The organism is Paraburkholderia sp. RL18-101-BIB-B (assembly GCF_046026985.1).
Taxonomy (GTDB): domain Bacteria; phylum Pseudomonadota; class Gammaproteobacteria; order Burkholderiales; family Burkholderiaceae; genus Paraburkholderia.
This window is the reverse complement of the sequence record NZ_JARESV010000001.1, coordinates 56242-170954: the sequence shown is the minus strand read 5'-3', so window position 1 is coordinate 170954 and position 114713 is coordinate 56242. Positions and strand designations below refer to the sequence as shown.

Below are 114713 nucleotides of genomic sequence, written 5' to 3'. Positions count from 1 at the left end.
GGTTCATGGAACGTGGGCGCGGAGCACGCCACGCTCGCGGCCCCGTCGGGGCACATCGTGTATCGCTTTCATGCACGCGACCTGCATCTGGTGCTCGGTCCGGGCAAGGATGGCAAGCCGGTGCGGTTTCGCGTGAGCGTCGACGGCGCCGCGCCCGGCGCGTCGCACGGCACCGACGTCGCCGCCGATGGCAGCGGCACCGTGACCGGACAGCGTCTCTATCAACTGGTGCGGCAAACCGGCGAAGTCGGGGATCACACTTTCTCGATCGAGTTTCTGGACCCGGGCGTGCAGGCGTTTGCCTTCACGTTCGGCTAAGGCGGCGCGAGCGAGCCGCCTCAACAACTCTCAACTGACCAAAAGGACTGACCATGCGCACGATATCTACCAGCACAGCGTCGCTGCGGAAGCGTTTCTCCGTCACTCGAATCATGGGCCTCGTCGTCGTTGCTCTGGGCGTGGTGGCCGCGCAGCATGTCGCGCATTCGGCCGAAGCCGCCACGAAGATTCCCGTGCCAATACAGGACGAGAAAGCCGCAGCGACGCACAGTGAAACGGCGGTGTTCGCGGGCGGCTGTTTCTGGGGCGTGCAGGGCGTGTTCGAACATGTGCGCGGCGTGAAGCAGGTCGCGTCGGGTTACAGCGGTGGCGCGGCATCGACGGCGCAATACGAAACCGTCAGCGACGGCGATACGGGACACGCGGAGTCGGTGCAGATCACTTACGATCCGGCGCAGATCACGTATGGACGTCTGCTGCAGATATTCTTCTCGGTCGCGCACAATCCTACCGAGTTGGACTATCAGGGCCCCGACCACGGCACGCAATATCGATCGGCAATATTTCCGGTGAATGCAGCGCAGCGCGGTATCGCGCAGTCGTATATCGCGCAGCTCGACAACGCTCATGTGTTCTCGGCGAAAGTCGTGACTCGCGTGGAGGACTTCAAGGGGTTTTATCCGGCGGAAAGTTATCACCAGAACTTCCTCGCGCTGCATCCGGACTACCCGTACATCGCGATCAACGATCTGCCGAAAGTGACTGACTTGAAACGGATGTTTCCGGATCTGTATCGCAACGATCCGGTGTTGTTTATGACGGCGGCGCGATAGGGCGTGAGCTGACGCGCGGACGGGCCGCACTTCTTCTACGATGCGGCCGTCTTCCAGCCGGATATGACGGTCGACCGCGCTGAAATAGCGATCGTCGTGCGAAATCGCGATCAGCGTTCTGCCCTGACGCTTCAGGTCCGGCCGAATCTCGCCATAGAAAATCCAGCGGAAGCTCGGGTCCTGGTTGGCGGCCCATTCGTCGAGCAACATCACCGGGCGGCGTATCCAGATACGCCTGCACCAGCGCGAGCCATTTGCGCTGGCCGGTCGACAGATCGGAAGTGGTGAACGCGCCGTCGCGAACCGACACCTTGTGCGCGATGTCGAGGCGTTCTAGATAGCCGTGCGCTTCCGTCGTCAGCATGCCCTCGCCGGAGATCAGCGTATCCAACAGCTAGTAGTTCGAGAAGACCGCCGAAAAGAGCTGGCGGCGGATGTGTTGCCGGTGCAGATGCCGCGTCGACTTTGCTGGTCGCTGTTGGTTCGTCATCCAAACTAAATGCGGGGATATCGGCGCATCGATTTTTCAGTTCCATTGTGTCCTGGGGCCGACTGAATTTCCGATAAAAAAGGATGCGAACCTATTTCTGCATTTCGTTCGAATTGGCCGGTTTGTTCGGACCAGCGGTTGGCAACGGCTTCAGCGTATTTGTATTACCAATATAAGAATTGCGCGCGAGCAAAAACGACGAACAAAAATACCCTCAATGAGCTGACAAATCAAACATTTACGTTTTCACGCGCGCCATGAGGTAGAGCTTTTCCGTTCACTCTCGTTTGGAAAAGCTTCGGACGGATACTATTGAAATTTTTTGTAATTATCACTTATCGCCCTTGAATCGGACACGTTACGCGGATGAAACGTTTATAATTCGTCTGCCAAAAACTTCTGTAACTAATACCGGACAGATTGGTCGATCACTGCCCCTTCTGTAACAGTTACATCACCGGTTGCTGCGCTGCGATAGGCCGCTTTTCTTAGCGCGAAGCGGCGTTGGCGGAGGCGTGGCTCGCTTCGATTTTGACGCGTCAACACTTTCGCTGCCGCTGGATCGCGCGAAGAAAATCCGCGGGTCGATCGGTTTTTTGGGTTCCGAACCCGACTCGCGAGGCGAGGGCGCCCCTCGGTCGCTGTCGAGTCGACGGGTTCACGTCAATAACGGGCTGTCAACGGTGGACGAAAAAAAATTGCATTAATTTTTCGTTATCCTAACTTTTAAGTCGCGCATATTGGCGCGAAATTTGTTTATCAAATTGAGGTGCACTGACCTGTCAGTGCGAGCCTCGCCAGATGTTCGAGTCGCGTCAGCGGCATGCATTAACCCCTTGTGATGTTTTCCCAGTCATTCGATCGGCGGGATTCTTCATCCCGGCGTCGACAGAATTTTTCACGCTATCGGTGCGCACAGGGTGGAGTTGGTGCACGTTGCGCCGCTGCTCGGCGAAAGTCGGCATGCGAGCGGATGGCAAGTGCGTCCGCTACCGGATAGCAGCACATCAAAGCTTCAGCTTCATCAGCAATGAGCGCGGTCAGCGCGTTCTCAGGTTCACCTCTCTCTGGACTCAATAACGTCAAGGCGGGACGACTGATCGATCTTGCTGAATTCTCGGGGACAACCTGCTTTTAGCGAAACATACGGACAATGACGAGATACTTGAAACTATTGGGCGTTGCATCGGCAACAGTGTTGGCATCGTTTGCCGCGGAAAGCGCGCAGGCTCAGGCAAGCACCATCACGGTCTCAGGGCAGCAATACAAGTTGTGCGCGCAGGAAAATGGCAAGTGCTCATTCCTCGGAACGGGTTCGGTTGTGTTCGGTGCGGTTCCGCCCACCTCGCCCTCGGTGATGTTGAGCGCGCCGCGTACGTTCAGCAACGGCGTCGGTTGCTACGTCGGCGCAGTGTCGCAGTCGGACCCCGCGTTCGGCTATGGCAAGTCTTGCTGGGTTAAAGCGGTTGCCGCAACGCCGACTCCGGCCCCGACTCCCACGCCGGCCCCGACTCCCACGCCGACTCCCACGCCGACTCCGACCCCGGCCCCGGCCCCGGCCCCGACGCCCACGCCAACACCGACCCCGACGCCGACTCCCGCGCCGAGTCCGACTCCGAGCGCGACGCCGTCCCCGACGCCGGGCGGCTCGGCCATGTCGTGCAGCGCGCCGACGCAAACGGCCGGCGGAACCGCGAACGGCGTGATCAGCGCCGACACGCCCACCAGCGACGGCCTGCGCGTGTTCCAGAACAACGCCGCGTTCAAGCTGGCGATTACGACGAACGCACCGAGCGCGGATACCGTCGTCTGGTCCGTAGCGGATTCCAACGGTGCGATCAAGACGCAAGGCAGTTTTGCAGTCAAGGCAGGCGTACAGACCAGCACCATTCCGTGTACGTCGACGTGGTCCGGCTATGGCGCACTCACCGCCACCCTTCGTTCGAACGGCGGCACGTTGCCGAGAAGCGGCACGCGGCCGGTCGGTATCGCGACGTTCGGCGTGTTGCCGAACCTCAGTTCGGCACTGGGCACCGTGACGTATGCGCATCAGGATCAGCACCGCTTCGGCATGCAGGGCTTCAACGGCAACATCGCCGCGCTGCACGCTCTGGGCATCTCGTGGACGATCGACGACCGTCAGGTATCGGCCATGGAACCCAACGGTCCCAATACGTATACGCCGAACGTGAGCGACCTCGATCCGTTCTACAAGGCCAATCCTGATCAGATGCGTATCGTGCGTCTCGATGGACTGCCGGCGTGGGATTCGAAGACTGGTCAGTTCAACGACAGCTACTATGCGCCGTCGAACATGCCTGAGTTCCAGACCTTCATGAGCAAGGTCGGCACCGATACGAGCCTGATCCGCGCCGCCAATTACCCGAATCAGCAAAAGAACTACTATCAGGTAACCTGGGAACCGAGCCTCGGCTGGGCGGATAGCGACGCGAACTTCGTCGCCATGTACAAGGCTGCTTACCAGGGCATTCACTCGACCGATCCGAATGCAGTCGTGATGGGCACCGGCAATCCGTTCGCCGCGAATTGCGACACCTGTACGACGGGTTATCTGCAGAAGTTCGGCGCACTCGGTCTGTGGAATTACATCGATGCAGTCTCAACGCATGGCTACTGGAATGCGGGTACGTACCCGGCCCATCCGCCTGAATTGCAGGACTCCGATCCGAATCCGGCGAACCAGGCCAACGCGCTCGACAACCAGATGACGCAACTGCGTTCGGTCATGCAGGCAGGCAAGCCGAATATGAAGCTTTTCTTCACGGAAGCCGGCGTGAGCTACGATCCGGGTCTTAACTACGGTCCGAATGTGCCGTCGCAGAACCAGTTGTTCGCGCATGCGGCGGTCGGCGTGCGGGCGCATATCATCGTGCTGGGCGGCGGTGCACAGGTCACGACGCTGTTCTACGGTCCCGACTATCCGGGCGAGGTGGGATACGGCTCGTTCTTCGACCTGAACAACGCACAAGGCGCGTTCGGTGCGACGAACCTTTCGCCGAAGCCTGAAGCGATGGCCTTCGCAACGATGACGCGTGTTCTCGACGGCACGAATACGCTGGGCCGCATCAAGAGCGCGCCTGCCGGAGTCTTTGCGTACGGGTTCCAGCAACTGGGCAATGGCAAGGTCGTGACCGCGGCGTGGACCCACAACAACGCGCAGTGGCCGACGAGCAACGGCACGTATAGCCAGAGCTATTCGACCAGCTATTCGCTGCAGGTCGACAACGCTGGCACGTCGGGCAATGTGACGAAGATCGATGGTTACGGCAATGTCAGCACGGTTGCCTACACCAACGGCCAGGTCGCGCTGACCCTCACCGAAGTGCCGCAGTACATCGTGTCGAACAACGCCACGGTTGCCAAGGCCAATGCGACTGTTCCGCTCGGTTACACGGGCCAATAAGCGGCTCGACTAGCGCGCTAAAAAGCAGTCCAATAGGCGCTGAAAACGATCGACGCGCCGCCGAAATGGCGGCGCGTCGATTACGCATCACGGTCAGGTGGGCGATGGCACCCTGTAGCCATTGCGCGCCGATGCCGATCGCAACCACCAAGTCCGACTGCGCTCGCCGCGCGTAAAGACGGAGAGAGCGGCCCGCGCTGCAAGATTCTCTACCCCACGCAACGCCTACCGCTGCGCATTCAAAACCTCGACACCCTTATCCGTAAAGAAAGCGAGCCCGGCGCCGAGCATCGCGTACTGGCTCTTGATCACCGGCATATCGTGCGGAACGGCGTCACGTAGCGCTGCAAGATACTTGGGCGTGAAGATGCGATTCCAGTCGGCGGCAAGCTGATTCGCCGAACCTATCATCTCGTGATGTGTCGCGCTCCAGTTCACACGCAGCGGAAAGTGCACGAAACGCGCCGCCTGCTTCGGGTCGCCTTTCAAAGCGGCGAAATAGAAGCCCTGAGCGCGTGCTTCGAATGCGTCGTCCGTTTCGTCGGTGATCATCCCGTAGCGGTGTCCGGCATTCGCATCCGCGAATGACATTCCTTCGAGAGTGAATTTGACCGGCAAGGTCTTTCCGCCGCCAGTCCAACAGCCGGCAAGGCCCACGCTATTGGAAAAATCGAGTGGCGGGGCGCCGTTCGATCCATTGCCCACGAAGTGCAGGTTGAACGTGCCGTTCGCCTCCTGCAACGTCAGATCGCTGCCGGATTGTTGGCCGGTCAGCGCAATGTCCTTGAGGTAGCGGTAGTAGAAGTAATGCCCTTTGCCGACCACCTTCCCATGCAGCACGAGCGTCATGCCGACCTTCGCTTCGCCGACTGAGCCGGAATACTCGACGCTAGTCGTGTTCTCAGTCTGCGCGAGGGAAGAGTGATTCAGGCTGGTCGAAATGGTCAATAACGCGGCAAGCATCGCGATCGTGCGTCGCCGGGTCAGGCCATGAAGGCGCAATCGAGGTGTGTTCATGCGACGTCCTGCAATTGGAAGTCACGAGGCTAGCATGAACAGCACAGCGCGAGAATCGACCCAGTTCAGACCACTGAACTCCCGGCCGGCCGAAATCGACGGGAAGCCGAGCGTCACATCAAAGCGGCTGCGCAACGTTCGCCATCGCCTCGCGGATGAAAGCGAGCAGCGTTTCATCCGCCCATGTGCCGGCCATCAACTCCGGCTCCGTTTGCAGCGCATGGCGGAACTTGGCCTGCGTACGTGGATCGTCGCCCGCGTAGCTTCTGAAAAGTTCGAGCCAGCGAAGCGCAAGCTCGCGCGCTCGCGATGTCTGCGGTCCGACACCCGCGTCGATCGCATCGCGCACGTCGGCCATAAGTTGCGGCCATTCCATCGCGCGCTTGCCGTAATTGGCGCGCATGAAGCGAATCTCCTCGGGCGACAGATACTTCTCGTAGATCAGCAGCTTGGTTTCGCTAAAGGCGCGCAGCACATAGTCGCGCAACTGCGTCGAAATACCGACGTGCGTTTGCATCGACGGTTCGTTGTCGTGCATCAGATTCAGCTTGGCGAGCAGGCGCGGGTCGCCATTCGTGTCGCGCACGAGCATCGTCATCCAGCGCATCGACAAGGCGCGCGCCTCGTCGCCCTCGGGTGGCGCGCCGCTGTCCATCAAGGTGCGGACCTGGCCGATGAGTTCGGTCCATTCCGGGTTCGGCGTCTGGCTATTGCGGTACATCGGCATGCGTGCGAGTTCGTCTTCGGAGAAATACTTGTCGTACATGGTCATCAACTCCAACGTGATAAGCCAATCGGTCAGCTCCGGTTCCTTGCCGTCAAGCAACACGCCGTGCAGGTCGACGAGGCGTTCGCGCAAGCGCTTCGCCTGGGCAATCTGGCTGTCGAGCATGGCGATCTGCCGCGCGACGATCGACACCAGCGGCGTCTCCGGTTGCGTCAGGCAGGTGTGAATCTCGGCGAGCGCGAGTCCGAAACGGCGCAGCGCCTGGATCTGATGAAGCCGGGCGACGTCGTCGCGGCCGTAGAGCCGGTAGCCGTTCTCAGCACGTGCCGAAGGTGTGAGCAGTCCGATTGCGTCGTAGTGGTGAAGCGTGCGGACGGTCAGTCCGCTGCGCTTCGCAAGTTCTCCCGCTTTCAACAGCATTCGAGCCTCCGGTCAGTATGCACGTGGAGGTTAGAACCTTACGCTACGTGAGGGTCAAGGGGAATCGAGGCCGGATTCGCGCGACCGGCGAACCCCGGGACATGGCATATTGGCGAACGGAGTCATCAACAGGAGCACACCATGCGGATCCAGACCTCTTTCCTTTTCGATCTCGACGGAACGCTGGTCGACAGCGTCTACCAGCACGTGCTGGCCTGGAAAGAAGCGCTCGACAGCGAAGGCATTCCTTTGTCGGTCTGGCGAATTCACCGCAAGATCGGCATGAGCGGCGGGCTCTTCACCAATCAGCTTCTGCGGGAAACGCACGGTGAAATCAGCGCCGAGCGGGTGGAGCGTCTTCGTCATGCTCACGCCGCGGCCTATCAGCGATTGCGCGCGCAGGTATGTCCGCTGCCGGGCGCGCGGGCGTTGCTCGACGCGTTGACGCAAGCCGGAACGCCGTGGGCCGTGGCGACGAGCGGCCGCATGGAGACGGCGGCGCTCAATCTGGAGGCGCTGGGTGTCGATCCCGCGAAGGCGGTGGTCGTGACGCGCGACGACGTCAAATATGCAAAACCGGATCCGGATCTGTTCATCGCCGCGGCCGGGCGGCTCGGCGTGCCGGTCGAAAACACGGTCGTGGTCGGCGACAGCATCTGGGACATGCTCGCGGCGCGGCGCTGTCGTGCGCTGGGTGTGGGCTTGCTGTCGGGCGGGTACGGCACGGAGGAACTCGAACGGGCGGGCGCACTGCGGGTCTACGACGATCCCGCCGATCTGCTGGAGCATCTGGACGAGGTTGCGTCGCGGCCGTAAAGGGCGGCTCTTTATCGCGGATTCCCAGAACGCATAAGCGCTGCCGTTGATCGCCGTGGCGAGTTCGCACGATCGGTGTCAAGGCCCTGTACTATATTGTTCAGCGGAAAACCGCCTTGGCGACCGGCGTGAGAGAATTCTGCCTATAAGCAGGTCCGAGGCGCGCCGGAATGTTCCATATGCGAACATGCGGGAACCGGAGGCGGCAAATAGGGCGCTGCCGTGCGGGTTGCTGTGACCCTACGGCGGGCGGCCTGCCGCGGTTGTCCTCCAGCGGGGGCGTGACGAACCACGTGAAAATATGAACAATTTTATCCGACCACCTGTTATCTATCCGTCGACGGTTGTTTTCGTGGATGACAACGACAGCTACCTCGACGCCCTGCGGCGTTTCTTTCCGGACACCGCCACCAATCTGTTTTTTACGCGGCCGCAAACCGCGCTTGCCTTCATCCGTCAGCATGCTCGCGAAAATTCGCTGGAGTTCGCGCCGGCGTCGGCATGCGTGAGCGAGACGGGTTTTGAGCGCTACATGGAAACCGCCGCGGAACGGGACATCCTGGCCCGCCGCTCCCGTTTCGCGGAAGTAGCAGCGGTGGTCGTGGATTTCGACATGCCCGGCATGAACGGCGTGGAATTCCTCTCGTCCATCTCCAATCTGCGCTGCGCGAAAGTGCTGCTGACCGGAGTCGCGGACGAAACCGTCGCGGTCAAAGCCTTTAACGCGGGAATCGTCGATTTATACCTGAGAAAGACGGATACCGACTCCGCTAACCGGCTGGCCCATTTCCTGAAGGACGCCAAAATCCGGCATTGTTCGGAAGGCGGCTGGCTGGCCTTGGGCGAGAACGGCATGACGTATTGCGACTCGCGAACGCGCAAGGTCATCGACGAGGTGGTGGCCGCGAACGGTATCGTCGAGTACTACTGGCGCCCGGAACAGGACGCCATTCTGATGTTCGATCGCGCCGGCAACTCGAGTGTTTTCGTCGCGTGGGCTGAGAACGACTGGATTTCCCAAGGCGAAATCGTCGCGGACGAGGACGGCCCGGCCGAACTCCTGAAGCAAATGGCGGTGCGCGAGGTGATGCCGATCTTCTGGCCGAACCTGGCGTATCGCTCCGGCATGACCGTCAGGACGCTGACGCCGCGGACCATTCCGGGTTGGGATGACGTTTTCTATTGCTGGACCCCGATCGACAGGGCCGACGTGGGCCTCGACCTCGTGACCTTCGCGCAATGGCGGAATGAGCGGACCCGCTAAAGTTTGCCGACACGTTGAGCCACATGTACGCCATTCCGCCTGCCTTCGTGTCCGCGATGTTCGTGGTGTTCGCACTGTACGTCCTGATTACGCAGGGCGCGACGCGTCTATTCACGCCGTTCATCCTGATGTGCGTCGCGACCTTCGCCTGGCAAGGCGCATGGACGCTGCTGTTTCAGACTGAAAACCCGCAGACCGCGGACCTGCTGGTCAGATTCGGCTACCTCTTCATTCTCTTTCTGCCGACAACGTTCTACCACTTCGTGACGGAGGTAGCGGCGCAGCGCCGTGAGCGGCCGATATTGCTCGCGTCGTACGGTCTGTGTTTCGTTCTCGCGATACTGCTGCCCGGTAACGAAGTGGTGGCCGGCTATCAGCGCTTCTTCTTCGGCTACTATCCGGTCGCGGGGCCGCTGCATCCCGTGCATGTCGTGCAGACCGTCTTGCTGGCCGGGCGCAGCGCACAGCTTCTGCTCGCCGCGCGCCAGAAGGCGGAGGGCGACGCGCGCCGGCGTCTGGATCTGTGCCTGGCGAGCCTTTGCCTGTACTCGTTTGCCGCGATGGATTACGCGGTCAACTACGGCTTCGGGTTCTATCCGCCGGGCGTGCTATTCATCGGCCTGAGCCTTGGGCTGCTGGCGATCACCATCGTCCGGTATCACCTGATTCACCCGTATGCCGTGGCGGCGACCATCGCGCACGAGATCTCGACGCCGCTCGCGACCATCGGCATGCACGCCGACGAAATCGCCAGCGTATGGGGCCACGTGTTCAAGGGCTACCGGACGGCCGTCACGCACGGGCTGTATGACGATCACGACGAGTCCGGACAATCCGAGCGCATCGGCCAGCTTGCGACGGCGATCCGGCGCGAAGTCTCCGGCACCAGCGCGATGGTCGAAATGGCGCTCGCGTCTTTCACGCTCGATCGACTGGACCGCGGCGGCTTCAGCCGGCATTCCGTGCACCAGTGCGTGATGTCGGCGCTGGAGCGGTATCCGTTCAGCGGCGGCGAGCGTGAGCGTGTCACGGTGATGCCCATCGATCCCGCCATGTCTTTTTCGGGCTCGGATACGGTCGTGGTTTACGTGCTGTTCAACCTGCTGAAAAACGCGTTGCATGCCATTCGCGTGGGCGGCGATGGCCAGATCACGATCAGCGCCGTTCAGGATCAGGACTTCTGCGCGCTGCGATTCCGCGACACCGGACCGGGCATCGCGCCTGATGTCCTGCCGTATATCTTCGACGCCTTCTTCACCACTAAGCGGCATGGCAGTGGCGCTGGCATGGGACTCGCGTTCTGCCGTCGCGCGACGGAGTTGCTGGGCGGGAGTATCGAGTGCAGTTCGATACGAGGCATTCACACGACCTTCACCGTGCGGTTGCCGGCACCGGACACGCCCGCCGATCGCGCACTGCGCAAGGCGCCCGCACGCTCTCCACGCCGGCGTCCACACTGATAGTCCATAAGTTGAAAAGCGGTGGCCGTTGCGACCGAATATCCGGCGGCCTGACTCCGTGCTAACGACCGGCCGCGGACGGCGCCGGCGTCGCATGGGCGGACAGAAAACGGCATACCTCTTCGTGGAACCTCTGGACGCCGGGGCTCGATTCGATGGCGCGCCAGCATCCGTGCACGAGACCGGCGCCAATCCAGAGTTGCGCCTCGCCACCGGCCGCGTTGATACGCTCGGCAAACACGCGCGCGTCGTCCCTCAACGGATCATGTTCGACGCCGATCGCCAGCGTCGGCGGCAGGCGGTCGTAGCGCGTCGCATCGAGAGGGATCGTCCACGCGGGGTAGGGCGGATGGGTGCCCCAATAGTGATCGCGGAACGCATGAACGTCGGCCAGCTTGAGCATCGGCGCCTGCGCTTCGGTTTCGCGTGCGGGCAGTTGCGGTTCGGTGCCGAGCATCGGATAGACGAGAGCGAGGCCGCTTACGCCTTGAATGGCCTCGTCGCGCAGCCGCATCGCCGCGCTGGCTGCGAGCGTGGCGCCGGCGCTGTCGCCTGCCAGTTGCAGCGGCGCGCCGGCATGCAGATCGAACGGCAAGCGCCCTGCCAAAGCGGCGAGCGTGACCTCCATGCAATCGTCGTGCGCGGCCGGCGCGGGGTGTTCGGGGGCTAGCCGGTAGTCGACTGCGATCACATCGAGACCGGTGTCCGCGGCAAGGCGCGCGGTCACGATCTGATGGCTGTCCAGCGAGCCGAGCACGAAGCCGCCGCCGTGAAAATACAGCACGGCGCCACGCGACGCCTCCTGATGCCTTGCACGGTTGCGGTACAGCCGCAGCGCGATCGAATGGCCGGCGCCGGTTTGGAATTCGGCGTCCTGCGTCACGACTTCATCCGGCAACGCAGGCGTGAGTGCCGCGGCGTAGCGGTCGTAAATCTTGCGCTGTTCAGCCGGCGTCAACGAAGTCGAATGCCCCGGATAAATCGCGGCGGTTCTTTCGATGAACGCGGCAATCTCTGGCTCAAGCATGTCCACTCCCACTGGGCTTTGTCCTCGCGGGCAAGCCGATCACGCGGCCGGCAAACGCGGCGGGCGGCAATGCGGCATGCGCGTCGGCCAATGCCCGCACGTGCGCCGCGACGTCCGGATCGAATGCGGCGGCGCGCGGGCCGCTGGTATCCACGTGCAGCAACATCTGTTCGCCTGCTGCCACCGGTTCGTCGCCATCGTCGGCAAACATCTCGAGGTACAGATGCAGCCGTTTCGCATCGTGCCCGAGCAAGCGCATGTCGACGCGCACTTGCGCGCCTTCCTTGATCTCGTGCAGATAGTTGATATGCGCTTCGAGCGTGTAGATCGAACGCTGGCGTTCTTTGCGCACTGCGTCCGGCAAACCGATCAGGTCGATCAGGACGTCAGTCGCGAAGCTGAAGATCAGCATGTAGAACGCGTCGCGCAAATGGCCGTTGTAATCGACCCATTCGGCGCGCACCGTGTCGCGATAGCTAGGCAGGGCTGCGGGTTGCGGCATCGGCAATCGTCTCCGTTATTCGTTTCAATGGCGGTGGCTGGGGGCGGGGTCATGCGTCGCTGACGCTTAGCGCGGGTGGCGCGCCAGCTGCGGTTTCCACGCCCTTGAGTACGCGCGGCCCTTCCGCCGTTTCCGTGCTCTTTGGTCCTTGCGCGCCTTCCGGTCCTTCCGCGCGGTCCCCCTCAGTCAGCTGGCAGCATTCCATGCCGCGCCTTCGCCTCCGCAATCGCCGCCAGCACGCTCGTAATGCAATCGTCGCGGTAACGTTCGAGCTGTTTGATCGACCGCGGCCCGACCTGCTCGGCCGTGCCGTCTACGACCCGGTCGATCAGCTCGTCCGTCAGTTTCGGTGCTACCAGTTTAGTCCAGGGCAGCTCCAGCGCGGGTCCGAATTGCTGCATGAAGTGGCGCATGCCCGCATCGCCGCCCGCCAGCGTGTACGTCAGGAACGTGCCCATGAACGACCAGCGGATGCCCGCGCCGAAGCGGATCGCGTCGTCGATTTCGCCGGTGGTCGCGACGCCTTCGTTGACCAGATGCAATGCCTCGCGCCACAGCGCTTCGAGCAGGCGGTCGGCGATAAAGCCCGGCACTTCCTTGCGAACGCGCAGCGGCCGCATCGACAGCGCACGATACACCCGCAGCGCGGCGTCGATGGTTTCCGGCGCCGTGCTTTCGCCGCCCAGCACTTCGACGAGCGGCAGCAGATACACCGGATTGAACGGATGCCCGACGATGCAACGCTGCGGATTCACCGCGCGCGCGTAAAAATCGCTCGGTAACAGACCCGACGTCGACGAAGCGATGATCGCATCCGGTTTCGCCGCGCGGCTGATCTGCTCGTGCAAGGCGAGCTTCAATTCCTCGCGCTCAGGCGCGCTTTCCTGAATGAAATCCGCCTGCCCGACGCAGGCCTCGATCGTATCGACGAAGCGCAATCGCCCGGGCGACGCACCCTCGGCAAGCCCCGTGCGCAGCAGCGCCGGCCATGCGTTCGCGACGTTCTCGCGCAACTGCTGCTCGGCGCCCGGCGCCGGGTCCCACGCGATGACATCGAGCCCGTGCGCGAGCGCGCGCGCCACCCAGCCGCTGCCGATCACGCCCACGCCGATTGCCGCGAATGTTTTGATATCGACGATCACTGCCATTGCTGACGTTTCCTTTTTGCCTGTGTGTTGTCTGGTTCAGAAAGAGGCGCGTTGTATCGAACGCGCGGCGCGACTCTCGCAATCGACTAAGCGTACTGCCCCGCCGCGCGCCGCTCCAATTGACGCTCGCCACGCGCGGGCAGATCGAGCTTGCGGCGTCCTTCGGCGGGCGTCAGCGCGCGTGCGCCGAGCCGTTCGATGATTTCCACCGCGCGTTGCACCAGCGTGCCGTTCGTTGCGGGTACACCTTTGTCGAGCCAGATGTTGTCTTCGAGGCCGACGCGCACGTGGCCGCCGAGCAGCATCGCCTGGGCGACCATCGGCATCTGCATGCGGCCGATGCCGAAGCCGGCCCACTGCGCGCCGGGCGGCAGGTTGTCGGCCATCGCTTTCATGGTCGTGGTATCGGCGGGTGCGCCCCAGGGAATGCCGAGGCAAATCTGAAACAGCGGCGGCGCGTCGAGCAGACCTTCCTTGAGCAATTGTTTGGCGAACCACAAATGGCCGGTATCGAAGATCTCCAGTTCAGGCTTGACGCCGAGTTCCTGGATACGCCGTGCGCCGGCCCGCAATTGCGCGGGCGTCGATACATAGATGTAGTCGCCGTCGCCGAAATTGAGCGTGCCGCAATCGAGCGTGCAGATTTCCGGCAGCAATTCCTCGACATGCGCGAGGCGCGTGAGACCCCCGACCAGATCCGTGTTCGCGCCGAAGCGCATCGGGTCTTCGCCGGGACCGATCTCCAGATCGCCGCCCATGCCGGCCGTCAGGTTGATGATCACGTCCGTGCCCGACGAGCGAATCCGGTCGACCACCTCGCGATACAGGTGCGGATCGCGGCTGCCGCGTCCGGTTTTCGGATCGCGCACATGGCAATGCGCAACGGTGGCGCCGGCCTTCGCGGCTTCGATGGCGGCCTCGGCAATCTGCTTCGGCGTGACGGGAATGGCCGGATGCTTGCCGACGGTATCGCCTGCGCCGGTGACCGCGCAGGTCACGATGACTTCATGATTCATGCGAACTGGTTCCTGTGGATTGAAATGCGCAACGCTCGGGATCAAAGACCCAGATAGGCCTTGACCGCGGGCAAGCCTTCCTTGCCGTCGTAGGTCTTCACGCCGGCAAGCCAGGCATCGAGTACTTGCGGGTTTTTCTTCAGATACGCCTTGGCGGCATCGGCGGGCTTTTCCTTGTTCATGACCGATTGCATCACCACGTTTTCGAGCTGCGTCGAAAAGCGCAGATTGCTCACGAGCTTGCCGGCGTTCGGGCAGCGCGTCAGAAAGTCGGGGGACGTCAGCGTATAAACGCGTGCTTCGCCGTCGTTCGGGCCGAATACGCCGTCGCTGCCGGTGAGATATTTCATGTCGATCTGGATGTTCATCGGATGAGGTTCCCAGCCGAGAAAGACCACCCATTTCTTCTCGCGGATCGCGCGATCGACCGAGACCAGCATGCCCGCTTCACTCGATTCGATCAGCTTGAAGCCGCCGAGGCCGAACTGATTGTTGGCGATCATCTTCAGGATCGCCGCGTTCGCGCTGCTGCCGGGTTCGATGCCGTAGATCTTGCCGTCGAGCTGATCGCGGTGTTTGGCAATGTCGGCGAAAGTCTTCAGGCCCGCGTCGTATTCATAGCTCGGCACGGCGAACGTGGCCTTGGCGCCGGTGAGGTTAGGTGGCTGCAGCACCTGGATCGATTTCGAATCGACGAACGGCGCGATCGCCTTTTCCTGCACCGGCCACCAGTAGCCGAGCGACACGTCGAGCTGTTTGCTCTTCAGGCCGGCGAACGAGATGGGCACGGAGGCGACGGTCGTCACCGGCTGATAGCCGAGTCCTTCGAACACGGTCGACGCGAGCGCGGTGGTCGAGGTGATATCGGTCCAGCCGATGTCGGCGAAATGCACCGCGCGGCAGGCAGCGGGATCCTGAGCGAACGCCGGTAGCGCGGTAACGGCGGCGGCCGCGACGCATGCAAGATGGGCGAGCAGGGCTTTGATGCGTAACTTCATGACGTTCCCTCTTCTGACACGGGTGATAGCGTGTTTCGAACCGGGCCGCTTCGCCTGAGCAAACGAAACCAGGCGAAGCGGCCCCCGGACATGCGATAGGGCCTGTGATGCCTGAACTGCACGAATGACGTAACGTTAATGCCCCATATTCCAGCCAAAGCGACCGTCAGCGACCCGTTCTTGCTTCCACGCGACAATGAGGGAAAACCTGCGTCGCCCGCCTTGCGGTGCAACATCGAGTCAAGCGCGAATTTTGGCGTGCCTTGCCGGCCCGGCTGCTGCTTGCTACGCTCGCCGGGAACCCGCCCGCGCCCGCGTTTTTTGTCTCCTGATCGAGTCTGAGCACGATGCCCGAAGATATGTCGTTCCTGTTGCTGCCGGGCTTTTCGGCGATCGGTTTCATGTCGGCGGTGGAGCCGTTGCGCGTGGCGAACCGTTTTCGCGGCGATCTGTACCGCTGGCGCATTCTGAGTCTCGACGGCGCGCCGGTGGCCGCCAGCAACGGCATTTCGATCAACGCGGATGCCGCCATCGGCGACATCGACGCGGCGCGGACGCTCTTCGTCGTCGCGGGCTTCGAGCCGCTCGCCTGCTACACGCGCGCGTTGGGTGATTGTCTGAAGCGCCTCGAGCGCGCGGGTGCGACGCTCGGTGGGATCGACACCGGCAGTTTCGTGCTCGCGGAAGCCGGGCTGCTCGGCGGCGCGGACAGTGTGACCGTGCATTGGGAAGCACTGTCGGCGTTCCGCGAGCGCTATCCGTCGCTCGATGCGAGCCAGGAGCTGTTCGAAATCGGCGCGCGCCGCATTACGTGTGCGGGCGGCACGGCATCGATCGACATGATGCTCGACCTGATCGGCCGCGAGCATGGCGCCGCGCTGGCCTCGGCCGTCTCGGAGCAATTCGTGGTGAGCCGTATCCGGCAGCGCTCGGACCATCAGCGCATGGAGATCGCGGCGCGTTACGGCGTGCACAACCGCAAGCTGATTCAGGTGATCGGCGTGATGGAACAGCATATGGAGGAGCCGCTCGCGCCGGACCAGCTCGCGCAGGAAATCGGCGTGACGCGGCGGCAACTGGAGCGGCTGTTCTGTGCCTCGCTGAAGGACACGCCGACGCATTTCTATCTGCAGTTGCGCCTCACGCGTGCGCGCGAGTTGCTGCAACAGACCGACATGTCGATTACGTCGATTTGCGTGGCGTGCGGGTTCGAGTCGCCCTCGCATTTTTCGCGGACGTATCGCGCGCGCTTCGGCGCGAGTCCGAGAAGCGACCGGCAGGCGACAGGCGGCCGAAATGCTGGCGAACTGGCGCCGTCACAGGCCCGAAACCTCACTGCCGCACCCCAATTAGCGCGATTACCGCAACAGTGAATTAGGTGATTTGGGGTTTACCCTATATACATTGACTCCTAGACTGTATCCATACGCTGCGGACACAGGTTCGCAGCATGGCAAAAAACAATCTCTGGAGGTAGGTATCATGAAATCCCTGATCGAAGCTGTTGTTATCGCCGCTCTCATTTCCGCTCCGCTCGCCGCTTTTGCTCAATCGAATCAGCCGGTTACGCGTGCTCAGGTGCGTGCGGAACTGATCCAGCTGGAAAAGGCGGGCTACAACCCGGGCACCGCAAACGACGAAGATTATCCGGCGAACATTCAGGCTGCTGAAGCACGTGTCGCCGCACAAAAGAGCGCTGCTCAGACGAGCGGTTACGGTTCGGCCACCAATGGCTCGTCGCAGGCAGGCGGCCGTTCGGACACGACGAACAGTTCGTACTCGGCTCCGGTTGTGAATTACGGTCGTTAATCGATCGCGTAGTGTGTAGTTGCTGTAGCAGGGCGCTGGATTGGTTGGCGTGCCAACCGTGATATGTCCAGCGCCTATGAAACGGCCTGACACGTGGACCGTCCGATCTTATGGTCATACGCGTGATTACTGGCCTCGATGGAGTCGATGGAACGTTCGGCCCATCGCTTCAACTCGGTGACGATCGGCAGCACGGTGCGAGCGAGCGGACTTAAGCGATACTCGATACGCGCCGGATGCTGGTCGTCGACGTATCGCTCGACAAGCCCATCTCTTTCCATCGATCTCAGCGTCTGAGAAAGCATTTTGTCCGAGACACCGTCTAATCGGCGTCTGATCTCGGCAAAGCGCAGAGGCTTCTCACGCAATGCGATCGTCGCCAATACGGTCCACTTTTGACCGAGGCGTGCGAGAGCGAGTCGGGACGGACAAGCTCCCGAAAAGGCATCTGGCGACGATTCACCATCTCGCGACACGACTTGCTTTACGCAGTAGTCCCCAGACATTGCAGTGCTTGTAGATACCACCCGCATGTCTCTTGCACCGTCACTCATCCTTGTTCCCGGCACCTGGTCGCACAAAGGGCGCATCGTGAATAACATCGCCCTGATAAAACGCCGGGAAGCGGTCGAGTTGGCGCTGCGCGTCCTCTGGATCGATGCCGTCTTTGAGTACCGCACTTGAGAAGCCGGTTCGCTCCATCTGAATCAACTGATCGACGAGCACGTCGCCTGTTGCTCGCAGATCGCCTTTGAAACCCAGGCGGCGGCGCAGGAGATACGCCTGGCTGTATGCCCGACCGTCGGTGAAACTAGGGAAGTGCAACTCCACGCGCGCAGCAGTCGCGATTGCGTCTTTTTGCTCGATCGGGTCATCGTCGTTTGCCAGAGAGACAACCTGCCGGGACGGGTCCGATGCATGCTCGGGCAACGTGAGCAGCCTGATACGTGTCATGCCGTTCATGCCGTTTTCTCCATGAGCGTGCGCACGCGATCCGCGGCTGTCCTGAACGGTTCGATGCCTGCCCGTCGAACCGTTTCGATGAACGACTCGCGCCTCTCGCCAACCGTCGCTCGCATGTCGAGGTAAGCGGACAGCAGCGCGTCGATGACCTCTGGCACCTCGACGGCGGAAAACGACGGGCCGATGACCTTGCCCGCTTGCGCGCGGCCACTGGCGCTCGAACCGTCCGAGCCGCCCAACGTCACCTGGTACCACTCCTTGCCATCCTTGTCGACACCGAGGATGCCAATATGCCCGCTATGGTGATGGCCGCACGAATTGATGCAGCCGCTGATATGCAGATCGATTTCACCGATATCGTTGAGTTCGTCCAGATCCTGATAGCGCTCGGTAATGGCCTCAGCAACCGGAATGGAGCGGGCATTGGCGAGCGCACAGAAATCGCCACCCGGGCAAGCGATCATGTCCGTCAGCAAATTCACGTTGGCGCTCGCGAGTCCTGCCTCGCGCGCGGCTTCCCAAAGCGGCAGAAGGTCGTTGACATGCACCCACGGCAGCACGACATTCTGCGTGTGCGTGACACGCGCTTCGCCCGCCGAGAACCGCTCGGCCAGGTCGGCTACGCGGTCGAGCTGTTGCGCCGATGCGTCGCCGGGCGCTTGCAGAAGGCGTTTGAACGACAGCGTGACAATCCGCAAGCGCTGGTTCCTGTGCGGCGCGACATTGCGCTCGAGCCAGCGTTCGAATTGCGGCGTCTCGAGGGCCACGTCGTTTGACGTTGCGATCGCTTCGAGGTCGACCGGCGCATCCACGGAAGGCAGTTGGGGTAGAGCGAAGCACGCGCTGACGCGCTCGAGTTCGGCCAGCGGAATAGTGTGAGGGCCGCCGTCGAGCTCGACGATCTGGCGGAACTCTTCCTCGACGCCGTCGATGTAACGTTGACCTTCTGCCTTCACCAGGATCTTGATGCGCGCCTTGTACTTATTGTCGCGGCGGCCGTACTGGTTGTAGACGCGCACCACCGCCTCGATGTAATTCATGATGTGCTGCCACGGCAAAAACTCACGCAGCACGGTGCCGATAACAGGAGTGCGGCCCATCCCGCCGCCCACCGTGACGCGAAATCCCAGTTCGCCCGCCTCGTTACGCAGCAGACGAAGGCCGACGTCATGCCAGTCCGTCGCGGCGCGGTCTTCGCTCGCACCGGTGACCGCGATCTTGAACTTGCGCGGCAGGAAGGCGAACTCGGGATGCAGGGTCGTCCACTGCCGCATGATTTCGGCGAACGGACGCGGGTCGGCAATTTCATCAGGCGCGACACCCGCGCGTTCGTCGCAGGAAATGTTGCGAATGCAGTTGCCGCTCGTCTGAATGCCGTGCATGTCGACGCTGGCGAGCAAGTCCATCACGTCCGCGGCCTTCGAGAGCGGAATCCAGTTGAACTGCACGTTGGTGCGCGTCGTGAAATGCGCATAGTTCGTGGGCAAGCGGACGGTGCCGAGCTTACGCTGCGCTTCGCTGGCGAGCCGGTAGACCTCGGCCTCCGGTTCATCGTATTCGCGCGCAATCCGGGCGAGCATGCGCAGCTGCCTGCTCGACAACTCTCCGTATGGGATCGCCACGCGCAGCATCGGCGCATGCCGCTGCACATACCAGCCGTTCTGAAGACGCAGCGGACGAAAGTCGTCCTCACTGAGCTTGCCGGACTGCCAGCGTTCGATCTGGTCGCGAAACTGCGCAGCGCGGCTGCGCACGAATGATTTGTCAAACTCGGTGTATTGGTACATGGTCCGGTGCGACTACCGCCCTACATGGCGCAGTCTGGCTGAGCGTCGGTTTCGTGGAAGGAGCCGTGGTCGCATCGGCGGCACCTGCTGTGCCGCGCTTGCCCCGAGGGCTTCTGGCGAACGATAGAGGCAATGGTGGACGCTGAAAAGCAGCAGATGCCGCTGAAAACACGCTAGCAGATGGTGAGTGAACCGGCGCCCCGGCGGACGGTCGGTCGCGCAAGACTGCTGCGCTGGAATTGATCGCAACTGCTACTGTTATGCGTGACCTGACGGGCTCAAACTGTCGCGTGAGATACAACAACCCTGCCTTGAAGGTGATGCCATGAACCTCTTGAAGATGACGCGAATCGTGCTGTGGAGTTTTTTCGGCATCCGCCGTGGCGCCTCGCATCAGGCCGATATGGCGGGCGTCAAGCTGCCCCTGTTGCCGCTAGTCGCGGTAGTCCTCGCTGCCGGATTCGGCGCGACACTGTTTGCACTCGCGAAGCTTGCGGTCAACGTGGCGCATTGAGGCTTGCGGTGCATTCGCGGGAAGAGCGTGGTGAACGTGGTTTATCGGCTCGCCTGATCGAGCAGCGAACCCAGCGTTAGGACAGCGTTTTCCGTGCTGTCGCTCCACGGATGACCGAAGTTCAACCGGATATGGTTCCGGAATTCGTGCCGCGCGGAGAAAATCGGACCGGGCGCAATGCTGATGCCGTTCTCTATCGCAAGGCGGTGCAACTGCATCGCGTCGACATGCGACGGCAGCCGGAGCCACAAAAAATAGCCGCCGGACGGCAGCGTCCAATGCGAATCGGACGGCATGCAGCGGCGCAGCGCGGTGTCCATCGAGGCGAGCTGATTGCGGAACGCGCCGCGCAGTTTCCGCAGATGCTTGTCGTACCCGCCGTGCTGAAGATAGTCCGCTATGGCTGCCTGGGCGGGAATGCTCGCCGACAACGTGGTCATCAACTTCAGGCGCTGCACCTTCTCGGCAAAACGTCCCGCCGCGACCCAGCCAATGCGGTATCCCGGTGCGAGCGTCTTTGAAAATGAACTGCAGTGCATCACCAGCCCTTTTGTGTCGAAGGCGATGGCGGGCAGCGGGTAGGTCGCCGCATGATGCAGTTCGCCGTACACGTCATCTTCGATGAGCGGCACGTCATGCCGGGCGAGCAGTTCGACCAGCGCTTTCTTTTTGTCCTGCGGCATCGCCGCGCCGGTCGGATTCTGATAGTTGGTCATGAACCAGCATGCGCGGATCGGGTGCTTGTCGAGCGCATCCGAGAGCGCTTGCAAATCGATGCCCGAAACGGGATCGACTGGAATCTCCACGGCTCGCAGATCGAGCCGCTCGATCGCCTGCAGTGCCGCATAAAAACCGGGCGATTCGATCGCGACCACGTCGCCGGGACGCGTCACGGCCATCAAACACAGGTTCAGTGCTTCCAGCGCGCCATTGGTGACGACAAGCTGCTCCATCGGTTGAGCAACGCCCATCCCCATGTAACGCAGCGATATCTGGCGACGCAATGGTTCATTGCCCGGCGGAAGATCGACGACGGTGCTCCACGGACTGATCAAACGGCTCGAATGCCCGAGCGACCTGGCAAGACGCTGAAGGGGAAACAATTGCGGCGACGGAAAGGCCGAACCGAACGGAACCACGTTGGGATGCTTCGCGGCTTCGAGCACCGAGAAGACAAGATCGCTGATCTCGACCTTGGCGGACTCCAGCGCGACCTGAGGGCGGGGCGCCGGTTGCTGCTTGAGCGCGGCACCCGGCGCCACATAGTAGCCAGAGCGTTCACGTGCTCGAATCAAGCCCCACTCTTCGAGAAGGTAATAGGCGCGAAACACGGTGGACTGGCTGACGGCGTGCTGTGTGGTGAGGTGCCGCAAAGATGGCATGCGGGTGCCGACCGGACGGCTGCCCGAGCGAATTTCATCGGCCATGGTGTTGGCCAGCATTTCGAAGCGTTTCATTTAACGGTCGTTATTCGGCTACGTGCGCTGCGGTCAACTGCCGCAATTGTGCCAGCAGTTTAACGACAGGACGCGGCAGAATAGGAATCCGTTGTGGTTCCCGGCGGAAGTGCAAGCGTTGTCACCACACAGCGCGTCAGTTTCCGCCGACCCAACGAAAAAACGGCCACGCCGGACATGCCGACGCGGCCGTTTCTTACTTCAAGCTTTGCGTTCAGATTCCGCCGACGCACATGTACTTGATGACCACGTAATCGTCGATGCCGTAATGCGAGCCTTCGCGGCCCAGGCCCGATTGCTTGACACCACCGAACGGCGCGACTTCGTTGGAGATGAGGCCTGTGTTGATGCCGACCATGCCATACTCGAGCGCTTCGGCAACACGCCAGACGCGGCCGATATCGCGGCTATAGAAGTACGACGCGAGGCCGAACTCGGTGTCGTTGGCAAGACGGATCACTTCCTCATCCGAGGAGAAGCGGAACAGCGGCGCGAGCGGTCCGAAGGTTTCATCGCGCGCCACCTTCATGGCGGGCGTGACATCTGCCAGCACGGTCGGCTCGAAGAAGCCGTGGCCGAGCGCATGACGCTTGCCGCCGGTGACGATGCGCGCGCCTTTGGCGAGCGCGTCTTCGATATGCGATTCGACCTTGAGCACGGCCGCTTCGTTGATTAGCGGACCCTGCGTGACGCCGTCTTCGGTGCCGCGGCCAACTTTGAGCTGTTCGACGGCGACGCGCAGTTTCTCGGCGAACGCGTCGTAGACCTTGTCGTGCACATAGAAACGGTTCGTGCACACGCAGGTCTGGCCGCTATTGCGATACTTCGAAGCAATCGCGCCGGCCACCGCGGCGTCCAGATCCGCGTCGTCGAATACGATGAACGGCGCATTGCCGCCGAGTTCGAGCGACACTTTCTTGACCGTCGGCGCGCACTGCGCCATGAGCAGACGGCCGACCGGCGTCGAGCCGGTGAACGACAGCTTGCGCACGATCGGATTGCCCGTCATTTCCGCGCCGATGGCTTTCGGCTCGCCGGTCACGACGTTGAACACGCCGCGCGGCACACCCGCGCGTTCAGCCAGCACAGCCAGTGCGAGCGCCGAGAGCGGCGTGGCTTCAGCCGGTTTGACGATGATCGGGCAGCCCGCCGCGAGCGCCGGACCGACTTTGCGGGTGATCATCGCGGCCGGGAAGTTCCACGGCGTGATGGCCGCGCAGACGCCGATCGGCTCTTTCGTCACGACGATGCGTTTGTCGTTGGCCGGCGTCGGAATGGTGTCGCCGTTTACGCGCTTGCCTTCTTCCGCGAACCATTCGAGGAACGACGCCGCGTACTGGATTTCGCCCTTGGCTTCGGCGAGCGGCTTGCCCTGTTCCGTGGTGAGGATCTTCGCCAGATCGTCGGCGTTCTCCATCATCAGGTCATGCCATTTGCGCAGGATCACGGCGCGCTGCTTCGCGGTCGTGGCGCGCCAGGCGGGCCACGCCGCATTGGCCGTGTCGATGGCGCGGCGGGTTTCCGCCGTGCCCATGCGCGGCACCGTCGCGATCGTTTCGCTCGTGGCGGGGTTCTTCACTTCGAAGGTGGTGCCGTCGTCGGCGCCTTGCCATTCGCCCGCGATGTACGCGTGGGTCTTCAGAAGCGACGGGTCTTTCAAGCTCAACGTGGTCATGTATGTATCCTTAGGCCGCAACGGTGACGCTGTCCTTGACCACGTCTTCGAGAATCGCCATGGCTTCGTCGAAGACCGCGTCCTGAATCGTGAGCGGGAACAGGAAACGCACCACGTTCGAATAGACGCCGCACACGAGCAGCAGCAAGCCGCGTTCGAGCGCGCGCGTCTGCACGCGCTTGGTGAACTCCGCATCCGGCTCCGTGCCGCCTGCCTTGCAGAACTCGACCGCGACCATGCCGCCGGGGCCGCGCACGTCGGCGATTTGCGGCACGTCGCGTTGCAGCGCGATCAGCTTGGCCTTGACGCGGTCACCCAGCACCGTGGCGCGCTCGCAGAGCTTCTCTTCGTCGATGATATCGAGCACCGCATGCGCGGCGGCAACCGCCAAAGGATTGCCCGCGTACGTGCCGCCGAGCCCGCCGGGCGCCGCGGCGTCCATCACTTCCGCACGGCCGATCACGCCCGACAGCGGCATGCCGCCGGCGAGGCTCTTGGCGACCGTCATCAGATCGGGCACCACGTCGTAGTGATTCATGGCGAACAGCTTGCCGGTACGCGCAAAACCCGTCTGGACTTCGTCGGCGATCAGCAGAATGCCGTGCTCGTTGCACAGCTTGCGCAAGGCGCGCACGAATTCGGCCGGCGCCGGATAGAAGCCGCCTTCGCCCTGAACCGGTTCGAAGATGATCGCGGCCACGCGCTTCGGATCGATATCGGCCTTGAAGAGGAATTCGATGGCCTTCAGCGAGTCGGCCGTGGTCACGCCGTGCAGCGGATTCGGGAACGGCGCGTGGAACACGTCCGACGGGAAGGGGCCAAAGCCGATCTTGTACGGCGCAACCTTGCCGGTGAGCGCCATGCCCATCAGCGTGCGGCCGTGGAAGCCGCCGGTAAAGGCGATCACGCCCGGGCGGCCGGTCGCGGCGCGGGCGATCTTGATCGCGTTTTCGACGGCTTCGGCGCCGGTCGTAAAGAATGCGGTTTTCTTCGGATGGTCGCCCGGCGCGCGCTCGTTGAGCTTCTCAGCCAGTTCGACATACGACGCGTACGGCACGATCTGATACGCCGTGTGGGTGAAGTGATCGAGCTGGTCGCGGATCGCGGCGAGGATCTTCGGATGGCGGTGGCCCGTATTGCATACGGCGATACCGGCGGCGAAGTCGATGAAACGGCGGCCTTCGACATCCCACAGCTCGGCGTTTTCAGCGCGCTCGGCGTAGAAATCGCACATCACCCCGACACCGCGCGGCGTGGCGGCGTCTTTGCGGCTTTTCAGTTCTGCGTTCTTCATGGTCATCTCCTTCGCTCCTCGGTTTTTGCGGACGCCGCGCGCTCAGCGCAGCACATGCAGCGACTATAATGAGATTTGGCTCTTAACTTCAGAGCCATTTCAATAAAAATGTAGGAGCCAATCATGCGCGCGAGCGTTTTGTCCGACTGGCTGGCCCAGCGCCTCGACCGCGGCAACGGGCAGCCGATCTATCGCCAACTGCACCGGCTGTTGCAGCAGGCGATCCTGTCGCGCGAATTGCCGCCGGGCAGCAAGGTGCCGTCGTCGCGTTTGCTGGCGCAGGAGTTAGGCATTGGGCGCAATACGGTTACGCAGGTGTATGAGCAACTCGTGCTGGAAGGCTACGTGAGTTCGGCGACCGGGCGCGGCACGTTCGTCGCCGACAGTGCGCCGGACGAGATTGTCGGCGTGCCCGATGCCGAAGCGCCCGCCGCGCGGCCCGAGCCGGCGCCGCTGCAGGCGCGGCGCGCGCTTTCCACGCGCGGCGCGCGGCTGATCGCGGGTGCGGGCGTGTCCAAGCGGCAGTGGGGCGCGTTCATGCCCGGCGTGCCGGACGTCACGAAGTTTCCGGCGCGCGTCTGGAGCCGCCTGCACAACAAATATTGGCGCCGGCTGCGTCCGGACCTGCTGACGTATGCGCCGGGCGGCGGCCTGGCCTCGCTGCGGCACGCGCTGGCCGACTATCTGCGCACCTCGCGCTCGGTGCGCTGCACGCCGGAGCAGATCATCATCACGACCGGGATTCACCAGTCGGTCGACCTTGCCGTACGCCTGCTGTCCGATCCGGGCGACGTGATCTGGACCGAAGACCCCTGTTATTGGGGCGTGCGCAGCGTGCTTCACGTGTCCGGCCTGGAATCGCGGCCAATCGCCGTCGACGAGGAGGGCATCAATCCATTCGCCGACGACCTCGCGCAGCCGCCGAAGCTGATGCTCGTCACGCCTTCGCACCAATATCCGCTCGGTATGGTGATGAGTCTCGCGCGGCGCCGCATGTTGCTCGAATACGCGCGGCAGAACCAGTGCTGGATCATCGAGGACGACTACGACAGCGAATACCGCTACGGCAGCCGGCCGCTGGCATCGCTGCAAGGTCTGGATACCTCGGGACAGGTGATTTACGTGGGCAGCTTCGGCAAGACGCTGTTTCCGGGTTTGCGCATCGGCTACCTCGTCGTGCCGGAAGCGCTGGCGGAGAGCTTTGCCACCGCGAGCGCCGAGCTGTATCGCGAGGGGCAGTTGCTGCAGCAGGCGATGCTCGCGGAGTTCATCGCCGAAGGGCATTTCACGTCGCATATCCGCAAGATGCGCACGCTCTACGGACAGCGTCGCCAGACGCTGCTCGACGCCGCGGCGCACCGCTATGGCGACGCATTGCCGGCGGTGGGCGGCGACGCCGGTTTGCATCTCGTGATGCAGTTGCCCGATGGCAGCGATGACCGGCGGGTGGCGGCCGCCGCGCTGGAGCGCAATATCGTCGTGCGGCCGTTGTCGGGGTATTACGCGCAACCGGGCCTGGCGCCCTCCGGTTTGCTGATCGGCTACGCGTGCGTGCCGGATGAGGAGATCGCACCGGCTTTCAACACGCTCGCCGATGCGATCGATGCGACGTTGCCGGAGTTCGCGTGAGGGGCCTGACTCAAACCCGTATCAAAACCGCCCCCAGCGTCACCAGCGCGCACGCAACGATCCGCCGTCTGGTCAGCTTCTCCCCCATCAACAGCCAGCCGATCACCACCGCGAAGATCGAGCTCATCTCGCGCAGCGCGGAGACCATCGCAATCGGCAGATAGCGGTAGGCCTCGATGATCAGGCAGTAGGCGCTCAACGCGAGCACGCCCGCCGCCATGCCCTTGAGCACCACCGCGCGGCCGATGAACAGCCCTTTGGCGCCGCCGCGCCAACGCCAGGCGAGCAGAAACTGCGGGATGTTCCAGATCAGATAGACCCACATGACGTAGCTCAGGCCATTGCCCGCCAGGCGCGCGCCGATTCCGTCGACAACCGAATATGCCGAGATGAAGAAGCCGGTGAGAAGTGCGAAAGGCACGCTCTCGCCCGAAAAGCGCATGCCGCGGCGAAACGCCAGCGAGACGATGCCGATCGACACCAGCGCCACACCGATCGCCGCGAGCGGCTTGAGCGCTTCGTGCGCGAACACCAATGCGCCGGCGAACACGAGCATCGGCGAAAGGCCGCGCGCAATCGGATAGATCTGCCCGAAGTCGCCGCTCTTGTAGGCGCGGATCAGCGCCAGCAGATAACCGAATTCCAGCACCACCGATGCAACGATGTACGGCCACGCCGCCGGCGCCGGCATGGGCAGCACGACCACGCCGACCGCGCTCACGACGAGATACGGAATCGCCATCATGCCGAGCAGCCAGACGCGATCTTCCGAAAGATGGAGAAACGCGTTCCACGTTGCGTGAAGCAGCGCGGAGAGCAGCACCAGCAAAACGACAAAGGTGTCCATCGAAGACCAGGGGAGAGGAGAAGCGAAGGCCCAGGTCCGGGCCATGAGCCCGTGATTATTCCAGCAGAACGCCGGAATAGAGGAGTGGACGACTCGAATGAAGGGGTTTTATTTGGAAAATTGAGGCGATTTGTGGCGTCAAAAAGACGCTGAAGGCGGGCGAAAACCGGCGAATGCGAATCGAACCGCTAGCGCAACGGCGCGCGGCGGAAAGCAGACGAAGCCGCGCTTCGTCAAACTTCCCGCCGGGCAACCAGGTCGCCAGCTTCAGGTCACGCGCTCACGCAGCCACGCGGACGCGAGATCGATCACCGTCACGACCACGATCACCATGATCATCACCGCGGCCGTCTGCGCATAGTTGAACGAGCGGATCGCTTCGTACAGCACCACGCCGATACCGCCCGCGCCGACCATGCCGACCACCATCGCCGAGCGCACGTTGGATTCGAAGCGATACAACGCGTACGAAATCCACAACGGCAGCACTTGCGGCAGCACGCCGTAGATGATTTCGTCGAGACTGGTTGCGCCGGTGGCGCGCACGCCTTCGGCCGGACGCGGATCGATGGCCTCGACCGCTTCGGCGAACAGCTTGGCGAGCACGCCGGTGGTGTGCACCCACAGCGCCAGCACGCCGGCAAAAGGACCGAGGCCGACCGCGACGATGAACAGCATGGCGAAGACCATTTCATTGATCGCGCGGCACGCGTCCATCATGCGGCGCATGGGCTGCACGATCCACATCGGCGCCATGTTGTGAGCCGACATCAGTCCGCACGGCACCGCGCACACGAGCGAAAGAGCGGTGCCCCATACCGCCACCGAGAGCGTCACGACCATCTCGTGCAGATAGCTGCGCCATTCGGTGAAGTCGGGCGGAAAGAAGTCCTTGGCGAACTGGCCCATGTTGCCGGAGTCGCTGAGCAGGTCCAGCGGACGCATGTCGGCGCTGTGCCATGCGCCGCCCAACACCGCAAGCAGCGCGATCCAGCCGAGCAGCGACAGCCAGCTACGCTTGCCGGCAGCAGGCGCGGGATGACGCGCCGCCTGGGCGTCGAGCGCTTCGCTCGCGCGCACCGGCGACGTGATCAGATCGACCGTGTTCATTGCTTCGATTGCGCGGTGTTCAGCGCGCTCAGCTTCGCGTCGAGTGCGGCCAATTGGGTTTTGCGATCGTCATCGGAGAGATGCGCGTCGCTCTCGATCTTCTGCTTCTGCTGGTACAAGGCGACCTGACGGATCGGCAGCAACTGCGCATCCGACGATGCCGCGAAGCCGCTGTAACCGGTAATCGCCGCCATCACCGCTTTTTCGTGCGGATCGGTCTTCGCGTAGTTCAGGAAGAAGTTGCGCAGCTTGTCCTTGGTGGCTTGCGGCAGATCCTTGCGCCACACCAGCGGATCCGACGGAATCAGCGGCGACTTCCACAGCACACGCACTTGCGCGAACTTGTCCGGGTGTTCTTTCTTCAGCGTGTCGAGCATCTCGGTATTGTTGGTCGCGATGTCGATCTTGTTGTTCACCACTGCCAGCAGATTCGCTTCGTGGCTCGACGGCAGCATGGTCTTGAACGAAGTGTTGACCGGCGTGTTGTGCTTGGCGAACAGGTAGTAGCCGGGAATCAGCGTGCCCGAGGTGGAATTCGGATCGCCGAAACCGAGCGTGACGTCCTTCGTATTCTTGAACACGTCGTCGAGCGTCTTGAAGCGGCTGTTCACGTTCGTGATCAGCACCGAGTAGTAACCGGCATCGCCGTTCGCATACTGGATCTTCGCGAACACTTCGCCTTGCGCGCGGTCCACCGCCTCGATCGCCGACGCATTGCCGAAATAGCCGACCTGTACCTTGTTAAAGCGCATGCCTTCGATGATGCCGGCGTAGTCCGTCGCGAAGAACGCCTTGACGTTCAGGCCGGTCTGCTTGTTCATGTCCTGAATCAGCGGCTCCCAGCGCTGTTTCAGCACGGAGGAGGAATCGGTCGAGATGATGCCGAGGTTGAGGTCTTCGGCTTGCGCGGTAGAGACAGCAGCAAAAGCGGCCGCGCCGACGGCCAGCGTGATCAATGAACGCAGGAATTTCATTGTTTGAGATCCGGTTGAGTTGACAGACTGAATGGGCGCGCTCAGTTCGAGTGCGCCGGATTGAGAGCGAACGCGTAGCGCGTCGAAGCAGATGCGGCGTTCTGAAGCGGAGTGCCGCCGGCGGCATTTTTTGCGTCGATATCGTCCGCGCTTTGAGCGGATTCATCGAGTAGTTCGCGGGCATCGTCGCCGTAGAGTTTCTTGAGCAGGGCCGGTGTGAGCGCGGCGGAGGGGCCATCGTAGACCACCTTGCCGCGGCGCAGCGCGATCGTGCGCGGGCAGTACTGCATCGCGATGTCGACCTGATGCAGCGACACCAGCACCGTGAGTTGATGCTCGATGTTCAGCGTGCGCAGCATCTCCATCACGCGGCGCGACGACTCGGGGTCGAGCGAGGCGATCGGTTCATCGGCGAGCACGATGCGCGCGCGCTGCACCAGCGCACGGGCGAGCGCCGCGCGTTGCTGCTGCCCGCCGGAGAGATTGGCGGCGCGTTCGCGCGCATGTTCGCCGATGCCGACTTCGTTCAACGCGGCCATCGACAACGCCCGCTCGGCGCGCGGAAAACGGCCGCTGAGACGGCGCCACCAAGGCAGCCGCGCGAGCGCGCCGATCAGCACATTGGTTTCGACGGAGAGGCGGTTCACCAGATTGAATTGCTGAAATACGAAGCCGATGTCGCGGCGAATGCTGCGCACTTCCCGCACGATGCGGCCGTTCTGCTGAATCGGCCGGCCCAGAATCGCGATCTGCGACGGCTGCGCGTCGGACGCCGTGAAGCCCGCGATATGGCGCAGCAGCGTCGACTTGCCCGAGCCGGAGGCGCCGATCAACGCAACCATTTCGCCCGGTTCGACGCGCAGATCGATTTCGTCCAGCGCCTTGCGGCCGTTGCTGAACGTCTTGCTCAACCGTTCGATACGAATTGCTTCCCGAATTGCTTCCATGAATACCCCTTGATGCATCCGGCCGCTGCCGGCATGTGTGGGGCTCATTCTAGAAAGCGTCTGTGACGGTTGAGTGAAGGCATCGCAACGTCTAGACGACTATATCTTCTCGTGTCTTCTTTTGCGTCGGCGGAAAGACAAATTGGAGTCATCCGTTCGAATGGAAAATGACATGGGTGTGACATGATTCGCATCGGCCCGCGCCACTTCAGCATGTTGGCGCCCGGCCAGGCTATATTGCGTGAATCGGTGTGCCGTCCCCATTAACCTTGCAATTGCTCGCGACATCGTCATGCAGCCTCTGAGCTTCCTTCCCGACAGTTTTGCGGAGTACGAAGATCTCAGGACGATCCTCGAGCAGGGCAGCGCGAGCTTCGCGATCCGCACCGTCTGCGAGACGACGGTGCGCGGCCGGCCATTCGCCGTTCAGACCGCGAGCATCGGTTCGACCGATCCACAAGCGCCGGCAATCGGCTTTTTTGCCGGCATTCACGGGCTCGAGCGGATCGGCTCGCAACTTGTGCTCGACTATATGCGCGCGCTGCTTGCGCGGCTCGAATGGGACGAACTGCTGGTGCGCCAATTGCAGTCGATTCGTCTGATCTTTATGCCGATCGTCAATCCGGGCGGAATGTGGGCGGCCACGCGCGCCAACCCGAACGGCGTGGACCTGATGCGCAATGCGCCGCAGAACGCCGACGAACGCGTGCCTCTGCTCGCCGGCGGCCAGCGCGTGGGCGCGTGGCTGCCGTGGTATCGCGGCCGCGAGGGCGCGCCGATGGAACCCGAGGCTTCCGCGCTCCTGCGGGTGGTCGAAACCGAACTGGCCACGCGGCCATTGAGCATCGCGCTCGATTGCCATTCGGGCTACGGCTGGAGCGACAGTATCTGGTTTCCGTACGCACGCACCCGCAAAGTGATGCCGCATTTGCCGGAAATGTACGTGCTGAAGACCATGTTCGAACGCGCGCATCCCCACCATGGCTACGCATTCGAACCACAGAGCCATCAATATCTGTTGCACGGCGATCTGTGGGACTTCGCTTACGACCGCACGCCCGCGCCCAACGTCTTTCTGCCGATGACCCTCGAACTCGGATCCTGGCTGTGGATCAAGAAGAATCCGCGCCAGTTGTTTTCGCGTCAGGGCATGTTCAATCCGGTGAAGGCGCATCGCACGGCGCGGGTGCTGCGGCGTCATGCGAACCTGCTCGACTTTCTGGCGCGCGCGGCCTTCTCGTCGCAACGCTGGCTGCCGCAAGGCAATCGTCGCGAGCAATTGCTGCAAAGCGCGATCGACCATTGGTATAAACCGGAAAGCGTATGAGTACGTGGATCCTGCTACGCGGACTCACGCGTGAAATCCGCCACTGGGGCCGCTTGCCCGGCTTGCTGCATGGCGCGGTCAATGAATCGGCCCTTCACATGGGTGTGCCCGGCCGTCTGCTGCTGCTCGATCTGCCGGGCAACGGCGAATTCACCCACTTGCGCGCGCCGTCGACGGTCGCCGACATGGTCGGCTTCGTGCGAAATGCTGCTCTGCAAAGCGGCATGCCCGGGCCGTACTGCGTGCTGGCGATGTCGCTCGGCGGCATGGTGGCGACGGACTGGGCGCAGCGGCATCCCTACGAGATCGAACGGCTGGTGCTGATCAACACGAGCATGCGGCCGTTCAGCCAGATGCAGGAGCGCTTGCGCCCTTCGGCATGGCCGGACCTGCTCGGCGTGGTCGCGCACTGGCGCGACGCGCCGCGCGCGGAACACGGCATTCATCGGCTGACGTGTAACAACGTGGAAACGCTGGGCGACGATCTCGACACCTGGAGCCGCATTCGCCGCAGCGCGCCCGTGAGCCGTGGCAATGCACTACGGCAACTCTGGGCCGCGGCACGTTTCACTGCGGACGCGGCGCGACCGGAGTGCCCGTTGCTGATTCTTTCTTCGAGAGCCGACAAGCTGGTCGATCCCGTGTGCTCGGCGAAGCTCGCGGCGGCGTGGGGCGCCCTGCATTGCGAGCATCCGTGGGCCGGCCACGACCTGCCGCACGACGACCCGGCGTGGACCAGCGAGCAGGTTCGCGCGTGGCTCGCGCAGGAGCACGCGGTTCCGGGAGCCGTGCTTTAAACGGCCGGACGCGCCGTGGCGGCGCATTCAGCGGCAGCGGGTATAACCTAAGTGCGGTCATCCGTCGCATGCCGGTCGGCAGGTGCATAATTCCTCTTCAGACGATGCATGCGAATCAAGCGAGTATCAAGCGATACCCGCCATTGCCGCCCAGCCGGGGGAGTTGATCATGCAAGCAAAGAACGAAGAAGCCGTCACGCACTTGCTGAACGATGTCGTCGAATTTGCGCGAGGGCGCCTGCCCGAGCCAACCTTCAAGGTCGTCGAGACCTTTCTGCGGCACTACTACGATTTCGTCGACGCCGACGATCTGCAAAGCCGCTCGATTGCCGATCTTTACGGCGCGGCGCTCGCGCACTGGCAAACGGCGCAACGCTTCGTGCCCGGTGCCGAACGGCTGCGCGTCTATAACCCGATTCTCGAACAGCACGGCTGGCACTCCGATCACACGGTGATCGAGATCGTCAATGACGACATGCCGTTTCTGGTCGATTCCGTCTCGATGGCGGTCAACCGGCAGGGCCTCGCGCTGCATTCCGTCGTGCATCCGGTGTTTCGCATCTGGCGTGCGCCCGACGGCAGTATCGCGCGGCTGATCCAGGGTGCCGAAGAAGCGACCGATACGCGCTCGCAGTTGACCTCGTTCATCCACTTCGAGGTGGACCGTTGCGGCGATGCCGCAAAACTCGACGCGCTGCGTGACGAAATCGCCAAGGTGTTGCGCGACGTGCGGGCGGCCGTCGAAGACTGGCCGAAGATCGTCGAACTCGCGCGCGTCACGATCAAAGGCATGAAAGCCGGCGAGGGCGGACCAGAAGGTCTGGAAGCACGCGCGTTCCTCGAATGGATGGTGGCCGATCATTTCACCTTTCTCGGCCAGCGCGATTACGAACTGGTGCAGCACGATATCGGCTACGGCCTGCGCGCGGTGCCGGGTTCGGGTCTGGGCATTCTGCGCGATGCATTGCGGCCCGCCGGCGCCGCCGAGATCACACCCTTGCCGCCGGCCGCGGCTGAGATCATTTCCGGTTCGTCGCCGATCTTTCTGACCAAGGCCAATTCGCGGGCTACCGTGCACCGGCCGGGCTATCTGGACTATGTCGGCATCAAGATGGCCGGCCCTGACGGCAAGGTGACCGGCGAGCGGCGTTTCATCGGTCTCTATACATCCACGGCGTATTTCGTGTCCGCCGCGGAGATTCCGATCGTGCGGCGCAAATGCGCGAATATCGTGAGACGAGCCGGATTCCTGCCAAAAGGTCATCTCGCGAAATCGCTGGTCACGGTGCTGGAAACCTATCCACGCGACGAACTCTTTCAGGCCGAAGAGAACCAGCTCTACGATATCGCGCTAGGCGTGCTGCGTTTGCAGGAGCATCAGCGCACCCGGCTGTTCGTACGGCGCGACCGCTTCGATCGTTTCGTCTCGTGCCTCGTGTTCGTGCCGCGCGACAAGTACAACACCGATCTGCGCCAGCGCATCGCCAATCTGCTGGCCGACGCGTTCAACGGCGAGAGTGTCGAGTTCACGCCGCTGCTGTCGGAGTCCACGCTGGCGCGCATTCACTTCGTCGTGCACGCGAAGCCGGGCGGCATGCCCAACGTCGAAACGCGCGAACTGGAAGCGCGGCTCGTGCAGGTCTCACGCCGCTGGCAGGACGATCTCGCCGATGCGTTGCTCGACGCCTTCGGCGAAGAGCAGGGCAACCGTCTGCTGCAACACTACGGCGATTCGTTCCCCGCCGGCTATCGCGACGATTATCCCGCCCGCACGGCGGTGCGCGATATCGAACTGATCGAACGCGTGCAAGGCAGCGAGCGGCTCGCCATGAACCTGTACCGCCCGATCGAATCGGGCCCGCGCGCGTTTCGCTTCAAGGTGTATCGCGCGGGTTTGCCGATCGCCTTGTCGCGCAGTTTGCCGATGCTCGAACATCTCGGCGTGCGTGTCGATGAAGAGCGGCCCTATCTGATCGAGGCGCTGGGCGCGACGCCCGCGTGGATTCACGACTTCGGCCTCGAACTCGCGGACGACGCGGAGTTCGACATCGAGCGCGTGAAGGATCTCTTCGAAGAAGCGTTCGAGCAGGTGTGGACCGGCGCGATTGAAAGCGACGATTTCAATCGGCTCGTGTTGCGCGCGCAATTGAATGCGCGCGAGGTGACGATCCTGCGCGCGTACGCGAAGTATTTGCGGCAGGTGGGCTCGACCTTCAGCGACGCGTACATCGAACGCGCGGTGACCGGCAATCCGGCGATAGCGCGCATGCTGGTGGAACTGTTCATCGCGCGCTTCGATCCGGTATTGGGCGAGACGCGCGAGGCGCGCGTCGACGGCTGGCTGCGCTCGATCGACAGCGCGCTCGACCAGGTGCCGAATCTCGACGAAGACCGCATACTGCGGCAATTTCTCGGCGTCATCAAAGCCACCAAGCGGACGAACTACTATCGCTTCGATGCAGACGGACATCCAAAGCCGTATCTGTCCTTCAAGTTCGATCCCGCGCAGGTGCCCGGCTTGCCCGAGCCGAAACCGATGTTCGAAATCTGGGTGTACTCGCCGCGCGTGGAAGGCGTGCATTTGCGCGGCGGACGCGTGGCGCGCGGCGGCCTGCGCTGGTCGGACCGGCGCGAGGACTTCCGCACGGAAGTGCTCGGCCTGATGAAGGCGCAGATGGTGAAGAACGTGGTGATCGTGCCGGTCGGTTCGAAGGGCGGCTTCGTGGTGAAGAATCCGCCGCCGCAATCCGAACGCGACGCATGGATGCGTGAAGGCATTGCCTGCTATCAGACTTTCCTGCGCGGCCTGCTCGACCTGACCGACAATCTTGCCGTCACGAGAGTGGTGCCGCCGCCCGACGTGGTGCGCCACGATCCCGACGATCCCTATCTGGTGGTCGCCGCCGACAAAGGCACGGCCACGTTCTCCGACTACGCGAACGCGATCTCGCAGGAATACGGTTTCTGGCTCGACGACGCTTTTGCATCGGGCGGCTCGGTCGGCTATGACCACAAGAAAATGGCCATCACCGCGCGCGGTGCATGGGAGTCGGTCAAACGGCACTTCCGCGAAATGGGCGTGGATACGCAGACCATGGACTTCACGGTGGTCGGCGTGGGCGATATGTCGGGCGACGTGTTCGGCAACGGCATGCTGTTGTCGCCGCATATCAAGCTGGTGGCCGCGTTCGACCATCGGCATATCTTTCTCGATCCGAATCCCGATCCGGCGGCCAGTCTTGCCGAGCGCGGGCGCCTGTTCGTTCTCGACCGCTCGAGTTGGGCCGACTACGACCCTTCGCTGATCTCGGCGGGCGGCGGCGTGTTTCCGCGCAGCGCCAAGACCATTCCTCTTTCGCCGGCGGTGCAGTCGGTGCTCGGCATCAGCGCGCCGGCGCTCGCGCCCGCTGAATTGATGCGCGCGATACTGCAGGCGCCGGTCGATCTGCTGTACAACGGCGGCATCGGCACCTATGTGAAGGCGAGCCGCGAAACGCATCTGCAAGTCGGCGACCGCGCCAACGACGCGATCCGTGTCAACGGCGCCGATCTGCATTGCAAGGTCGTGGCCGAAGGCGGCAATCTCGGTCTCACGCAGCTCGGGCGCATCGAGTTCGCGCAGCGCGGCGGCCGGATCAATACCGACGCGATCGACAACTCCGCGGGTGTGGACTGCTCGGACCACGAGGTCAACATCAAGATTCTGTTGGGGCTCGTCGTCTCCGATGGCGAAATGACGGAGAAGCAACGCAACGCACTGCTCGCCGAAATGACCGACGAAGTCGGCTTGCTCGTGTTGCAGGACAACTACTACCAGACGCAGGCGCTGTCGATTGCGGGCCGCTACGGCGTCGAATTGCTCGATGCGGAAGCGCGCCTGATGCGCTACCTCGAACGTGCGGGGCGTCTGAATCGCGTGATCGAGTTTCTGCCGACCGACGAAGAAGTCGCCGAACGGCAGGCCGCAAAACAAGGGCTCACCACGCCGGAGCGCGCCGTGCTGCTCGCCTACAGCAAGATGTGGCTGTACGACGCGCTGCTCGAATCGTCGATACCGGAAGACCCGCTCGTCAGCGACATGCTGGTCGAATACTTTCCGAAGCCGTTGCGGCAGCGCTTCAGCGAGCCGATGCAGCGCCACCCGCTGCGCCGCGAAATTCTCGCGACGCATCTGACCAACGCGTTGGTGAATCGGGTGGGTTGCGAGTTCGTGCACCGGTTGATGGAGGAAACCGACGCGCAGCCCGGCGACATCGTGCGGGCCTGCATCATGGCGCGCGACGTGTTCGATCTCGACGACGTCTGGCGCAGTATCGACGCGCTCGACAACCGCGTCGCCGACGACATCCAGGCGCGCATGTTCGTCGAAGTCGCGCGGCTCGTCGAGCGGTCCGCGCTGTGGTTCCTGCGGCAATTGCAATCGGGCGCGGTCAGCGACCGCGACGTGGCCGGCCTGCTCGCGCGTTGCCGCGACGCGGCGCAACGCCTTGCGCCGCAATGGCCTGCGCTGTTGCCGAACGCCGATCTCGAAGCGCTCTCCGAGCGGCAGCGCGTGTTCGCGGACGCCGGCGTGGATAGCGAATTGGCGGTGCGGATCGCGAGCGGCGAGATTTCGGCTGCGTTGCTCGATATCGCCGAAGTGGCGTCGACCTCCGGGCGCAGTCTCGAACTGGTGGCCGGTGTCTATTTCGCTCTCGGCACGCTGCTGAATTCCGGCTGGATCAGTGAACGCGCGGCCGCGTTGCCGGCGCCCACACACTGGGACATGCTGGCGCGAGCGACGGCACTGGCCGACATCGCGCGTCTCAAACGCGCGTTGACGACGAGCGCATTGGCCAACGCTGACGAAGCATCCACACCCGAGGCACTGGTCGAGGCATGGCGTGAGAAGCGCACCGCGCAACTGGAACGCTACGCGCGCCTCCTGGCCGATCTGCGGGCCACCGGCGGCGCGAGTCTGTCGATGCTGCTGGTGATCGTGCGTGAAATGGCGGCGCTCGAAAGGGCATAACACGGCGCAAGGCGAGGGCAGACGAACGAGGTAGAGCGCAAGCGGAGCGCGGTGCAAACAACACCCGGTTGGACGCATGCCGCCCGGCATGGCCATAATACGGGCTGTTGTTCACCGAAAGCTCTTTGCAAACTCACGGACGCCTTCCACGACGATGAAAGAAGAATCGCCGAAAGCCATTTTCTATGCGCTCGCCGCCAACCTCGGCATTGCCATCTGCAAGTTCGCGGCTGCCGCGTTCACCGGCTCCGGCTCGATGTTCGCCGAGGCCATCCACTCGACCGCCGACTGCGGCAATCAATTGCTGTTGCTCTTCGGTCTGCGTGAAGCGCGCAAGCCGGCGAGCCCGCTGCATCCCATGGGCGGCGGGCGCGAGATCAACTTCTATTCGCTGCTGGTCGCGCTTCTGCTGTTCTTTGTCGGCGGCGCGTTCTCGGTGTATGAGGGCGTGCATCGTCTGTTCGTGCACGAGCCGTTGCAGTATGCCTATGTGGCGCTGGTGGTGCTCGGCGTGTCGGTGGTGCTCGAGGCGCTCTCCTTGTGGGGCGCCCTCAAGGAAATCCGCAAGACGCATCCCGACAAAAGCATGTGGCGCTGGTTTCGGGAGACGCGCGAATCCGAACTGCTGGTGGTAGCGGGCGAGGATATCGCCGCGCTGGCGGGCCTGGCGATGGCCTTCGTGGCCGTGCTGCTCACCATGATGACCGGCAATCCTGTCTACGACGCGTTGGGTTCCATCGGCGTCGGCTTGCTGCTGATGCTGATTGCGTGGCTGGTGGCGCGTGAAGTGAAGTCGATGATCGTCGGCGAATCGGCAAGCCCCGAAGTGCGGCGCGCCATCGAGGCGCATCTGCGCGGGCGCACCGAGATTCGCAGCATTATCAATATGATTACGCTGCAATGGGGCCGTCATGTGGTCGTGGCCGTGCAGGCGGAAATGATCGACTACGCGAGCGGCCGCGCGATGGTCGATGCGATCAACGTGATCGAAGCGGACTTGCAGGCCACGTTCCCGCAAGTCCGCTGGGTGTTTTTCGAACCCGAGGTGCCGCGCATTTGAGCGGCACGTGCGTCGCTTACTGGAACCCGGCCACCGCGTGCGGCACGTACAGTTCTTCAAGCTGGCGGATTTCGTCCGCGCTCAGGTTCAAGGAGAGCGCGGCCACCGCGTCGTCGAGATGATGCAGCTTGGTCGCTCCGACGATTGGCGCGGTGATCGGCTTCTTCTGCAACACCCACGCCAGCGCCACTTGGGCATGCGGCACGCCGCGCTCCCTGGCGATCTGGCTGACCCGTTCGACGATCCGCCGATCCGCGTCTTCCGTCTGCGCATAGAGCGTGCGGCCGAATTCATCGGTCTCGGAGCGTGCGCTTTCGGTGTTCCAGTCGCGCGTCAGGCGGCCGCGCGCGAGCGGGCTCCACGGAATCACGCCGATACCTTCGCTTTCGCACAGCGGCAGCATTTCGCGCTCTTCTTCGCGATATAGCAGATTCACGTAGTTCTGCATCGTCACGAAGCGCGTCCAGCCGTTCTTCTCAGCCACATGCAACGCCTTGGCGAACTGCCAGGCATACATGGACGATGCACCGATGTAGCGCGCCTTGCCGGCCTTCACGACATCGTGCAGCGCTTCCATGGTTTCTTCGATCGGCGTGCCGTAGTCCCAGCGATGGATCTGGTACAGGTCCACGTAGTCCGTGCCGAGGCGTCTGAGGCTGTGGTCGATCTCGGACATGATCGCCTTGCGCGACAGGCCGGCGCCGTTCGGGCCCGGATGCATGCGGCTATTCACCTTGGTGGCCAGCACGATCTCGTCGCGCTTCGCAAAGTCCTTGAGCGCCCGGCCGACGATTTCCTCGCTCGTACCGTCGGAATAGACGTTGGCGGTGTCGAAGAAATTGATGCCGTGATCGAGCGCCTGTTTGATGAAGGGGCGCGCGGCCTCATCGTCGAGCGACCAGGGATGCGTGCCGCGAGACGGCACGCCGTAGCTCATGCAGCCGAGACAAAGACGCGATACATCAAGGCCGGTGCGGCCGAGTTTCACATAGTCCATCGTGGTGCTCCTGTTGTGAAGTGCACAAAGGCGGTGCGCTGGGGACTATTGATTATAAGAAAACGCCGAAGAAAGCGTGCTGAACCGATTCGCATGGTTTTGCCCTACTGCGTTCAGAAACGTCGATCGATACCGCATCGTGTAGTGGAAAATAATTTCTTCGCACCTATACTTCTTCCGGCTTGAAAGCAGCACTTTCTCCCAACCTGCATCACAAGCAAAAAAAGGAAGATCACGATGCTGACTCGCTCAATCGGCGCCGTCTGCGCCATTACCCTCGCGGCTTGCGCGGCCTTTTCGTCCGGACCGGCCAGTGCGGACGACAACGACGGTTTCTCGCACGGCGACGGCGGCTCGCGCGGGCAGCCCGTCAAGGTGATGATCATTTCGATGTTCGGGCCGGAGGGGCAGGTATGGCTCGATAACCTCGGACCCTGGCGCGAGATTGCGGTGGACGGCTTGTCGCCCGATTACCCCACCGTCCATTGCAACAAGCAGGACGTGTGCGTGATGACCACCGGCATGGGGCATAGCAACGCCGCTGCGTCGATCATGGCGCTGACGTTCTCGCCGCGTTTCGATTTGCGGCATACGTACTTCATGGTCGCCGGCATTGCCGGGATCGATCCGCAGCAGGGCACGGTGGGCTCCGCCGCGTGGGCGAATTATCTGGTCGACTTCGGGATTCAATGGGAGATCGACGGGCGCGAGATTCCGCCCGGCTGGGATACCGGCTACCTTGGCATCAACACCACGAGTCCTTCGGCCAAGCCGCCGCTCGACTACCGCACCGAAGTGTTCCAGTTGAACCCCCGGCTCGCGCATACGGCGTTCGCCTTGTCTCGCAACGTGACGCTTTCCGATAACCCGCAGGCTCAGGCTGCACGGGCGAAGTACTCGTACGCACCAGCCAATCGGCCGCCGACTGTCATTCAATGCGATACGCTGGCCGGTGATACGTGGTGGTCAGGCACGCTCCTCGGCCAGAGAGCCCGCGACTGGACCAAGATTCTGACCGATGGAAAGGGCGTCTACTGCACCACGCAGCAGGAGGACAACGCCACTTACGAGGCGCTCAAGCGCGCGGCTTCAGTCCATAAAGTCGATTTGAATCGCGTTGCCGTGTTGCGGGCGGGCTCCGATTTCGACCGGCCCTACGACGGGCAGACGAGTGCGGACAACTTGCTGAACTATGCCGCGCAAGGCGGCTTTACGATCGCCATCCAGAACCTGTTTCTCTCGGGCAATCCGCTCGTGCAGGATATCTCCACACACTGGGGCGAGTGGCGCGACGGCGTGCCGAGGCGCTAGGTCTTTGCAAATGCGACTGTGCCCGCGGACCGGGTCCGCGGGCACTTGCTGCTACTTTCGACACTTAGTGTTGCGGCGCGCGGTACGGCGTCCACACAGGGGTGTCGGTATCCCAATGGTCGAGTTCCGAGGGTGTCATGATGAGCTCCTTTTTGAAGAGTGCATGAATGGCGCCGCAACGACTATTTCTTTTGGAAACCGAATCATTGCGGCAAGCTGGTTTTACTGTCCGTTGGCCACACGCGTGACGTCGCCGCTCGTATCTTCCTGCAGCGCGATGCGTTCGGCCTGGGTTTGACCGATCAGGCCTTTGTTCGGATACGTCGTGCGATTCAGTGCGGGCAGCGAGCCGTCGCGATAGGCCGCGACGAGTTCGGCCTTCACTTCTTCACGCGTCTTCGCGCTGGCGGTCGGGGTCGGCAGCGTTTCATAAGTGCCGGCGCGGCCAATGCCGCCGCTGCTGCTTTGTGCAAACACCGGTGCGCTCACGAGCAGCGAAAGAGCCAGACCTGCTAAGAGATTGCGTTTCATGATTCACTCCTGTCGATTCGTTTGCAGCACGAGCGGCGCTGCGACAGGGTGAAATGTAGACTTTGAGGCAGTGTGGATAAATCGCGCTTTCGCGAAATGAATTGTCGCGATTTCGGAACAATCGCGCTAACGCCTCGTGAAACGCCTTGCCGGCGTTGTCGCAAATGAAAACCGCGGCATTAGAGCCGCGGTTGGAATTCACTGTTCCAGATTCTGTCCTTCAACTCGCGCGTATCAAGCGACCCATTCCGTTATTACCGGCGTGTCGAGCATCGGAGCAGACTCTCGTTCTTCGAAAGTGCGCTTCGTACACGTTGCGTCGAGACTGCCACGTCCACTCAATAACGGACAACGGTCGAACAGCTCCGCGATCCAGTCTACGAAAACGCGGACTTTAGGCGACAGATGCCGGCTGTGCGGATAGACTGCGGAAATTGGCATCGGCAAAGGTTTCAGCTCCGGCAGTACTTCCACCAGTTGGCCCGAACGCAGATGCGGCAGCACCATGAAGAGCGCAGGCTGAATCAGGCCGAAGCCTTCCAACCCGCAAGTCACGTAGGCGTCCGCGTCGTTCACCGAGACGATGCTCTTCATTTTCACTTCGACTTCTTTGCCATCAACCATGAAGGCCCAATCGATCGTGCGCCCCGTGCGGCTCGAAAAGTAATTGACTGCTTTGTGATTCTCCAGGTCGTCGAGCGAAGTCGGCATGCCCGCGCGCTCGATGTAATCGGGGGCCGCGCAGGTCACGCCCTCGAACAAACCGATCCGACGCGCCACCAGCGAGGAATCCTGTAGCGCGCCGACCCGCACCACGCAATCCACGCCTTCCTGCAGCAGGTCAACCGGCCGGTCCGTCAGGCCGAGTTGCAGGTCGATGTCCGGATAGCGCGTGTGGAATTCACACAGCGAAGGAATCACCAGCAAGCGGCCGATCGACCCCGGCATGTCGATGCGCAGCTTGCCGTGCGGCTTTTTATTGCCGCTCTGAAAACTGGCCTCGGTCTCTTCGACGTCCGCGAGAATGCGCACGCAGCGTTCGTAGTACGCCGCGCCGTCCGGCGTGAGCGACAAACGGCGCGTGGTCCGATGCATCAGACGCGTGCCGAGGAACGCTTCGAGGTTCTGAATAATCGTGGTGACCGATGCGCGCGGCAGGTCGAGCGTTTCCGCTGCGCGGGTAAAGCTGTTGGTGTCGACGACACGCGTGAACACTTGCATGGCCTGAAGCCGGTCCATTGCAGACCTCCAATAGGGGCTGGCGCACTGAGCAGGAATGGACTCCACCGCGAATCCGCAGACAATCGCATTCGATTGTTCAGGGGCGCCGAATTGTGTTGCCGGATTATAGGCATTTATTTACGAGTCTGCCGAACCCACAATTCGCACCATTGAAGTTCTATGCGCATTGCGCGGCTCGACATGCAAGCATTTAAACCGCCGTACTCCTTTGTGCCCGCCGGCAGCAGCCCGGCAGAGGCCGACAGCACGGCACTCGAAGTCACTGACGTGCAGATCGAAGGGCACGCGCAGGACATCACGTTGCGTCTGTACCGGCAGGAAAAGAAAACCGCACTGCCGGTACTGCTTTATTTCCACGGTGGTGGATTTACGAAGGGATCGATCGACCAGGCCGACTTCGCCTCGCGGTATTTCGCAGAACACTTACCGGCCCTGGTCGTATCGGTCGATTACTCGCTGGCGCCGCAGTTTCCGTTTCCCGCCGCGCCTGAAGACGCGCACCGCGCGGCGCTGTGGGTGCAAACGCGGGCGCGTGCGTTCGGCGGCAACAGCAAGAAGGTCGGCGTAGCCGGCCACGATGCGGGCGGGCAATTGGCCAATTGCCTCGCTTTCATCGCGCGGGATCGCGGTGACGTGCGCATTTCCGCGCAGGCGCTGTTCGGGCCGATGCTCGATCCGAGCCTCACGCGTCTGGGCGACGAAAAGCGCCTCGGCTCGGACATCACCGCGAAAGAGTGCGCGGCGTGTTATCGCGCGTATCTGCCGCAAGCGTCGCAGCGCATGCATCCGTATGCCGCGCCGCTCGAATCGTCGCGGCTCGCGGGCCTGCCGGCCACGCTGATCGCGACGGCGCAAAACGACGTGCTGCATGTGGAAGCGGAGAAATACGCCAGCAGTCTGATCGACGCCGGCGTGCTGACCCAGGTGGTCCGCTATCCGAGTGTCTCGCATGCCGCGTTGGCCGATCATCCGCCCGCTTTGCAGGAAGCGGTGCGATTTTTTCAGTGGCGCTTCGATGCGCGCGCCCATCGCTGAAACAGAAATAAGCAGAACTTTAATCAACGATCTCGGGAGCTTCACATGACTATCCTTCCTCTTTCCCGTCGCCGTGTGGCGATTGCCGCACTCGCCGTCATCGTCGTGGCCGGGCTGGGCACGTTCGGCGCGATTCGCGTGGACGCGAGCTCGCCCGCCGCGCCGACCATCGTGCCGGAAGTCGATGTGGCCACGGTGGTGCAAAAAACGATCACCGACTGGCAGAGCTATTCGGGCCGTCTCGAAGCCGTCGAGAAAGTGGACGTGCGTTCGCAGGTGCCGGGCACGATCGTGTCCGTCAACTTCAAGGACGGTGCACTCGTGAAGAAAGGCGACACGCTGTTCGTGATCGACCCGCGTCCGTACGCCGCCGAAGTGGATCGCGCCGAAGCGCAGCTCGCCGCCGCGCAGGCGCGCACGGGCTACACGCAAAGCGATTGGGAGCGCGCACAGCGTCTTATCACCGATAACGCGATCGCCAAGCGTGACTATGACGAGAAGCAGAACGCCGCGCGTGAAGCGAGTGCCAACCTGAAGGCCGCGCAAGCCGCGCTCGAAACCGCCCGCATCAATCTCGGCTACACGAAGATTGTCGCGCCGGTTTCGGGCCGCGTGTCGCGCGCGGAAATCACGGTGGGCAACGTGATCTCGGCGGGCGCGACCGCGGCGCCGCTGACCACGCTGGTGTCGGTGTCGCCGATCTACGCATCGTTCGACGCGGACGAACAAACCTACCTGCAATACCTGAGCCGCGCGAAAGACGGCAGCAAGGTGCCGGTGGAACTCGGTCTCGCGGATGAAAGCGGCTACTCGCGCAGCGGCGTGATCGAGTCGGTGGACAATCGCCTCGACACGTCGTCGGGCACGATCCGCGTGCGTGCGCGTTTCGATAACCAGGACGGCGCGCTGATTCCTGGCTTGTATGCGCGCGTGAAAGTGGGCGGCAGCGAACCGCATCCGGCGCTGTTGATCGACGACGCCGCGGTGGGCACCGATCAGGACAAGAAGTTCGTGCTGGTGGTCGATCAGGGCAATCACGTCGTGTATCGCTCGATCGACGTGGGCGGCATGCAGGGCAATCTGCGCGTGGTGAAGGGCGGCCTGAAAGCGACTGACCGGATCGTCGTGAACGGCATCCAGCGTGTGCGTCCGGGCGATTCGGTGCGCGCACATATGGTGCCGATGACGACGGATGACGATCCGAACAGCGCACCGCTCGCACAGAAGCCGACGCAACCGCAGTCGCAGCCGCAATCGCAGGCCCAATCGCAGACGCGCACCAAAGCGGACAAGAATTCGTGAGCCTCGCGCGCCGCGGCCCGACTGCGCGGCGCATGCTCCAACGTTAAGAGCTTCCCATGAACATATCCAAATTCTTCATCGATCGGCCGATCTTTGCCGGCGTGTTGTCGGTATTGATCCTGCTGGGCGGCATCATTGCGCTCTTCAAGCTGCCGATTTCGGAGTACCCGGAAGTGGTCCCGCCTTCGGTGGTGGTACACGCGCAATATCCGGGCGCCAATCCGAAAGTGATCGCCGAAGCGGTCGCGGCGCCGCTCGAAGAGCAGATCAACGGCGTCGAGAACATGCTGTACATGCAGTCGCAGGCGAATAGCGACGGCAATCTCACGCTCACGGTGACCTTCAAGCTCGGCACCAATCCGGACCTCGCGACGCAGCTCGTGCAGAACCGCGTCAACCAGGCGCTGCCGCGTCTGCCGGAAGACGTGCAGCGCCTCGGCGTCACGACGATCAAGAGCTCGCCCACGCTCACCATGGTGGTCCACCTGATCTCGCCGAACAATCGCTACGACATGACGTATCTGCGCAACTACGCGCTGCTGAACGTCAAGGACCGCCTTGCACGGATTCAGGGCGTCGGCGAAGTGCAGTTGTGGGGTTCGGGCGACTACGCGATGCGCGTCTGGCTCGATCCGCAGAAAGTGGCGCAGCGCGGTTTGACGGCGACCGAAGTGGTCAATGCGATCCGTGAGCAGAACATTCAGGTGGCGGCCGGTGTGATCGGCGCATCGCCTTCGGTGCCGGGCACGCAATTGCAGCTGTCGGTGAATGCGCGCGGCCGTCTGAGGACTGAGGGCGAATTCGGCGACATCATCGTCAAGACCACGCCGGACGGCGGCGTGACCTATCTGAAAGATATTGCGCGGATCGAACTCGCAGCGTCGGAATACGGCCTGCGTTCGCTGCTCGATAACAAGCCGGCTGTGGCGCTCGCCATCAACCAGGCGCCGGGCGCGAACTCGCTCGCGATTTCCGATCAGGTGCGCTCCGCGATGAAGGAACTCGCGGAAGACATGCCGGCGGGCGTCGAATACAAGATCGTCTACGACCCGACGCAGTTCGTGCGCTCGAGTATCGAGGCGGTCGTGCATACGCTGCTCGAAGCGATTGCGCTGGTGGTGATCGTCGTGATCGTATTCCTGCAGACGTGGCGTGCTTCGATCATTCCGTTGATTGCTGTGCCGGTGTCGATCGTCGGGACGTTCTCGTTGCTGCTCGCGTTCGGGTTTTCGATCAACGCGTTGTCATTGTTCGGCATGGTGCTCGCCATCGGGATCGTGGTGGACGATGCGATCGTGGTGGTGGAGAACGTCGAGCGGAATATCGAAAACGGGCTGAGTGCGCGCGACGCGACCTATAAGGCGATGCAGGAAGTGAGCGGGCCGATTATCGCTATCGCGCTGACACTCGTCGCCGTGTTCGTGCCGCTCGCGTTCATGACCGGTTTGACGGGCCAGTTCTACAAGCAGTTTGCGATGACCATCGCGATTTCGACGGTGATCTCGGCGTTCAATTCGCTGACCTTGTCGCCGGCGTTGTCCGCGATGCTGTTGCGCAGCCACGGCGCCAAGGAAGACTTCCTGACGCGTGTGATGAATCGCCTGCTGGGCGGTTTCTTCAAGCGTTTCAACAAGGTCTTTCATCGCGGTTCGACGGAGTATGGCCGCGGCGTGACCGGCGTGCTGCGCCGTAAGGGCGCGATGCTCGCGGTGTACGCGATTCTGCTGGGCGCGACCGTGCTGATCTCGCGCGTCGTGCCGGGCGGCTTCGTGCCGGCGCAGGACAAGGAGTACCTGATTGCCTTCGCGCAATTGCCGAACGGTGCGTCGCTGGATCGCACGGAGAAAGTGATTCGCGACATGAGCTCGATTGCGCTGAAGCAGCCCGGCGTGGAGAGCGCGGTGGCGTTCCCGGGTCTGTCGGTGAATGGCTTCACGAATAGCTCGAGCGCGGGCATCGTGTTCGTCACGCTCAAGCCCTTCAAGGATCGTGGCAACAAGAAACTCTCGGCCGGTGCGATTGCCGGTGCGCTGAACCAGCAATACGGTGCGATCAAGGATTCGTTCGTCGCGGTGTTCCCACCGCCACCCGTGCTCGGTCTCGGCACGCTCGGCGGCTTCAAGATGCAGCTGGAGGATCACGGCGCGCTCGGTTACGCGGAGTTGAACAAGGCAGCGGAGGCGTTCGTGAAGAAGGCCGCGCAGACGCCTGAACTCGGCCCGACCTTCTCGAGCTATCAGATCAACGTGCCGCAATTGAACGTCGACCTGGATCGCGTGAAGGCCAAGCAACTCGGCGTGCCAGTCACGGACGTGTTCAACACGATGCAGATTTATCTCGGCTCGCTGTATGTGAACGACTTCAACCGCTTCGGCCGCGTGTATCAGGTGCGGGTGCAGGCGGACGCGCCGTTCCGTCAACGCGCCGACGACATCCTGCAACTGAAGACGCGCAACGCCGCGGGCGATATGGTGCCGCTGTCGTCGCTGGTGACGGTGACGCCGACGTTCGGTCCGGAAATGGTGGTGCGCTACAACGGCTATACGGCTGCCGACATCAACGGTGGACCGGCGCCAGGCTTCTCGTCGGGGCAGGCGCAAGCCGCGGCCGAACGCGTGGCGGCGGAAGTCTTGCCGCGCGGTGTGAAGCTCGAGTGGACCGATCTGACGTATCAGCAGATTCTGGCCGGCAATGCGGGCTTGTGGGTGTTCCCGATCAGCGTGCTGCTCGTGTTCCTCGTGCTCGCCGCACTGTATGAAAGTCTGACGCTGCCGCTCGCGGTGATCCTGATCGTGCCGATGAGCGTGCTGTCCGCGCTGACCGGCGTGTGGCTCACGGGGGGTGATAACAACATCTTCACGCAGATCGGTTTGATGGTGCTGGTGGGCTTGTCGGCGAAGAACGCGATTCTGATCGTCGAGTTCGCTCGCGAACTGGAGCATGACGGGCATACGCCGCTGTCGGCGGCAATCGAGGCGAGCCGCTTGCGTTTGCGGCCGATTCTGATGACGTCGATCGCTTTCATCATGGGCGTGGTGCCGCTGGTGTTGTCGAGCGGAGCTGGCTCGGAGATGCGTCATGCGATGGGGATCGCGGTGTTCTTCGGCATGCTCGGCGTCACGCTGTTCGGTCTGATGCTGACCCCTGTGTTCTATGTGGTGCTGCGTACGCTGGCGGGTGGAACGATTCACGTCGCGCAGAAAGATTCGCCGCACTATGGCTCGCCGGTGACGGACGCCTGAGGAGAAAACAATAATGAAACGCTTTGAATCTTTGAGCGGGTGGGGCCGGGCGGCTGCCAGCGGTTTGCTGGTCGCGTTGCTCGCCGCCTGCTCCCTGGAACCTACGTATAAGCGGCCGGAGGTGGATACGCCGGTTGCGTTCAAGGAAACGCCTGCGGCGTCGGCAACGTCGGCTGCTTCAGCGCCTTCGGGTGCGCCGGGTGCATCGGCGCCGGACAACGGCACGTGGAAGCAGGCCCAGCCCGCCGACGACGCGCATCGTGGCGAATGGTGGACGATTTTCGGCGACCCGCAACTCAACGCGCTCGAGGAGCAGGCAGCTGCCGCGAATCAGGACCTGAAGGCGGCCGCGGCGCGCGTGCAGCAGGCGCGTGCGGTGACGCAGGCGGCGAAGTCTGACTGGTTCCCAAAGCTCGACGCGGGCTTTGGCCCGACGCGCGAGCGCGCTTCGGCGGCGTCGCAATTCCAGCCGGATAGCGCGGGTGGCACCACCGGCACGATCTGGCGCGCGCAAACCACGGTATCGTACGAAGCGGATCTGTTCGGGCGGGTCGGCTCGAACGTGAACGCGTCGCGTGCGGACGAGCAGCAAAGCGAAGCGCTGTTCCGTTCGGTGCAACTGTCGCTGCAGGCGGACGTCGCGCAGAACTACTTCCAGTTGCGTGAGCTCGATACGGATCAGGACCTGTACCGCCGTACCGTAGCATTGCGCGAGGACACGCTGAAGCTGGTCCAGCGGCGTTTCAAGGAAGGCGATATCGGCGAGCTGGATGTATCGCGGGCCCGCAATGAACTCGCCAGTGCGCGTGCGGATGCCGTGGGCGTGGCGCGTCAGCGGGCGGCGTCGGAACATAGCCTCGCGATTCTGCTCGGCAAGCCGCCGGCGGATTTCTCGTTCGCGGAAGCGCCGCTCGCGCCGGTGACGGTGCGTGTGCCGCCGGGCTTGCCTTCGGCGTTGCTTGAACGCCGGCCGGATATTTCTGCGGCGGAGCGGGCGATGCAGGGGGCGAATGCGCGTGTCGGTCTCGCGAAGTCGGCGTTCTTCCCGAAACTCGATATCACCGGCGCGGCAGGTTTTGAATCGGCGACGCTCGGCGATCTGTTCAAGTGGTCGAGCCGCGCGTTCATTCTCGGGCCGTTTGCCGGCACGGCGTTGACGCTGCCTTTGTTCGACGGCGGCCGCCGCAAGGCGAACCTCGCGCAGGCCCGTTCGAAGTATGACGAGGACGTGGCGCAGTATCGTCAACAGGTGCTGGTGGCGTTCCGTGAGGTGGAGGACAACCTGGCTGATTTGCGTCTGCTCGACGATCAGATGCGCGAGCAGAACGATGCGGTTCAGGCCTCGCAACGGGCGGCGCATTTGTCGCGTACGCAGTACACGGAGGGCGCGGTGAGCTATCTGGACGTGATCGATGGTGAACGGCAGGTGCTGACTTCGCAACTGCAGGCGAGCCATCTGTCTGGTACACAAGCGGTGGCGACGGTCAATCTGATTCGCGCGCTGGGCGGCGGTTGGGGTGATGTGAAGGCGTCGGATACGGCGGTGGGTGCGGTTGCGCCGGGGTCTGTTCCGGTGGCGGCATCTAGTCCTGTACTCGCTTCTGCTTCTGCCCAGCAGCTAGCGAAGCAGTAAGTTTTCGAGTCAGAGTCGAGCGGTAGACGCCGGGTCGCGCGAAAGCGCGGCCCGGCGTTTTTTGTTAACCGAATCGCTTGAAAAAGCGGGAAGGTGCCGTGCTTAACGCGTTGCGAATATTTCACACGTTGCATTTATTGCGTTTGCCTCGCGAGTTGGCTTATACTCGCAGGTAATCTGGAGTCGAACATGACCACCGCTACACCCGATCGCATCATCTTGTCGGACGACGACGCAACCGTGCTGTCCGCTGCGAGCCGCCTGATGGGCGCTGCGCTCGATCACTCGCGCGCGCATAGCGTCGCGTTGGTCGAGGAGGGCGCAGACGGCGACTTCGCCCGCATTGAGGTTCCACCCGCCACGCTGCGGGTGCTCTCGCGTGTGCTGGCTATGATGGCCAGTGAGCAGGTGTTCGTTCTTTATCCCGCAGACACCGAATTGACCACCAAGCAGGCGGCGGATTTGCTCGGCGTCTCGCGGCCGTTTCTGATTGCTCGCCTTGAAGCCGGCGAACTGCCTTTCCGCAAGGTCGGGCGGCATCGCCGCATGCTGATGGACGACGTGATGCGCTACAAGGAAACCATGCGTGCAACACGCAAGAGCGCATTGGACGAGATCGTGGCCGACAGCGAATCGATAGGCGGGTACGATCTGTAATGCTGTCGGTCGATCGCTTTACCGTCGTGCTGGATGCGTGTTCGCTATTTCCGATGGTGGTGCGCGACGTATTGCTGACTTTCGCCGATCACGAGTTTTATGCACCGAAGTGGTCGGCGCGCATTCACGAAGAATGGACGCGCAATCTCGCTGCCCGTTTCGCGGACAAAAGCGCGGCTAACGACGCCGCGCCGAAGATCGCCGCGATTCGCAATGCAATGGACCGCACGTTTCCCGACGCGCTGGTCACGCAGGTGCTTCCGGAGAGCGGCGAAATTTTCGGCGTCGACAAGAAGGACCGGCATGTTGTCATGACCGCGGTGGCGGCGCGCGCCGATGCGATTGTCACCTTCAACCTGAAGGATTTCGCGGCGGAACAGTTGGAGTCCAGCCTGCGTATCGAAGTGAAGCATCCTGATATCTTCATCCTCGATCTGATCGATTTGAATGAGAAGCGCGCGTTGGCTGCGTTCAGAGACTTGCGAGCGCGTAAGCGCCGACCACCGTGGTCGGTCAACGAATTGCTGGATCGGCTCATACGCGCCGGTCTGGTTCAAACCAGCGCATGGTTGTCCAGCGCAGACGTGCTGCCGTTGTTATAACTTAGGCATCTGGCCACGACGCACGGTCACGCCCAAATCATTTTTCCCGCTTTCCTTCCGAAAATCCCTTCGTAGACCGCCGCTTTGCCGCCCTCTATGATGAGTCGCACCTCATCTGGAGAGAGGCGATGACCTGTCCGACCTTCCGCTGTCCGCGCTGACCCTATTGCGCGTCCTGTCGCTGCCACGCGCGGTTTAAGCCGCACGTAGTGGATTTTCCGTTGCCCGACCTATCCGGCAAGCCTGATTGCGCTCGAAGGAACTCCCTTTGTAGACGCTTCAGCGCATGCCGCTGGATCGGCTCGCCTCGAATCGAACCACGCCCGAAACTCACGAGTTCACCATGCGCATTTTTCTATCCACCGTGCAGCGCTTTTTCCACACACCGGCTGTCTCGCTCATCAGTGCGTTCGGTCTCGCACTCGCGTTGCAGGCCGTGCCTGCTTCAGCGGCCGACTCGCCCACGCTGAAAATCGGCACCGCGACCAGTCCGCAAATCGAAGCGCTCAAAATCGCCGCGCGCGAAGCGAAAGAACAGGGCCTCGACGTGAAGATCATCGAATTCACCGACTGGAACACGCCGAACGCGGCGCTCGCGAACAAGGACATCGACGTTAACTACTTCCAGCACATTCCGTTTCTTGAGAATGCAAAGAAGCAAGGCGGTTATAACTTCGTCGCGATCGCACCGGGCACGATCATGAAGATCGGCCTGTATTCGAAGAAGATCAAACGCTTCGACGAATTGAAAGACGGCGCCACCGTCGCGATCGCCAACGATCCGGTCAACGGCGGACGTGGCCTGTTGTTGCTGCAGCGCGCCGGTCTCATCAAGCTGAAGCCGGGCATCGACTATCGCGCCACCACGCTCGACATCATCGACAACCCGAAGCACCTGAAGATCGTGCAGCTCGAAGCATCGCAACTGGCGCGTTCGCTCGACGACGTCGATCTCGCACAGGGTTACCCGAGTTTCATCAAGCTCGCCGGCACCACCGATCCGAATAGCGCGCTGCTGTTCGACGGCCTGGAAAACAAGAACTACGCGATCCAGTGGGTCGTGCGTCCGGAAAGCGCGAACGATCCGCGTATCCGCAAGTTCATCTCGATCTATCAGCATTCACCGGCAGTGCGCGCCGCACTCGACAAGGCGTTCGGCAATCTCTACGCCGTCGCCTGGTAACCCGCGCGGTTAGCCGAAACCGGAAAGCCAAAGGAGCCGCACGATGGCCAAGAAAAAGATCCTGCTGAACGCCTTCAACATGAATGCGGTCGGCCACATCAATCACGGGTTGTGGACGCATCCGCGCGACCGTTCGGCGCATTACACCGATCTCGACTATTGGACGAGCCTCGCGCAAACGCTGGAGCGTGGCAAGTTCGACGGCATCTTTCTCGCGGATATCGTCGGCGTGTACGACGTTTATCAGGGCGGCCCGGAAACGCCGCTGCGCGAATCAGTGCAGATTCCGATCAACGATCCGTCGCTGATCGTGCCCGCGATGGCGCACGTGACGAAACACATCGGTTTCGGCGTCACGTCGAATCTGACTTACGAGCCGCCGTATCTGTTCGCGCGTCGCATGTCGACGCTCGACCATCTGACCAAAGGCCGAGTGGGCTGGAATATCGTGACGGGCTATCTGGACAGCGCGGCGCGCGGCATGGGCCTCGCGCAGCAGATCAGCCACGACGACCGCTACGACCGCGCCGACGATTACATGGACGTGGTCTACAAGCTGTGGGAACAGAGCTGGGAAGACGACGCCGTGGTGCGCGACCGCGCGGCGCGCATCTTCTCGCATCCGGACAAGGTGCATCGCGTGAAGCACGACGGTCCGTACTATTCGATCGACGCGATTCATCTGAGCGAGCCGTCGCTGCAACGCACGCCGGTGTTGTATCAGGCGGGCTCGTCGAGCCGTGGCGTCGATTTCGCGGCGCGTCACGCGGAATGCGTGTTCGTCGGCGGTCAGAACAAGCAGTTGACGCGCTCGATTGTCGATGACATCCGCGCACGTGCGGTGAGTTTCGGCCGCGCACCGGACGACATCAAGATCTTCGCGGGCATCACCGTTGTAGTCGGTGAAACAGAACGGGCCGCGCAGGAAAAATTCGAGGAATACCGCCGGTATGCGAGCGCCGAAGGCGGCATCGCGCATTTCTCCAGTTCGACCGGCATCGACTTCTCACAATACGAGTTGGACGAACCGATCTCCTACGTGAAGACCGAGTCGATGCAATCGGCCGTCGAGGCGATTTCGAAGAAGAGCGTGAGCGGCGTGTGGACCAAACGCAAAGTGCTCGAACAGATGACGCTCGGCGGGCGTTCGAAGCCGGTGGTCGGCTCGCCGCCCCAGATCGCGGATGAACTGGTGTCGTGGATCGAGGAAGCGGGCGTCGACGGCTTCAATCTGACGCGCACCGTGATGCCTGAATCGTTCGAAGACTTTGTCGATCTGGTGGTGCCGGAATTGCAGAATCGCGGCGTGTACAAGGACGATTACGATCCTGCGCCGACGCTACGCGAGAAACTGTTCGGCGGCGGGCGTGCCCGGCTGCCCGACGTACATGCGGGTGCGCAGCATCGTCGCCGGGTGCAAGCCGCCGCGCCGGCCACTGCGGAAGCGTAAGAGGGGAGCGAAACCATGGCCAATCTTTTCGACGCGCCGCTATTCATCGAAGACGCGCCGTCTCTCGCTGTGCATTCCGGTTCGGATCAGACAGCGACGCAAGCCGCCGTGATATTCGACGATGTCGGCAAAGTGTTCGCCAACTCGCGCGGCGTGTCGACTGCGGCGCTCGCCAACGTCACGTTGAATGTGGCGCGAGGCGAAGTGTTCGGCATCATTGGCCGCAGCGGTGCGGGCAAGTCGACATTGTTGCGGCTCGTCAACGGCCTGGAGAAGCCGAGTTCAGGCGCGGTGCGCGTGAACGGCGTGAGCGTCGGCGAACTCGATGAGCGCGGCCTCGTGGCGTTGCGCCGGCGCATCGGCATGGTGTTTCAGCACTTCAATCTGCTTTCGGCGAAGACGGTGCGCGAGAACATTGCGTTGCCGCTGAAAATCGCGGGTGTGCCGAAAGCGGCGATCGATAAAAAAGTCGATGCGCTGCTGGAACTGGTGGGCTTGTCCGCCAAACGCGACGCGTATCCGGCGAGTTTGTCCGGCGGCCAGAAGCAGCGCGTCGGCATTGCGCGCGCGTTGGTCACCGACCCGGACATTCTGCTTTGCGACGAGGCCACCTCAGCACTGGATCCGGAAACGACGCAAGCCATTCTTACGCTGCTGCGCGATATCAATCAGCGCCTGAACCTGACTATCGTATTGATCACGCACGAGATGCAGGTGATTCGCGAGGTCTGCGATACGGTTGCGGTGATCGAGCGCGGCGAGGTGGTGGAGACCGGCCCCGTGTGGCGCGTGTTCGGCGACCCGCAACATGATGCGACGCGCGCGTTGTTGCGGACCTTGGTGCATGACTTGCCGACGGACCTTGCGGAGCGGGTCAAGCCGCTGCACGACATCGCGCAAGTGGATGCGCAGATTCTGCTGGACGTGCGTTTCACCGGTGTCGATGCGCGTGAGCCCGATCTCGGCGGCCTTGCCGCGGCGTTGAGTGTCGAAGGCGGAAACGTGAGTTTCGTGCATGGCGGCATCGACCGGATCCAGGGGCATGCGCAAGGCCGCCTTGTCGTGTCGGCGCAAGTGCGTGCGAATGCGGGCACCACCGTGCAGAAACAGATCGCGACGCTGCTCGAAGGCGCGCGCCGTTACGCCAACCATGTCGAGGTATTGGGCTATGTCTGAGTTGTGGCTTTCCGAACTCGCCGACGCGATTCGCGACACCATCGTCATGGTTGGCGTGTCCGCATTCGTCGCGGCGCTGGTCGGCATTCCTCTGGCGCTGGTGCTGGTCACGACGACGCGCGGCGGCATTTTCGAGAAGCGGGCGGTGAACAGCACGCTCGGTGCGTTCGTCAACGCGTTCCGCTCGACGCCCTTCATCATTCTGCTGGTTGCGTTGCTGCCGCTCACGCGTTTGCTGATCGGCACGACGATCGGCGTATGGGCGGCGATCGTGCCGCTCAGTATCGCGGCGATTCCGTTTTTCGCGCGTGTGGCTGAAGTGAGCCTGCGCGAAGTGGACCGCGGTTTGATCGAAGCCGCGCAGGCCATGGGCGCGCAACGCCGGCATATCATCTGGCATGTGCTCTTGCCCGAGGCGCTGCCGGGCATTCTCGGCGGCTTCACCATTACCGTGGTGGCGATGATCGGTTCGTCGGCGATGGCGGGCGCGGTCGGCGCCGGCGGCCTTGGCGATCTGGCAATCCGCTACGGCTATCAGCGTTTCGATACGACTGTGATGGTGACGGTGATCGTGCTGCTGATCGCGATCGTCACGGCCGTGCAGTTCGTCGGCGACCGGTTCGCGCGGCGGCTTGCGCAGCGGACGTGATCGTAGTTACCGCGCGGCCGCTATTTGCATGAAGAATAGCCGTGCACGTTTGCGGCGCCCGCATCACGGCCTATCATGCTAGCTACGGCATTGATTGCCGCCGTAGGCGCGCCGCCTGCCGCCGCTCGCCAAAAAACCTTTCACGTGGAAATTGCATGAACGATCCTCGTCATGCCGATGCGTTGCAAACGCCTCAGGCATTCGCTGCGCCGGAGGTGCGCGATCTCACGGGTTTGCTCGACGCATTGCACGCCAGTGCCGCGCAGCGCGATATCGATGGCGGCCATGCCGCGCAGGAGAAACAATGGATCGCCGACGCGGGGCTGCTCACGCTCGCGGTGCCGCGCGAATTCGGCGGCCTCGGCGCGCGTTGGCCTGACATCTACGAGACGATCCGTAAGATTGCGCAAGTGGACAGCGCGCTCGCGCATCTGTTGGGCTTCACCTGCTTGCAGGTGGTCAGCGTCAATGTATGGGGCAATCCCGAACAACGTGCCCGCTATCTCGGCGGCACCGTGAAAGACCAATGGTGGTGGGGCAACGCCGTCAATCCGCTCGACACGCGACTCGTTGCAAGTGCAACGGATGACGGCGGCTACCTGCTCGACGGCCAGAAAGGCTTTTGCTCCGGCACACGTGGCTCGCACATGATGACGGTTTCCGCACACGATCCGCTCACCGGCAAACCGGTCTTCGGCGTGGTGCCGACCACGCGCGAAGGTATCACCGTTCACGAGGACTGGAATCCGATCGGCCAGCGGCAAACCGACAGCGGCAGCGTGTCCTTCGTGCGGGTCAAGCTCGAACCCGATGAAGTGATGGTGCGGCCCGACACACCGCACGCGAGTTTGCGCACGCTGATCTCGCAGCAGGTGCTGACGAATCTGTTCGTGGGCATCGCGCAAGGCGCGCTCGACGAAGCGCGTGCTTACGTCACGCAACACGGCAAGGCGTGGATCTATTCCGGCGTCGACAAGGCCACCGACGATCCCTACCTGATCCAGCGTTTCGGCGAGATGCGCCTGCAGGCAGTGAGCGCCGAAGCGTTGGCCACGCGTGCGGCCTGGTTGCTCGAGGACGCCTGGCAACAAGGCTCGTCGCTTAGCGCTGAAACACGCGCGCAGGTCGCGCTCGCCACGTCGGAGGCGAAGATCGTCGCGCATCGCGCCGCGCTCGACGTCAGCGAAAAACTGTTCGATGCCTGTGGCGCCCGCGCCACGCACGCGCCGCTCGCGCTCGACCGTTTCTGGCGCAACGCCCGTGTGCATACGCTGCATGATCCGCTCGACTATCGGGTGCGCGACGTCGGCCGGTACGCGCTCACCGGCGCGTTGCCGGAAGTTTCTTTGTACACTTGAGGCGGTTCGCGGCGGCCTGTACGAGGCGCCGTGTTTGATCCCCTTCAAGAGATTCCCGGATTGCAGTTCAAATTACCGACCACCGCAACGGCGCCGTTTTGCCCATCCGAAGTGCAAGGCTCGGTGGCCGTCTCGCAAGGCGCGCCTTTCTGGAAGAAAATCCTGCAGTTCGCAGGGCCCGGCCTGCTGATCTCGATCGGCTACATGGATCCGGGCAACTGGGCCACCGACATCGAAGCCGGATCGCGCTATGGCTACAGCCTGCTGTTCGTCGTCATGCTGTCGAGTCTCGCGGCGATGGCGCTGCAATGCCTGAGCATGCGCCTTGGCATCGCGACCGGACGTGATCTCGCGGCGTTGTCGAGAGATCGTTATTCGCCGGCTGTGGCGCGCTTTCAGTGGCTGCTCGCGGAACTGTCGATCGTGGCGTGCGACCTGGCCGAAGTACTGGGCGGCGCGCTCGCCTTCCACCTGCTATTCAAATGCTCGCTGACCACCGGCGTCCTGCTGACCGCGTTCGATACGCTGATCGTGCTCGGCCTGAAGGGCAAGAACTTTCGCGACCTCGAAGCGATCATGCTCGGGCTGATCGCGACCATCGGCGTGGGATACATCATCGAGCTCGCGCTGGTGCAGCCGCATTGGCCGTCGGTCGCGCAGGGGCTGATTCCGTCGTGGCAGGCTTTGAGTTCGCGCGAACCCATGTATCTGGCAATCGGCATTCTCGGTGCGACCGTCATGCCGCATAACCTCTATCTGCATTCGTCGATTGTGCAGACACGCGCGGTGAAGCGCGACCCCGCCAGCATCCGCTCGGCGATCAGCATGTCGCGCATCGACACGATCGCCGCGCTGGTGCTCGCGCTGCTGATCAACATGGCGATCCTGATTCTTGCCGCCGCGGCGTTCCATGCCACCGGCCACAATCAGGTCACCGAAATCGAAGATGCCTACAAGCTGCTCGCGCCCATCGTCGGCACCGGTTTCGCGGCGGTGTTGTTCGCCGTGACCCTGCTCGCTTCGGGACAAAGCTCGACTTTCACCGGCACCGTGGCGGGGCAGGTCATCATGGAAGGCTTCCTGAAGCTGAAGATTCCGTGCTGGCAACGGCGCTTCATTACGCGGGCACTCGCCTTGATCCCCGCCCTGATCGGCGTGCAGATGATGGGCAATGGCGCGGTCGGCAAACTGCTGGTCGCCAGCCAGGTCGTGCTGAGCCTGCAATTGCCGTTCGCGCTTTATCCGCTGATCCGCATGACCAGCGACCGTTCGTTGATGGGCGAATTCGCCAACACGCTGCTGACGCGGTTCGTCGCGTGGACGCTGTTCGTGGTGATCAGTGCGGCGAATTTGTGGCTGGTGGTGCAGACGGTGGGATTGGCCGGCTGATCCGGCCTTTCGACGCGTGCCTTGTGCGGCCGCCGGCCGCTGGTTGCCCGCTGCCGACCGCCGCGGCGGAGAGGGGACGAAAAAAAAGTCCGCGCGGAGGCGGACTTTCTAATCAAGGCTTCGGTTCGAATCGGGCTGGACCTGCCCTCTTCGAGGTGATCACGCTGCTTGCGCGATCTGCGCTGCTTCGAGCGCTTCCTGGCGAGCCGCCGCGGCTTTCTTCGTCTTGCCGGCACGCGACGGCGGCTGGCATGCGCCACACACCACGTTGTGTTGCAGATCGTGCTTGTGCGCCACGAACTTGCCGGTGCAGCGGCAGCATTTGGTCAATTGCAGAATGTCGGCGTCGAAGAAACGCACCAGCGTCCACGCACGCGTCAAGTCCAGCACGGGTTCGGTTTCGCTGTGCTGGCAATGTTCCAGATACAGCCGATACCCTTTGGTCAGCGCATCCAGATGCGAGCAGCGCGCTTCGTTCTTCAGGAACAGGTAGGTGTTGTAGAACAACGACGCGTGGATGTTCGCCAGCCACGTCATATACCAGTCCGCCGAGAACGGCAGCATGCCCTTGGGCGGCGATACGCCCTTGACCTCACGATACAGGCGGATCATGCGGTCGCGCGAGAGCGTCAATTCACTCTCGAGCACTTGCATGCGTGCGCCCAGTTCGATCAGCGCAATGGCGCGGAATACTTCCTGTGCGTCTTCCGTCAGGCTACGCTTGAGCATCGCAGTCACCTCGATTAAGCGAACTGTTCAGCCGGCTGGCCTGCAAGCAGGATCGCCGCGTGAGTCGGTGCAACGGCGGCGTGCTTCGTCGTTTGCGTCAACGCCGACAACATCGAGTGGTCGTTGAAGCGGAAGAAGCACAAAAGCTGATCGGAAGCGGCCAGCTTGACGATCTGCGCGAGCGACAGCCCGGCAAGCAAATCAGCCAGTTCCGACGACAATCCCAGCCGGAACATGCCGACCGGTTTGTCCTCGCGCAACATACGTTGCGCGAGCATGATGTAAGACAAGTTGATCTCGCGGATTGAATCCAGCGTCTCGCTGCTACGGTCCATTTCTGTGTTTTCCGAAGCCCCGAATTACTATGTCGGCATTTTTTGCCGTTATGTCTTTTGTGCCTCGCCGGAAACGTTGTCCTCCGGCTACTGTCACCGCCTGATACAGACAGCGACCTTTTGATACATCGCGTTACATTTCGTAACAGCTTGGGACGAATTGTATGAAGGGTAAAACAAGAAATCAATCCCTTCTCAAAAAAATATCTCAAAAAGATACATCAAATTTCGGTAACTCTTTCACGGTCCTGTAATAGCCGATGCCTAGCGAATTTTCCGCCATCGAGGATTTTTGTCTGATCCATGAAAACCCTTGTATGACGGGCGTTTCGTTCATTCGTATGAGCAAACGGCGCTGCCCGCAAGTCGGTCGGTAATTCCAGGTGAGCGCAGAAAGGAAATAGAAAGCGAGCTCAATATAGAGTAATAAATACCGCTGTAAAGCGCTGCTATGGGGACAAAACAGAGATGTAACAGGTTGGAGCGACCCCAGTTACAAACGGAGCCGCATTTGTAACTTCTTGCGTAACTTCTAGCAGCCGTTAGCGCGCACGCGTTCGACTTCGAGACCGAACGCCGGCCGCAGGCGTGTGCCCAGCACATTCCCGGCAAAGGCGGCGGCCAGCCACAGCCAGCCGTGCAAGCTGCCTGACACGATGCCGCTGAAGTAGGCGCCGATGTTACAACCGTAGGCCAGACGGGCTCCGTAGCCCAGCATCAGGCCGCCGACCACCGCCGCAATCAGTGAGCGCGCCGGCACTTTCCACACCGGTGCGTAACGTCCGGCCAGCGCCGCGGCCGCCATCGCGCCGAGCACGATGCCGATATCCATCACCGAGGTGACGTCGTGTGTAACAGGGGCGGCGAGGGAGCCCGCGTTGGCGTGAGCGGCCCAATACGGCCAGTTGGCCACGTCGATGCCGAGCACGGCAAAGAACTTGGCGCCCCAGAGCGCGAACGCCGACGTCACGCCCCACGGGCGCCCGGAGAGCGCTAGCGTCGCGAAGTTGAGCAGAACCAGCGCGATCGCGCCGACGAACAGCGGCCACGGACCGTGCAGCCACGGCGACGTATGCGGCTGGCGCGGCGGCTCATTGATCAGTTGGCCATGACGGCGCCGTTCGATCAGAACGGTAAGTGCCGCGATGGCCGCGAACATGACCAGGTTCAGCGCGATGGCCCAGCCCGCGCCGAGCGCGCTCACCAATGAGAGCGGCTTGAGCGACGGCAAGGCGGTCCAGAACGGCATGTGCGCGGTCGCGACGACCGAGCCGATAACGAATGCCGCCAGCGTAACGATCATGCGGGTGCTACCGCCACCCACGGTGTACAACGTGCCGGACGCGCAGCCACCGCCCAATTGCATGCCGATACCGAACATGAACGCCCCGACCAGCACGGACGTGCCCGCCGGCGCGACGAGCCCGACGACCGGATGGCCGAACAGCGTGCCGGCCTGTAGCGCCGGAAAAAACAGCAACACACCGAGCGCGAGCATCAGCATCTGGGCGCGCAGGCCGGCGCCGCGGCCGTCGGCGATAAAGACCCGCCACGCCGACGTGAAGCCGAATGCCGCATGGTAAAGCGACATGCCGAGCAGGGCGCCGACAAGATAGAGCGCCGCCTGGCGGCCGCTGACCGTCTGCGCCAGATAAATGGCGCCGAGCGCGATCAGAACGAGGGCGGCGCCGAGCGGTTTCGGATTGATATCGAAACGGCGTGGCACACGCGGGAGCGAAGTGGAGAGGTCGGACATGTGTGAGTTGACTGACAAGCGACGGGTCGAAGGCAGCCCGATGACGGCTGGATAGCCACTGTCGGGGCGGGTATGGCGAAAAGGTAGTCAAAAAAGATAGCACGGATCGCGTGCTGCGGCAGGGCGGTTGAATGAGAGTGACGAGGGGCGATACCCGCCGCGCCCAGTATCGACTAGATAAACAGCGCCATCAGATCCGCATCATGAAACACACCGCCCACATTCAGCGCGCCGACCTCGCAGCCATATCTGCGAAAGCCGAACGACTCGTACAGTTTTCTCGCAGCTTCGTTGCGGCTGCCGACCAGCAACTGGATTTGCCGTAGACCTTCGACGCGCGAGGCCCGCGCCAGCAACTCGTTGAGCAACGCGCGCCCAACGCCGCGGCCCGCGGCTTCCGGGGCGACATACATGCCGATCACCGCGGCCTTGTGCCGCTGCTTCTCGCTAGGGTTGCGGATCAGGCCGACCACGCCGATCAATGGTGTTCCAGCCGATGCGTAAGCGCCGAGCAAAAAATCGCCTTCGGCCGCACGCGAGCCCTTCAGCATTGCCTCGTGTTGTGACGCACCTTTGGCGAGCGCTTCCTCGTAACTCTGGCCGAACGAATCCGGATGCGCCATCAACCCACGCAGGCGAAGCTGGAAGTAGTCGTCGCGGTCATTCGGACCGAGTTGGCGTACGAGTACGGCGTTGTCGTTCAAGTGCATCTCTCCGCGTAAATCAGCGAGTGAAAGGACAAAGGTTCGATGCAGGAGTGTGCCTCGTCTTCTACCGTCAGGCTACGGTTGGCGTGCTGCCTCGGCGCGTTGGCTTTCGCCGAATTCGCGCAATGCCGCCGCGGTTTGCTGATCGGCCGGAAAGAATGCCTCAATGGCGAGTTCCGAGAGTGTCACGTCGACCGGTGTGCCGAACACCGTGGTCGTGCTGAAAAACGACAGCACGCCGATCGGCGTGCGCAGCCGCAGCGGCACCGCGATCTGATTGACGGCGGGGTTGTCGTGCTCGGCCGCTTCCGCGTCCGGCGGCGCAGGATAGGTGGCCAGCTCCTCGCGCAGCGCGCTCAGCGTGTCGTCGCCGCTCACGTCGATTTGCCGCTGCAGCCGAGCCAGTATGTGCTCGCGCCAGGCATGCCAATTGACGATCGACGCCGCGATGCCCTCCGGATGCAAGCTCAGGCGCAGCGCATTGACCGGCGGCTTCAGCAGTTCCGGACTGGCGCCGGTCAGCAGAGGCGCGAGCGCGTTGTTCGCGGCAATGATGGTCCAGTGCCGGTCGATGGCGAGCGCCGGGTAGGGCTCGTGTCCCTTCAGCACCAGGTCGACGGCCTCGCGCGCGGCGGCCAATTGCGGATCCGATAGTGGACGCTCCCGGAACAGCGGCGCGTAACCGGCCGCGACCAGCAGCGCGTTGCGTGCTCGCAGCGGCACGTCGAGCCGTTCGGCAAGATGCATGACCATTTCCCGGCTCGGTACCGCGCGGCCCGATTCGACGAAGCTCAAATGCCGGGTCGAAATATCGGCTTCAGCCGCAAGCAGCAACTGGCTCATTCTTCGCCGCTGACGCCATTCACGCAGCAGGTCGCCGACTGTGCGGCTGGCCGCCGGCGCATGCGACGGGACGGTTTGCGCAAGAGAGAGTGTGTTCATGCCACCGATGATAGCCAAACCGCGCCAGCGATCCATTACCTAGGAGGTAATGGAATACCCCGGAATACACCCAGCCACGCCTACGAAACCCCGGAAACGCGTCTGATAGCAAAGTCAATCCAACGTACTGGTGAACTGCGGCACCAGCAGAACGGCAAACGCGATTCAGGCCGCCGCCGCACCTTCCGGCACCGCGTTGAGTTTGACGCCGAGCGCGCGCAGCAATTTGAACACCGTGTCCATGCGCGGTTTCGAACCGGGCGCGAGCGTTTTGTAGAGGCTTTCGCGCCCGAGTCCGGCGTCTGCCGCAACTCTGGCGATACCGCGCGCTTTGGCGATGTCGGCGATAGCGGCGAGCAGGACGTCGGCGTCGCCGTCTTCAAGCGCTGCGTTGAGATACTCAGCAATCGCTTCCTCGCTATCGAGGTAGTCCGACGCGTCGAACCGCGCGGTTTTGATCTTGCTCATGACAGTTCCTCTCTGATTGCTACCCACATTGTTTTGGCATGCTTGATATCGGCCGGCTGGGTGGACTTGTCACCACTGCAGAGCAGCAGATACACCATGCGCCCTTCACGCGCGAAGTAGACCCGATACCCCGGTCCGCAGTCGATGCACATCTCGGATACACCGTCTTCCAGCAATTTCACGTCGCCGAAATGCCCGCGTTCCGCACGCCGGATCCGCACGAGTATTTTTGCCCTCGCTCGTACATCCGCGAGCCGCGCAAGCCAGGTGTCGAATTCCTCGGTGCGGTTGACCGTGTACACAGGTGGTGAACCGATCTGTTGAGAATTGTATCCGTATGGATACGGTCTTGCAAGTGTGAAAACCATATTGAAAAAGCGCCCCCGTGTCCGTGTCGGTCGAGTACGTCGTCTGCCGCGCGCCGCGCCGCGCGGCCCCATTTGCCACACGAGGTTAGCGGCTGCCGCCGCGTCTGACGACTCGGCCGGATGGCCAATTCGACGGACAACGAAACGCGCGCGAATGCTTACCTCCCACGTAATCGACGCACCGCGCCCAAGCCGTCAATCTTCACTCCGAGCCCGCCGCATACAACCTGTCTGCCGAGCGTAGTGCTCAGTCATGCCAACGAAGGAGTCTCAAGATGAACGCGCATACCGATCTGATCGACCGTTATTTCGACGCCTGGAACGAAACCGACGGCGCGCGCCGTCGCGAGTTGATCGCCGCGACATGGAGCGCCGACGCCGACTATCGCGACCCGCTGCTGGCAGGCGCGGGCCACGACGGCATCGACGCGATGATCCGCGCGGTGCACGAGCGCTTCCCGCATCACACGTTTCGCCGTACGGGCCAGGTCGACGGCTTTGCCGACCGGCTGCGTTTCGCATGGGAACTGACCACGCCCGCGGGCGACGCGATCGTGAAGGGATCCGACTTCGGCGTGGTCGATCCGCATGGACGCTTGCGGGCCGTCACCGGCTTCCTCGACCAGGTGCCGGACGGCGCCTGAGCACCGCCTTTTTTTACGGAGACAATCATGCACGAGCCCGCTGCTGCCACGGCACCCCAAACGGCCATCGCGTTGGCGCGCCTGTCGGGCGCCGTCGACACGCTGTCCAGCGCAATCGCCGGCTTCGCGCTGCTCGCCGGTGCGCGTGCCTTCATGTTCATCGCGCTGCTGGGCTGGCGCGAGCCGGTGTTGGGCGGCGCGGGTCTCGTGCTGCTGGCGGTGGTCGGCTGGCTGCGCTGGCAGTGCGGCGCAGCCGAGTCTCTACCGGCGATGCGAAACGTCCGGCCGACGACTCGCTCCGGCAACGCAACGTGCAGCCGCCACGCGCCACCCTCGACGAATGGCCGCGACGTTGCTTGCTACAATCGTCCGCTGGAATGCGATTCGACGCGCGGACACGCTTTGGTCGAGCCGGGCAGCTGCTGCTTCGGCCCGACACGAACGCGGGCGTGAACTGCTCGCTTCGCGCGACCCGATAACCAACGTCCAAACCTCGGCGGCCAACCGCCAATCGGACCACAAGGAGACACCGTGCTGAAGAATCTGGACCCGCTGCTGAACGCCGACATACTGCATGCATTGCGCGCGATGGGCCATGGCGACGAACTCGTCATCTGCGACGCCAATTTTCCCGGCGACTCGGTTGCGCGTGAGAGTGTCCTGGGCAAAGTGCTGCGCCTCGACGGCGTGAGCGCGCCGCGCGCGATTCGCGCGGTGCTGTCGGTGATGCCGCTGGATACGTTCATCGAGCATCCCGCGTCGCGCATGGAAGTGGTGGGCGAGCCGCACACGATTCCGGCCGTGCAGCGCGAGGCACAGGTCGAGGTCAACGCAGCGGAAGGACGCGATGTGCCGTTCGCGTCGATCGAGCGGTTTGCGTTTTATGAGCGGGCGCGCAAAGCGTATTGCGTGATCGCGACCGGTGAAGAGCGCGGCTATGGTTGCTTCGTCTTCACGAAGGGCGTTCTGCTCGCGCCGGACGCGCCTCAGTCGTAACTTTCGTCAGCGCCATCGCGGCGCAATGCCGTGCGCGCAACGTGCCGGCCCCCGCACGCGAATCTCGCGCACGTGCTAACTTTTCGTCTGACCGCCGTCGGCTGATCAGCCTGATCCGCCACGGCGCATCGCCTGACATCACGGTGACGAAAACCATGAGCTTCTCGATAGACAGTCTCGATCATCTCGTTCTGAACGTCGCCGACGTGGAAGTCAGCGCGGCGTGGTACGCACGTATGCTCGGCATGCGGCGCGCCGAGTTCGAGTCGCGCACGGGCACGCGGGTGGCGATGTTTTACGGCAATCAGAAGATCAATCTGCGTCCCGCGACCGCCGATACCGTCGCGTGGTTCACCGGCCGCGAGCCGGTGCCCGGCAGCGCCGATCTGTGTTTCGTCACGACCACGAGCCCGGCCGAGGTCAAGGCGCATTGGCTCGCCCAAGGCGTCGAAATCGAGGCCGGACCGGTGGAGCGCGACGGCGCGCGCGGCATGATGACCTCAGTGTATTGCCGCGATCCGGACGGCAATCTGATCGAAGTCGCAACGTATCCTCAAGCATAAACACGGCGGCGATTCCGCCGTCGGCATGCACCGCGGACGCTAACGAGCGGATCGCTCGGACACCTTTTCCCTTCCCGACATGCGGCGCGTCCCGCGCCGCTCATTCTGGTCCGAGCTAGGAAAAGGCGGCCAAACCGCCTATTGTCAGGTGCAAAGTCGGGAACTGCGGGCTGCCGGCGGGGTCTGCTGCTTATTCATTTACAGGAGCCCCTCATGTCGCGTCCCGTCGATTCCGGCGTTATCCTCATCGCTCGTATTGCCCTTGCCGTGCTGTTCCTGTGGGGCGGTGTGATGAAGCTGCTGGGCTATGCGGGGTTTGTCGGCTACCTGCATTCGAAGGGCGTGCCGTTCGTGCAGGTCGCCGCGCCGATTGCTACGGCGGTCGAGGCGCTCGGCGGTCTGCTGCTGATCGTCGGCTTCAAGGTGCGCCCGCTCGCGCTGATCCTGGCGGTGTACACGGTGGCGACGGCGGTGCTGGGCCACGATTTCTGGAATGTCACCGACGCCGCCTTGCAACGCGACATGGTCATCCATTTCTGGAAGAACATCGGCATTGCCGGCGGTTTCCTACTGTTGTTCGTGACGGGCGCGGGGCGTCTCAGCATCGACGGTGCGCGAGCGCCGCGTGGCGGACTCGGGCTTTGACACGGCAGTTGAGGTAGTCTGTGCGGGTCGCTTTCGATTCTGGCTGTAACCAAGGGAGCAAATAATGATTCAAAGTTTTGAGCAAACCATTGGCGGCAAAGTTACGCAGTTGTGCGCGAGTCTTGGTGAAGGGCCCACGCCGCATCGGGTGATCATCAGCCTGGCTGATTCGGCGAAGACACTGGTGGTTCTGGATGCGTCCGGGTTCATCAGCACGATCAAGGCCGAGATCGAGGAGCCGGAAAAACTGATCGCCGACGCCATCGCCAAAGCGCGAGACGAAGGGCTGATCGAGCGCGCAATCGACACCGGCACGATCCAGGAAGCGTCGCTATAAGCCACGCAGTACAGGGTTGTAGCGCGCTACAGCCGGACTGCAGGTAATCACCCCCGCCATGCGCAAGCATCGCGGGGGTCGATTTTTTGTGCGCGCGATATCGGGAGGCGCCGCACTCAGCGCGATTCGCTGGCCCGTTCGCGACATGCAGGGCGACGCGCGGAGTCCGACGACTGCGGTTGCGGATGCACGAAGCAGCTCAGCACGCCGCCGATCGCCAGCAAGCCGACCGAGACGGCCGTCGATGCCCGCATGCCCGAGACGATCTGCGTGGCGGCCGCGCCGCTCGCCAACGCGCCGAAGGCCGCCACGCCGACCGCGCCCCCTGCCTGCCGGGCGGTATTCAACACGGCGGACGCCGTACCGGCACGTGCCGCATCCGTCGAGGCGAGCACGGCCGTGGTCATCGCCGGGACCGCGAGGCCCATGCCGGACGGAATCAGCAGGAACGGCAGCAGCAGACCGATGAGCGGCGTGCCGGCGTCGACGAAATGCAGCAGGCCATAGCCGAGCCCGGCCGTGATCGCGCCCGCGATCATCGGCATGCGCACGCCGAAGCGGCCGACCACCCAGCCGCTCGCCACGTTCGACAGCAGAAAGCCGCCCGTCAGCGGCAGGAAGGCAAGGCCCGCCTGCAACGGCGTATAGCCGCGCACGCGCTGCAAATACAGGCTCAGCACGAACACCATGCCGTAGTAGGTCAGATTCACGCAGATGCCGAACAGCACCGCCACGCTGAACGAGCGCTTGCTGAAGAGCGAGAGCGGCAGCATCGGCGCCGCGACGCGCGATTCCACCACGATAAAGGCGCCCGCTGCGATGAGCGCCAGCACGAAGCCGCCGGCCACGAGCGGGTGACCGAGCCCCAGCGGCCGCCATTCGATCACAGCGGCGACGAACGCGGTCAGCGCGACGATGGCCAGACACTGGCCACTCAGATCGATGCCGCGCGGCTTCGTGTCGGAACGAGCGGCTGCCGCCGCTTGCGGGCCTTGACGCGTCGTGGCCTCGGGCCGTGGCACCCAAAGCAGGGTGGCCAGAAAGCCGGCGGCGCAAATCGGCAGATTGACGAGAAAGATGCTGCGCCAGCCGAACGCCGCGATCAGCAGGCCGCCGGCCACCGGCCCCGCCGCGATCGCAATCGCGCCCGCCGCGGTCCACAGTCCGACTGCGCGAGCCCGCAGTTTGGGATCGTGTCCGTACGACTGATTGAGCAGCGCCAGCGAGTTCGGCAGCATGGCGGCGGCGCCGATGCCTTGCACTGCGCGCGCGGCGACCAGCATGGTCGCGTCGAGCGCGAGGCCGCAGGCGAGCGACGCAAGCGCGAACAGCACGATGCCGGCCGCGTACAGGCGTCGCGCGCCGAAGCGGTCGCCGAGCGCGCCGGCGGACAGCATCAGCACGGCGAACGCGAGCGTGTAGGCGTCGACGACCCATTGCAGGCCCGCGACATTCGCATGCAGATCCGCGCCGATTTTCGGCAACGCGATGTTGACGATGGTCACGTCGAGTTGCGTGACGACGAAGCCGACACTGACCGTCGCAAGAACACGGCCGAGTGCCGACGAGTGGGGGGAATTTGGGGAGTTCATTCGATACATCGTAGGCCCGATGCAGCGCACCATGTTTCGGGGCGGCGTGAAGTGTGGATGTCACGCGCAAGCGCAGGGCGTCGAGCCCGATGATGCAAACAAAAACGGCGCACCGTTTGCGGTGCGCCGTCGTTGCAAAGCACAAGCAGCCGATCAGCGCTTGTGCGGCGCGTCCTTGATGAACAGCGTGGTCAGCGCGCCGAGAATGCAGATCGCGCCGACGTACATCGGCGCGGCCATCGGGTTCGACTTCATCATCAGCGACACCGCGATCGGTGTAAGGCCGCCGAACACGGCGTACGCCACGTTGTACGAGAACGAGATGCCCGAGAAGCGCACCACTGGCGGGAACGCCTTGACCATCACGAACGGAATCGCGCCAATCACGCCGACGAACAGGCCCGCCAGCGCGTACAGCGGCACCAGCGCCGAGCTGTCGGCGGCGAGTTGCTGAAACATCACGTAGTACGTCACCGCCAGCGCCAGGCCGCCGATGAAAATCGTGCGCCCCGCGCCGATGCGCCCGGCAATCGAGCCCGCCATCACGCAACCGATCGTCAGGCACAGCGTCGCCACGCAGTTCGCCAGCAGCGCGGTGGCCGGCGCGATATGGAACTGCTTTTGCAGCAGCGTGGGCGTCATCAGAATCACCACGACGATCGCGGCCGAGAGCATCCACGTGAGCAGCATCGAGACGATCACGGCGCGGCCGTGGTCGCGCAGCACGGCCTTGAGCGGCACTTCAGCGGCGATTGCCTTGCGCTGCTTGAGTTCGGCGAACACCGGCGTCTCATGCAGCCAGCGGCGCAGGTAGACCGAGAACATGCCGAATACGCCGCCCACCAGGAACGGAATGCGCCACGCGTATGCGGAGATTTCCGCCGGCGCGAAGTTGCGGTTCACCGCCGAGGCAATCAGCGAGCCGAGCAGGATGCCTGCCGTGAGGCCGGCCGTCAGCGTGCCGCACGCATAGCCGATGTGGCGCTGCGGCACGTGCTCCGAGACGAACACCCAGGCGCCCGGCACTTCGCCGCCGACCGCCGCGCCTTGCATCACGCGAAACAGCAGCAGCAGGACCGGCGCCAGCACGCCGATGCTGGCGTAGGTGGGCAGCAGGCCCATCATCAACGTCGGCACCGACATGAGCAGCACGCTCAGCGTGAACATGCGCTTGCGGCCGAACAGGTCGCCGAAATGCGCCATGATGATGCCGCCGAGCGGCCGCGCCAGATAGCCCGCGGCGAAGATGCCGAAGGTTTGCACCTGGCGCAGCCAGTCGGGCATCGCCGCCGGGAAAAATAGCTGGCCGATCGCCGGCGCGAAAAATACGAAGATGATGAAGTCGTAGAACTCCAGCGCCCCGCCGAGGGCGGCGAGGCCGAGCGTCTTGTAATCGCTGCGCCCAAGAGGGCGTGGGGTGACAGCCTGCGCTCCACCCAGATTTGTCGCTTGCATTGCTTGTGTCTTGTCTTGAATTGGGAGCCACACGTAGCGCGTGGAAATACGGCGGTCGTCGGGCGAGAAGTGTGGCAAGCGCTGGGTAGAGCACGGGACACCGGCGCGCCGGCCCGGGTAGGGCAAGCGCGATGACGATTGAGGCCAGGCGGGGATTTTACAGGATGAAAGCGGAACGTTTCGGGAAGTGCTTAATTAGATTGAGAAAAGTTCCCGGGAATGTGCCTTTTCGCAAGCGAGCGCGACGACGGTGTTATTGGGACTTTTCCCTGGCGAATGTAGGAATGCAGAGCGGCTTTGTCCGAGCGGATTGATTCATATGTAAATTAGGATTGCTCCTATGGGATGGAACGGGCCCGCCTCTGAGAATCGCGTCCGAGCTATCAGTTAAGAGGCATCTCATGCGTATTGCCGTTCTTCAACGTGACCTGGTCATGCGTCAGTCGATCGAAAAGGTCCTGACGGCCACCGGGCATTCCTGCACGACCTTTGACGACGGCCTGAGCATGTCGAGAACGCTCGCGCGTTCCACCGTGGATCTGCTGGTGCTCGACTGGCACGGCCTGCGTCTGTCCGGCGCCGATGTTTTGCGCGCGGCGCGCGCGGTGGGCGGCGACCGTCTGCCGGTCATGTTCGCATCGGTGGACACGGCGGAGGAAAACGTCGTGCGCGCGTTCGTCGCTGGCGCGGACGACTACGTCGCATTGCCGCTGCGCGCAGCCGAGTTTCGCGAGCGGGTCGCGGCGCTACTGCGGCGGGCGTACCCGGACCGGTTCAGTTCCGCGAGCTTCGATGTCGGTCCGTACCACTTCAACACGCACAGCCAACTCGTCACGCTGCGCGGCCAGCCGGTCCAGTTGTCCGGCACGCAGTACCGGCTGGCGTCGCTGTTTTTCTCAAATATTGGCCGCGTGCTGTCGCGCGATCACATCTTCGCGATGGTGTGGGGCCGCGAGTTCCGCGAATTCACCCGCACGATCGACAGTCACGTTTCGCGGCTGCGCCTTCTGCTCGAAATCGAGCCGCAAAACGAATTTCGGCTGCAGCCGGTTTATAAAAGCGGCTACCGGCTGCTGCATCTGCGTCGGGCGGTTGCCGCCGATATCGATGCGGATATCGATGTCGAGAAGAAAGCGGCCTGAAGTCAACCAGCCGCGTCAGATCAAATCTGCGGCAGCGCGGGGCGTGTTTCGAGCGCCTTGCGAATCAATGCTTCGACCGCCTTGCGTTCGTCGCCGGCCAGCGGCAGACGGGGCGGGCGCACCGGCTCCGTGCCCAGTCCGACGATCGCTTCGGCGAGCTTGATGTTCTGCACCAGCTTCGCCGATACGTCGAGCGCAAGCAGCGGCGCAAACCAGCGGTAGATCGCCCGCGCTTCCTCGAGGCGTCCCGCCTTCAGCAACTTGTAGATCACCACCGTCTCACGCGGAAACGCGCACACGAGACCGGCCACCCAGCCATGCGCGCCCATCAGGATCGCCTCCATCGCGAGATTGTCGACGCCGCAGAGAATCGCGAAACGGTCGCCGACCGCGTTGATCAGGTCGGTCACGCGCCGCACGTCGCCGCATGATTCCTTGATCGCGACAATCTTTTTCTCGTCGGCGATTTCCGCGAACATGTCGGGCGTCATGTCGACGCCGTAGGCGAGCGGATTGTTGTAGATCATCAGCGGCAGCGCGCTCGCGTCGGCGACGCTGCGGAAATGGTGCAGCGTCTCGCGGCGGTCCGACAGGTAACGCAGCCCCGGCAGCACCATGTAACCGGCCGCGCCATGACGGCTGCCCGCTTCGGCCTGACGGCAGGCGTCGAGCGTGCTGTTTTCGGCGATCGTCAACAGGACCGGAACGCGGCCGCGCGAGGCTTCGACGGCGACGTCGAGCACTTGCAGCTTTTCATCCAGCGAGAGCGTCGACGCTTCGCCCAGCGATCCGCACACGATGATGCCATCCACACCCGCGTCGATCTGCGCCTCGATATTCTTGCCGGTCCACGCACGTTCTATGCTGAAATCCGCGTTGAATTTGGTGGTGACTGCGGGCAATACGCCTTCCCAGATATGCGCCACGACTGCTCTCCTGAGTGTGATGAGTTCAAGCGCAGTGTAAGCAGGGAAAATCCCGCCGTCTTGCGTGAATCACGCGTGGCGGATGACGATTTCAGCACAGTCGCTTTGCCCGTAGTATCGCCGGAACAAGGCGGATGGCCTATTTCAGGATAAAGGGCGAGGCGCGTCTAGAGCGCGTGACCGGCACGACGGCATGTGCTCGGGGTCATGCCCGTCGTGCGTCCAGCGCAGGTACACGGGCCGCGGTCTGGGCGGCGGCGTGAGGTCGCCCGGCATCGCGAAGCTATGCCGAAATCGTCACAATCCACGCGCAAGCACACCAAGACTCGACCGGCTGCGGTTTCTACCATGAGCGTCATGAAAACCTTGGACATCATCGACTCGCACACCGGCGGTGAACCGACCCGCCTCGTGGTGTCGGGCGGCCCGGATCTCGGCGGCGGCACACTGGCGCAACGGCTCGACGTGTTCCGCATTCAGTTCGACGACTGGCGCGCGGGCATCGTCACCGAACCGCGCGGCTCGGACGTGGTGGTGGGCGCGCTGCTCTGCGAGCCGGACGACCCGACGTGCGCGGCCGGCGTGATCTTTTTCAACAACGTCGGCTATCTCGGCATGTGCGGGCACGGCACGATCGGCCTCGTCGTTTCGCTGGCGCACCTGGGACGGATCGGGCCGGGGCGTCATCGGATCGAGACGCCGGTCGGCATTGTCGAAGCGACGCTCAACGACGACGGCAGTGTCGCCGTGCGCAACGTGCCGGCGTATCGCTATCGCGAATCCGTGCGGGTGGACGTGCCGGGCCACGGCGTGTTGACTGGCGATATCGGCTGGGGTGGCAACTGGTTCTTTCTCGTCGCTGACCATGCGCGCGCCCTGGAGGCGGCGCGGATCGGCGAATTGACGGCGTTCAGCGGGGCGATTCGCGACGCGCTGATCGCGCAGCGCATCACCGGCGCGGATGGCGCGTTGATCGACCACATCGAGTTATTCGGACCCGGTTCGCGCGATGGCGTCGACAGCCGCAACTTCGTGCTCTGTCCCGGCAGTGCGTACGACCGCTCGCCGTGCGGCACCGGCACGAGCGCCAAGGTGGCCTGCCTCGCGGCCGACGGCAAACTGGCTGAAGGCGCGGTATGGCGGCAGGAGAGCATTATCGGCAGCGTGTTCGAGGCGAGCTATCGCCATGCCGGCGATGGCGTTCACGTGATTCCTACCATCACCGGTCACGCGTACGTCACGGCAGAGGCGCGCCTGTGCTTCGACGAGCGCGATCCCTTCGCCTGGGGCATCCGCACGGCATGACGGCGGACGCGCTGATCGTCGGGGCGGGGATTGTCGGCGCGGCATGCGCGGCGGAACTGGCGGCACTCGGCATGCGCGTCGAGGTGCTCGACGCGCAGGGCATCGGTGGCGGCGCGACGGCGGCGGGTATGGGTCACATCGTCGTGATGAACGACTCGCCGGCGGAATTCGCGCTGGGCCGCTATTCACGAGACTTGTGGCTGGATCTCGCGCCGCAACTGCGTCCGCGCGACGCGTTCGCGCGCTGCGGCACGCTCTGGGTCGCCGCCGACGATGAGGAGTGGCAGGCCGCCCGTTCAATGCATGCCGCGTTCGAGGCTCAGGGCGTTGCCGCGCAATTGCTCGACGCGCCTGCGTTGCGGGCTTGCGAGCCGGCGCTGGCGGCGTCGATGGCGGGCGGTTTGCGGATCGAGCACGACAGCATCGTGTATGCGCCCACCGTCGCTGAATGGCTGCTGACGCGGTCGCCGGGCGCCGCGAATATCCGTGTGCGACTGGGCGCGACGGTGACGTCGGTTGAAGCGAGTGGTGTGACGCTTGCTGACGGCGAGCGTGTTGGCGCGGGGCAAGTCATCGTGGCCAATGGGTTGGGTGCGCAGCAATTGGTGCCGTCGCTGCCCTTGCAGCCGAAGAAAGGCCATCTGCTGATCACGGACCGCTATCCCGGACTGATCCGGCATCAACTGCTCGAGCTCGGGTACATCAAGAGCGCGCATCACGCGGTCGGCACCTCGGTGGCGTTCAACGCGCAACCGCGGCCCACGGGACAATTGCTGATCGGCTCGTCGCGCCAGTTCGACACCACAGATCCCACCGTCGAGATGCCTGTGCTCGCGCAGATGCTCCAACGTGCCGCGCATTATCTGCCGCTGCTGCCGACGCTCAACGGCATTCGCGCGTGGACCGGGTTTCGCGCGGCCTCGCCGGACGGCCTGCCGCTGATCGGTCCGGCCGGCGAATTTGCTCCCGGCGTATGGCTTGTCACCGGTCATGAGGGTTTGGGCGTGACGACATCGCTTGCCACCGCGAAGCTGCTTGCCGCGCAGATTGTAGGGACCCTCGCGCCGATTCCTGTCGAGCCTTATTTGCCGGTTCGTTTTGTTGAGAAGGTGATTGATGAGTAGCGCGAGCGCCACGACACGCGTCAGCTTGACGATCGACGGCCACCGTATCGATGTCGAAGCCGGCACAACCGTGGCCGCGGTGCTCGTCCTGGCTGGCGTTCACGGCACGCGCCTATCGGTGAGCGGCCAGCCTCGCGCCGCGCTGTGCGGCATGGGCGTGTGTCAGGAGTGTCGCGTGACGATCGACGGCCGGGCGCATGCGCTGGCGTGTCAGACTCTGTGCCGCGAAGGCCAGAACGTTCGTACCCAGGACGGGGCGGGCACGCGATGAGACAGCACTTCGACATTGTCATCGTCGGCGCCGGTCCCGCTGGTTTGAACGCCGCGTCCGCCGCCGCGCGCGCGGGCGCCTCGGTTGCGCTGCTCGACGACAATCCACGCGCGGGCGGCCAGATCTGGCGTCAAAGTCCGGGCCACGCGCCGCAGGCGCCGTTGCATAACCTCCTCACTGCGATCAGCGGGCACAGCACCATCACGCACTGGCCGTCGACTCGCGTGATCGCGCCGCTGGGTCCACGCGGCTTGCTGTTCGAATCGGCGGAGCACGGCGACGTCTGCGTCACCTATGAGCGCCTGATTCTTGCTACCGGCGCACGTGAGCGGCTTCTGCCGTTCGCCGGCTGGACCTTGCTCGGCGTGACCGGCGCGGGCGCGCTGCAGGCGCTCATCAAAGGCGGCATGCCGGTGGGTGGCGAGCGGATCGTGATTGCCGGCAGCGGGCCTTTGCTGATCGCGGCGCTCGCCACTGCGCGCGCGGCGGGGGCAAAGGTGGTGGCCGTGGTGGAGCAAGCTTCGGCGTTCGACGTCGCGCGTTTCGGCATCTCGCTACTGGCCGCGCCGGCCAAGTTGCGGCAAGCCGTCGGCATGACGCGCGGGTTCGCGGGCCTGCATTACTGGACCGGCAGCATCGTGGAAGAGGCGCAGGGCGACGGCCGAGTCGAGCGTGTCACCATCCGGCGCGGCCGCGACAGCAAACGCGTCACGCTCGATTGCGACCGCATCGCCTGCGGCTATGGACTCGTGCCGAACATCACGCTGGCTCAGGCGCTCGGTTGCGCGATCAGTGAAGCGGGCGAGATCGTCGTCGACCACGAGCAGCGGACGTCTGTCGAGGGCGTATTCGCGGCGGGCGAGTGCACCGGCGTCGGCGGCGCTGAACTGGCCAACGTGGAGGGACAGTTTGCCGGCCTGCTGGCAAGCGGTGGCGCCGCCGCGGACCATGCGGCCCTCGACGCGCAGCGCGCGCGCTGGCGCCGATTCGGCCGCCGCGTCGAAACCGCCTTCGCCCTGCGGGACGCCGCGCGCGCACCGCCGCCCGATGCCACGCTGCTGTGCCGCTGCGAGGACGTGAGCATCGGCGAGGTGCGCGCCTTTGCCGACTGGCGCGAAGCCAAGCTCCACACCCGCTGCGGCATGGGCGCCTGCCAGGGACGGATCTGCGGGACGGCGGCGAACCTGTACTTCGGCTGGCAGTCCGGCGCGCCGCGCCCGCCCTTCAGTCCAGCGCAAATCGGCACGTTGATGGCGGCGGTCGCGGAGCCGCCCCAGCTTGAATGACCTGTTCGCCGACAAGCCAGCGGATATTGTCGGCGGCGGCGCGGCCCTATAATCGACCGCACGGACCAGGCAGCTGGCACGAGGCTGCAAGCCCCGAGCGTCGGTCGTCAGGCGGCAACCGTCACCCGGCAACAGAGCAACCGTAACAACCCAACGCCGAAAAAACCGAACGCTCGCCCGACCGCCCCCATCAACGCACGGACCAACGGAACCCGCACGATGAACACGCTGGCTCATCCGCTCGAACCGGACGACGCAACGCTGTCCGGCATGCTGTCGCACTTCAGGCTGCTCGAGCCGGTGTTCGACGCGATGCCGGACGTCGTGTTCTTCGTCAAGGACGCCGAGGCGCGTTACGCGCTGGTCAATCGCACGCTAGCGTCGCGTTGCGGCTTCAAAGAAAAGTCCGCGCTGCTCGGCCGGACCGCCGAGGACGTGTTCCCGCGCCGCTTCGGACGCATCTACACGGCGCAGGACAAGGCGATCATCAACGTCGGCAATCAGATGATCGATCAGTTGGAACTGCATCTGTATCCCGGCCGCCAGCCGGGCTGGTGTCTGACCTGCAAGCAGCCGCTGCGCGATCCCGCCGGCAAGGTGGTCGGCCTCGCCGGCATTTCCCGCGATCTGAAAGCGGACGAAAGCAGTCACCCGGCCTACAGCCGTCTCGCCGCGGTCGTTCAGTCCATCCAGGAAAATTACGTTCAGCCGTTGAATCTGAAGCAGCTTGCGGCCATGGCGGATATGTCCGTCGCCCAACTGGAGCGCTACTTTCACAAAGTGTTTCATCTGACGCCGCGTCAGGTGCTGCTGAAAACCCGGCTGGACGCCGCCACGGCGCTGCTGGTTTCGCACGACAAGGTCACCGACGTCGCCGCGCTGTGCGGCTACACCGACCACAGCGCGTTCACGCGGCAATTCAAGGCGACAGTCGGCGTGACGCCGACCGAATACCGGATGCTGCTGCACGGTACTTCGCGGAGTTGAACCGCTGCACATGGCTCGTCGCAAGCATCACTACTACGTCTACGTCGTCGCGCTGGACGACAAGGTCTGGAACGAGGCGCGTTTTCGCCGCGCGAATCCGGACTACCGGTTCGACAAGCCTTGCGTGTATGTGGGAATGACGGGACTGGACCCGGATCTGCGCTTCGACCGGCATAAGGCCGGCATTCAGGCCAATCGCTATGTGCGCGATTACGGCTTGCGGCTCGTGCCCGAACTGTACGAGGTATTCAATCCCATGCCTTACCGCGGCGCACAGGACATGGAAGTGGAATTGGCGATTGGACTACGTGAAGCGGGGTACGGCGTGTGGCAGGCGTGAGCCGTGTGATGCGGCGTGGCGTTCGTCAAAGGATCCGGCCGGCGCTCGGCTGTTAAAAAAGGGCCCGAGACCTGTACGTGCGCGCCTTCGAACGCAATTGGACAGCGCGCGTTACTTCACACCGAGGCCGCGCAGCACGGCGTTGCCTTCAGGCGTCAAACGGATATGCGAAGCGCCGGCGTCGCCGGAAATCGTTTCGATCAGGCCGGCTTCGTGAAGCTGCGGAATCTCGGGTTTCGCGGACGCGTCGATCGGCGCGTGCAGCAACAGCAGCAACGTCGCCAGCTCGTGGTGGCTCAGCAGGCGGCGCAGGATGGTAGGCCGCTTGGCCGGCGCCGGTGCGTCGTTCGTGTTGTGATCGGGCTGGTTCATGGTTCGCACCTTGTGCGGAATAGTGTCGGGTGGATGATGCGGACGAAGTCTTAAACGATTCTTAAGACACCATTGTCCTGTAACACCGTGACACGATGATTGCACCGAACCATGTTACCGATTGTCACACTTACGCCCGCAAACCCTTACGGGGCGCAGGTTTTGCCCGCCGACTCGATCCACAGGTTGTTCACGTGGCGCTTGCCCGCATAGAAACGGTAAGTCGTCGCGCCGTTGTCGCTACGCACCTTGACGATATTCGAGTCGCCGAAGTCGAGCATCTGGCCTTGCGGGATCGCCGTGGATTTGAACGCGGCGTCGTGGCTCGCGGCCAATTGCGTGAGGCACGCGACCACGTCGTTGACGGAGCGCTGCGTGTTGGTGTCCGTGACGGGCTCGCCGGCATCCGGATTCTTCTGGAAGTACGCGCAAGCGCTGAGGAGCAGGGGAACTGACAGGACTACGGCAAACTTCTTCATATCTCTCCTGGCGTTACATTCGGCTGACGATACGTGCGACGCCCGCACGTGCCACAGCCGCGCGGCATCGACCGCGAATCAGGCGACATTATATCGGTGCGGCGCGGCTACCCCCGCCGATGCCGCACACGCCGTGCCCGCCTGGCCGGAATCGCCGGACCCGAATTCGCCTGCGTGACGCGTTGGACGCCTATTTGCGCCGCTGAGCCTGCGCGGCGAGCCGCACGGCAGCATTGGCCGCGCCATAGCCGTCGTAACCGCCGCGCCGCTCGACGATCTCCATGAAGAACCGCTGGTCGAGCTGCTCCGTGTAAGCGTGGAAAAACTCGCCGCCGCGCTCATCGCGGTCGTAGAGGATGTTATTGGCGCGCAATGCGTCGAGCGTGTCGTCCGGCAGCGCGTAGCGCGCGGCCAGATCCTCGTAGTAATTGCGCGGGATGCGCAGCACCGGCAAGCCGTCGGCGACGAACTCGGGAATCGCGCTGAAAATGTCGCTGGTGCTGAAGGCGACGTGGTTCAGACCAGAGCCGTGATAGGTATGCAGCGCCTCGGCCACCGCCGTGTGATGGTCCACGGAGGCATTCAGCACGATGCGCACCGAGCCGTCGTGGCTGCGCAGCGCGCGGCTGCGCACGAGGCCGTACGGATCGGGCACCAGCACGCCGGGCTCGGCCTGGAAGCCCAAGGCGGTCCGCAGAAACAGCACCCACGTGTCCAGCGAATTCGCCGGCACCGACAGGCACACATGGTCGATGCGGCTGAGCGGCCCCACTTCGGTCGGACCGTTGATGTCGGTGAGGACGAAATCGGCCTCGAACAAGGTGGGCTGATCCGGCGTTTCGTCGACGAAATAGTTCAGGCTGCTGTCCGGCGCCTGCACGGCGGGCAGCACACGCTCGTTCGGGCCGATTTGCCCGGAAAACGGCGCGTAGCCGAAGCCGGCGGCGCGCTCGAACGCCTGATTGGCGTCGTCCACGCGAAACGCCGACGCGCACAGCGACAAGCCATGCTGCTGGAAAAACGCGTTGGCGAACGAATCCGGCTCCGCGTTCAGCACGATCGAAGCCGCGCCGTGCTGATACAGCGTGACTTCTTTCGACCGATGGCGGCCCGCCTCGCGAAAGCGCAGTTTGCCGAGCCAGTCGACGAGTTGCGCGCGCGTGGTGTGGTCCACCGCGAACTCGAGAAACTGATAGCCGACGTGCGCGGGCGCCGCCGGCGAGCGGTAGAGGTCACCGACCGGCTGCTGCGTGCTTTCGAGCAGCGCGCGAGTCTGTTCCTCGAGGAACAGCAGCGAGCGATGCCCGTCCGCGGCTGTGATGGTGGTGGGGGCGGCGCGAAAGCCGTCGTTGAAAATTTCCAGCGAAAGCGGCCCGCTGTAGCCCGTTTTCACGACCTGCGCCGTGAAATTAGCCAGATCGAAATCGCCTTGGCCCGGGAAGCAGCGATAGTGGCGGCTCCATTCGAGCACGTCCATGGCGAGCTTCGGCGCATCGGCGATCTGCACGAAGGCGATGCGATCGCCCGGAATGTCGGCGATCGCGTCCACCGTGTCGTCGAGCGACAGCGTGTGAAAGCTGTCGAGCACGAGCCCGAGATTGGGATGATTCACGGCGTTCACGAGCTTCCACGCGTGCCGGTAGGTCTTCACGTGCTTGCCCCACGCGAGCGCTTCATAGCCCGCGATAACGCCGGCCGCCTCAGCCGCGCGGGCCAGCGCGCCGAGCTGGTCGGTCATCAGCGCATCGTCGCCGATGGTGTCGGGCGAAACGTTGCTGCACACCAGAATGCGGTCTGTGCCCAGTTCATGCATGACGTCGAACTTACGCTTCGCGCGGTCGAGATTGCGCTCGAGGCGCTCCGGGCTGACACCGTCGAAATCGCGGAATGGCTGAAACAGCATGATTTTCAGCCCGAGATCTTCGGCGATGCGCCGCACGTCGGCGGGCGAGCCGTCGAAATACAGCAAATCGTTCTCGAAGATCTCGACGCCTTCGAAGCCCGCCGCCTGGATCGCGGTCAGCTTCTCGACGAGGGTTCCGCTGATCGACACGGTGGCAATCGAACGTTGCATGGACGGCTCCTGCTAAAACAATCAAACGGCTGTTGAATAGGGCGCGCAACGGCCGGGGCGCGCGACCGCTCGCAGATCCCGCTGGCTGGCATGCTGCAATGCGGAAAATGGACCAGTTCGTTACACGCATCGGCAAGAGGCAGGCCACAATCACCCACTGTAACCGAAGTTATCGATAGTTTATACAAACTAACTAGATGGTACAAATTCGTAGAAACCCCGAATGACGGCGGCGCTCAATGCGCGCACACTTCGCTCACGTTGCAAAACCACGGCGCTTGCCGTGGCTGGCTTCTTGCCTTACTTAGCAGGAGTGGTTGTCATGAGTTTTGCGTCAGTACTGGTCCTCAACGGACCGAACCTCAATCTGCTCGGCACGCGCGAGCCGACCATCTATGGCTCGGAAACGCTCGACGACGTCGCGAAGCTTTGCCGCGATGCGGGAGAGCGCCTGAATCTCGCGATCGACTTCTGCCAGTCGAATGCCGAACATCAACTGATCGACTGGCTGCACGCGGCGCGTACCAAGGTCGACGGCATCGTGATCAATCCGGCGGCCTACACGCATACGTCGGTGGCCATCGCCGACGCGCTTTCGGCAATCGAAAAGCCGGTCATCGAAGTGCATATTTCAAACGTGCATCGCCGCGAGGCGTTCCGGCATCACTCGTACGTGTCGGCCGTGGCGGACGCGATCATCATCGGTTGCGGCACGCAGGGCTATGTGTTGGCTTTGGAGCGGATGGCGACCATTCTTAAGGATAGGGCGGCGAAATGAACTCACAAGCGAACGTACAAACGAACGTACAAACGAACTCACAGGCAACACCTCATTCCTATCTGGTCGGCCTGATCGGCGCGGGCATCAGCGGATCGCTGACGCCCGCGATGCACGAGGAAGAGGGCAGCAAGCTCGGTCTGCACTATGTGTACCGGCGTATCGATCTGGAAGCGCTGAAACTCGACGTCGCCTCGCTGCCCGATCTGCTGATGGCCGCCGAACGCATGGGCTACAACGGTCTGAACATCACGTACCCGTGCAAGCAGGCCGTCATTCCTCTGCTCGACGAACTGTCCGACGACGCGCGCGCACTCGGCGCGGTCAACACGGTGCTGTTCAAGGACGGCAAACGCATCGGTCACAACACGGATTGGTCAGGTTTCGCGCGTGCATTCCAGCGCGGTTTGCCGGACGTGTCGCTGGAGCGCGTCGTGCAGCTTGGCGCGGGCGGCGCCGGCGCGGCGGTCGCGCACGCGGCGCTCAATATGGGCGCGAAATCGCTCACGCTATTCGATGTGGACGCCACGCGCGCCGCGTCGCTCGCCGAGGAATTGCAGAAGCGCTTTCCGGCCGCCACCGTCAGCGCCGGAAGTTCGCTTGCCGAATCGCTCGCGGCCGCCAATGGCCTGATTCACGCGACGCCCACCGGCATGGCGAAATTGCCCGGCTTGCCGTTGCCGGTCGAATTGCTGCACCGCGATCTGTGGGTCTCGGACATCGTCTACTTCCCGATCCGCACCGCGCTTTTGCAGGCGGCGGAAGCGCTCGGCTGCCGCACGCTGAGCGGCGGCGGCATGGCGGTGTATCAGGCGGTCGACGCCATGCGCATTTTCACCGGTCTCGAACCGGACGCGGAACGGGTCTACACCCATTTTCAGTCGTTGTTGCAACGCTAACCGGTAGCGCGCCAACCGGTAACAACCCGATCGAGGAGACGCACACCCCATGCAGCAACCGATTCAATCCAGTCCCATCGACACCGCCGCGCCGCAAGGCGTCACGGTGAGCACCGGGCGCCGCTCGAAAGCCCGCTTTCAGATTCTGGCGCTGCTCGCGGTCGGGACGATGATCAATTATCTCGACCGTACGGTGCTCGGCATCGCGGCGCCACAGTTGACCAAGGAGCTCGGCATCAACGCCGCGCTGATGGGGCTGCTGTTTTCCGTGTTTTCCTGGAGCTATGTGGCCGCGCAAATCCCGGGCGGCCTGTTTCTCGACCGTTTCGGCAGCAAGGTCACGTATTTCCTGTCGATGACCTTCTGGTCCCTGTGCACGCTAGCGCAAGGCTTGGTGCATGGCATCGGCGCGCTGTTCGCGTTCCGCCTCGGCCTCGGCGTCTCGGAAGCGCCGTGCTTCCCGACCAATAGCCGCGTGGTGGCCACGTGGTTCCCGCAGAGCGAACGCGCGATGGCGACCGGCACGTACACGGTCGGCGAATATATCGGCCTCGCTTTTTTCAGCCCATTCCTGTTCATGCTGATGGGCGCGTTCGGCTGGCGTTCGCTGTTCTACGTGGTGGGCGGCGTGGGCCTTGTGTTCGGCGTGATCTGGTGGATGTTCTATCGTGAGCCGCGCGATCATCCGTCGGCGAATCAGGAGGAGCTCGACTATATCGAAGCGGGCGGCGGTCTCACGCATCGGAAGAAGGATGCTGAGGCGGCAGCCAGCAAGCTCGTATCGGCGAAGAGCGGCTTCGAATGGCGCACCATCGGACGCCTGCTCAAGCATCGTCAACTGACGGGCATTTGCCTCGGCCAGTTCGCCGGCAACTCGACGCTGGTGTTCTTCCTCACCTGGTTCCCGACGTATCTCGCCACCGAACGCCATATGGCGTGGCTAAAGATCGGCTTCTTCGCGATCATGCCGTTCATTGCCGCGTCGATCGGCGTGATGTTCGGCGGCTTCTTTTCCGACTGGCTGTTGCGCCGCGGCAAGTCGCCGAACGTGGCGCGCAAGCTGCCGATCATTGCCGGCCTGCTGCTCGCGTCGACCATCATTCTCGCCAACTATGTCGAGAGCAACCTGCTGGTGATCGCGATTCTGTCGGTGGCGTTTTTCGCGCAGGGCATGGCCGCGCTGGGCTGGACGCTGGTGTCCGACATCGCGCCGGACGGCCTGCTCGGCGTGACCGGCGGCATCTTCAACTTCGCGGCGAACCTGGCCGGCATCGTGACGCCGCTGGTGGTGGGTTTCATCGTCGCGGCAACCGGCTCGTTTGTCGGGGCGCTGGTGTTCATCGGCGCGATCGCACTGGTCGGCGCGCTGTCGTACATCTTCATCGTCGGCGATATCAAGCGGATCGTGCTGGTGGATTGAGCGGCCTCGCGCCAGACGAAAAAAACGGGACGTGGCGCAGGCCACGTCCCGTTTTTTACTTGAGGCTTACAGGCGTCAATCGTCCTTGCGCACGAACCGCAGCACGGCATCGACGATCATGGCGCGATGCCGCGCACGCAAACGCGGATGCGACGGATCGCGCCCGAACGCCGTGCCGAAGGTATGGCGATTGCCGACGCGGTGAAAGCACAGCGAACTGATCAGCAGATGCAGGTCGATCGGATCGATGTCGCTGCGGAACTGCCCGGCCGCGATGCCGCGCGCCAGCAGATCCTCGATCGTATGAATCACGGTGACGTTGCGGCCTTTGAACGTCTTGACCTGCTCGACGTACTTCGCGCCGTGAATATTTTCGATCGTCACGAGGCGCACGAAATCGCGCTGCCGGTCGTGATAGTCAAACGTAAACTCGACGAGTGCGCGCATCCCCTCGATCGGATCGAGTTCGCTGACGTGCAGATCCTGTTCGAGCGCGCGAATGTCTCCATACACCTTTTCCAGCACCGCCTGGTACAACCCTTCCTTGCTGCCGAAGTAGTAGTACAGCATGCGCTTGGTGGTGTTCGTGCGCTCCGCGATCGCGTCGACGCGTGCGCCCGTCAGTCCCATCGCGGAGAACTCCTGGGTCGCGACCTCGAGGATGTTGCGCTTCGTCTGTTCGGGATCGTACTTGCGCCGGGCGTCGGTACGCGGACTGTCGGACGGGATGCCGTTGGTATCAGGCTCGGCGGCCTTGCTTCCCTTTTTCATTGTGTATTCGAGCGGCAGTGACGGCGCATTCTAGCATGGCGAAATTGGCCTCTGGAGCGGGTCTCGGGCATGAGCGGCAACGTATTGGTCGACGTCAAACGGCAGGCCGCCGGCGTGCGGCGAGCGCGTCGCGTGTCTGCATGGCGGTGTAGGTCAGCTGCGCGGCCGCGAGGCCGAGCGCGCCGTAAGCGGGTGTCAGGCCGAACGACGCAAATGCCTCGGGCACCGGACGCTCGCCGGCAATCGCCGCCGCCAGCAGTTCGCCGGACACGGTGGTCGGCGCCATGCCGTGTCCCCCGAAGCCGACCGCGTACCAGACGCCATCCGCGCTGCGGCCGATCTGCGGCATCTTGTGCCGCGCGTAGCTCATCAGGCCACCCCACGCGTACTCGATACCCACGTCATGCAACTGCGGATAGACCTTCAGCAGATCGCGCCGCAACAGGCGCGCGATCACCTCGGGCGCGCGGTCGCGCACCGAGATGCGGCCACCCCACAGAATGCGCATGTCGGGCAGCGGCCGGTAGTAGTCGAAGGCGAAGCGGGTGTCGTAGACGGCGGCACGCGTGTCGATTGCGTCTTGCAGACGTGAGCCGAGCGGTTCGGTCGCCATCACGTAGGTGGCGATCGGCAGCACCGCGCGTTCGACCAGCGGGTAGACGCGGCGCGCGTAGCCGCCGCCCGCCATCACGACGTGTTGCGCGTCGAGCGCGCCGTGCTGCGTGTGCACCACGAAGCCGGCGCCGTCGCGCTGCAGACGCACGACCGGCGAGTCCTCGTGGATCTGCACGCCGGCATGCGCAGCGGCGTTAGCCACGCCGAGGACGTACTTCAACGGATGAAAGTGGAACGCATTGCGCTCGAACAGACCACCGTGATAACGGCGCGTTTTCAGTTGCGCAGCGAGCTGCTCCGCTGCCACCGGTTCCCACTCGACGCCGAACGAATCGCGCATCAGGCGCCGCTGCGACTCGAGCCGCGCCGGTTCGTCGAACCAGTTGGCGAGGATCACGCCGGCGTCGGTCGCGTCGCAGTCGATGTGATAGCGCGCGATGCGCTTTCTCATCAGATCGACTGCGTCGGTAGTCAGCGTATAGAGTTCGCGGGCGTGCACGGCGCCGAGGGTTTTGAGCAGGTCGGCGCAATCGAGGCTGTAGCCGCCGAACACGAACCCGCCATTGCGCCCGGATGCGCCGAAACCCACTTGCCGGGCTTCGAGCACGGTGACATCGGCGACGCCCCGCTCGGCGAGTCCCAACGCCGTGGACAAGCCCGCCAGGCCCCCGCCGATGACGCAGACATTGGCGTTTCGCCGGCCAGCCAACGGCGCATAGGCGGACGAACGGGTGACAGTGGCTTCGTAAAAGCTTTGCATAAGGGCTAGGTTAGCGGCAATCGCGCGCTCACGTCCAGCCGTCGCGCGATTGCCGAGTCGAAGGGCGGATGAAACAGAGACCGGCACCCGCGTCGAGCAAATGCCGGTCTTCTTGGGCTGATCATGAAACGCCTAGGACACCGGCAACAGCTTGCCGGTGAACACCACCGGACCGCTCGGCGCGTTGTGATCCGGCGAGCCGCCCGGCGCTTCGATCGACACGGCCAGCGCCGCATAATTCTCCGGCTTCTGCTGGCCGGCCGTAACCTTGCCGTTCGCGCTGTCCGGCAGCATGCCGAGCGAGACCGGATGGCCGCTCGCCGGAATGCCCCACAGTTCCATCGCCCGGCCCGCGGGCAGCTCGACCTTGCCGAGCGGATGCACCGTCATGGTCGAATGCGCTTCGTCCCACGCGACCAGCATGACCGGATGCGCGTCCTTGTTGTTCAGCACGGCGACATGCGACACCGCCGTTTCGGATTGCTGAGCCACGGTCGGCGCGGTGACAGGCGCCGTGGTGGACGGCAACAGCGAGCGCACGGCGACCACCACGGCAACCGCGGCGAGGCCCGTGACGCCGAGTGCCCAGCCGCGCCAGAACGCCAGGTTCTCGAACACGCTGCGCGACGGCCGTGCGGGTGTTGCCACCACGGTGCGGGGACGTGCGGCCTCGCGCGTGGCCGCGAGGCCGAGACGCCGTTCGATGGCGTCCCATACGGCGGACGGCGGCATGCGCGGCTCGGCGAGTTCGGCCAGCGGCGAGATGCGCCGCTGCCATTCGTCGACGGCACGGCGGATCGTCGTGTCGTGGTCCGCGTAGCGTTCGAAGCGGCGCCGTGCGCCGCCGCGCAGCGTGCCGAGCACATATTCGGCGGCCAGCAGGTCGACGAGCTGAGGATAGCGATGGAGATTCATCACTCGCCTCCCAGACAGGTCTTCAGCTTGGCGAGGCCGCGCCGGATCCATGACTTGATGGTGCCGAGCGGCACCGCCAGCACGTCGGCGATCTCGCTATGGCTTTGATCGCGTAGGTACGCGAGGGCCACCGCCTGGCGCTGCGCCGGTTCCAGCTGTTGCATGCAACCGGCGAGCAGACGCGCCTGCAGGCTGACCGCAGTCAGCGCTTCGGGATCTGGATCGCCGGTTGCCACGAGATCGTCCAACGCATCGCTCCATTCCGTTTCCTGGGTGTTGACCCGCCGCAGGTGATCGAGAGCACGGTTGCGGACGATCGCCGACATCCACGTCATCGGGGCGGACAGCGCGCGGCGATAGTCGCCGGCAAAGCGCCAGATATTGACGAAGCTGTCCTGCAAGACCTCTTCGGCCCACTCATGCTTGTTCAATATACGGAGGGCGAGGCCGAACAGTTTCGGGGCGGCGAGATCGTAGAGTTCGCGCAATGCCGCGGCGTCTTCCTTGGCGACACGTTCGAGCAGCTCGGCAAGCGTGTCCGGCGTTAGTTCTCGAGGATGGGCGGTCATGGAAGGAGATAGGGTGAGCTTGCGCGCCTATGGTACTCAATTTCTCCACTGCCTTATATGCGGGTTTTTTTCTTCGACGTGCATCCGTTGATGAGATGTCAACGTATGTGGAGCAGAGTCCGGCGTTGGGTGTGCTTGCCGGATGGTCCGGGACACGGGGTGGTGTGCAGCGAGGGCGGGGCCGTTGCGCTGGTCTGCTGAAAGTGAAAGACCGGCAACGGAGCCACGCGATGCAAGGGCGGTTAACGCGTTGCGGGCGGTATGACGAAGTACGGGGGGCACGGCTCATTCCTGATGAGGTCCGGGACGGTTGTCGACCGATCGGCAACCGCCCTGGACCGGAATGGGCGTTTAACGGCCCCAGCGCAGCACCAGGGGATCGAGCCGCCGCGCAACCTTCAACAGACCTTCACGCGTGGCCGGGTGCATTTGCGGCAACGGATGGCGCACCGCGTCCGAACGGATCACACCGCCTTCCTTCATCAGCGCCTTGCACGATGCGAGGCCGCCCTGGCGGTTTTCGTAATTGATCAGGGGCAGCCACTGCTGATAGTGCGCGGCGGCCGCCTCGGTGTCGCCGGCCGCATAGGCGTCGATGATCAGACGGATGCCGTCGGCGTAGCCGCCGCCCGTCATCGAACCGGTTGCGCCCGCATCCAGATCGGCCATCAGCGTGATCGCCTCTTCGCCGTCCCACGGACCGACGATCGCATCGCCGCCCAGTTCGATGAGCTCGCGCAGCTTGTTCGCCGCCTGCGGCACTTCGATCTTGAAGTACGACACGTTGTCGATCTCGCGCGCCATGCGGGCGAGAAACGGCGCGGACAACGGCGTGCCGCTGACCGGCGCATCCTGAATCATGATCGGAATGCCGATCGCTTCGGACACGGTCTTGTAGAACTCGTAGATGCCGCGTTCGCCGATGCGGATCGTCGCGCCGTGATATGGCGGCATGACCATGACCATTGCGGCGCCCGCGGCCTGCGCACTGCGGCTGCGCTCGGCGCACTGGTACGAGCTGAAATGCGTGGTCGTGACGATCACCGGCACGCGGCCCGCGACGTGGTCGAGCACCACGTGCATCAGCGTGTTGCGCTCGTCGTCGGATAGCGCGAACTGTTCGGAGAAGTTCGCCAGAATGCACAGCCCGTTCGAGCCCGCGTCGATCATGAAGTCGATGCAGCGTTTCTGGCCTTCGAGGTCGAGACGGCCGGCGTCGTCGAAGATGGTCGGCGCGACGGGGAACACGCCGCGCAATGCAGCAGGATGGGATGACTGGGTCATGATGATAGGTGTTTTCGTAGTTTGGAATGTCTCCGTGTCGACCCGAGTTTGCGCTTTGGCGCTGACTCGGATCCCATGCAACGCAGTCGACTATACGGCGCTGAACACGGCGGGTATATTGAATTGTTTCCATCTTGTGATCGCTTTTGCGACTCACCTCCGCTTCAGCCCGCGCTTTAGCCCCCCGCTTTAGCCCCGATACGCTGCCATGAAAGACACCCTCAACATCCTGCTGTCGAAACTGCGCATTAAACAACTGCAATTGCTGATCGCGCTCGACGACCTGAAGTCGCTGCACAAAGCCGCCGGTGCGATGTCAATGACACAGTCGGCCGCCAGCAAGGCCTTGCAGGAACTGGAGTCGATGCTCGAAGCGCCGCTCTTCGAGCGCTCCAAAAGCGGCATGATCCCGAACCAGCTCGGCCACTGCGTGATCCGCTACGCGCGCCTCGTGGCGACCGATCTCACCGCGCTCTGCCAGGACGTCGCCGAGATACGTTCCGGGCGCGGCGGGCGTCTCGCGATCGGCGCGATCATGGGGGCGATTCCGGAGTGCGTCGTGCCGGCACTGAATCAACTGCATGCGGGCCAGCCGAATCTTTCCGTCGAAGTGGTGGAAGACACGAGCGCGCGAATGCTCCAGCAACTCGACGACGGCCGGCTCGATCTGGTGATCGGCCGCGCTGCGGTAGCGGCCGATCCATCGAAATATCACTATCGTCCGCTAGGCGACGAGCCGCTCTCGGTGGTGGTGGGCTACGGCCATCCGCCGTTGCCGAAGAAAGAGGTGAAACTGCGCGATCTGGCCGGACACCGCTGGGTGATGTATCCGTCGCATATGCCGCTGCACGCGCTGCTCGAGCGTGAGATGGATCTGGCCGGTCTGGAGATGCCGGATAACCCGGTTTCGACGGCCTCGACGTTCGTGACGGTCGCGCTCCTGCAAAGCAGTCACAACCTGGTTTCGTTATTGCCGACGGCGATCGCCGCGCTGTTCGTCAGGCAAAAGATGCTGCGTCTCGTGCCGGTGAAGCTCAAGTCGCCCTCGCAAACTTTCGGCGTCGTGACGCGCAAGGGCGGGGTGCTGTCGCCACCGGCGGAACAGTTCATCGAATTGCTGCGTACCCAGCCGGCGGAGCAGGCGCAAGCCCGCTTGCCGGCGCATGCGGCTCGAAAGCAAAAAACCGCCTGAAGCGGCGGTTTTTCATCACGCGAAAGACGTTGAATATCTCATGGCAATTGGCGCCGCGCCATGTCTTGCGAAGAGGTGTTGTAGCCGCGACACTCTCGGGTAAATCCGAACCGATCCTGGGTTCGCGTTCCGCGCTACACTGCCTTGAAGGTGCGCCGGGCCAGAAGAAACCGGCGTCCGCTCGGGGAGAGCACCATGAATCGGCCGCTGGTTCGATTACCGTTTCGCGCGACGGGCACGACGTCTGTGCGCAAGTGGTTCAAATGGGCGCTGGTGGCGGCATTCTTGCTTGCGCTGGCATTGGCGGTACGCTTTTGCCAGAACGAGATCGAAACCTCGCGATTGCAGGCGCACTATCTCTCCGAATTGACTCGCGACGTGGGCTTTTCCGTCGCCGACGGTGCCAGTCATTCCATCCGTTTTCCCCAAGCCGACAACGGCCCATACGATAGCCGACTGGGCTACGCGCTGCTGCCGTCGATCCAGCAGCGCTTGCTGCAACGCGGGTTTGAAATCACCGCCCAGGCGCGCGATTCCGACCGGATGCTATCGCTGGCGGATAACGGCCTCTTTCTGCCGTACGAAGAAAAAGATCGGGCGGGCTTGCAACTCTTCGACGGCACCGGCGCGCCGCTCTTCGCCGCGCAGTTTCCCGGCCGCGTGTACGACGACTTCGACGCGATTCCGCCGCTGGTCGTGAATTCGCTGCTGTTTATCGAAGACCGCTATCTGCTCGATCCGAACCAGCCGAACCGCAATCCGGCAATCGACTGGGGGCGCTTCAGCCGTGCATTGGCCGACCAGGGCGTGCGCGTGTTCAATCACCATCAGTCGCAGCCCGGCGGCAGCACACTTGCCACGCAGATCGAAAAATTCCGCCACTCCGCGGGCGGCCGCACGGCGACGCCGCCGGAAAAATTGCGGCAAATCGCATCGGCTTCGGTGCGCGCCTATCTGAACGGCCCGCAAACCATGCCGGCGCGCCGGCAGATCGTCGTCCGCTATCTCAACTCGGTGCCGCTGGCCGCGCAGCCGGGCATCGGCGAAATCAACGGGATCGGCGACGGTCTCGCCGCCTGGTATGGCCGCGATTTCAACGATGTCAACCGCATCCTGGCAGCGCCGTCGACCGAACAGAATCTGCCGGAGCAGGGCGTGGCGTTCCGGCAGGTGCTCTCGTTGATGATCGCGCAACGCGCGCCGTCGTATTTCCTGCATCACGGCTACAAGGAACTCGAACGGCTGACCGACAGTTATCTGCGGCTGCTGGCGAACGGCGGCATCGTTTCGATTCCGTTGCGCGATGCCGCGCTGTCCGCGGTGGTCGATCTGCACCGCGCGCCCGTCAAAACGGCCAGCACGGATTCCTTCGTGTCGCGCAAGGCGGTGACGTCCATGCGTTCGCATCTGCTGGCCGCGCTCGGCATTCCGAGTTTTTACGAACTCGACCGCCTCGATCTGCAGGCGAAGGGCACTCTCAACAACGCCGTTCAGCAGGCCGTGAGCGAGCGGCTTGCCGCCGCCGCCACGCGCGACGGCGCGAAAGCGGCGGGTCTGGTCGGCTTCGAAATGCTGCGCGCGTCGGACGATCCGTCGAGAATCGCCTATAGCTTCACGCTGTTCGAGCGGCGCGACGGCGCCAACCTCGTGCGGGTGCAAACCGACAGCGTCAACCAGCCGTTCGACATCAACTCCGGCGCACGCCTGAACCTCGGTTCGACGGCGAAACTGCGTACTGTGGTGACGTATTTGCAGATCGTCTCGGATCTGCACAAGCGTTATGCAGCGCTGAGCACAGCGGAGCTGAAAGCCGTCAAGTACGATCCGAACGACCAGCTCACGCGCTGGGCGCTCGACTATCTCGCGCACACTTCGGACCGTTCGCTGCAAGCCATGCTCGACGCGGCCGTGGAGCGCAAATACTCGGCTAGTCCCGGTGAAACGTTCTACACGGGCGGCGGCGCGCAAACCTTCAACAATTTCGAATCCGACGACAACGGCCGCATCCTGACCGTGCACCGCGCGTTCCAGCATTCGGTGAATCTGGTGTTCGTGCGGCTGATGCGCGACATCGTCCATTACGAAATGGTGCAGACCACCGGGCCGTCGGCGCAATGGCTGGGTGATCCAGAGATGCGCAAGATGTATCTGACGCGCTTCGCGGATCAGGAAAGCCGCGTGTACATGAACCGTTTCTACACGAAGTATCACGGCAAGACACCCGATCAGGCCTTGGCGCTGCTTCTGCTCGGCGTGCGCAAATCGCCGCCAAAGGTGGCGACGGTGTTGCGCAGCGTCGCGCCTGACGAGTCGAATGCGTGGTTCAACGCCAGGATGCGCGCCGCGCTGAAAAACACACCCGCCGCCTCCGTGCTGGACGACGAAGACCTCGCTAACCTGTATGCCAAATACGCAATCGACCGCTTCAATCTGAACGATCGCGGCTATATCTCGAGCGTGCATCCGCTGGAACTGTGGACGCTCAACTATCTGCGCGCGCATCCCGACGCCACGCTCGAACAGATCCAGAGCGCGAGCCGCGACGTGCGTCTGTCGACGTATTCGTGGCTCTTCAAGACGCGCTATCACGCGACGCAGGACCGCCGCATCAAACGGATGGTCGAACTGCGTGCCTACGATGCCATCGGCAAGTCATGGCAGGCGCTTGGTTATCCGTTCGCGACGCTCACGCCTTCGTATGCGGCGGCAATCGGCGCATCGGGCGACCGGCCGGCCGCGCTCGCGCAACTGATCGGCGTGATCGCCAACAACGGCAACAAGGTGCCGACCGAAAGCCTCACGCAACTCGACTTCGCGAAAGACACGCCTTACGAAACACATTTCCAGCGCGCGGCGGTGGCGCCGCAGCAGCAGTTGTCGCCGGAAATCGCTGGCGTCGTAAAAGTGCTGTTGCGCGATGTGGTGACGGGCGGTACGGCGCGGCGTCTGGCGCAAGGCATGACGTTCCCCGACGGCCAGACGCTCCAGGTGTACGGCAAGACCGGAACCGGCGATCAGCGTTTCAATGTGTTCGCCAAAGGCGCGCGGCTGATCGAGTCGCGCAAGGTGAACCGCAGCGCGACCTTCGTGTTCGCGATGGGCGACCGGTTCTATGGCACCTTGACCGCCTGGGTGCATGAACCGTATGCCGCGCATTACGAGTTCACCAGCGCGCTGTCGGTGCAATTGCTGAAGTCGCTGGCGCCCGTGTTGCAGCCGTTGCTCGACAATCCGCCTGCGAAAACGGCTTCCATCACGAAGGTCGCCGAGCAATGAGCATGAAGTGAGGCGTGCCGGTGTCGATGGCCACATCGGCAGCGCCTAATAAGCCGTCTCCGCCGCCGGCTTCAGGAAGAGTTCATGCACCGGCGCGAAATGCGCATAGAGCGGCAGAATCGCGCCGCCCATCGCACGCGCATCGGCGCCGATCGCGCCTTCCAGCAATTGCGGACGCACCATGCCTTCCCATTCGAAGCGGTCGAGCACGCGCTCGGTGCGTCGAATGATCTCCCGCACCAGTTGCCGGTCGAGTTCGCCGTCGATCACGATCGCGTCGAGATCGAGCAGGGCCGCCGCATTGGTTAGCGCGTTGGCGATCGCGGGGCACGCGCTATCGAGCCATTGCTCGGTGTGCCGCCACAATTCCGGCGACAACGCGCGATGATCGTGCGCGGCCGCGGCCGGCGCGCCCGCATCGGTCAATAGCTTTTCAAGTACGAAGCCCGAGGCCGCGTGCAACAGTTGCCGCGCGGGTTTGCGCGCGCCACCTTCGCGCAGCGGAATGGAACCGACCGCGCCCGCGTTGTCGTGCGGGCCGCTATGCAAACGGCCGTCGATGACGAGACCGCCGCCGATAAACGTGCCGACGAACAGATACAGAAAGTTGTGGATGCCGCGGCCCTGGCCCATGACGAGTTCGGCGGCGCAGGCGGCCGTGGTGTCTTTGGCGAACTCCACGGGCAGGCCCGTCATGGTGGCGATGCGCGAGCGCAGATCGATCTCGTGCCACGCTTCGAGCGCATCGGGCGGCGCGCCGAGAAAGTCGCGCCAGCCGCCGAGCCACAGGGGCGCCGCGACGCCCACGCCGACCACCTGGCTGGCCTTCGCGCCGAGCGTTTGATTCACGCGCGCCAGCTTGCTTTCGAGCGCGGGAAACAGCGTGCGCGGATCGGGGTAGGCGTAGTCGAAGACATCGCGGTGCACCACGTGGCCGGCGAAATCCATCGCGAGCACATCGAGACTGCGACGTCCCACCTTGACGCCGATGGTGTACGCGCCTTGCGCGCGCAACGCGATCGGCACGGATGGCTGGCCAATCCTGCCGCGCACGCGAGCCTGCTTTTCGAGCAGACCGTCCTCGATGAGACGCTCGACGATCATCGACACCGTCTGCATCGAAAGACGCGTGAGACGGCCCACGTCGGCTTTCGGCAGCGGCCCATGCAAGCGGATCGCCTGCAACACGATGCGCTCGTTGAACTGCCGCATGCCGACCTGATTCGAGCCGACCGTGCGTTTGAGGGGCGAGCGGGTGCCGGTGGTTTCCATGGTGAGAGCCCGCTCAGCAGGATGCACGCATCATGCAATCGCCTTGACGTCCGCTTCCTTTGCGCCCGTCATGATCGCCACGGCTTCCGACATATGTATGTCTTTCCTGTTCACCAGCGCCGCGCGCCGGCCGAGCCGCTGGATATGGATGCGGTCCGCGATCTCGAACACGTGCGGCATGTTGTGGCTGATCAGGATCACCGGCAAGCCGCGATCGCGCACGCGCCGGATCAACTCCAGCACCATGTTGCCTTCCTTCACACCGAGCGCGGCGGTCGGTTCGTCGAGAATCACCACGTGCCGCGCGAACGCCGCGCTGCGCGCCACGGCCACGCCCTGGCGCTGGCCGCCCGAGAGCGTTTCGACGGCCTGGCGCATCGAGCGGATGCCGATCTGCAGGTCTTTCATATGCGCGGTCGCTTCGTCCAGCATGCGGCGCTTGTCGATCATCTTGAAGATCGAGCCGCGCCAGCCCGGTTTCAGCAGTTCGCGGGCGAGGAACAGGTTTTCGGCGATGCTCATGGCCGGCGCCACTGCGAGTTCCTGATACACCGTCTCGATGCCTTGCGCGCGGGCATCCAGCGGGCTGCGGAATTTGACGGGCTTGCCGTCGAGCAGAATCTCGCCTTCGTCCGGCACCGTGGCGCCGGAAAGGGCCTTGATCAACGACGATTTTCCCGCGCCGTTATCGCCGATCACAGCCATGATTTCGCCGGGCATCACTTCGAAATCGCAACCGTCGAGCGCGGTCACGTTGCCATAGCGTTTGATGAGTCCGCGCGCCTGCAGAACGGGCATCGCGGCAGAAGCGGAAATTGGTGTCGACATGACGGGCTCCTCTGTTGGCCGGAGTTGGCGCTTCAGCGCTTACTCCGGCCCCATGCACGAAGTGCGATTGCGTTTTTAACCGCGACGATGGGAAAGTTTGTCCGCGGCCACCGCGAGAATCACCAGCATGCCGGTGATCAACACCTGGTAGACCGAAGAGACGCCGATCAGAGTCAAACCATTGCGGAACACGCCGACGATCAACGCGCCGAGCAACGTGCCGACAATCGAGCCGCGTCCGCCGAACAGACTCGTGCCGCCGAGCACGACCGCGGTGATACTGTCGAGATTCTCGGTTTGCCCCGCCTGCGGATCGCCCACGCCGGTCCGTGACACGGACAACAGCGCAGCGATGCCGTAGATCGCGCCGGCCAGCGAATACACGGTCAGCAGGATCTTCTGCGACGACAAGCCCATCAGGCGCGCGGCTTCGGGGTTGTTGCCGAGCGCGTACAGATGCCGGCCCGGCACGGTGTCGCGCAACACGAACCATGTGGCGAGATACATCAGCAAGGTGAGCACGGTGCCGTACGTGACATCCGCGGGGCCGAGCTTGAACGTGTTGCCGAAGAACATGATCGCGTCCGGCAGGTTCGACACACTCTCGGCGTTCGAATAGATCTGCGTGAGCGCGAACGCGATATTCAACGTACCCAACGTAACGATGAAGGCCGGCAGTTTGATACGCGTGATCAGTACGCCGTTGAGCGCGCCGAACAGCGTGCTCGCGCCAACCCCACAGAGAATCGCGAGCGCCGGTGGCACACCGAGCGTGACCGCGAATTTGGTCATGATGATCGAGCCGAACGCCATCACCATGCCGCACGACAGATCGATGCCGCCGGTCAGCACGATCAGCGTCTGGCCGATGGCGATGACCGCGACCACCATGGTTTGCTGCAGGATCAGCGAGAGGTTCTGGAACGACAGGAAGCGGTCGCTCTGCGAAATGAAGAAGCCGCAAGCCAGTACCAGTGCGATGAGTGGCCCGACTTCGGCAAGCGATGGCATGCGCTCGGCGAACGAACGCGAGTGGCCGGCGGGCGCGGAAGGAGTCGACATGATGGATGACCTCGATGCATGAGCGTGGCGGGCTGGCCACGCGGCAAATCCGATGGCGGCCCGGCGAAGCGGGCCGCTGTTCAGTGCGTGTTACTTGTTGCCCCAGCAGTTGTCGAGGCCGAACTTGGTGTCCTTGCTGTCGATGCCGGACATCGCTTTGTCGGTGATCAGCGTCACGCCGGTGTCCTGATAGCCGGAGACCTTCTTGCCGGTCTTCGCATACTCGACACCGGCCGTCACGCCGAGCGAGGCCATCTTCAGCGGATATTGCTGCGAGGTCGCGGCGATGGCGCCGGCCTTGACGTTGCGCACGCCTTCACAGCCGCCGTCGATCGAAACGATCATCACGCTCTTATCCTTGCCCGCCGCCTTGAGCGCGCGGTAAGCGCCCGCCGCGGCCGGTTCGTTGATCGTGTAGACCACGTTGATGTCGGGCGACTTCTGCAGGCAGTTTTCCATCGCCGTCTGGCCCTTGGCCTGATCGCCGCGCGTGTCCTGGCTGCAGACCACCGAGGGATCGCCTTCCTTCACGCCGAAGCCTTCAAGGAAGCCGTTATGACGCAGCACGCCCACCGAGACGCCGGGCGCGAGATCGAGCGTGGCGATCTTCGCGGGCTTGCCGTTCAGCGCGGCTTTCGCGTATTTGCCGATCAGCACGCCGGCCTTGAAGTTGTCGGTGGCGAAGAGGGCGTCGGTGGCGTCTTGCGGATCGGTCGGCGTGTCGAGCGCGACCACCATCACGCCGGCGGCGCGCGCTTTCTTGATGCTCGGCACGATCGCCTTGGTGTCGCTCGGCGTGATCAGAATCGCTTTTGCGCCGGCCGTCATCATGTTTTCGATGGCGGTGACCTGGCTCGCGTTATCGCCGTCGAACTTACCGGCGGCGGTGATCAGCTTCGCGCCGTCTTTCGAGGCGGCCGCTTCGGCGCCCTGTTTCATCTTCACGAAGAACGGGTTGGTGTCGGTCTTGGTGATGAGGCCGACGACAGGCTGGTCAGCCGCCTGGCTCGCGCTCGCACACCATACCGCCGATGCCGCGACGCACATCGACACGATTTTCCTGGCGACAGGAAGCCTGCGGGAATTCAGATTCATGGGACGCTCCTCCGGTTTTTGGCAACGACGTTGTGGACTGCTGGCGGCTGCCTGCGCGAACGCTGCGCGCGGACACCCTGGTTTATGGCCTGATGCGGGATTAAGGTGGTTCGAAACGACCCGGACTCGGGTTGATTCGTGTCGCCTAAATCACTTTGGTTGATTTAGTACAGCAGGCGCGTCGACGCGCGTCAAGGAAATGATCGGAATGGAAGATGACGTGCAGAAACTCGTCGGAAGGCCGCGCGCCTTATGTGGTGGGGCTTGGATGGAGTGGTGCGGTGCGAGATCGAGCGTTCGGAGTTGGGGAAAGTCCTGGCTCGTGTGAAAGGTAATTGAAGGCTTATTGGGGTTTTATCGGCGTCTGAGGCGCGATTGCTTGCCCGCAAGACAGCGTGCGCGAATGAAGGATTCACCGCGTAACGTCCGCGATGCCGTACGGCCACATCACCGCGGACGCGGCACGCCGGTGGATGCGCGTACGACCAGTTCGGGCGGCGAGGCGACCCGCATCGGCACGCTTGCCGCGCCGCGACCCGCCTGACCATACGATGTCTCGATCAACTCTCGCAACAGGGATACCGCGAGCCCGGCGACTTCGACCGTCGGGACGGCGACCGTCGTCAACGCGGGGCGCGACTCGCGCGCGAGCTGGATATCGGTGATGCCGATCACGGACAAATCCGCCGGCACGTTCAGGCCGAGGTCGGCGGCGGCGTGCATCGCGCCGAGCGCGGGCAGGTCGTTGGTCGCGAAGATCGCGGTGAGCTTCGGATTGGTTTCGAGCAGTGCGCGTGCCGCTTCGTAGCCGCCCTGAATCGTATCGGCGCCATGTTTCACGCGGCCTTTCGGCGCGCCCCCGGCGCGTAGCGCGTCGACGAAACCTTCGTAACGTGCCGCATGAATTCCCGAGGCTTTACTGCCGACAATCGCGCCAATCCGTCGATGGCCGAGCTCCAGCAAATGCGCGCCGGCCAGTTCGCCGGCGCGCCGGAAATCGACAGCGACGCACGGCAGACCCGGCGGCTCGTTAGGCCGTTCCCACATGCACAGCACCACCGGTGTGCCGCGCGATTCAGTCGTATGAAGGTCGGCGAAATCGAGGTTTGCATTCGTCACGAGCACGCCTTCGGAAAGTGTGCCGGCGATCTGGTCGAGATACGCGCGGCCGGTCAGCGGATCTTCGTTCGTATTGCAGATGATCACGAAGTGGCCGCTCGTGCGCGCCGCACGCTCGACGGCAAGTGCGAACTCCGGATAAAACGGATTGGCGATGCTCGACACCATCAGCGCGAGCGTCGGCGCGCGACCTTCGGCGAGGGCGCGAGCGGCCAGATGCGGCCGGTAGCCGAGTGCTTCGACGGCCTCGAGCACGCGCTGTCGCGTGTTCGCGCCGACCCGGCCGCGATTGCGCAGCACGTTGGACACCGTGGCCGGGGTGACGCCGGCATGACGCGCGACTTCGCTGAGTGTGGGCATGATGTTTTCAGTATTTGGGATGCCTGCCCGACATTTGCATCACGAGCGAAGGCGCGGCACCATCTGTCGCACAGACAAAACGATCTCGGAGACAGGCAAGGCCCCAACGATCCCAAGCGATCGATTTTTTCGGCCCTGCTGATTAAGCGCTTAATCTCCGACTTCGAGCCGATTAAATCACGGAGTCGATGCGATGGCGAGCATTTCGTTAAGAGGCGTGCAGAAGGCGTATGGCGACGGCGCGCTGGTGATCCGCGACGTGGATCTCGAAATCGGCGAAAACGAGTTCTGCGTGTTTCTCGGTCCGTCCGGCTGCGGCAAGTCGACCTTGCTGCGCATGATCGCCGGTCTCGAAGACCTCAGCGACGGCGACCTCTCGATCGGCGGCCAACTCATGAACGACGTGCCGGCCGCGCAACGCGGCGTGGCGATGGTGTTCCAGAGCTACGCGCTGTTTCCGCATATGAGCGTGTTCGAGAACATGGCGTTCGGCCTGAAGCTCGCTAAAACCCCGAAGGATGAAATCGACCGCAAGGTGCGGGAAGCCGCGCGCATTCTGCAACTCGAAGCGTTGCTCGATCGCAAGCCCAAGGCGTTGTCGGGGGGGCAGCGGCAGCGGGTGGCGATTGGCCGTGCCATCGTGCGCGAGCCCGGCGTGTTTCTATTCGACGAGCCGCTTTCCAACCTCGATGCCACGCTACGCGGTCAAACCCGCATCGAGATCGCGCGGCTGCACAAGCAGTTCGCCAAGGCCAGCGTGGTCTACGTGACGCACGACCAGATCGAAGCGATGACGCTCGCCGACAAGATCGTGCTGCTGCATGCCGGTAAGGACACCGAGCGCTACGGCAGCATCGCGCAGATCGGCGCGCCGCTCGAGTTGTACCACCGTCCGAAGAGCCGTTTCGTCGCGGGTTTCATCGGCTCGCCGCGGATGAATTTTCTGCCGGGAAGAGTGGCCATGGTCGATGCGCAAGGCGTAACCGTCACGCTCGATCACACGGAAGAAACCGTGCGCGTGCCGGTGAACGGCGCGGGGCTGCAAACCTCGCAAGCGGTCACGCTCGGCGTGCGTCCTGAACACCTGGAGTTTGTCGACGCATCGTCCGTCGCGCCTGACGACGCCGTGCTGACGCGCACCGTGTCGCTCGTCGAGCAACTCGGCGAACACAGTTATGTCCACCTCGATCAGCCTGGCGGCGCCGCGCTGATCGCCAAAGCGCCGGGCAATACACGCCTTGCGCCCGGCGAGCGCGCGAGCTTGCGCGTGCCCCGTCCCGCCTGTCATTTGTTTACCGAAGACGGCTTTGCCGCCGCTTCGCTCGAATCCGTCGAACACTACGCATAGAGGACATTCGGATGCGCCTTGGAGTCTGTTATTACCCGGAACACTGGCCGGAGTCGATGTGGGAAGACGACGCTCGCCGGATGAAAGCCCTCGGCATCGAACAGGTGCGAATCGCCGAATTTGCCTGGAGCCGGATCGAGCCGACGCCGGGCGAATACGATTGGGGCTGGCTCGACCGCTCGATAGATGTGCTGGGCGCAGCCGGCCTGCAAGTGGTGATGTGCACGCCGACAGCGACGCCGCCCAAGTGGTTGATCGACCGCCATCCCGACATTCTGCCGGTCGGTGCGGACGGCCGCCCTCGTGCGTTCGGTTCGCGTCGTCATTACGACTTTTCTTCGCCGTCGTATTTCGCCGCGTCGCAGCGGATTTGCACGGCGGTGGCCGAGCGCTACGGCAAGCATCCGGCTGTCGCGTACTGGCAAACCGACAATGAGTTCGGCTGCCATCACACGGTGGTCAGTTATTCGCCGGCGGCGGTGGGGCGCTTTCGCGAGTGGCTCAAAGCGCGCTATCACACCATCGACGCATTGAACCGCGCATGGGGCACGGTGTTCTGGAGCATGGAGTACCGCAGCTTCGACGAGATCGACGCGCCGGTGGCGACCGTGACGGAAGCGCATCCTTCGCATCGCCTCGATTACCGGCGGTTCGCGTCCGACGAGGTGGCGCGCTATAACCGCATGCAGGTAGAGATCATCCGTGCCCATTCGCCGGGACGGCCGGTCGCGCACAACTTCATGCAACTCTTCACCGAGTTCGATCACTACAAGGTCGCCGCCGATCTCGACGTGGCGACGTGGGACAGCTATCCGCTCGGCGCGCTCGAAGAACAATGGTTCGCGCCGGAGGTAAAGGCGCGTTGGCTGCGCAGCGGGCATCCCGACTTCGCGTCTTTCAATCACGATGTCTATCGTGGCATGTCGAAGCTGCCGTTCTGGGTGATGGAGCAGCAGCCGGGTCCGGTGAACTGGGCGCAGTGGAATCCGGCGCCGCTGCCGGGCATGGTACGGCTGTGGAGTTGGGAAGCGTTCGCGCACGGCGCGGGCTGTGTGTCGTACTTCCGCTGGCGTCAGGCGCCGTTCGCGCAGGAACAGATGCATGCGGGACTGAACAGGCCCGATAACCGGCTCGACGTGGGTGGCAACGAGGCGGCGCAAGTTGCCGGCGAGATTCGCACAGTGCTCGCCGCGAATGCCGACGCCAATGCCGCGATTCGTTCAAAGGTCGCGCTCGTCTACGACTACGAGGCGAAGTGGCTGTTCGAGATTCATCCGCAGGGAGCGGACTTTCACTATCCACGCTTTGCCTTCGAGTATTACTCGGCGCTGCGCGCGCTCGGCCTCGATGTGGATATCGTGCCGGTCGACGCGCCGCTGGATGGTTACTGTCTGATCGTCGTGGCGCCGCTGCCGGTCGTGCCGGCTGATTTTGCAGAGCGTCTGGCGAGTTCGGGCGCGCAGGTCGTACTCGGGCCGCGCACGGGTTCGAAGACTCAGGATTTGCAGATTCCCGCGAACCTGCCACCTGGCGCGCTGGGGTCGGTGCTGCCGTTGCGCGTATGGCGTGTCGAATCGATGCGGCCGAATGTGACCGAAGCAGTGCGGCTATTGGACAATCCGGCCTCGAGTGAAGCGGACGGTTTCGCGCGTCACTGGCGTGATTTCGTCGAGAGCGATGCGGCTGATTCGCTCGACGTGCGCGCCCGATTCGCGGACGGCCATCCCGCGTATGTTCGAAGCGGCGCGTTCCACTACCTCGCGAGTCTGTTCGATGATGCACTTACCCTGCGCCTGTTCGAGCGGATCGCGCAGGAAGCGGGTGTGGCAACGATGCCGCTCGGCGATAGCGTGCGAGTGAGCCGCCGCGGCGCGCTGACCTACGTGTTCAACTACGGCGACGCGACGCACACGCTCGCCGATGTAGCCGACGATGCCTTCGTGATCGGTTCGCATGCAATCGAACCGCAGGGCGTGGCCGTCTATCGAACCCGATAGTGGTCTGATGCACCGACGCAGTGTCCAACGAAATTCCATGCAGTAACGACAACGACGCAAAATCAAGGAATAAAGGAGACAGGCAACATGAAACTGAAACCACGCAAAATTCTGTTGGCACTCGCGCTGGCCGCCGCGGCTGTGGGGACGTCGGCCGTCAGCACGGCCCAGGCGGGTACGCTCACGGCCAATATCGCGTTCAAGGGCGCGAGCCAGCGCGCGGTGTGGCAATCAGTCGTCGACGACTTCAAGAAGGCGCATCCCGGCATCGACGTGAAGGTGTCGTTCGTCGACGAAGAAGCGTACAAGGTGCAACTGCCCGGCTGGCTGACAACGGTCGCGCCCGACATCGTCAACTGGCATGACGGCGAACGCATGGCTTATTACGCGCAGCGCGGCCTGTTCGAAGACCTGAGCGGCGACTGGGCGAAGAACGGCTGGAACGAGATGTATGCGTCGACCAAGGAAGCGTCGTCGTATAAGGGCAAGCAGTACGCCGCCCCGACCGTGTACTACTCGTGGGGCATGTTCTATCGCAAGGATCTGTTTCAGAAGGCGGGCATTAGCGGCGAGCCGAAAACGTGGGATCAGTTTCTCGAAGACTGCAAGAAGCTGAAGGCGGCCGGCATCACGCCGATCGCCGTGGCGGGCCGCGACGCATGGACGCTTGCGGGCTGGTTCGATTATCTCGACCTGCGTTTGAACGGCAATGCGTTCCATCAGAAGCTGATGGCGGGCGAGATTGCGTACACCGATCCACGCGTGAAGAAGGTCTACACGACGTGGAAGCAATTGATCGACGCGGGCTATTTCATCGACAACTCGCTCTCCTACGATCTCGATTCGGTGCAACCGTTCCTGTTCCAGGGCAAGGCCGCGATGATGCTGATGGGCACGTTCATCACCGCTGGTTTCCCGCCGAACGTGAAGCCGGAAATGGGCTACTTCCAGTTCCCGATCATCGACGCGAAGGTGCCGACCGCCGAAGACGGTCCGGTGGAGTCGCTGCATATTCCGTCGAAGGCGAAGAACAAGGCGGATGCGCACACGTTCCTGGCGTTCGTCGAGACACCGGAAATCGGCGCAAAGCTGGCAACCGGGCTCGGCTCGTTGTCGGCGAACAGCAAGTCGCCGGAACCGGAAGATCCGATCTCCAAGATCGGCTTCCAGATTCTGGCGAACACCAAGGGCGGCATCGCGCAGTTCTATGATCGCGACATGACCAAGGAAATGGCCGACGAAGGCATGAAGGGGATGCAGCAGTTCATCTCCGATCCCACGAAGCTCGACGACGTGCTCGCGCAACTCGAGCAGACGCGCAAGCGGATCTACAAGAAGTGAGCGGCGGCGGCCGCGAGGCCGCCTTCCGTTGCATCTCATCTGGAGAGAACGATCGTGTCGCATTCCGTCACCCGCCACACTGTCGGCGGTCCCGCTGAACCCGGCGGTCCGGGTTTGCCCACGCCGGGCGGCGCCTTGCGTGGCGGCAAGCCGGCCACCGCACGGCGCCGCCGTCCGTCGCCCACCGCGCGGCGGCAGCGGCGCGCGGCTTTTCTGTTTCTGGCGCCGGCCTGCGTGATGGTGGCCATCTACGTGGTGTGGCCGATCCTGTCGACCATCCGCTTGAGCTTTTTCAACTGGGATGGCATGAGCGAACCGTCGTTCGTCGGCCTCGCGAACTACGTGGAGTTGTTCCATGCGCAGACGTTCTACACGGCGCTCAAGAACAACGTCATCTGGCTGCTGCTGTTCCTGCTCGCTCCGCCGATGGGCCTCGCCGTCGCGTTGTATCTGAATCAGGCGGTGGCCGGTATCCGTATCGTCAAATCGCTTTTCTTCGCGCCGTTCGTGTTGTCGGGCGTAGTGGTCGGTCTGATCTTCTCGTGGTTCTACGACCCGACCTTCGGCCTGCTCGCGATGATTCTCGGCCACGGCGTGCCGGTGCTCGGCGACCCGCGCTATGCGACGTTCGGCATCGTGTTCGCGGCGCTGTGGCCGCAAACCGCCTACTGCATGATTCTTTATCTGACCGGCCTCACGTCGCTGAACGCCGAACAGATCGAGGCCGCACGCATGGAAGGCGCGCGCGGCTGGTCGATGCTGTGGCATGTGATCCTGCCGCAACTGCGGCCGACCACCTTCATGGCGATCGTGGTGACTATCATCGGCGCGCTGCGCAGCTTCGATCTGATCTCGGTGATGACGAGCGGCGGTCCGTTCGAAAGCTCGACCGTGCTCGCGTATTACATGTACGACCAGGCGATCAAGTACTACCGCATCGGCTATTCGGCGGCGGTGGCGGTCGTGCTGTTTGCCATCATGCTGGTGTACATCGTTTATCACTTGCGGCGGATGCTGCGCGCCGAGCAATAAGGAGCCGACCATGTTTCCGATTCCCATCGACAAATGGAAGCCGGCCACTCGCCGCATGTACAAACTGACGTTGCCGGTCGCGCTGCTGATCTGGCTGCTGCCGATGATCGCGGTGCTCGTCACGTCCGTGCGTTCGACAGAAGAGTTGAGCGAGGGCAACTATTGGGGCTGGCCGAAGCACTTCGCGATGTTCGAAAACTATCGCGAGGCGCTGACCACGTCGCCGATGCTGCATTACTTCTGGAACAGTGTGCTGATCACGGTGCCTGCCGTGGTGGGCTCGATTGCATTGGCGGCGATGGCCGGTTTCGCGTTGGCGATCTACCGGTTCCGTGGCAATTCGACTTTGTTCGCGACGTTCGTGGCGGGCAATTTCGTGCCGGTGCAGGTGCTGATGATTCCGGTGCGGGATTTGTCGTTGCAACTTGGTCTCTTCAATACCGTCAGTGCGCTGATTCTGTTTCACGTGTCGTTTCAGACGGGATTTTGCGCGCTGTTTCTGCGTAACTTCATCAAACAGTTGCCGTTCGAACTGGTCGAGGCGGCACGCATCGAAGGCGCGAATGAGTGGACAGTGTTCTTCAAGATCGTGCTGCCGTTGATCCGGCCGGCACTCGCGGCATTGGCGATTCTCGTGTTCACGTTTGTCTGGAACGACTACTTCTGGGCGCTGTGTCTGACTCAAGGCGACGACGCCGCGCCGATTACCGTGGGCGTGGCCGCATTGAAAGGGCAGTGGACCACGGCGTGGAATCTTGTTTCGGCGGGATCGATTCTCGCGGCATTGCCGTCAGTGGCGATGTTCTTTGCGATGCAGAAACATTTTGTGGCCGGGTTGACGTTTGGGGCGACGAAGGGTTGAAGGGGTTGTGTGTCGTGTCGAGAAGGGTTGCCCGCGAAAGCGGGCTTTTTTTGTAGCTGAAATTCCTGCTAACCGCATTGCCTCGCAAGAGGTGCGGATAGCAGGAGCGTAGTCTTTTCAGTTCAGTTCACTAAAGCCTGAATGGCCTCAGTTGTTGTTCCAGTGAGTCGGAACCTTACGATAGCTGCTCCAGTTATTGCCGCCTTTGCAGATCAGATCCGAACCGTGGGTCTGACACCAGGCTTCATAACCCGGTGAGTAGAGCCACTCGCCGATCCAGTGCAGATCGACGTGCGGATCCGATGACGGCGTGGAGGCCACGAAGTTGGCAGCGTCGTCCGTGCTGCCCGAGCCCGTGTAGTGAGCTACGGCCGGATACGGGAACACCGGACGCGTCCGCGTCGTTTGACCGTTCGCGTCCACGATCGAGGCGACGATCTTGCCCGGCTTGGTGCCGGTCTCCGCCCACGCCATCACCGACGTCACGATGTCGAACGTGTTCGGGCCGTTGCCGCCACCGCAGTGCGCGACGCCGGGGAACAGATAGAGCCTCGTGAATTGATCGACCTTGTCGCTACCCATGTAGTACCTCATCTGCTCGTAGTACTCGATCGTGCCGCGCGGCGTGATGTGCTGATCTTCGAGGCCGTGCCACAGGATCAGCTTGCCGCCGCGGCGGGCGAACGGGCTCAGGTCCGGATCGGTTGCCGCGAGATAGCTCGACACCGGCGCGGTCTTCAGGAAGCCTTCGATCGTGAACTTGAGGTTGCTCAAGGTGGCGGAAGGATTCGAACCGTTGAAATAGTCGAGGTACTGCAGGAACGGCAGAACGAAGTTGATGCTCCCGCTCGGCCCGGCGTCGGTGGCCGGCACGAACAGACTCCAGTTCAACTCGCCGCCCCATTCACGCGAGACCGGTTGCTCGAGGTGGACGCCGTTCGCATCGGTGGCACCGTCATGAATCTCGCGTACGACATTCACTTCGGCTTGCGACAGACAGGTGGATGCCGCCTGGCCTTTTGCGCACAGCATGGACTGCGGATTGAAGTGGCACACTTGCGGATTGTCGATCACACCGTCAGTCACACCGTCGATGCTATCGCACGCTTGCAGCACGGCAGCGTGAATCAGCGGCAGCTTGCTCGCGAGCAGAATGTACTTGCCGGTCTTGGGATCGAGGTTCATCACCGCGGGCCACGCGTGATGGAATGTGTTCTGAACGATGAGGTCGTTTGCTGGCGCGCCCGCCGCGATGCCGTCGAAGTCATCCGGGAAACGCTGTGCTTCCATCAACGCTTCACGGCCGCCATCGGAACAACCATCGAAATACGAGTACTTCGCTGGCCGCGCGTAGAACTTGTTGATGATCGCTTTGGAGACCTGTGCGGTGGCATGCTCCGCGCGATACGCGAAGTCGATCTTGGTTTGCGGATTGAGCGCCCACGAGCCGTCGTTACCACCTTCGTGGCCCATGTCGGTCGCGGCCATCGCGATCTGTCCGTTGGTCACCGGTACGCAGGTCGAGGCCATCGGCGCATTGACGGACAGGTTGCCGCACAGGCCGCCGCAACCGGCCTGCAAGTAGCGCTGCGTCCAGCCTTGTGTCGGCAATTGCAACTCGAATAGCGACGCGCCCGGTCCGATCGTCCCCTTCACATCGCACACGGCTGCCGGTAGTGTGTTCTGCCCCACGACGGTGCCTGCAGGGAGCACCGTCGCCGACGTAATGGTGACCGTGCCATCGATGACGCCGCTGAGGTCCATGCTCATCACGGCGGCGCAGTTCATGGCCGGCATGACGGCGGGGAGGTTGGCTAAACCAGTGGTGGCAGCGCTTGCGTTGATCGGCATGCCGAGCATCGCAATCAGCGCGGCACCCATTAGCGCGGCAAATGATCTGCCGCCGACGGTCTGTTGAAGAAGCCAGGTCTGCACTGCTAGCAGCCAGCCTCGTGTTGCACATCCTGTTTTGAAAAGACCAGGCATCTTTGTCTCCTGTCATTGTCGTCGATTGACGCGGGGCGGACATTGTCCGCGGCCATCGGAATGGGGACCGCTCGATGCGCACCGCAATCGACCTCGGTGCGCGGGTTCAATATAGGCGGGCGTGATATGGGAAAGAAGGCGTGGCGCGGCTGCCAGAAGACGATCGAAATAAGCTATCCGAATCTTTCTGGTTGTTGCCGCTAATTGCGGGCGCGATCTGGAGCGCTTCATTAATTAGAAAGCGCCGCAAAAACAATGGGGTAGGGCAGGGTGTCGGGTGGTTCGACGAGGTGGCGCGTCGAGCGACTCCGTCGCGTGTGTCATTCCACCCGATAAGAAAAATAGATTGGATTGCATAACTTTCGCAATCGTTGCCTGATCGATACCGTCATCGATGCCGCCGGTGCTGCGTGGAAATATCGTGTAAGCACTTTTGAATCACGGCATGTTCTCCCGTCATCGGGCCACTTCATGAGCGCTATCCTGCTTTCACCGCTATCGCAGTCCTTGATTGCATGGCAGCAGGCCGCGACACAGTCTCGCCGCGCCTGAGCCTGGTTATTTCCCTGAACAGAGGCCCGGTATGTCCACCTTGAACACCGTTTTCTCCCGCACCCTTCAACGCCTCACGACGCCGTGCGCATTGCTGTCGATCGGCTTACTGGTCGCAGGCGCCACGCTTGCTATGGATGCGTCCGCGGCAAGCTTCAAGTGCACGAGCAAGTCGTCCGCGTCGGAAAAGATCGTCTGTAAAGATCCGGCACTGTCGGCACTCGACGACCGTCTCGCCGCGGCCTGGCAGCGCGCGAAAGACACCACGCTCGACACGGCCGCGCTTGAAGCCGCGCGCACGCATCAATGGCTGTGGCGCCAGCACAACTGTACCGATCAGGCTTGCGTGAAGAGCTGGTACGACCGCCGTATCGCTGAACTGGACGCCGACTACGAGCAAGCGAAGCAGGCGCGCCGCGAAGCGTTCGACGCGTCGCTGGCCGGGCAGAACCTTGCGCCTTCGGCGGCCGATGCGGTTCGGAAGATGAAGGGCGAGTCCGTTGCGAACGCGACGACTGCTAGTGCACAGTAGTTGCCGGTGGTGATGGCGCGCCGGTGGGCACGACGCATCCGCGCGCTAATTCACATTGAAATGCACGCGGACGTCCTGCCGGCTTTCGACCGGATGGCCGCTCTGCAATGCCGGAAAGAAGCGCCATTTGCGAAGGGCTTCGAGGAGAAGCTGGTTGAGGCGTGGATTGGGAGTCGGCTTGAGCAGTTCGACATCGACCGAGCCATCGGCGTGAATTACGAAGCGCGCGGTCGCGACGGTTTGATAGGCCTGCTCGCGTAGGTCGTCGGGCAACTCAGGCAACGGTTGCGCGATGGCGCGCGCGGCTGCATCACCGGCAGAGATGGCGGGTTGTGATGTGCTTTGTCTTTCCTCCGACGAGTTGGTTGAATGCACGGGGGACTCGGCGGGCGCGCTGGGTTCATTGGGAGCAGCGATCTGGGCTGCGTGCCTATCCGGCGTCGGCATCCGTGGAGCGGGTGCTTCAGTGTGTCTAGGCACGGCATGCGGGTGTGGCTCGACCGGCCGCAGTGGCTTGACCACAGGCGTTGGCTCGGTATGTATTGCCGGCGGTGGATCGAGTTCCACCACGCGCATCTCCAGCGGCTTGTCTGGTGCCGGCTCGGATGTCGTTGCGTCGAGCCAATGTCCGAGCGCGAACAGAAACACGAGCCAGAGCACGAGCGCGATAAAAATCGCCAGCCCGATCCGAAGCTTCGGCGAATCATCGACGGTGGTGGTCAGATGCATCGCGCTATTCACGATGCACGGCGATCAGAAAATGCGCCGCGCCGGCGCGGCGTGCGGCGAGCATGGCTTGCACGACCGTGCCGTGGCCCGCTGCGTCGTCGGCGGCAATGACGACATTTGCGTCGGGCTGCAACAGGCGCTTTATCGTCGGCTCGATCTGATCGGGACGCACGGGCAGATGGTTCACGAAGATCTCATTGCGGCGATCGACCGAAATGGTCAACGGTTCGTGCGCGTCCATCTGCTGCGCGCGGCCCGCGGGCAAGGTCAGCTTAACGGCATCGAGCCGCTGCATGGCGAGCGAAGCGAGCATGAACGTCGCCAGCAGAAAGAACATCACGTCGATCATCGGAATGATTTCGATGCGACCGCGCCCGGCCGCGCGCGAGCGTTTGAACTTCACGAGTGCGCTCCGGCAGCGGCAGCGGCAAGGCGGATTTCACCGAGCCGCGCATTCGCGAACGATTCGAGTTCATCCATCAGACGTTCAAGCCGCCGTGAAAAGTAGTTGAACGCGAAGAGTGCGAACAGCGCGACGACGAGACCGATCGCAGTCGCCACCAACGACTGTGCCACCCCGCCGGTGACGCCGGCCGGATCGACGAGCCCCGTGCCGCCGAACAACTGAAACGAATGCATCATGCCGACGATGGTGCCGAGCAGGCCCAGCAGCGGCGCGGCCGTGATGATCGTCTCCAGCACCCAGAAACCCTTGCTCATATCGCGCTCGATTTGCGAAGCGACCGACTGCGCATTGGCTTCGCGCAACCACAGCGGGATGGACGGGTCGGGCAGCCACGGTGCATTCATCCGCCTGAATGCGTTCTGATTCGCGGCGTGATTCAATCCGTTATCCAGATGAACGGTTGATCCAACCTTGTGAATATCGTGCGCGGCGTGAATGCCTGGCGGCAAGCGGCCAAAACGCAAAAATACATAGGCGCGATCGAGGACGATCGCAACCGCCAGAACAGCGAGTACCGTGAGCGGATAGATAACCCATCCGCCCACACGCACCGCCGCCAGAACATTCGTCCAATCCTGCATAACCGACCTCGTTGCCGTGTGACAGATTTAAAAATGCTTGGTGATACCGGCATAGACGGCGAAATGCGGGCCGTATTGCGGCGCGCCCACCCCGATGCCCGAGCCGTCGCGCAACTCATAGACCCGATTGAACGCATTGACGACCAGCAAGCGTGCATCGAACTTGCCGACGAGAGGCTGGTTGAAGTGCTGGATCACGCCGAGATTGATCTGCACATAGACGGGTAGGCGATCGGTATTGGCAAAACCGCTTCTCAAGCCGCTGCCCACAAGGCCGTCGAAGGTGAACGTCGTTCTGCCGAGGTCGTACGTTCCGCCGAATGACGCGGTCACGCGCTGGTCGTGATCCAGATACACCCAATGGTCGTTGATGAAGGCGAGTTCGTCCGCTTCGAAATTGAATTGGGCGGAGTCGATCTGTTTGCCCTGCGCGCGGCTGTAGGCTAGGTTCAGATAGGCGGACACGTTGTCCTGCTTGTAGTTCGCGGTGAACTCGAGTCCGTACACGCGTCCGTATTGATAGTTGAACGGCGTGAAGATGAGGGCGGAGCCGAACTGTCCTTCGTCGAGCAGGTTGGTGGATTTCTTATAGTAAGCGTCGACGCCGACTGTCACGTTCGAACCGAGGCGCTGCGTGACGCCGAGATCGAAATAGTGGCTGCGTTCGGGTTGTACCTGATCGTTCTGGCTCGACGGACTCTGGTTTGTCGTGCCGTTGAAGCGGCTAATGGTCGAGCCCGACACCAGTTCGAACGCAGGCGGTGTGAAGTAGCGCGCGTAGCCGGCGTGAAAGGTGGTGGTCGGCGTCAGTGCATAGACAAGCCCAATGCGAGGACTCAGTTGGCTCGCGCTGACGTACTCGTCCATCTTGTCGTAACGTAGCCCGTAGTTGAGTGTGAGCTTGTCGGTGATTTTCCATTCGTCCTGCACATAAGCGCTGTACAGGTAGCCGGTTTTGCTGCTCGAGTCGTGGATATTGAAGGGCTGGTCGGATAGCTGATTGCCGTCTGCGTCCGTTGCGAAGACGTTGACGCTGTCGTCGAATACCGCGTGCTCCTGTTGGAAGAACAGGCCGGCGCGAATCGTATGCTTGGCGTTGAGTCGCCACGTGGTGTCAACTTGCGCGCCATTGGCCGAGTTGCTATGAAAGTCCTGCGACGCTACGCCGTTGAACAGCAGGTCGCCCACCGGATCGGGATTGAATTGCGTTCGCGTATAGCGGGTAAATAGCGCGACCTGGTAGTCCAGTGCGCCGCCATTGGTGCCCTGAAGCGCCACCACGGCAAAATTGTTTAACTCCGATTGCGTTTCGTTCAACTGACTCGAATCGAACGTGCTGTTGCCGTTGAGCGTGAAATTGGTCGGCAGACCGGGCGTGTTCGGGATTTCGAACTGGTTGCTCGTGGTGCCGAACATCAGGCTCACCCGCGTGAGTGGATTGATGATGTACGACATATAACCGAACGCGTCGCCCTGACGGGTGTGGTCGTGAATGGCGTTCGCGCTTGCAGTGGGATTCTCGATGCCGAGGTTGTTGACGCCGAGCGAGCCGCTGAAGTAGTAGCTGAACGGACCTTGCGTGCCGAACACGTCGGCACTGGTCTTGAGGGTCTGGTGGCTGCCGCCGAATACGTCGATCGTGCCGCCATTGCCCGCATCGCCCGTCTTCGTGCGGATGTCCACGACACCGGCAGTGCGGTAGCCGTACTGTGCGGGCAACGCGCCGGTCAGCAGATTGACCTGGTCGATGATGCGCGTGTCGAGCGCCTGCCCAAAACCGCTGATCGGCTCGGGAATCATGATGCCGTTGATACGGTACTGCAGATTGGCGTGGTCTCCGCGCACGTGCAATTGACCGTATGAATCGCTGGCCACGCCGGGCGCCTGAAGCAGCACCTGATTCAGTGGCGTGTCCTGGCCCGCGGGTAGCGCATCGATATCGGCCTGGCTGAAGCGGTACACGCTGCTACCGGTCTCCGGCAACAACCCATTGCGTGCTCTGTCCAGTCGCTTCGCGTTCACCTGAACGTCGAGTGTGCCGCTCTTCGCGAGACTGACACTGACGGTGCTTTCCGTGCCGGCGCTCGTGGTCGTGATGCTGTTGCCGCTCGCAAAGCCCGCTGCGGTGACGACGACCGCGTAGGTGCCCGGTGTCACGTGCGCGATGGCAAAGCGGCCTTCGGCGTTCGTTTTCGCCTCGCTGACAGCGGCGCCGCTTGCGTTCTGCACGATCACTGTGGCGTTGTCGACGGGTTGGCCGGTGGCATCTATGACTGCGCCGGTTACTGAACTTTCGTCGGTTGCGGCGTGGGCGCGGGCGGCCATTGCGAACAGCAGTAAGGCTGCAGAGGAGACGCGCGTGCGGTTTTTCATCGTTATGTATTCGAGTGTGTTGGCGACTGGGGGGATGCGTTTTTTCTGTCTTGGTCGACGGATTTCCTGGGGCTGAACGTGCGCGGCGCTGGATAGCGGTGCGGATCTCCTTTCAACTGCGGTAGTCTTTTGAAACGTCTCCGGAATGTTATATCATTACATTCATGGAAAACAATAACAAGTTGATGGCGCGTTGGTTTTGAGGCGCGGGATGAGATCGTGAGCGTAATTCGCAGGCACGCGGCTGCCCGGTTTCGGACAGTCGTCGTCGTTCGGCGCGTCTTATCGGTTGTGCGTGTCGCGCGCCGGCTGAGGCGGCGGGAGGGCGGTTTTGATCGCGTGTCGAGCGGTTTTGTCGAGCCGACCAGGCAATTGTTGCCGTCGCAGACGACGTGGCTCATCCGGCTGCGACGAAGTTGCAGCCGTGGGCGCTAAAGTTCAGAGGATGGCTTGTTGCAGATGCTCGAGCATCGCCACGCTGAGAGCAGCATGGCGGGCAGAGAGGGATTGCTTGGCGAAATGAGGCTCTTCGAATCGCTGTGGATTGTCGATACGCCAGTTCAAGACTGCGCATGCTTTGCCGCGTCCTCGATGACAGCGGTCACTTCCTTCGGCCGCGATTCGTAGACCGAGTGGCTCGCGCCCGGGATCACCGTCGTATGGCTATGTGCGCGTGCGTAATACCAGCGTTCGAGATCGGGGTTGATGATCTTGTCGTTGGCCGCTACGATGCCCCAGCTCGGCTTGGTCGTCCACGCGGCGACTGTCATCGGCGCGGAGAAGACTTTTGCGGCCGTCAGGATTTGCGCGTGCGATTCGAACTGCGCTTGCTTGAGCGGCAAATCGGCAGCGAAATCCTTGGGGAAGTCCGCGGGATTCAGATAGGTGTATCCGTCGCTAGTCTTCATGATCGCGCCCGGCTGCTTTGACGTATAGCTCGGCATGCCCTTGCCAAGGTCGCTTTCATCTTCGCCGACTGCCGGTGCGTGCGCGGCCACGTACACCAGGCCCACCACGTTCGGGTTCACGCCGGCTTCGGTAATGACCGAACCGCCGTAGCTGTGGGCCACGAGAATCGTCGGACCGTTCTGCTGATCGAGTACGCGTTTGGTCGCGGCGACGTCGTCGTCGAGCGAGGTCAGCGGCTCCTGCACGATGGTGACGTGATAACCGTCTTTGGTCAGTCTGTCATAGACCGGTTTCCAACCCGAGCCGTCCACCCATGCGCCGTGTACGAGAACGATGTTGTGGACCGGCGCATTCTGCGGTTTGGCATCTTGCGCCATCGCGCCAGTCGAGGCGAAAAGGGCGGCGGACAACGACAAGGCCGTCGCGACGAGAGGCAAAACTTTCATGACAAACTCCGGTTTTCAAGTGAGAGATTCTTCTTTAAAAATATTTCGAATCTCTTGCGAAAATTAGGAATCCTGTTGATATCGAAGGCGGAACAGGATTCCCGATACGTGTCATTCAGCTGCCGAAAAAGACGTTGCAGAAGCTGACGGGGCCGACGCAGCTGGAATCCGTCGACGCGTGCTTGTGCATGCCGGACGAAGAGCTGCCGTCCTGCGCCACGCCGCCGTACGACGACTGCGTCGTTTGCGGAGCGTTCTGCGCGGCGACCTTCGCTTCGGCGGCTTGAATGGCGGCGGGGTAATTAGCATCGTCCCCAAGCGAAGGGTTGTAGCCCGCCTGTTCGAGGCGCACCAGATCGGCACGCACTTCGGCGCGTGTGACGGGGGCATTCGATTGTGCGAAGCTCAGAACAGGAGCGGCCAACGTGCCGACGGCGAGAGCGAAACAAACAAGAGCTTTTTTCATGATAAAAATTCCTTCGTAAATGCGATGAGTTGGGTGGCAACGATTGCCTGGAAAGCGTGCTGAATTAGCTGCCGAAGTACGGGGTGCAGAAACCTGCGGGGCCGACACACTGCTGCGTGTTCGTGTGCATATGTTCCTTCGCCGAGGCTTGGGTAGCGAAACCTGCCGAAGCGAGCACGATCAGCGAGAGAATGATGGAAAGTTTGCTTTTCATTTGGATACCTAACTAATAAAAGATTGAAGACGCCTTGCGAATTAAGTGAAGCTACGTCTTTACTCGTCCACTGACATGACCCGCTTGCAACGAGAGCAGCGCGTACATGCCTGTTTCGTCACTACCGTGCAGCGTTCGTCGCTGTCATGTAGGGGCAAACACCTCGGGTTTCCGCTTATTCCAAATTTTTTCGCGATTGTGACGAAAAAATTGAGTCTTACATTTTCATGAACGTCCGGTGCGTCAACGGCGGACCTTTCTGTCATCCATCGAAAAAAGCTGCATCGCGCCAATCCTTGTCCAGTAAGGCTCCCAAACGTTTGCACTGTTAAGTCTGAGGATTACGTTTATTAAAGCTTTGCGTTTTGCATGTCGTTATCCAGTCCAATAATGTGGACCATCGGACACGCGCGAGCCTTCAGCACGGCTGGCGCTGGACGAG

103 protein-coding genes (1 of these 103 running past the window's edge) are annotated in these 114713 nt (G+C 62.9%); 51 read left to right on the top strand and 52 right to left on the bottom strand.

What is annotated here, in order from left to right; genetic code table 11:
- The 3 genes from P0D73_RS00780 to P0D73_RS00770 all read left to right on the top strand — a co-directional run.
- Positions 1-318: the final stretch of a cytochrome c biogenesis protein DipZ gene (locus P0D73_RS00780; RefSeq protein WP_408429084.1), read on the top strand. 1557 nt of this gene lie to the left of the window's left edge; only the last 318 of its 1875 coding nucleotides appear in the window; its start codon lies off the left edge, out of view; the stop codon is at positions 316-318.
- A 53-nt stretch (positions 319-371) separates the two neighbouring features.
- Positions 372-1112 (top strand): peptide-methionine (S)-S-oxide reductase MsrA, encoded by a 741-nt coding sequence (gene msrA / locus P0D73_RS00775; RefSeq protein ID WP_408429081.1) that lies wholly within the window; start codon positions 372-374, stop codon positions 1110-1112.
- A gap of 1643 nt (positions 1113-2755) precedes the next feature.
- Positions 2756-5026, top strand: a complete 2271-nt coding sequence (locus tag P0D73_RS00770; protein ID WP_408429079.1) for a hypothetical protein — start codon at positions 2756-2758, stop codon at positions 5024-5026.
- A gap of 225 nt (positions 5027-5251) precedes the next feature.
- Here P0D73_RS00770 and P0D73_RS00765 read toward each other — a convergent pair whose 3' ends face one another.
- Complete coding sequence (locus P0D73_RS00765) at positions 5252-6043, bottom strand: hypothetical protein (protein ID WP_408429077.1); 792 nt, start codon at positions 6041-6043, stop codon at positions 5252-5254.
- 118 nt (positions 6044-6161) lie between these two features.
- Positions 6162-7190 carry a MerR family transcriptional regulator gene (locus P0D73_RS00760; RefSeq protein ID WP_408429074.1) on the bottom strand — a complete coding sequence of 343 codons (1029 nt, stop codon included), beginning with the start codon at positions 7188-7190 and terminating at the stop codon, positions 6162-6164.
- A gap of 141 nt (positions 7191-7331) precedes the next feature.
- Between P0D73_RS00760 and P0D73_RS00755 the strand changes: the two genes are divergently transcribed.
- The 3 genes from P0D73_RS00755 (at position 7332) to P0D73_RS00745 (ending at position 10730) form a co-directional block, all read left to right on the top strand.
- Complete coding sequence (locus P0D73_RS00755) at positions 7332-8006, top strand: HAD family hydrolase (protein ID WP_132377739.1); 675 nt, start codon at positions 7332-7334, stop codon at positions 8004-8006.
- A 301-nt stretch (positions 8007-8307) separates the two neighbouring features.
- Positions 8308-9270, top strand: coding sequence for a response regulator (locus tag P0D73_RS00750; protein WP_408281110.1), 963 nt, complete (start codon positions 8308-8310; stop codon positions 9268-9270).
- 23 nt (positions 9271-9293) lie between these two features.
- The gene (locus P0D73_RS00745; protein ID WP_408429072.1) at positions 9294-10730 is read left to right on the top strand and encodes a sensor histidine kinase; all 1437 of its coding nucleotides are present in this window, start codon (positions 9294-9296) and stop codon (positions 10728-10730) included.
- A 61-nt stretch (positions 10731-10791) separates the two neighbouring features.
- Here the strand turns inward: P0D73_RS00745 and P0D73_RS00740 are convergent, their stop codons facing one another.
- The 5 genes from P0D73_RS00740 to P0D73_RS00720 all read right to left on the bottom strand — a co-directional run bounded on the left by P0D73_RS00740 (position 10792) and on the right by P0D73_RS00720 (position 15421).
- Positions 10792-11757: an alpha/beta hydrolase gene (locus P0D73_RS00740; RefSeq protein WP_132377733.1), complete on the bottom strand. Its 966-nt coding sequence runs from the start codon at positions 11755-11757 to the stop codon at positions 10792-10794.
- Positions 11750-12259, bottom strand: coding sequence for a thioesterase family protein (locus P0D73_RS00735; protein WP_408429069.1), 510 nt, complete (start codon positions 12257-12259; stop codon positions 11750-11752). The genes P0D73_RS00740 and P0D73_RS00735 overlap by 8 nt, the downstream gene beginning before the upstream one ends.
- Before the next feature lie 182 nt (positions 12260-12441).
- Entirely contained in the window at positions 12442-13407 is a 966-nt protein-coding gene (locus P0D73_RS00730) for an L-carnitine dehydrogenase (RefSeq protein WP_408429066.1), read from the bottom strand.
- Between the two features lie 86 nt (positions 13408-13493).
- Entirely contained in the window at positions 13494-14423 is a 930-nt protein-coding gene (gene cdhC / locus P0D73_RS00725; protein WP_408429063.1) for a 3-dehydrocarnitine:acetyl-CoA trimethylamine transferase CdhC, read from the bottom strand.
- Between the two features lie 41 nt (positions 14424-14464).
- Complete coding sequence (locus P0D73_RS00720; protein ID WP_408174969.1) at positions 14465-15421, bottom strand: choline ABC transporter substrate-binding protein; 957 nt, start codon at positions 15419-15421, stop codon at positions 14465-14467.
- Positions 15422-15768: 347 nt separating this feature from the next.
- On the opposite strand from P0D73_RS00720, the gene P0D73_RS00715 reads away from it, so the two are divergent.
- On the top strand, positions 15769-16794 hold the full coding sequence (locus P0D73_RS00715; protein ID WP_408429060.1) for a GlxA family transcriptional regulator: 1026 nt from the start codon (positions 15769-15771) through the stop codon (positions 16792-16794).
- 109 nt (positions 16795-16903) lie between these two features.
- The gene (locus P0D73_RS00710) at positions 16904-17230 is read left to right on the top strand and encodes a DUF4148 domain-containing protein (RefSeq protein WP_132377724.1); all 327 of its coding nucleotides are present in this window, start codon (positions 16904-16906) and stop codon (positions 17228-17230) included.
- 74 nt (positions 17231-17304) lie between these two features.
- On the opposite strand, the gene P0D73_RS00705 is transcribed toward P0D73_RS00710, so the two are convergent.
- Genes P0D73_RS00705 through P0D73_RS00695 form a run of 3 tightly spaced genes read right to left on the bottom strand, consistent with a single transcriptional unit; the run spans position 17305 to position 19980 of the window.
- Positions 17305-17736: a winged helix-turn-helix transcriptional regulator gene (locus P0D73_RS00705; RefSeq protein ID WP_408429058.1), complete on the bottom strand. Its 432-nt coding sequence runs from the start codon at positions 17734-17736 to the stop codon at positions 17305-17307.
- 40 nt (positions 17737-17776) lie between these two features.
- Entirely contained in the window at positions 17777-18193 is a 417-nt protein-coding gene (locus P0D73_RS00700) for a DUF934 domain-containing protein (RefSeq protein WP_132377723.1), read from the bottom strand.
- Positions 18190-19980 (bottom strand): nitrite/sulfite reductase, encoded by a 1791-nt coding sequence (locus tag P0D73_RS00695; protein ID WP_132377722.1) that lies wholly within the window; start codon positions 19978-19980, stop codon positions 18190-18192. Before P0D73_RS00695 ends, P0D73_RS00700 begins: the two co-directional genes overlap by 4 nt.
- A gap of 325 nt (positions 19981-20305) precedes the next feature.
- Between P0D73_RS00695 and P0D73_RS00690 the strand changes: the two genes are divergently transcribed.
- Positions 20306-20494: a DUF2970 domain-containing protein gene (locus tag P0D73_RS00690; RefSeq protein WP_408174962.1), complete on the top strand. Its 189-nt coding sequence runs from the start codon at positions 20306-20308 to the stop codon at positions 20492-20494.
- A gap of 41 nt (positions 20495-20535) precedes the next feature.
- Here the strand turns inward: P0D73_RS00690 and P0D73_RS00685 are convergent, their stop codons facing one another.
- From P0D73_RS00685 to P0D73_RS00675, 3 genes are all read right to left on the bottom strand, one after another.
- Entirely contained in the window at positions 20536-21951 is a 1416-nt protein-coding gene (locus P0D73_RS00685; protein WP_408429055.1) for an aminotransferase-like domain-containing protein, read from the bottom strand.
- Positions 21952-22165: 214 nt separating this feature from the next.
- Complete coding sequence (gabD, locus tag P0D73_RS00680; RefSeq protein ID WP_408429053.1) at positions 22166-23626, bottom strand: NADP-dependent succinate-semialdehyde dehydrogenase; 1461 nt, start codon at positions 23624-23626, stop codon at positions 22166-22168.
- A gap of 10 nt (positions 23627-23636) precedes the next feature.
- Positions 23637-24920, bottom strand: a complete 1284-nt coding sequence (locus tag P0D73_RS00675) for a 4-aminobutyrate--2-oxoglutarate transaminase (protein WP_408429050.1) — start codon at positions 24918-24920, stop codon at positions 23637-23639.
- 123 nt (positions 24921-25043) lie between these two features.
- Here P0D73_RS00675 and pdxR point away from each other — a divergent pair, with 123 nt between their 5' ends.
- The gene (gene pdxR / locus P0D73_RS00670; RefSeq protein WP_408429048.1) at positions 25044-26549 is read left to right on the top strand and encodes a MocR-like pyridoxine biosynthesis transcription factor PdxR; all 1506 of its coding nucleotides are present in this window, start codon (positions 25044-25046) and stop codon (positions 26547-26549) included.
- Positions 26550-26559: 10 nt separating this feature from the next.
- Here the strand turns inward: pdxR and P0D73_RS00665 are convergent, their stop codons facing one another.
- From P0D73_RS00665 to phnC, 4 genes are all read right to left on the bottom strand, one after another.
- On the bottom strand, positions 26560-27396 hold the full coding sequence (locus tag P0D73_RS00665) for an EamA family transporter (protein WP_408429045.1): 837 nt from the start codon (positions 27394-27396) through the stop codon (positions 26560-26562).
- A 267-nt stretch (positions 27397-27663) separates the two neighbouring features.
- Complete coding sequence (phnE, locus tag P0D73_RS00660) at positions 27664-28506, bottom strand: phosphonate ABC transporter, permease protein PhnE (RefSeq protein WP_408429042.1); 843 nt, start codon at positions 28504-28506, stop codon at positions 27664-27666.
- A complete protein-coding gene (gene phnD, locus P0D73_RS00655) occupies positions 28503-29480 on the bottom strand; it encodes a phosphonate ABC transporter substrate-binding protein (RefSeq protein WP_342960398.1) in 978 nt (325 codons plus the stop codon). The genes phnE and phnD overlap by 4 nt, the downstream gene beginning before the upstream one ends.
- 41 nt (positions 29481-29521) lie before the next feature.
- On the bottom strand, positions 29522-30427 hold the full coding sequence (gene phnC / locus P0D73_RS00650; RefSeq protein WP_132377714.1) for a phosphonate ABC transporter ATP-binding protein: 906 nt from the start codon (positions 30425-30427) through the stop codon (positions 29522-29524).
- A gap of 292 nt (positions 30428-30719) precedes the next feature.
- Between phnC and P0D73_RS00645 the strand changes: the two genes are divergently transcribed.
- From P0D73_RS00645 to P0D73_RS00630, 4 genes are all read left to right on the top strand, one after another.
- On the top strand, positions 30720-31754 hold the full coding sequence (locus P0D73_RS00645; protein WP_408174950.1) for a M14 family zinc carboxypeptidase: 1035 nt from the start codon (positions 30720-30722) through the stop codon (positions 31752-31754).
- On the top strand, positions 31751-32551 hold the full coding sequence (locus tag P0D73_RS00640; RefSeq protein ID WP_408429038.1) for an alpha/beta fold hydrolase: 801 nt from the start codon (positions 31751-31753) through the stop codon (positions 32549-32551). Before P0D73_RS00645 ends, P0D73_RS00640 begins: the two co-directional genes overlap by 4 nt.
- Before the next feature lie 169 nt (positions 32552-32720).
- Complete coding sequence (locus tag P0D73_RS00635) at positions 32721-37562, top strand: NAD-glutamate dehydrogenase (protein ID WP_408429036.1); 4842 nt, start codon at positions 32721-32723, stop codon at positions 37560-37562.
- Between the two features lie 154 nt (positions 37563-37716).
- Positions 37717-38622: a cation diffusion facilitator family transporter gene (locus P0D73_RS00630; protein WP_408174946.1), complete on the top strand. Its 906-nt coding sequence runs from the start codon at positions 37717-37719 to the stop codon at positions 38620-38622.
- A 16-nt stretch (positions 38623-38638) separates the two neighbouring features.
- Here P0D73_RS00630 and P0D73_RS00625 read toward each other — a convergent pair whose 3' ends face one another.
- Positions 38639-39619 carry an aldo/keto reductase gene (locus tag P0D73_RS00625; RefSeq protein WP_132377709.1) on the bottom strand — a complete coding sequence of 327 codons (981 nt, stop codon included), beginning with the start codon at positions 39617-39619 and terminating at the stop codon, positions 38639-38641.
- Between the two features lie 237 nt (positions 39620-39856).
- Between P0D73_RS00625 and P0D73_RS00620 the strand changes: the two genes are divergently transcribed.
- Entirely contained in the window at positions 39857-40930 is a 1074-nt protein-coding gene (locus P0D73_RS00620) for a purine-nucleoside phosphorylase (protein ID WP_408174944.1), read from the top strand.
- A gap of 222 nt (positions 40931-41152) precedes the next feature.
- Here P0D73_RS00620 and P0D73_RS00615 read toward each other — a convergent pair whose 3' ends face one another.
- The gene (locus P0D73_RS00615) at positions 41153-41461 is read right to left on the bottom strand and encodes a DUF4148 domain-containing protein (protein WP_408312249.1); all 309 of its coding nucleotides are present in this window, start codon (positions 41459-41461) and stop codon (positions 41153-41155) included.
- Positions 41462-41695: 234 nt separating this feature from the next.
- A complete protein-coding gene (locus P0D73_RS00610; RefSeq protein WP_132377706.1) occupies positions 41696-42700 on the bottom strand; it encodes a LysR family transcriptional regulator in 1005 nt (334 codons plus the stop codon).
- A gap of 183 nt (positions 42701-42883) precedes the next feature.
- Between P0D73_RS00610 and P0D73_RS00605 the strand changes: the two genes are divergently transcribed.
- The 12 genes from P0D73_RS00605 (at position 42884) to P0D73_RS00550 (ending at position 58379) form a co-directional block, all read left to right on the top strand.
- Positions 42884-43738, top strand: a complete 855-nt coding sequence (locus tag P0D73_RS00605) for an alpha/beta hydrolase (RefSeq protein WP_408281156.1) — start codon at positions 42884-42886, stop codon at positions 43736-43738.
- 45 nt (positions 43739-43783) lie between these two features.
- A complete protein-coding gene (locus P0D73_RS00600) occupies positions 43784-45040 on the top strand; it encodes an efflux RND transporter periplasmic adaptor subunit (protein ID WP_408429032.1) in 1257 nt (418 codons plus the stop codon).
- Positions 45041-45096: 56 nt separating this feature from the next.
- Entirely contained in the window at positions 45097-48282 is a 3186-nt protein-coding gene (locus tag P0D73_RS00595; protein WP_132377703.1) for an efflux RND transporter permease subunit, read from the top strand.
- A 13-nt stretch (positions 48283-48295) separates the two neighbouring features.
- Complete coding sequence (locus P0D73_RS00590; protein WP_408429029.1) at positions 48296-49915, top strand: efflux transporter outer membrane subunit; 1620 nt, start codon at positions 48296-48298, stop codon at positions 49913-49915.
- A 189-nt stretch (positions 49916-50104) separates the two neighbouring features.
- Positions 50105-50572, top strand: coding sequence for a helix-turn-helix domain-containing protein (locus P0D73_RS00585; RefSeq protein WP_408249412.1), 468 nt, complete (start codon positions 50105-50107; stop codon positions 50570-50572).
- Positions 50572-51174, top strand: coding sequence for a PIN domain-containing protein (locus P0D73_RS00580; protein ID WP_408174939.1), 603 nt, complete (start codon positions 50572-50574; stop codon positions 51172-51174). The genes P0D73_RS00585 and P0D73_RS00580 overlap by 1 nt, the downstream gene beginning before the upstream one ends.
- Positions 51175-51517: 343 nt before the next feature.
- On the top strand, positions 51518-52357 hold the full coding sequence (locus P0D73_RS00575) for a MetQ/NlpA family ABC transporter substrate-binding protein (protein ID WP_132377701.1): 840 nt from the start codon (positions 51518-51520) through the stop codon (positions 52355-52357).
- A 43-nt stretch (positions 52358-52400) separates the two neighbouring features.
- Positions 52401-53807: an LLM class flavin-dependent oxidoreductase gene (locus tag P0D73_RS00570; RefSeq protein WP_408429025.1), complete on the top strand. Its 1407-nt coding sequence runs from the start codon at positions 52401-52403 to the stop codon at positions 53805-53807.
- Between the two features lie 15 nt (positions 53808-53822).
- The gene (locus tag P0D73_RS00565) at positions 53823-54983 is read left to right on the top strand and encodes a methionine ABC transporter ATP-binding protein (RefSeq protein WP_408429022.1); all 1161 of its coding nucleotides are present in this window, start codon (positions 53823-53825) and stop codon (positions 54981-54983) included.
- Positions 54976-55632, top strand: coding sequence for a methionine ABC transporter permease (locus P0D73_RS00560; RefSeq protein WP_408429020.1), 657 nt, complete (start codon positions 54976-54978; stop codon positions 55630-55632). The genes P0D73_RS00565 and P0D73_RS00560 overlap by 8 nt, the downstream gene beginning before the upstream one ends.
- A gap of 155 nt (positions 55633-55787) precedes the next feature.
- The gene (locus P0D73_RS00555; protein ID WP_408429018.1) at positions 55788-56990 is read left to right on the top strand and encodes an acyl-CoA dehydrogenase family protein; all 1203 of its coding nucleotides are present in this window, start codon (positions 55788-55790) and stop codon (positions 56988-56990) included.
- Between the two features lie 60 nt (positions 56991-57050).
- Complete coding sequence (locus P0D73_RS00550) at positions 57051-58379, top strand: Nramp family divalent metal transporter (protein ID WP_132379360.1); 1329 nt, start codon at positions 57051-57053, stop codon at positions 58377-58379.
- A 159-nt stretch (positions 58380-58538) separates the two neighbouring features.
- Here P0D73_RS00550 and flhC read toward each other — a convergent pair whose 3' ends face one another.
- From flhC to P0D73_RS00515, 7 genes are all read right to left on the bottom strand, one after another.
- Entirely contained in the window at positions 58539-59108 is a 570-nt protein-coding gene (gene flhC / locus P0D73_RS00545) for a flagellar transcriptional regulator FlhC (protein ID WP_007177883.1), read from the bottom strand.
- Positions 59109-59122: 14 nt separating this feature from the next.
- On the bottom strand, positions 59123-59443 hold the full coding sequence (flhD, locus tag P0D73_RS00540; RefSeq protein WP_028194930.1) for a flagellar transcriptional regulator FlhD: 321 nt from the start codon (positions 59441-59443) through the stop codon (positions 59123-59125).
- A gap of 532 nt (positions 59444-59975) precedes the next feature.
- Positions 59976-61199 carry a YeeE/YedE family protein gene (locus P0D73_RS00535; protein WP_408429016.1) on the bottom strand — a complete coding sequence of 408 codons (1224 nt, stop codon included), beginning with the start codon at positions 61197-61199 and terminating at the stop codon, positions 59976-59978.
- A gap of 173 nt (positions 61200-61372) precedes the next feature.
- Positions 61373-61909 carry a GNAT family N-acetyltransferase gene (locus tag P0D73_RS00530; RefSeq protein ID WP_408281178.1) on the bottom strand — a complete coding sequence of 179 codons (537 nt, stop codon included), beginning with the start codon at positions 61907-61909 and terminating at the stop codon, positions 61373-61375.
- Positions 61910-61981: 72 nt separating this feature from the next.
- A complete protein-coding gene (locus P0D73_RS00525; RefSeq protein ID WP_408429014.1) occupies positions 61982-62848 on the bottom strand; it encodes a helix-turn-helix domain-containing protein in 867 nt (288 codons plus the stop codon).
- 165 nt (positions 62849-63013) lie between these two features.
- A complete protein-coding gene (locus P0D73_RS00520) occupies positions 63014-63316 on the bottom strand; it encodes an addiction module antidote protein (protein ID WP_132377695.1) in 303 nt (100 codons plus the stop codon).
- Positions 63313-63684 (bottom strand): type II toxin-antitoxin system RelE/ParE family toxin, encoded by a 372-nt coding sequence (locus P0D73_RS00515; protein ID WP_408429011.1) that lies wholly within the window; start codon positions 63682-63684, stop codon positions 63313-63315. Before P0D73_RS00515 ends, P0D73_RS00520 begins: the two co-directional genes overlap by 4 nt.
- Positions 63685-63959: 275 nt before the next feature.
- On the opposite strand from P0D73_RS00515, the gene P0D73_RS00510 reads away from it, so the two are divergent.
- The 6 genes from P0D73_RS00510 (at position 63960) to P0D73_RS00485 (ending at position 66869) form a co-directional block, all read left to right on the top strand.
- Complete coding sequence (locus tag P0D73_RS00510; RefSeq protein ID WP_132377693.1) at positions 63960-64328, top strand: nuclear transport factor 2 family protein; 369 nt, start codon at positions 63960-63962, stop codon at positions 64326-64328.
- A gap of 27 nt (positions 64329-64355) precedes the next feature.
- Positions 64356-64781, top strand: coding sequence for a hypothetical protein (locus tag P0D73_RS00505; RefSeq protein ID WP_408312284.1), 426 nt, complete (start codon positions 64356-64358; stop codon positions 64779-64781).
- A gap of 78 nt (positions 64782-64859) precedes the next feature.
- Positions 64860-65324 carry an RbsD/FucU family protein gene (locus P0D73_RS00500; protein WP_408218032.1) on the top strand — a complete coding sequence of 155 codons (465 nt, stop codon included), beginning with the start codon at positions 64860-64862 and terminating at the stop codon, positions 65322-65324.
- 155 nt (positions 65325-65479) lie between these two features.
- Entirely contained in the window at positions 65480-65887 is a 408-nt protein-coding gene (locus P0D73_RS00495; RefSeq protein ID WP_408429007.1) for a VOC family protein, read from the top strand.
- 213 nt (positions 65888-66100) lie between these two features.
- Positions 66101-66532: a DoxX family protein gene (locus tag P0D73_RS00490; protein WP_408429005.1), complete on the top strand. Its 432-nt coding sequence runs from the start codon at positions 66101-66103 to the stop codon at positions 66530-66532.
- A 64-nt stretch (positions 66533-66596) separates the two neighbouring features.
- Positions 66597-66869, top strand: a complete 273-nt coding sequence (locus P0D73_RS00485) for a hypothetical protein (protein ID WP_132377688.1) — start codon at positions 66597-66599, stop codon at positions 66867-66869.
- 116 nt (positions 66870-66985) lie between these two features.
- On the opposite strand, the gene P0D73_RS00480 is transcribed toward P0D73_RS00485, so the two are convergent.
- Together P0D73_RS00480 and P0D73_RS00475 are read right to left on the bottom strand one after the other, a co-directional pair.
- Entirely contained in the window at positions 66986-68470 is a 1485-nt protein-coding gene (locus P0D73_RS00480; protein WP_408429002.1) for an MFS transporter, read from the bottom strand.
- A 144-nt stretch (positions 68471-68614) separates the two neighbouring features.
- Positions 68615-69916, bottom strand: coding sequence for an MFS transporter (locus P0D73_RS00475; RefSeq protein ID WP_408428999.1), 1302 nt, complete (start codon positions 69914-69916; stop codon positions 68615-68617).
- A 401-nt stretch (positions 69917-70317) separates the two neighbouring features.
- Between P0D73_RS00475 and P0D73_RS00470 the strand changes: the two genes are divergently transcribed.
- Complete coding sequence (locus P0D73_RS00470) at positions 70318-71058, top strand: response regulator transcription factor (protein ID WP_408428996.1); 741 nt, start codon at positions 70318-70320, stop codon at positions 71056-71058.
- Between the two features lie 20 nt (positions 71059-71078).
- Here the strand turns inward: P0D73_RS00470 and P0D73_RS00465 are convergent, their stop codons facing one another.
- Positions 71079-71984 carry a dihydrodipicolinate synthase family protein gene (locus P0D73_RS00465; RefSeq protein ID WP_408428994.1) on the bottom strand — a complete coding sequence of 302 codons (906 nt, stop codon included), beginning with the start codon at positions 71982-71984 and terminating at the stop codon, positions 71079-71081.
- A 348-nt stretch (positions 71985-72332) separates the two neighbouring features.
- Here P0D73_RS00465 and P0D73_RS00460 point away from each other — a divergent pair, with 348 nt between their 5' ends.
- The 6 genes from P0D73_RS00460 (at position 72333) to P0D73_RS00435 (ending at position 77297) form a co-directional block, all read left to right on the top strand.
- On the top strand, positions 72333-73289 hold the full coding sequence (locus tag P0D73_RS00460) for a 4-hydroxyproline epimerase (protein WP_408428991.1): 957 nt from the start codon (positions 72333-72335) through the stop codon (positions 73287-73289).
- Positions 73286-74413, top strand: a complete 1128-nt coding sequence (locus P0D73_RS00455) for an NAD(P)/FAD-dependent oxidoreductase (protein ID WP_408428988.1) — start codon at positions 73286-73288, stop codon at positions 74411-74413. Before P0D73_RS00460 ends, P0D73_RS00455 begins: the two co-directional genes overlap by 4 nt.
- Positions 74406-74684 (top strand): (2Fe-2S)-binding protein, encoded by a 279-nt coding sequence (locus tag P0D73_RS00450; protein WP_408281346.1) that lies wholly within the window; start codon positions 74406-74408, stop codon positions 74682-74684. Before P0D73_RS00455 ends, P0D73_RS00450 begins: the two co-directional genes overlap by 8 nt.
- A complete protein-coding gene (locus tag P0D73_RS00445) occupies positions 74681-75970 on the top strand; it encodes an FAD-dependent oxidoreductase (protein WP_408428985.1) in 1290 nt (429 codons plus the stop codon). Before P0D73_RS00450 ends, P0D73_RS00445 begins: the two co-directional genes overlap by 4 nt.
- A gap of 219 nt (positions 75971-76189) precedes the next feature.
- Complete coding sequence (locus tag P0D73_RS00440) at positions 76190-76957, top strand: AraC family transcriptional regulator (RefSeq protein WP_132377679.1); 768 nt, start codon at positions 76190-76192, stop codon at positions 76955-76957.
- Positions 76958-76967: 10 nt separating this feature from the next.
- Entirely contained in the window at positions 76968-77297 is a 330-nt protein-coding gene (locus P0D73_RS00435; RefSeq protein ID WP_007177862.1) for a hypothetical protein, read from the top strand.
- A gap of 111 nt (positions 77298-77408) precedes the next feature.
- On the opposite strand, the gene P0D73_RS00430 is transcribed toward P0D73_RS00435, so the two are convergent.
- From P0D73_RS00430 to P0D73_RS00420, 3 genes are all read right to left on the bottom strand, one after another.
- Positions 77409-77669, bottom strand: a complete 261-nt coding sequence (locus tag P0D73_RS00430; RefSeq protein ID WP_132377678.1) for a hypothetical protein — start codon at positions 77667-77669, stop codon at positions 77409-77411.
- Between the two features lie 146 nt (positions 77670-77815).
- Positions 77816-78148: a hypothetical protein gene (locus P0D73_RS00425; protein ID WP_408174909.1), complete on the bottom strand. Its 333-nt coding sequence runs from the start codon at positions 78146-78148 to the stop codon at positions 77816-77818.
- A gap of 190 nt (positions 78149-78338) precedes the next feature.
- A complete protein-coding gene (locus tag P0D73_RS00420; protein WP_408428981.1) occupies positions 78339-80222 on the bottom strand; it encodes a bifunctional sugar phosphate isomerase/epimerase/4-hydroxyphenylpyruvate dioxygenase family protein in 1884 nt (627 codons plus the stop codon).
- 322 nt (positions 80223-80544) lie between these two features.
- Here P0D73_RS00420 and aroQ point away from each other — a divergent pair, with 322 nt between their 5' ends.
- Genes aroQ through P0D73_RS00405 form a run of 3 tightly spaced genes read left to right on the top strand, consistent with a single transcriptional unit; the run spans position 80545 to position 83319 of the window.
- Positions 80545-81000, top strand: coding sequence for a type II 3-dehydroquinate dehydratase (gene aroQ / locus P0D73_RS00415; RefSeq protein WP_342960393.1), 456 nt, complete (start codon positions 80545-80547; stop codon positions 80998-81000).
- On the top strand, positions 80997-81899 hold the full coding sequence (locus P0D73_RS00410) for a shikimate dehydrogenase (RefSeq protein ID WP_408428979.1): 903 nt from the start codon (positions 80997-80999) through the stop codon (positions 81897-81899). Before aroQ ends, P0D73_RS00410 begins: the two co-directional genes overlap by 4 nt.
- A 49-nt stretch (positions 81900-81948) precedes the next feature.
- Positions 81949-83319, top strand: coding sequence for an MFS transporter (locus P0D73_RS00405; protein WP_408428976.1), 1371 nt, complete (start codon positions 81949-81951; stop codon positions 83317-83319).
- A gap of 75 nt (positions 83320-83394) precedes the next feature.
- Here P0D73_RS00405 and P0D73_RS00400 read toward each other — a convergent pair whose 3' ends face one another.
- From P0D73_RS00400 to P0D73_RS00380, 5 genes are all read right to left on the bottom strand, one after another.
- On the bottom strand, positions 83395-84090 hold the full coding sequence (locus P0D73_RS00400) for a TetR/AcrR family transcriptional regulator (RefSeq protein ID WP_310818013.1): 696 nt from the start codon (positions 84088-84090) through the stop codon (positions 83395-83397).
- A 94-nt stretch (positions 84091-84184) separates the two neighbouring features.
- Positions 84185-85465, bottom strand: coding sequence for an NAD(P)/FAD-dependent oxidoreductase (locus P0D73_RS00395; protein WP_408174904.1), 1281 nt, complete (start codon positions 85463-85465; stop codon positions 84185-84187).
- Positions 85466-85597: 132 nt separating this feature from the next.
- On the bottom strand, positions 85598-86380 hold the full coding sequence (locus tag P0D73_RS00390; protein WP_408428972.1) for an anti-sigma factor: 783 nt from the start codon (positions 86378-86380) through the stop codon (positions 85598-85600).
- Complete coding sequence (locus P0D73_RS00385) at positions 86380-86949, bottom strand: RNA polymerase sigma factor (protein WP_132377670.1); 570 nt, start codon at positions 86947-86949, stop codon at positions 86380-86382. The genes P0D73_RS00390 and P0D73_RS00385 overlap by 1 nt, the downstream gene beginning before the upstream one ends.
- 351 nt (positions 86950-87300) lie before the next feature.
- Entirely contained in the window at positions 87301-88233 is a 933-nt protein-coding gene (locus tag P0D73_RS00380) for a dihydrodipicolinate synthase family protein (RefSeq protein ID WP_408428969.1), read from the bottom strand.
- 208 nt (positions 88234-88441) lie between these two features.
- Between P0D73_RS00380 and P0D73_RS00375 the strand changes: the two genes are divergently transcribed.
- A complete protein-coding gene (locus P0D73_RS00375) occupies positions 88442-89425 on the top strand; it encodes a LysR family transcriptional regulator (protein ID WP_408428966.1) in 984 nt (327 codons plus the stop codon).
- A 195-nt stretch (positions 89426-89620) separates the two neighbouring features.
- Positions 89621-92701, top strand: a complete 3081-nt coding sequence (locus tag P0D73_RS00370; protein WP_408281367.1) for a transglycosylase domain-containing protein — start codon at positions 89621-89623, stop codon at positions 92699-92701.
- A gap of 45 nt (positions 92702-92746) precedes the next feature.
- Here the strand turns inward: P0D73_RS00370 and P0D73_RS00365 are convergent, their stop codons facing one another.
- The 5 genes from P0D73_RS00365 to P0D73_RS00345 form a co-directional block, all read right to left on the bottom strand.
- Positions 92747-93973: an ROK family transcriptional regulator gene (locus tag P0D73_RS00365; protein ID WP_132377666.1), complete on the bottom strand. Its 1227-nt coding sequence runs from the start codon at positions 93971-93973 to the stop codon at positions 92747-92749.
- Between the two features lie 30 nt (positions 93974-94003).
- Positions 94004-94801, bottom strand: coding sequence for an ATP-binding cassette domain-containing protein (locus P0D73_RS00360; protein ID WP_132377665.1), 798 nt, complete (start codon positions 94799-94801; stop codon positions 94004-94006).
- Between the two features lie 75 nt (positions 94802-94876).
- Positions 94877-95863, bottom strand: coding sequence for an ABC transporter permease (locus P0D73_RS00355; protein ID WP_132377664.1), 987 nt, complete (start codon positions 95861-95863; stop codon positions 94877-94879).
- Positions 95864-95953: 90 nt separating this feature from the next.
- A complete protein-coding gene (locus P0D73_RS00350) occupies positions 95954-96958 on the bottom strand; it encodes a sugar ABC transporter substrate-binding protein (RefSeq protein WP_106301095.1) in 1005 nt (334 codons plus the stop codon).
- Between the two features lie 447 nt (positions 96959-97405).
- On the bottom strand, positions 97406-98437 hold the full coding sequence (locus P0D73_RS00345; RefSeq protein WP_408174895.1) for a LacI family DNA-binding transcriptional regulator: 1032 nt from the start codon (positions 98435-98437) through the stop codon (positions 97406-97408).
- Positions 98438-98630: 193 nt separating this feature from the next.
- Here P0D73_RS00345 and P0D73_RS00340 point away from each other — a divergent pair, with 193 nt between their 5' ends.
- From P0D73_RS00340 to P0D73_RS00320, 5 genes are all read left to right on the top strand, one after another.
- Positions 98631-99785, top strand: coding sequence for an ABC transporter ATP-binding protein (locus tag P0D73_RS00340; protein WP_408428963.1), 1155 nt, complete (start codon positions 98631-98633; stop codon positions 99783-99785).
- A gap of 11 nt (positions 99786-99796) precedes the next feature.
- Complete coding sequence (locus P0D73_RS00335) at positions 99797-101782, top strand: beta-galactosidase (protein WP_408428960.1); 1986 nt, start codon at positions 99797-99799, stop codon at positions 101780-101782.
- An 87-nt stretch (positions 101783-101869) separates the two neighbouring features.
- Complete coding sequence (locus tag P0D73_RS00330; protein WP_408317827.1) at positions 101870-103123, top strand: ABC transporter substrate-binding protein; 1254 nt, start codon at positions 101870-101872, stop codon at positions 103121-103123.
- 54 nt (positions 103124-103177) lie between these two features.
- On the top strand, positions 103178-104155 hold the full coding sequence (locus tag P0D73_RS00325) for a carbohydrate ABC transporter permease (protein WP_408174889.1): 978 nt from the start codon (positions 103178-103180) through the stop codon (positions 104153-104155).
- 10 nt (positions 104156-104165) lie between these two features.
- Positions 104166-105017, top strand: a complete 852-nt coding sequence (locus P0D73_RS00320; RefSeq protein ID WP_132377659.1) for a carbohydrate ABC transporter permease — start codon at positions 104166-104168, stop codon at positions 105015-105017.
- Positions 105018-105164: 147 nt separating this feature from the next.
- Here the strand turns inward: P0D73_RS00320 and P0D73_RS00315 are convergent, their stop codons facing one another.
- Positions 105165-107003, bottom strand: a complete 1839-nt coding sequence (locus P0D73_RS00315; protein WP_408428958.1) for a tannase/feruloyl esterase family alpha/beta hydrolase — start codon at positions 107001-107003, stop codon at positions 105165-105167.
- Positions 107004-107586: 583 nt separating this feature from the next.
- Here P0D73_RS00315 and P0D73_RS00310 point away from each other — a divergent pair.
- The gene (locus P0D73_RS00310; protein WP_408174886.1) at positions 107587-108087 is read left to right on the top strand and encodes a lysozyme inhibitor LprI family protein; all 501 of its coding nucleotides are present in this window, start codon (positions 107587-107589) and stop codon (positions 108085-108087) included.
- A gap of 45 nt (positions 108088-108132) precedes the next feature.
- Here the strand turns inward: P0D73_RS00310 and P0D73_RS00305 are convergent, their stop codons facing one another.
- The 8 genes from P0D73_RS00305 to P0D73_RS00270 form a co-directional block, all read right to left on the bottom strand.
- Positions 108133-108816, bottom strand: a complete 684-nt coding sequence (locus P0D73_RS00305) for an energy transducer TonB (RefSeq protein WP_408428954.1) — start codon at positions 108814-108816, stop codon at positions 108133-108135.
- Positions 108817-108820: 4 nt separating this feature from the next.
- Positions 108821-109219 carry an ExbD/TolR family protein gene (locus P0D73_RS00300; RefSeq protein WP_408317818.1) on the bottom strand — a complete coding sequence of 133 codons (399 nt, stop codon included), beginning with the start codon at positions 109217-109219 and terminating at the stop codon, positions 108821-108823.
- Positions 109216-109863, bottom strand: coding sequence for a MotA/TolQ/ExbB proton channel family protein (locus P0D73_RS00295; protein WP_408317816.1), 648 nt, complete (start codon positions 109861-109863; stop codon positions 109216-109218). Before P0D73_RS00295 ends, P0D73_RS00300 begins: the two co-directional genes overlap by 4 nt.
- A 27-nt stretch (positions 109864-109890) precedes the next feature.
- Complete coding sequence (locus P0D73_RS00290) at positions 109891-112236, bottom strand: TonB-dependent receptor (protein ID WP_408428951.1); 2346 nt, start codon at positions 112234-112236, stop codon at positions 109891-109893.
- 438 nt (positions 112237-112674) lie between these two features.
- Complete coding sequence (locus P0D73_RS00285) at positions 112675-112800, bottom strand: hypothetical protein (protein WP_408174879.1); 126 nt, start codon at positions 112798-112800, stop codon at positions 112675-112677.
- Complete coding sequence (locus P0D73_RS00280; protein ID WP_408428949.1) at positions 112797-113591, bottom strand: alpha/beta hydrolase; 795 nt, start codon at positions 113589-113591, stop codon at positions 112797-112799. Before P0D73_RS00280 ends, P0D73_RS00285 begins: the two co-directional genes overlap by 4 nt.
- Positions 113592-113706: 115 nt before the next feature.
- Positions 113707-114057, bottom strand: coding sequence for a DUF4148 domain-containing protein (locus P0D73_RS00275; protein ID WP_132377651.1), 351 nt, complete (start codon positions 114055-114057; stop codon positions 113707-113709).
- A gap of 64 nt (positions 114058-114121) precedes the next feature.
- Positions 114122-114271 carry a hypothetical protein gene (locus P0D73_RS00270; RefSeq protein ID WP_165923924.1) on the bottom strand — a complete coding sequence of 50 codons (150 nt, stop codon included), beginning with the start codon at positions 114269-114271 and terminating at the stop codon, positions 114122-114124.
- Positions 114272-114713 lie beyond the last annotated feature (442 nt).

Bases quoted from the DNA above. Each gene is read 5' to 3' on its own strand.
- msrA (WP_408429081.1), top strand. From the start codon at position 372: ATGCGCACGATATCTACCAGCACAGCGTCGCTGCGGAAGCGTTTCTCC.
- P0D73_RS00770 (WP_408429079.1), top strand. From the start codon at position 2,756: ATGACGAGATACTTGAAACTATTGGGCGTTGCATCGGCAACAGTGTTG.
- P0D73_RS00765 (WP_408429077.1), bottom strand. From the start codon at position 6,043: ATGAACACACCTCGATTGCGCCTTCATGGCCTGACCCGGCGACGCACG.
- P0D73_RS00760 (WP_408429074.1), bottom strand. From the start codon at position 7,190: ATGCTGTTGAAAGCGGGAGAACTTGCGAAGCGCAGCGGACTGACCGTC.
- P0D73_RS00755 (WP_132377739.1), top strand. From the start codon at position 7,332: ATGCGGATCCAGACCTCTTTCCTTTTCGATCTCGACGGAACGCTGGTC.
- P0D73_RS00750 (WP_408281110.1), top strand. From the start codon at position 8,308: ATGAACAATTTTATCCGACCACCTGTTATCTATCCGTCGACGGTTGTT.
- P0D73_RS00745 (WP_408429072.1), top strand. From the start codon at position 9,294: ATGTACGCCATTCCGCCTGCCTTCGTGTCCGCGATGTTCGTGGTGTTC.
- P0D73_RS00740 (WP_132377733.1), bottom strand. From the start codon at position 11,757: ATGCTTGAGCCAGAGATTGCCGCGTTCATCGAAAGAACCGCCGCGATT.
- P0D73_RS00735 (WP_408429069.1), bottom strand. From the start codon at position 12,259: ATGCCGCAACCCGCAGCCCTGCCTAGCTATCGCGACACGGTGCGCGCC.
- P0D73_RS00730 (WP_408429066.1), bottom strand. From the start codon at position 13,407: ATGGCAGTGATCGTCGATATCAAAACATTCGCGGCAATCGGCGTGGGC.
- cdhC (WP_408429063.1), bottom strand. From the start codon at position 14,423: ATGAATCATGAAGTCATCGTGACCTGCGCGGTCACCGGCGCAGGCGAT.
- P0D73_RS00720 (WP_408174969.1), bottom strand. From the start codon at position 15,421: ATGAAGTTACGCATCAAAGCCCTGCTCGCCCATCTTGCATGCGTCGCG.
- P0D73_RS00715 (WP_408429060.1), top strand. From the start codon at position 15,769: ATGCCCGAAGATATGTCGTTCCTGTTGCTGCCGGGCTTTTCGGCGATC.
- P0D73_RS00710 (WP_132377724.1), top strand. From the start codon at position 16,904: ATGAAATCCCTGATCGAAGCTGTTGTTATCGCCGCTCTCATTTCCGCT.
- P0D73_RS00705 (WP_408429058.1), bottom strand. From the start codon at position 17,736: ATGTCTGGGGACTACTGCGTAAAGCAAGTCGTGTCGCGAGATGGTGAA.
- P0D73_RS00700 (WP_132377723.1), bottom strand. From the start codon at position 18,193: ATGAACGGCATGACACGTATCAGGCTGCTCACGTTGCCCGAGCATGCA.
- P0D73_RS00695 (WP_132377722.1), bottom strand. From the start codon at position 19,980: ATGTACCAATACACCGAGTTTGACAAATCATTCGTGCGCAGCCGCGCT.
- P0D73_RS00690 (WP_408174962.1), top strand. From the start codon at position 20,306: ATGAACCTCTTGAAGATGACGCGAATCGTGCTGTGGAGTTTTTTCGGC.
- P0D73_RS00685 (WP_408429055.1), bottom strand. From the start codon at position 21,951: ATGAAACGCTTCGAAATGCTGGCCAACACCATGGCCGATGAAATTCGC.
- gabD (WP_408429053.1), bottom strand. From the start codon at position 23,626: ATGACCACGTTGAGCTTGAAAGACCCGTCGCTTCTGAAGACCCACGCG.
- P0D73_RS00675 (WP_408429050.1), bottom strand. From the start codon at position 24,920: ATGAAGAACGCAGAACTGAAAAGCCGCAAAGACGCCGCCACGCCGCGC.
- pdxR (WP_408429048.1), top strand. From the start codon at position 25,044: ATGCGCGCGAGCGTTTTGTCCGACTGGCTGGCCCAGCGCCTCGACCGC.
- P0D73_RS00665 (WP_408429045.1), bottom strand. From the start codon at position 27,396: ATGGACACCTTTGTCGTTTTGCTGGTGCTGCTCTCCGCGCTGCTTCAC.
- phnE (WP_408429042.1), bottom strand. From the start codon at position 28,506: ATGAACACGGTCGATCTGATCACGTCGCCGGTGCGCGCGAGCGAAGCG.
- phnD (WP_342960398.1), bottom strand. From the start codon at position 29,480: ATGAAATTCCTGCGTTCATTGATCACGCTGGCCGTCGGCGCGGCCGCT.
- phnC (WP_132377714.1), bottom strand. From the start codon at position 30,427: ATGGAAGCAATTCGGGAAGCAATTCGTATCGAACGGTTGAGCAAGACG.
- P0D73_RS00645 (WP_408174950.1), top strand. From the start codon at position 30,720: ATGCAGCCTCTGAGCTTCCTTCCCGACAGTTTTGCGGAGTACGAAGAT.
- P0D73_RS00640 (WP_408429038.1), top strand. From the start codon at position 31,751: ATGAGTACGTGGATCCTGCTACGCGGACTCACGCGTGAAATCCGCCAC.
- P0D73_RS00635 (WP_408429036.1), top strand. From the start codon at position 32,721: ATGCAAGCAAAGAACGAAGAAGCCGTCACGCACTTGCTGAACGATGTC.
- P0D73_RS00630 (WP_408174946.1), top strand. From the start codon at position 37,717: ATGAAAGAAGAATCGCCGAAAGCCATTTTCTATGCGCTCGCCGCCAAC.
- P0D73_RS00625 (WP_132377709.1), bottom strand. From the start codon at position 39,619: ATGGACTATGTGAAACTCGGCCGCACCGGCCTTGATGTATCGCGTCTT.
- P0D73_RS00620 (WP_408174944.1), top strand. From the start codon at position 39,857: ATGCTGACTCGCTCAATCGGCGCCGTCTGCGCCATTACCCTCGCGGCT.
- P0D73_RS00615 (WP_408312249.1), bottom strand. From the start codon at position 41,461: ATGAAACGCAATCTCTTAGCAGGTCTGGCTCTTTCGCTGCTCGTGAGC.
- P0D73_RS00610 (WP_132377706.1), bottom strand. From the start codon at position 42,700: ATGGACCGGCTTCAGGCCATGCAAGTGTTCACGCGTGTCGTCGACACC.
- P0D73_RS00605 (WP_408281156.1), top strand. From the start codon at position 42,884: ATGCAAGCATTTAAACCGCCGTACTCCTTTGTGCCCGCCGGCAGCAGC.
- P0D73_RS00600 (WP_408429032.1), top strand. From the start codon at position 43,784: ATGACTATCCTTCCTCTTTCCCGTCGCCGTGTGGCGATTGCCGCACTC.
- P0D73_RS00595 (WP_132377703.1), top strand. From the start codon at position 45,097: ATGAACATATCCAAATTCTTCATCGATCGGCCGATCTTTGCCGGCGTG.
- P0D73_RS00590 (WP_408429029.1), top strand. From the start codon at position 48,296: ATGAAACGCTTTGAATCTTTGAGCGGGTGGGGCCGGGCGGCTGCCAGC.
- P0D73_RS00585 (WP_408249412.1), top strand. From the start codon at position 50,105: ATGACCACCGCTACACCCGATCGCATCATCTTGTCGGACGACGACGCA.
- P0D73_RS00580 (WP_408174939.1), top strand. From the start codon at position 50,572: ATGCTGTCGGTCGATCGCTTTACCGTCGTGCTGGATGCGTGTTCGCTA.
- P0D73_RS00575 (WP_132377701.1), top strand. From the start codon at position 51,518: ATGCGCATTTTTCTATCCACCGTGCAGCGCTTTTTCCACACACCGGCT.
- P0D73_RS00570 (WP_408429025.1), top strand. From the start codon at position 52,401: ATGGCCAAGAAAAAGATCCTGCTGAACGCCTTCAACATGAATGCGGTC.
- P0D73_RS00565 (WP_408429022.1), top strand. From the start codon at position 53,823: ATGGCCAATCTTTTCGACGCGCCGCTATTCATCGAAGACGCGCCGTCT.
- P0D73_RS00560 (WP_408429020.1), top strand. From the start codon at position 54,976: ATGTCTGAGTTGTGGCTTTCCGAACTCGCCGACGCGATTCGCGACACC.
- P0D73_RS00555 (WP_408429018.1), top strand. From the start codon at position 55,788: ATGAACGATCCTCGTCATGCCGATGCGTTGCAAACGCCTCAGGCATTC.
- flhC (WP_007177883.1), bottom strand. From the start codon at position 59,108: ATGCTCAAGCGTAGCCTGACGGAAGACGCACAGGAAGTATTCCGCGCC.
- flhD (WP_028194930.1), bottom strand. From the start codon at position 59,443: ATGGACCGTAGCAGCGAGACGCTGGATTCAATCCGCGAGATCAACTTG.
- P0D73_RS00535 (WP_408429016.1), bottom strand. From the start codon at position 61,199: ATGTCCGACCTCTCCACTTCGCTCCCGCGTGTGCCACGCCGTTTCGAT.
- P0D73_RS00530 (WP_408281178.1), bottom strand. From the start codon at position 61,909: ATGCACTTGAACGACAACGCCGTACTCGTACGCCAACTCGGTCCGAAT.
- P0D73_RS00525 (WP_408429014.1), bottom strand. From the start codon at position 62,848: ATGAACACACTCTCTCTTGCGCAAACCGTCCCGTCGCATGCGCCGGCG.
- P0D73_RS00520 (WP_132377695.1), bottom strand. From the start codon at position 63,316: ATGAGCAAGATCAAAACCGCGCGGTTCGACGCGTCGGACTACCTCGAT.
- P0D73_RS00515 (WP_408429011.1), bottom strand. From the start codon at position 63,684: ATGGTTTTCACACTTGCAAGACCGTATCCATACGGATACAATTCTCAA.
- P0D73_RS00510 (WP_132377693.1), top strand. From the start codon at position 63,960: ATGAACGCGCATACCGATCTGATCGACCGTTATTTCGACGCCTGGAAC.
- P0D73_RS00505 (WP_408312284.1), top strand. From the start codon at position 64,356: ATGCACGAGCCCGCTGCTGCCACGGCACCCCAAACGGCCATCGCGTTG.
- P0D73_RS00495 (WP_408429007.1), top strand. From the start codon at position 65,480: ATGAGCTTCTCGATAGACAGTCTCGATCATCTCGTTCTGAACGTCGCC.
- P0D73_RS00490 (WP_408429005.1), top strand. From the start codon at position 66,101: ATGTCGCGTCCCGTCGATTCCGGCGTTATCCTCATCGCTCGTATTGCC.
- P0D73_RS00485 (WP_132377688.1), top strand. From the start codon at position 66,597: ATGATTCAAAGTTTTGAGCAAACCATTGGCGGCAAAGTTACGCAGTTG.
- P0D73_RS00480 (WP_408429002.1), bottom strand. From the start codon at position 68,470: ATGTATCGAATGAACTCCCCAAATTCCCCCCACTCGTCGGCACTCGGC.
- P0D73_RS00475 (WP_408428999.1), bottom strand. From the start codon at position 69,916: ATGCAAGCGACAAATCTGGGTGGAGCGCAGGCTGTCACCCCACGCCCT.
- P0D73_RS00470 (WP_408428996.1), top strand. From the start codon at position 70,318: ATGCGTATTGCCGTTCTTCAACGTGACCTGGTCATGCGTCAGTCGATC.
- P0D73_RS00460 (WP_408428991.1), top strand. From the start codon at position 72,333: ATGAGCGTCATGAAAACCTTGGACATCATCGACTCGCACACCGGCGGT.
- P0D73_RS00455 (WP_408428988.1), top strand. From the start codon at position 73,286: ATGACGGCGGACGCGCTGATCGTCGGGGCGGGGATTGTCGGCGCGGCA.
- P0D73_RS00450 (WP_408281346.1), top strand. From the start codon at position 74,406: ATGAGTAGCGCGAGCGCCACGACACGCGTCAGCTTGACGATCGACGGC.
- P0D73_RS00445 (WP_408428985.1), top strand. From the start codon at position 74,681: ATGAGACAGCACTTCGACATTGTCATCGTCGGCGCCGGTCCCGCTGGT.
- P0D73_RS00440 (WP_132377679.1), top strand. From the start codon at position 76,190: ATGAACACGCTGGCTCATCCGCTCGAACCGGACGACGCAACGCTGTCC.
- P0D73_RS00435 (WP_007177862.1), top strand. From the start codon at position 76,968: ATGGCTCGTCGCAAGCATCACTACTACGTCTACGTCGTCGCGCTGGAC.
- P0D73_RS00430 (WP_132377678.1), bottom strand. From the start codon at position 77,669: ATGAACCAGCCCGATCACAACACGAACGACGCACCGGCGCCGGCCAAG.
- P0D73_RS00425 (WP_408174909.1), bottom strand. From the start codon at position 78,148: ATGAAGAAGTTTGCCGTAGTCCTGTCAGTTCCCCTGCTCCTCAGCGCT.
- P0D73_RS00420 (WP_408428981.1), bottom strand. From the start codon at position 80,222: ATGCAACGTTCGATTGCCACCGTGTCGATCAGCGGAACCCTCGTCGAG.
- aroQ (WP_342960393.1), top strand. From the start codon at position 80,545: ATGAGTTTTGCGTCAGTACTGGTCCTCAACGGACCGAACCTCAATCTG.
- P0D73_RS00410 (WP_408428979.1), top strand. From the start codon at position 80,997: ATGAACTCACAAGCGAACGTACAAACGAACGTACAAACGAACTCACAG.
- P0D73_RS00405 (WP_408428976.1), top strand. From the start codon at position 81,949: ATGCAGCAACCGATTCAATCCAGTCCCATCGACACCGCCGCGCCGCAA.
- P0D73_RS00400 (WP_310818013.1), bottom strand. From the start codon at position 84,090: ATGAAAAAGGGAAGCAAGGCCGCCGAGCCTGATACCAACGGCATCCCG.
- P0D73_RS00395 (WP_408174904.1), bottom strand. From the start codon at position 85,465: ATGCAAAGCTTTTACGAAGCCACTGTCACCCGTTCGTCCGCCTATGCG.
- P0D73_RS00390 (WP_408428972.1), bottom strand. From the start codon at position 86,380: ATGAATCTCCATCGCTATCCTCAGCTCGTCGACCTGCTGGCCGCCGAA.
- P0D73_RS00385 (WP_132377670.1), bottom strand. From the start codon at position 86,949: ATGACCGCCCATCCTCGAGAACTAACGCCGGACACGCTTGCCGAGCTG.
- P0D73_RS00380 (WP_408428969.1), bottom strand. From the start codon at position 88,233: ATGACCCAGTCATCCCATCCTGCTGCATTGCGCGGCGTGTTCCCCGTC.
- P0D73_RS00375 (WP_408428966.1), top strand. From the start codon at position 88,442: ATGAAAGACACCCTCAACATCCTGCTGTCGAAACTGCGCATTAAACAA.
- P0D73_RS00370 (WP_408281367.1), top strand. From the start codon at position 89,621: ATGAATCGGCCGCTGGTTCGATTACCGTTTCGCGCGACGGGCACGACG.
- P0D73_RS00365 (WP_132377666.1), bottom strand. From the start codon at position 93,973: ATGGAAACCACCGGCACCCGCTCGCCCCTCAAACGCACGGTCGGCTCG.
- P0D73_RS00360 (WP_132377665.1), bottom strand. From the start codon at position 94,801: ATGTCGACACCAATTTCCGCTTCTGCCGCGATGCCCGTTCTGCAGGCG.
- P0D73_RS00355 (WP_132377664.1), bottom strand. From the start codon at position 95,863: ATGTCGACTCCTTCCGCGCCCGCCGGCCACTCGCGTTCGTTCGCCGAG.
- P0D73_RS00350 (WP_106301095.1), bottom strand. From the start codon at position 96,958: ATGAATCTGAATTCCCGCAGGCTTCCTGTCGCCAGGAAAATCGTGTCG.
- P0D73_RS00345 (WP_408174895.1), bottom strand. From the start codon at position 98,437: ATGCCCACACTCAGCGAAGTCGCGCGTCATGCCGGCGTCACCCCGGCC.
- P0D73_RS00340 (WP_408428963.1), top strand. From the start codon at position 98,631: ATGGCGAGCATTTCGTTAAGAGGCGTGCAGAAGGCGTATGGCGACGGC.
- P0D73_RS00335 (WP_408428960.1), top strand. From the start codon at position 99,797: ATGCGCCTTGGAGTCTGTTATTACCCGGAACACTGGCCGGAGTCGATG.
- P0D73_RS00330 (WP_408317827.1), top strand. From the start codon at position 101,870: ATGAAACTGAAACCACGCAAAATTCTGTTGGCACTCGCGCTGGCCGCC.
- P0D73_RS00320 (WP_132377659.1), top strand. From the start codon at position 104,166: ATGTTTCCGATTCCCATCGACAAATGGAAGCCGGCCACTCGCCGCATG.
- P0D73_RS00315 (WP_408428958.1), bottom strand. From the start codon at position 107,003: ATGCCTGGTCTTTTCAAAACAGGATGTGCAACACGAGGCTGGCTGCTA.
- P0D73_RS00310 (WP_408174886.1), top strand. From the start codon at position 107,587: ATGTCCACCTTGAACACCGTTTTCTCCCGCACCCTTCAACGCCTCACG.
- P0D73_RS00305 (WP_408428954.1), bottom strand. From the start codon at position 108,816: ATGCATCTGACCACCACCGTCGATGATTCGCCGAAGCTTCGGATCGGG.
- P0D73_RS00295 (WP_408317816.1), bottom strand. From the start codon at position 109,863: ATGCAGGATTGGACGAATGTTCTGGCGGCGGTGCGTGTGGGCGGATGG.
- P0D73_RS00290 (WP_408428951.1), bottom strand. From the start codon at position 112,236: ATGAAAAACCGCACGCGCGTCTCCTCTGCAGCCTTACTGCTGTTCGCA.
- P0D73_RS00280 (WP_408428949.1), bottom strand. From the start codon at position 113,591: ATGAAAGTTTTGCCTCTCGTCGCGACGGCCTTGTCGTTGTCCGCCGCC.
- P0D73_RS00275 (WP_132377651.1), bottom strand. From the start codon at position 114,057: ATGAAAAAAGCTCTTGTTTGTTTCGCTCTCGCCGTCGGCACGTTGGCC.
- P0D73_RS00270 (WP_165923924.1), bottom strand. From the start codon at position 114,271: ATGAAAAGCAAACTTTCCATCATTCTCTCGCTGATCGTGCTCGCTTCG.